Here is a 115,343-nt window from a genome sequence, read left to right on the forward strand (position 1 = left end):
CGATCAACGACGGTAACGGCCTGGCCAACTTCACCGGCAATCGCTACTACGCGTTCCCGATTCCGAAGAATGGCGTAGAAGTGATCTGGAACCACGTCACGCGTTATCACGGCGGCAATCTGCGCCGCACCATCACCCAGGCGACACCGCAGTCCAATGGCGACTTCACCGTGATCCGCTTCAAGGACGAGGTCGCCGTGCCGTCGTTGCTCGGTGATCTGAAACCGGGCAGCGACGATAACGTCCTCAACTACTTCAAGCAGGAAGTGACCGCCCCGGCGCGGCTGGCGGGCAACGTGTTGCTGGTTCACGAGACCCTCGACCAGGTCAAGGAGTCGCGCAAGGCCTGGATCTACAACGCAGGCCAACGCCGGGTACGGCGTGCGCCACAGGTCGCTTATGACGGCGTCGGCACCTCATCCGACGGCCTGCGCACCACCGACAACTTCGACATGTTTTCCGGCGCGCCGGATCGCTACGACTGGAAACTGATCGGCAAGAAGGAGATGTACATCCCCTACAACAGCTACAAGCTCGACTCGCCAGACCTCAAGTACACCGATGTGATCAAAGCCGGGCACATCAATCAGGACCTGACCCGCTATGAGTTGCACCGGGTCTGGGAAGTCGTCGCCACGGTCAAGCCAAGTGAGCGGCATGTGTACGCCAAACGCCACATGTACATCGACGAAGACAGCTGGCAAGTGGCGCTGGCCGACCACTACGACGGGCGTGGCCAGCTCTGGCGCGTCGCCGAAGGGCATGCCCAGTTCTACTACGATCACCAAGTGCCGGCCTACACCGTCGAAGCGCTGTATGACCTGATCGCCGGCCGCTATATCGCCCTGGGAATGAAGAACGAAGAGAAGCGCAGCTTCGAATTCAACATCGAAGCAAAAGCGGGGGACTACACGCCAGCAGCCTTGCGTAGCACAGGGGTTCGGTAGGTTTCCTACAGGCTCCTACACAAGAAGGTGACTTTGCGGTCACCTTTTTTATAGCGGTCGATCAGTGTGTTGAATACTTCTTCAACAAGCGTTCGGGAGGGGGCTAGGGTGGCGCCAGAATTATAAAAAAGGCGCACCACAATGACTGCAATGACGCACTGTCTGGACCACCCTGGCTTCCTGCCCCGACTGTCGTCCCATCATCTGTTCCGCGAGCGGCTGATTGACCCCATGCTGGTCTCGACCGCGCGGGTGAAGTTGCTTTGCGCACCGGCCGGTAGTGGCAAGAGCGCATTGCTCACCGAATGCCTGCTGCGGGCGCCGGAGCACGCTCGGGTCTGTTGGCTGCCGCTGGCGGGGGAGTCGCTGAGTGCAGCCGATTTTTTGTTGAGCCTGACGCAAGCGCTGGGTCTGCCCTCGACGGATGAACCCGGGCTGCTGGCACATCTGGCCCGATTACAGGCGCCGACCTGGCTGTTTATCGATGATTACTGCCGAGCACCCAATCCGGAACTCGACCGGATGCTCGATCGCCTGTTGGCCGTCGCCAGCCCGGCGCTGACCTGGTGGCTGAGTTCCCGTCGACGACCACCCTGCAACTGGCCACGGCTGCTGCTCGATGATGAGTTGTACGAGTGCGAAGGCCGGGCGCTGGCGTTTACCGAGGACGAGGTCGGGCAGTTGCTCGGTCATATCGAGCCGACCCTGGCGGCACAAACCGCCAAAAGGGTGGTTCAGCGCAGCGGTGGCTGGTGCGCTGGCGTGCGGATCGCATTGCTCAATGGTTGTCCGTGGTCGGGTGAGCAGGGGCGTTCGGCAACATTGCTCGATTATCTGCAACACGAGTTGTTCAACACCTTGCCGCCGGAGTTGGTTGAGGTCTGGCAGGTGTTGGTTCATCTGCCACGCTTCAACGCCAGCTTGTGCGAGCATCTTTTCGGTACGGGTGAGGGCGCGCAGTGGCTGCACGCGTTGCAGGAAATGGGTTGCTTCATTGAACCCTGGGAAGACTCCGTCGAGTGGTTGCGGATCTTCGAGCCACTGGCCCGGGAGATGCGTGAAGAGCCGACCCCGGCCGGGCGATCCTGGCATCGCCGCGCGTGCCAATGGTTCAGCGCCGAAGAAGACTGGCAGGGCGCCTTCGAGCAGGCTCTGTTGGCGCAGGAGTTCGAAGTTGCAGTCAGCCTGTTGCAGCATTTCAGTTTTGAGCATCTGTTCAAGCGTCAGAACGTCAGCTGGTTACTCAAGCTGCACGAGCAGCTGGGAGAACAGTTGACCCTGGGCACTCCGCAAAGAGTGGGGTTGATTACCGCAGCGTTGCTGTTTGCCGGGCGTTTCGAGCAGGCGGCTGCCTGCATTGGGCAGCTGTCGCGATTTGCCCCACAACCGACGGCATCCTTGCAACGGCAACTGCTGGCGCGTTGGCAGGCGCAACAGGGTTGGTTGTTGCATTTGCAGGGACGCCTGCCGGCGGCACGGGCGCATTTTATCGAGGCGCTGGACGATCTGGCGGCCGAGGCGTGGTCCGCGCGGTTGTTGTGTCTGTCCGGGTTGACCCAGCAAGCGCTACTCAACGCCGACCTCGATGCCGCCCAGTCCTTCAATCGTGACGCACTGTGCCTGGCGCGGGCACAAGGCTCGTTGTTGTTTGAAGGCTTGCTCGAACTCGATCATGCGCAGCTGCTGGAGCAGCGTGGTGCACCGCGGCGAGCAAGCCATTTGCTGGCCGACATCCATGAAATGCTCGGACGGCAGGCTGATCGACCGACGCCGCTGCTGGGACGAATCGCACTGCGGCGTGGGCGGTTGGCCTTGTGCCAGGGTCAGGATGAATTGGCCGGTGAATGTTTCCAGGCAGGTCTCGATGACTGCCTGCACAGTCAGGACAAGCACGTGTTGTACGGGTTTCTCGGGCAGGCGCAACTGGCGGCCAATCAACGCGACTACGCTCATGCGTTTGATCGTCTGCGCGAGGCCGAACGGTTGATGCAGCAACGGCAGATCCCCGATACGGTGTATCGCGGCGTGCTGCTGCAAATCAGCAGTCATTTCTGGCTGCAACAAGGGCGCCCGGAGTTGGCCCGGGAAGCGCTGACCCGGGTCTTGCGTCATTACCGTGGGGCCCACGCGCGCCAGGCACCGCCAGCCACTCTGCAGCTGATTGCGCGTATCGAATACCAGTTGGTGCTGGCCGAGACTCATTTGCAACTGGCGCAACGTCCATTGGATCGGCTCAAGGCGTTACTCGAGCACGCGCAACAACACGCCATGCAGGCGCTGGAAACGGAGTTGCAACTGGCGATCTGCGAAGTGGCGGACCTGACGGGCGAGCCGGACATGGCTCACTCGGCACTGGAGGCCGGTCTGGCGCTGGTGAAGCGTTGTCAGGGGCAACAGGCATTGCGTGATTTGAACTTACGCCAGCCGAATCTGATCTGTCGTTTACAAGGCGAGGAGACGGTGACCACGCTGGTCGTGGATGCCAGCCTGCTGAGTTGTCGGGAGCTGGAAGTGCTCGGCTTGATTGCCCAGGGTAATTCCAATCAGCAAATTGCCGAGCAGCTGTTCATTTCGTTGCATACGGTTAAAACCCATGCCCGGCGCATTCACAGCAAGTTGGGTGTGGAACGGCGTACACAAGCAGTTGCCATGGCGAAGAAGTTGGGGTTGATAATGCAGAGTTGGTAGTTGTTGGTTTTTCGTTTGGAAATGAATTAAAACATACTGTCGCGTGCATAAATAACTGTGTCGATTAGTATGCTCGTCGGCGCTGACAAATAAGCAATTAGTTGTATTGTCAGTATAATGGTCGACAGGTCGAGCAGGATGCTCGGCTATTTAACGTGACAGGAAGTCTGTATGAGTGAGAGTTTTTTTTCTAACAGTAAGATTGTGCTATTGAAGCGTATTCGTGCGGATTTCGCCGTCAAGGTGCTGTTGGCTGAACGCCTGGGGAAACTCGGGGTCAATCCGTTCAAGACCTATCTGAATACGCGGGTTGATATTGTTGGCACTGACGTCAGCGAGTCCAGGACGTTATTCGATGAGACGCTGGAGTGGGTTGAGAAAGAGACACTGCCTAATTATGTCCAGGCTATCAATGGAATCTTCAATCGGCGGTATTCTTTCGAACCGGAGCATAAGGTTGACGGGCTGGATCTGGTAGCGTTTGAAAAAATAGTAATTGATATCGTCCGTCGGTTGACCGATGCGCCCTCAATCAACCTTTCAAAGCGCTCGATCAAGGTTTCTGGTATCGAGCAGGTCCACACAGCGTTAAAGTATCAGATCCCGGAAATCAATATTGATAACGTGTACTTGACCAGTTTTGTGATGGAAGCGGACGGGCGAAAGATATTTCAGTCCCGAAGTCTGGCTGAAGATGTCTTTGCTTATTTTCAGCATAATGAAATTCCTTACTATTACGGCGAAGGACAGGGCGTTTATTCGATCGCCTACAGTTCCCGGGAATCTGATTTGCATCCGCAACTCACGATCAAGGATATTAGTGACCTGGTGATCGGAATTGCTCCGGATTTCCTGATCTGATACTCAGGGACTTTCGTAGCCCATTCAATTATGGAGTTTTAAGGCATGGAACAACTGACAAAGGAGCTGGTGCGGGCCAAGCTGCACGCAAGGCTCAGTGGTCGCGGTATTGATGTCGATAAGGTATATATAAATGCAGTTGCGTCGGCTGACGATTCGACGGTTATTTACTCTCAATCACTGGTCTCGGCATTTTTTCTCAAGTTGCAGGATGGTGAAGTTCCAAAATTCGCCAGTGAGAATTTGGGAGTCTTTTCCGAGCCGTACACGTTTGACCAGAAATATCGTTTCGATGGTGTGAAACTTGATGAGCTCAATGAAATGGGGGCAGCAATTGCCCGGGATTTACTGAGCTGATTGGTGGTTCTATCAAAGTAGTTGTGCCAACCCCTTGGTTGGCACAACTGCCGCAATCAGGTTGCGGGTACGGCGGGTTCAAAACCCATGCGCCAGCTGACCGAATGACTGGCGGATAACAGACGCTGCGCCGCCGGACCGTTTTCATCGGCATGGAACAACGATGTCGGCCCCACCACCGTCAGCACGGCAACCACTCTGCCCATCGCGTTGAACACCGGTGCCGACAAGGCATCCACCCCTGGCAGCAGCAAACCATGTACATGGTGCAAGCCGCGTGCGCGGATTTGTTCGCACTGGGCCGCATAGGCCTGATCGTCTGCCAGCGCGTGGGCTGTCTGGGACTGTAATTCCTGTACGCGCAGATCCTCGGTTTCGCGTTTCGGCAGGTAGGCGCCAAACACCAGTCCCGTCGAAGAACTGAGCAATGGCAACACCGAGCCCAGTTGTGTCACCACCGTCACCGCACGCACCGCCGGTTCGATATGCACCACGGTCGCGCCCTGATTGCCCCACACCGCCAGAAAACAGGTTTCATTCAAGTCATCGCGCAATTCGGCCAGAGGCAGGGCGGCGACTTTCAGCACGTCCATACTGTTGAGTGCCGCCAACCCTACGCGCAAGGCTTCGCGGCCCAGGCCGTAATGGTTGGTGGCGGTGTTCTGTTCGGCGAATCCGCTGGCGATCAAGGCCTGCAAATAGCGGTGAACCTTGCTCGCCGGCATCTGCACGTGTTCGGCCAGGCGCGACAGCGAAGTCGAAGGCGACAACTCGGCCAGAGCCTTGAGGATGTCGGTGCCAACCTCGGCCGAGCGGACTTTCTGTTTACCGTTGTTGTCGCTGGTTTTTTCCATGGTGGCTGGGCTCCCGGGACGAATGGGCGTCTTTATAGCTTGACGGTCAATACCAATCAAATTACGTTATGCGTAATCAGATTACGATAAAAACAACCCGGACGTGCCTCGACCTCTGCAATAGAGCGAGCGGCCACTGTCGACTCCCTGTTCAGGAGGCTCCATGAACCCCGATTCAACGACGCCAGCGCTGGCCTACCTGTCAGGCTTCGGCAACGAATTCAGCAGCGAAGCGTTGCCCGGCGCACTGCCCGTCGGCCAGAACTCCCCGCAAAAAGCCCCGTACGGCCTCTACACCGAACTGTTCTCCGGCACGGCATTCACCATGGCGCGCAGCGAGGCGCGGCGAACCTGGATGTACCGCATTCAGCCGTCGGCCAATCATCCGGCATTCGTCAAACTGGACCGGCAACTGGCCGGCGGCCCGCTGGGTGACGTGACCCCCAACCGCCTGCGCTGGAATCCGCTGGAAATTCCTGCCGAGCCGACCGATTTCATCGACGGTCTGGTGAGCATGGCCGCCAACTCGGGCGCAGAAAAACCGGCCGGGATCAGCATCTACAACTACCGCGCCAACCGTTCCATGGAGCGCGTGTTCTTCAATGCTGACGGCGAGATGTTGCTGGTGCCTGAACTGGGGCGCCTGCGCATTGCCAGCGAACTGGGCGTGCTTGAACTGGAGCCGCTGGAAATTGCCGTACTGCCTCGCGGCCTTAAATTCCGCATCGAACTGCTCGACCCGCAAGCCCGCGGTTATGTTGCCGAAAACCATGGTGCGCCGCTGCGTCTGCCGGACCTGGGGCCGATTGGCAGCAATGGCCTGGCCAATCCGCGGGACTTCTTGACCCCGGTGGCGGCCTACGAAAACCTGCAACAACCCACCACGCTGGTGCAGAAGTTCCTCGGCCAGTTGTGGGCCTGCGAGCTCAATCATTCGCCGCTCAACGTGGTTGCCTGGCACGGTAACAACGTGCCGTACAAATATGACCTGCGCCGTTTCAACACCATTGGCACCGTCAGTTTCGATCACCCCGATCCGTCGATCTTCACCGTGCTGACCTCGCCGACCAGCGTTCATGGCCTGGCCAACCTCGACTTCGTGATCTTTCCGCCGCGCTGGATGGTGGCCGAGAAAACCTTCCGTCCACCTTGGTTCCATCGCAACCTGATGAACGAATTCATGGGTTTGATCCAGGGCGAATACGACGCCAAGGCCGAAGGCTTTGTGCCCGGCGGTGCTTCGTTGCACAGCTGCATGAGCGCCCACGGTCCCGACGGAGAGACTTGCACCAAAGCGATCAACGCTGACCTCAAACCGGCGAAAATCGACAACACCATGGCGTTCATGTTCGAGACCAGCCAGGTGTTGCGCCCAAGCCGTTTCGCCCTCGATTGCCCGCAACTGCAAAACACTTACGACGCCTGCTGGGCTACGCTGCCCGCCACTTTCGACCCGACCCGGAGATAACCCATGACGCAGACTTCCATCACTCGCAGCTGGGTTGCTTCGGCCAACGGCCACGCGGATTTCCCCCTGCAAAACCTGCCACTGGGCGTGTTCAGCCTCAACGGCTCGGCACCGCGCAGTGGCGTGGCCATTGGCGAGCATATCTTTGATCTGCAAGCGGCCCTTGAGGCCGGATTGTTCGATGGCGCCGCGAAGGCTGCCGTCGAGGCCACCCGTGGCGGTCAGCTGAATGCGTTCTTCGAACTGGGCCGCGAGGCTCGCGTCGCGTTGCGCGAGCGTTTGCTGGAACTGTTCGCCGAGGGCAGCACCCTGCACGGCAAGATCGAAGCCCAGGGCGCAAAACTGCTGCCACTGGCGGCAGATTGCGAGATGCACCTGCCAGCGAAAATCAACGATTACACCGACTTCTACGTCGGCATCGAGCACGCGCAGAACGTTGGCAAGCTGTTCCGTCCCGACAACCCGTTGCTGCCGAACTACAAATACGTGCCAATCGGCTACCACGGTCGTGCGTCAACCATTCGCCCGTCCGGTACTGATGTACGCCGCCCGAAAGGCCAGACCTTGCCGGCCGGCCAAACCGAGCCGACCTTTGGCCCTTGCGCTCGCCTGGACTACGAACTGGAGCTGGGCATCTGGATCGGTCAGGGCAACGACATGGGCGACTCGATTGCCATTGGTGACGCCGCCGATCACATCGCCGGTTTCTGCCTGCTCAACGACTGGTCGGCACGGGACATCCAGGCCTGGGAGTACCAGCCGCTGGGGCCGTTCCTGTCGAAAAGCTTCATCACCAGCATCTCCCCGTGGGTGGTCACTGCCGAAGCGCTGGAGCCGTTCCGACGTGCCCAGCCAGCGCGTCCCCAAGGTGATCCGCAGCCGCTGCCGTACCTGCTCGACAAGCGCGACCAGGCCGGTGGTGCATTCGACATCGAACTGGAAGTGCTGCTGCTCACCGAGGCCATGCGCGAACAGAACCTGCCAGCCCACCGCCTGACCCTGAGCAACACCGGGCACATGTACTGGACCGTGGCGCAAATGGTCGCGCACCACAGTGTCAATGGTTGCCAATTGCAGGCCGGTGACTTGTTCGGCTCGGGCACGTTGTCGGGGCCGGAGAACGGTCAGTTCGGCAGCCTGCTGGAAATTACCGAGGGCGGTAAAAAGCCGATCGAACTGGCTTCGGGCGAGGTGCGTAAATTCCTTGAGGACGGTGACGAAATCATCCTTCGCGGCCGTTGCCGCCGCGACGGTTTCGCTTCCATCGGTTTCGGCGAATGCCGCGGCAAAGTGCTGCCGGCGCGCTAAGGAGCGGGGCATGGAACTCTATACCTACTACCGTTCGACGTCTTCGTACCGGGTGCGTATCGCGTTGGCGCTCAAGGGCCTGGATTATCAATCCTTGCCAGTCAACCTGATCGCACCGCAGGGCGGCGAGCATCGACAGCCGCCTTATCTGGGCATCAACCCGCAGGGCCGCGTGCCGGCCTTGCGCACCGATGAAGGCGAATTGCTGATCCAGTCTCCCGCGATCATCGAGTACCTGGAGGAACGTTATCCACAGGTGCCACTGCTGTCCGGGGACCTGGCTGCCCGCGCTCACGAGCGCGGCGTGGCGGCTGTGATTGGCTGCGATGTGCACCCGCTGCACAACGTCAGCGTGCTCAATCGGCTGCGCCAGTCGGGCCACGACGAACCGCAGGTGGTGGAGTGGATCGGTCACTGGATCGGCCAAGGGCTGGCCACGGTGGAGCAGTTGATCGGTGATGACGGTTACTGCTTCGGCCCAGAGCCTGGGCTGGCGGACGTCTACCTGATCCCGCAGCTGTACGCGGCCGAGCGTTTCAATGTTTCTCTTGAGGCTTATCCGCGAATCCGGCGAGTGGCGGCACTGGCGGCGATGCACCCGGCGTTCATCAAGGCGCATCCGGCGAATCAGCCAGACACGCCTTGAGGCCTCACACCGTCCCAATGTGGGAGCGAGCAGGCTCGCTCCCACAATGATTTTTGATCAGTGAACGATGGAATTGGGCGGCAAATGCCCCAGCCGTTCCGTCAGGCGAATCCGCTGGATCGGGTCGTCGCTGAGCAGCAGCGCATGCTCCAGGTCAAAACGCTCGGCGTTCGGGCAGTCCAGCCGTTGGTACAGGCTGGCCCGGGCCAGATAGTCGGCGGCAGTGGCATTGCCCAGTTCCAGGACGCGCTCGGCGTCGATCAGGGCATTGATGACATCGTCGTGGGACAGGTACAACTGGCGCAGGTTGCGCGACAGCCGTTGCAGCATCTGCAGCGGCTCGGCGGTTACCAGGTGCTCGGCGCTGAGCTTCATGTTCGGGCCAAACTGGCGGTGCAGCAGTTCCCGACAATCGTTCGGGTAAAGGCGACGGCCGCCGCAGGGGTCGAGCAAGTGATCGGCGCCCGGCACCCGCAGCAGGAAATGCCCGGGGAAGTTGACCCCGACCATGGGAATCTCCAGGCCCCTGGCCAATTCCAGCGCAATCAGCCCCAGCGTCAAGGGTTGCCCTCGTCGGCGCTCCAGAACCTTATCAAGCAGTGCCACTTGCGGGCGCAAGGGTGTGAAATCGTCCTGGGCATAGCCAAGGTCGTTCATGCGGCGCAGCAGCGGCTGGGCCAGTTCACTGACCGGCAGCATCGGCAAGCCGCCGCTGACCCGTTGTTGCAACACCTGGAAATCGGCCAACAGCGCTTGCGGCTCCACCTCGCTGTCGTGCTCGGCTGCAATCCACAGTGCCGCCTCGAACAGCGCGGGCGGTGAACGTTGCAGGCAGGCGAAGAACGATTGGCGCGGGGTCATCAAAATCTCCGGGCAATGCCTCGTTTTAGCCCCCTCTCCGGCATTCGTCCAGTGCCGCACAAGGGCGATCACAGGTTATTTCCGAAAGCCTGCATTGGGGCCGTTCTTATTCCGGTGCGCTTCTGCAATTTTTGGGCGCAAGCCTATACTGGCGACTACAAGAAGTGATTCGGGAGCCTTACGATGTTCGCTCTCATGCAAAGCACTCGCCTTGAATCGCTGCATCTGAGCGTTGACTCGGTCACCGGGTTGAAGGCGGTCATTGCCATTCATAACAGCCGGCTGGGGCCTGCCCTGGGTGGTTGTCGTTACCTTGCCTACCCCAATGACGAATCGGCGGTCGAGGATGCTGTGCGCCTTGCCCAAGGCATGAGCTACAAGGCAGCGCTGGCCGGCCTGGCCCAGGGCGGCGGCGTGGCGGTGATCGTGCGCCCGGCCCATGTGGAAAACCGTGCGGCGCTGTTCGAAGCCTTCGGACGCTGCATCGAACAGCTCGAAGGCCGTTACATCACTGCCATCGACAGTGGCACTTCAGTGGCGGACATGGATTGCATCGCCCAGCAGACCCAGCACGTCACGAGCACCACCTCGGCGGGTGACCCTGCGCCACACGCGGCGATGGGCGTGTTCACCGGCATCCGCAGCACTGCCATGGCGCGGCTGGGCAGCGATAACCTCGAAGGCCTGCGCGTGGCCATTCAGGGCCTGGGCAATGTCGGGTATGCATTGGCAGAACAGTTGCACGCTGCCGGTGCCGAACTGCTGGTCAGCGACATCGATCACGGCAAGGTGCAACTGGCCATGGAGCAACTGGGGGCGCACCCGATTGCCAATGAAGCGCTGCTCAGCACACCTTGCGATATCCTCGCGCCTTGCGGGCTTGGCGGTGTGCTCAACAGCCATACCGTCTCGCAATTGCGCTGCTCAGCGGTGGCCGGTTCAGCGAACAATCAGCTGACGCATCTGGATGTCGCCGACCAACTGGAACGCCGCGGTATCCTGTATGCGCCGGATTACGTGATCAACGCCGGTGGGCTGATTTACGTGTCGCTCAAGCACCGCGGCGAAGAGCTGTCGACCATCACCGCACACCTGTCGAAAATCAGCTCGCGCCTGACCGAAGTGTTCGCCCACGCCCAGGCGGAAAAACGCTCCCCCGCACGGGTGGCCGATGAGTTGGCAGAGAAAGTGTTGTACCGGTGAATCAGATGAGTTTTCCACAGGCATGAAAAAGGCCCTGGGTCATTCGACTCAGGGCCTGTTCAATTCGGGCTTTGCTTACTTGGCGGCTTTGGGGGCCTTGGCAGGCTTGGCCGGGGTGATCGGCTCCACGGCCTCAACGACCTCGACCGCTGCAACAGGTTGTGCGACTTCAACCGGTGCGCTGAGCAGTTCGGACAGGGCGTCCGGCTGGCTCTTGAACGCCTTGGCGAACACGTCGCGATTTTTCGCCATATAAATCCCGGCTTCTTCCACTTGCTGCTCGGTCAGGGACGGAACGGCTTTTTGCAACACTTCAGCCAGCAATTCGGCCAGTTCGAGCATTTTGTCATGACGGTCAGCTTCGGCTTTATCCATGAACAAGCGCTCCAGATCTCGGCTGCTGCGGTATACCACTTCGACGGCCATTCACCACCTCACATGCCTTCACATTGGTTGTCGATTTCGACTACTGTATCTATATACAGCGAAAGGATAAGCGAAACCCTGTCTTTTGGATAGTGGCTTTTCAATGTAGACCGGTTTCGGCATTTGTCAGGCGAGGCGCTGCACGGGTGCGACCAAACGCCACGGCGCGCGATCCGGAGCGGCTCGCCATCATGGGCTGGCCTTTTTTCTGCATGCAGAAAAACCGTCACGTCCAACCCGCATCATCCGGTCGAATCGACCTAAGGAAGCAGCATCGTGAAAATCAACTGGGCCGAAAAACTGCGGCAGAACGTGCATGAACTGGCCGAGTCCTTGGGCAATCTGTTCGTCGAAACCTTTCACTACCTGGCGTTGTTCGCCATTGGTGCGGTGACCGCGTGGGCGGCGGTGATGGAATTTCTCGGGATGATCGAAGAAGGGCACATCAAGATCGATGACATCTTGCTGCTGTTCATCTACCTGGAGCTGGGGGCGATGGTCGGGATTTATTTCAAGACCAACCACATGCCCGTGCGCTTCCTGATCTACGTGGCGATCACAGCGCTGACGCGGTTGCTGATTTCCAACGTTTCGCACCACAACCCGCCGGACCTGGGGATCATCTACCTGTGCGGCGGGATTCTGCTGTTGGCGTTTGCGATTCTGGTGGTGCGTTACGCTTCGTCGCAATTTCCTTCGGTGAAGATCGAGAACCCACACCGCAAGGCAGGTGCGGGCTCCAGTGAACATCCAGAAGTAGAAAAGGGCGAGCTTTAAAGCCCCATGGCGGGTCGGGGACGGCCATTGGCTGGTGGCGGCAGGCTGTGCGTGCCGCCATCGGTCATGGATTCGAGGATGGCCACGGCACTGTGGCCCTGTTCGATGGCAATGCCGAACTGAATGCTTTGCACCAGTCGTTTCAGGCGCTCGGGGTCATTGCGTTGTTCGGCGCTGATCATGCGTTTGGCCACCACGCGGCCACTGTTGGACAGGGTCAGCATGATGCTGCCGTCCAGACCCTGAATGCTCAGGTTGATCTGGTAATCCGCTGCAAAGGCATCGGTAATGAGCTGGAAAGGGTTGTCCATGATGCGTCACCGCCTGATTGAACGTGCAGTTGTTGACCGGCCGTGATCGGGTTGGTTCGCAATGCCTGACCACCGGCCATCTCGCCATCATTGTTCCAGCAGGGAAGTAGCAAGGCTCATGCCGGAAAAATCGTCGGACAAAAAATACGTTCTGTAGGAGCGAGCCTGCTCGCGATGGTCGTGAACGATAACGCGTCAAACCAGATGGTTCGCGGCGCCTGAGGTTTTTTCGCGAGCAAGCTCGCTCCTACAGGGGCCGCGTTTTCTGCACGTTTCAGGGCAATTAACCTCGACGTGCCTCCAAAGCGATCAGCATTCCACCCAGTTCACCGCCAGTCCGCCCCGTGATGTCTCTTTGTACTTGTCGTGCATGTCGGCGCCGGTGTCGCGCATGGTGCGGATCACCCGGTCCAGGGAAATGAAGTGTTTGCCGTCGCCGCGCAGGGCCATTTGCGTGGCGTTGATGGCTTTCACTGCGGCGATCGCGTTGCGCTCGATGCACGGCACTTGCACCAGTCCGCCGACCGGATCACAGGTGAGGCCGAGGTTGTGTTCCAGGCCGATTTCGGCGGCATTTTCCAGCTGCTCCGGGGTGGCGCCAAGCACCTCGGCCAGGCCTGCGGCGGCCATGGCGCAGGCGGAGCCGACTTCACCCTGACAACCGACTTCGGCCCCGGAGATCGAAGCGTTTTTCTTGCACAGGATGCCGACGGCAGCTGCGCCCAGGAAAAACGCGACCACGTCGTCGTCAGACGCATCGGCATTGAATTTCATGTAGTAGTGCAGCACCGCTGGAATGATCCCCGCCGCGCCGTTGGTCGGTGCCGTGACCATGCGCCCGCCAGCGGCGTTTTCTTCGTTCACGGCAAGGGCGTACAGGTTGACCCATTCCATTGCCGACAAGGTGGACGTAATGACATTCGGCTTGCCGATTTCCTGCAGGCTGCGATGCAGTTTCGCCGCTCGACGCGGCACATTCAGACCGCCGGGCAAGATGCCTTCGTGGCGCAAGCCCTGTTCGACGCATTCGCGCATCACCGACCAGGTATGCAACAGGCCCTGGCGAATGTCTGCGTCACTGCGCCAGGCCCGTTCGTTGGCCATCATCAGTTCGCTCACCCGCAGCCCGTGTTCGTTGCAGAGCTTGAGCAGTTCGGCGGCACTGGAGAAGTCGTAAGGCAGCACCACATCGCCGGCCGGTGCGACCCCGGATTCGGCTTCGGCCGCTTCGATGATGAAACCGCCGCCCACCGAGTAATAGGTCTGCTCGAACAGTTCGCCGGTTTCACCGAAGGCTGTCAGGGACATGGCGTTGGGGTGGTAGGGCAGGCTCTCATTTAGCAGCAGGAGATCGCGTTGCCAGTCGAAGGCAATTTCCGTTATGCCTGCCAGACACAGTTCGCCGGTTTCGCGCAGGGTGTGAATGCGGCTGTCGATGGTGGTTGGATCGATGCGGTCGGGCCATTCGCCCATCAGGCCCATGACGCAGGCGCGGTCCGTTGCGTGGCCGACGCCGGTCGCTGAAAGAGAGCCGTAGAGGCGAATTTCCACGCGTCGCACGTCAGCCAGAAAACCCTGATCGACCAGTGCTTGGGCAAAGGTTGCGGCAGCGCGCATCGGACCGACGGTATGGGAACTGGACGGGCCGATGCCGACTTTGAATAGATCGAAAACACTGATAGCCATGCTAAAGCCTGTACATGCAATGGAAGGGAAATCGCTGCCATTTCTGTAGGACAAGCGCAATTTGGGCGATACTGCCTGTCACGGTCCTGCGTGACCAACGAAAATTCCTAAGACATCCTTTAGCAGGACTAAACGATGAGCCGTCAATTACACGCCCAGACGTATGTCTGGCTGAACGTGTTTGCCTGTGCCGCGCGACACCTGTCGTTCACCCGATGCGCCGAAGAACTGCACATCACACCGGGGGCGGTCAGCCAGCAGATCCGCCAGCTGGAAGAACGCCTGGGCTTTCGCCTGTTTCACCGCCGCGCCCGCGGGGTGGAGCTGAGCGCAGAAGGCCAGCGCCTGGCCATTACCGTCAACGAGGCCTTTGGCAGCATCGACGCGGAATTGCGGCGACTGGATGCGGGCATGATCAGCGGGATTCTGCGAGTGCGTTCGATTCCGTCGTTCCTGAGCAAATGGCTGACGCCGCGCCTGCCGCGTTTGCAGCAGCGTTTTCCGGACATTCAGTTACGCCTGGTGGCCGAGGACAGCAGCGTGCCGTTGCATGAAGGTGACTTCGACCTGGCGATCGACCTGAACGACGGCAGTTATCCGGGCCTGTTATCCACAGCCTTGCTGGATGAACAGATTTTTCCGGTGTGCGCGCCGAGCCTGTTGCGTGGTCGTCCGCCGCTGCACGGTCCGGCAGACCTGATGCACTTTCCCTTGCTGCACGACATCACCGCCTGGCGCGGCAGCTATGAGTACGCGGAATGGGAGTTTTACCTCAATGCCATCGGCTTCGAGGGCGCGGATGTGCGACGTGGCCATACCTTCAATCGCAATCACTTGACCATCGAAGCGGCCATCGCCGGCATGGGCGTGGCGATTGCGCGTCGAACCTTGCTCAATGATGAGTTGGAGCGTGGGGCGTTGATCGTGCCGTTTGGCCTGGCGGTGCCCAATCACAAGCGCTACATGCTGCTTTACGCACCGGGGGCGTTGAGCCATCCGGGTGTGCGCGCGGTGCACGATTGGTTGGTGGAGGAGGCGGGTGCTTTTCGCAGCCTGCACCCGTTGGGGGAGCGGCAAATGTGAGCAATTATTACGTAAGAGCAGGGCGACCCAACTCCCGACCTTAACAGCGCTTTTACCGGTTGTCCGGCTTTTTTTACGATTGAAAATTTATCTTTTTTAGGGGGTTGAATTGTTCAGCGTACAGACCGATTGTGTAAGTAAGAGGTCACGGTGATGACGCCCAAGGGCTTAGCTGACCGGCCTCTCGCGAGCTAGCTGAAATAAGGGATGAACTATGCAAATCCAAGTCAATAGCGATAACCATATTCAAGGCAGTAAGCGACTGGAGGAGTGGGTACGTACGACCATTGAGAGCACGCTCGAACGCTACGAAGAGGACCTGACACGAGTCGAGGTTCACCTGCGGGACGAGAACGGCGACAAGCCGGGTCCCCACGATATGCGCTGCCAACTGGAGGCGCGGCCAAAAGGCCATCAACCGGTTTCCGTCACCCATAAAGCCTCCACCATGGAGCAGGCGATCGACGGAGCGGCCACCAAACTTGAACATGCGCTGGAGCATATGTTCGGCAAATTACGCGGCAAACGAGCCAATGTGGTGCCCATCGAGAGTGGCGCCCATGCCGACCAGCTGCTGGAAGAAGAGTTTCTTGAGAACGAACAGGCAGCGCTTAACGGCTGACACCTGATTCACTTTTTTACCTTCCCATGAAAACGGGCCTGCATTGCAGGCCCGTTTTGTTTTGGGTGGCTTTTGGATTCCATGGCGATTGGCATGCACTGTGGAGACAGCCGGGTTTGCGCCGCAACCAACCGGCGTAATAGAGAGGTTCACTCGCTCCCTTTGCGTATGAGAATATTTATCATTAATATTGCGTCCTTGCCGGCCCCCTGACGCTGTCGTGGCCTCATCCGGTTTCCAGGTCGAAACATGAACGCCAAACCCCGCACACTTCCCGTTTCCTACCGATTGGCGGTCGCGTCGCGGGTGCTCGCTGCCGTATTCGGCGGTTACCTAGTCGCGGCGCTGGCCAGTGTCAGCCTCAGCCTTTGGCTGCCTGTCGCTCGCGCCGAAGCGGTGGTGATCGGGATGATGACCTCGTTTCTGGTGTACTTGCTGGCCGTTATCTGGTGCTTTGCCTGTAGCAGTGCGTGGCGAGCCTGGTTCGGCGTGATGGTGCCGGGCTTGATGCTGGCAGCGGTGCTCGGGTTGGCGTACGGGGTGGGCCGTTCATGAAAGAGGGCTTCCGCCAGGCGATGGCCTGGTTGCATACCTGGGCCGGGCTGATGCTTGGCTGGCTGTTGTTCGCGATTTTCCTGACCGGCACGCTGGCCTATTTCAAAAGTGAAACCAGCCACTGGATGCAGCCGGAGATCCCGGTTCGTTCCGTGTCCGCCGAAACCAGTTTGACCGTGGCTCAACACTATCTTGAGCAACATGCCGCAGGCGCCTCACGTTGGTTGATCGAGTTGCCCAGCGCCCGGCGGCCGGGTTTATCAGTGCACTGGGAACCGGCAGCGGACAAGCCCGGCCAACACCGCGAACAATTGCTCGACCCGCTAACCGGCACCGAAGTGCACCCCCGCGAGACGATGGGCGGCGAGTTCTTCTATCGCTTCCACTTCGAGTTGCAAATGCCCTATCCGTGGGGGCGCTGGTTGGCGACTGTCGCTGCCATGTTGATGTTTGTGGCACTGATCAGCGGCATCATCACCCACAAGAAAATCTTCAAGGACTTCTTCACCTTCCGCCCGCGCAAGGGGCGGCGTTCCTGGCTCGACGGGCACTACGTGGTGGGCGTGCTGGTGTTGCCGTTTCACTTGATGATCACCTACAGCAGTCTGGTGATGTTCATGATGATGGTGATGCCGGCAGGGATTGAGGCCCGGTACAAGGGCGATGCCCAGACGTTTTATCGAGAGGCGATTCCCGAGTCCGAAGTCCCGTCAGCCGTCGGCGGTTCCGGTCTGTTGATGCCTTTGGCGCCGTTGCTGGAGCAGGCAAACCGACTTCGGCCAAGTGGCCGGATTGCCGAGGTGAGGGTGAACCACCCCGGCGACGCCAATGCTTCGGTGGTGATGCAGTTCGACGGGGCCGACCGTGTGGGCCACGATTTCGGCCGCACCGTGTCCTTCAATGGCGTAACGGGTAAGCAGCTGGAGGCGATGCCGGAGCGCTCGTTGCCTGTTGCAATCGCCGGCGGGTTCTTCGGTCTGCACATGGGCCATTTCGCCAGCCCGGTGTTGCGCTGGATGTACTTCATGTGTGGTCTGGCCGGTACGGCCATGATCGGTACCGGGCTGGTGATCTGGCTCGGCAAACGTCAACTCAAGCATGCCAAAAGCGCTGTGATGCCTTTCGAGCTAAGGCTGGTGGAGGTGCTGAACATCGCCAGCATGTCGGGGCTGATGCTCGCGGTGGCGGCGTTCTTCTGGGCCAATCGATTGTTGCCGGTGACCATGACCGGACGCTCGGATTGGGAGGTCAACGGCTTCTTCATCGTCTGGGGCTTGAGCCTGCTGCACGCCATGCTCCGCCGAGGCCGGGCGGCCTGGGTCGAGCAACTGGCGTTGGCGGCGTTGCTGTTTGGCGCAGTGCCGGTGTTGAACGCCCTGACGACACCGTATCACCTGGGTGTGTCGCTGGCGCAGGGCGATTGGGCCATGGCCGGGTTCGATCTGGCATGCCTGGTCAGCGGCCTGTTTTTCGCCTGGGCAGCCTGGAAAATACGCAGCTCGGAAATGGCTCAAGCCGTCGGCACAAAACGCCCGCGATCGATGGCGCTCGAACGGGAGGCGAACTGAATGTTGCTCGCCGCGTTGCTTTGTTATGCCGGTTTTGCCGCGCTGTGTTTATCGATGGACCGGCATCACGCCGAACTGCTGGGGCATAAACCGACACAGCGTCGGCGTCTGGGCCTGAAACTGCTTGGCTGGCTTTCGCTGAGTCTGTCGTTGTGGGCGGCAGTGGTGGCGGCAGGCTGGGGATTGGGCCTGGTTCAGTGGTTCGGCCTGTTGATGCTCAGTGCATTGTTGCTGGTTTTGCTGATTCCCTACCGTCCGCGTCTGGCCTTGTCTCTGGCCGGGCTGAGCCTGCTGGCCAGTCCGATTGCCGTGTTTGCGCAGTGTTGAATCGATGATCACTCTCCCCCCCGAGCCCCGCGATATCGAGGGTGATCAACAGCGCGGAGACCGTGCGCATTTTCTCCAGGTGTTTCTCTCCCAGCGTTCGCAAATGGAAGCGCTGGTGAGTCGGCGCGTCGGTTGCCGGGCGACGGCGGCCGACCTGGTACAGGATTTGTTCCTGCGTTTCTGGCGGCGGCCGCTGGTGCAAGTCGAGGAGCTCAGCACCTACCTGTTGCGCTGCGCTGGCAACATCGCCATCGACCACTTGCGCAGTGAAGGCACGCGGGTCCGGGCCAGCGAAGGCTTGATGGTGGAGCCACCGGACAGCCATGGCTGTGGACCGCAAGCGGCGCTGGAGGCGGGCAACGATTTGCGCCACGTCGAAGCCGCGTTGCGCGCCTTGCCGGAGCGCACGCGGCAGATCTTCTTGCTCAATCGCATTCACGGTCGCAAATACGCCGAGATCGCCAAGGCCATGGGCTTGTCCCAAAGTGCCGTGGAAAAACATATGATGCGCGCCCTCGAAGCCTGCAAGGCCAGCCTTCGGGAACCCGAATCGCGTACGCCAGGGAAAGCACCGTGAACCACTTCGAACGCGTCATTCCGACGCCCGCGCAGGAGCAGGCCGCGCTGGCCTGGCTCAGCCTGTTGCATGACCAACCCAGCAGCGCTGACCAGGCTACGTTCAGTCAATGGTTGCAAGCCGACCCCGCCCATGCCGAGGCGTATGCCCAGGTGCAGGTCTTGTGGGAGTTGAGCGAAGGGCCGGCGCGCACGCTCGCCAAGGAAGACGCTTTTGCCTTGCAGGGCTATCTCGACGCCATGGACAAGCCGCGGCGCAGCACGGTCGGGCGCTGGTCCGGTGTGCTGGCGATGGCCGCGTGCCTGCTGTTGATGGTCAGTCTCGGCACAGGTTGGCAGCCGATGCGCTGGATGGATGACCTGGGGGCGGATTACGTCTCGGCACCGGGGGAAATCCGCACCGTCACCCTGGCCGATCAGTCGCAGGTGACACTGGATGCCGACAGCGCCATCGCCGTGGATTTCAGTCGCGGTGAGCGGCATGTGCAACTGCGTCGCGGCGCCGGTTTTTTCAGCGTCACCCACACCGGCGAGCCATTTGTGGTGGACGCCGAGAAAGGGCAGGCGCGGGTTCTGGGTACGCAGTTCGAAGTCCGTTTGCAGCCTCACGGTGCACAGGTCACGGTGCTGTCGGGGCGGGTTGGCGTGACAGCGGACCAGAACGCCGATCAGCAAGTTCTCACCGCCGGCCAGCAAGTGGCCTACGGCGAAGGCTCGGCGCAAACACTCCACGCGGTGGACAGCGAAGCGCAGTTGGCATGGCGCGAGGGCTGGCTCAATTACTACAAGGCGACGTTGGCGGATGTGGTGCAGGATTTGGCGCGCTATTACCCCGGGCGGATCGTGATACTCAACGATGAATTGGCGACGCGTCGGGTCAGTGGCAGCTTTCCGAGCAGGAACCCGCAGGCGGTGTTGAGTTCGTTGCAGGGGGTGTTGGGGTTTGAGCAGCATCAGGTTTTGGGGCAGCTGATTATTTTGCGTTAAAGCAGCTGGCCTCTTCGCGAGCAAGCCCGCTCCCACAGGGACTTTCTGTGAATATGTAATTTGTGAACGACACGGACACTGTGGGAGCGAGCCTGCTCGCGAAGGGGCCAGTTCAAACACCACATCACCCTGAATAAAAATATTTTCAAATTTTTGCTGAGGTAAACCCGATTGCCATCCGTGTAGTGACTGAAACTGCGAGTCATTCGCATCCGTTGCGGTTCTACACAGGTCATGAGTCATGAAGTCCAGGGCAAAATCGGGGTCGGTCAAACAATGGTTGGGTGTGTCTGCGTTGAGCTTTTCGGCAATGGCGTTGTTGCCGCTGAGCGTGGCGCTGGCCGCAGAGGTGGGTAGTAGCCAGTCGCGTGGGCAATTCAATTTCGCGCTGGCCGCCAAGCCGCTGCCCCAGGCCCTGAGTGATTTCAGTCGAGTGACCGGCATCAGCGTGGTCTACACCGATGAAGCGCCGTATGGTCTCAATGCGCCGGCCATTAATGGCCAGATGAGCGCCGAACAGGCCCTGCAACGACTGCTCACTGGTTCGGGCTTGACGTTCCGTCGCACTGACGGCCACACCATTGCACTGGAACCACGGCCGACTGAAGGTGCGTTGAACCTGGGCGCAACCACCATCACCTCGTCGATGGATGACTCCATGAGCTACCAGCCGCCACCGACCTCTTCGGTGATGCGCTCCTCGGCCCCGATTCAGGAGATCCCGCAGACGATCAACGTCGTCCCGGCCCAGGTCATCCGCGACCAGGCGCCGCGCAATCTCGATGACGCCCTGGCCAATGTCAGCGGCATCACCCAGGCCAACACTTTGGGCAGCACCCAGGACTCGGTGATGGTCCGCGGCTTTGGCGATAACCGTAACGGCTCGATCATGCGCGACGGCATGCCGATCGTGCAGGGGCGTGGCCTCAACGCCAGTGTGGACCGGGTCGAAGTGCTCAAAGGGCCGGCCTCGTTGCTCTATGGCATTCAGGATCCGGGCGGCGTGGTCAACATGGTCAGCAAGAAGCCTGAGCTTGAGCAGTACAACGCACTGACCGCGCGCGGCTCGAGCTATGGCGACGGCAAGAACGGCAGCGGCGGCGGTCTCGACAGCACTGGTGCCCTCGGCGATTCCGGGTTGGCCTACCGCATGGTGCTGGACTACGAAGACGAAGATTACTGGCGCAACTTCGGTGTGCATCGCGAGAGCCTGATCGCGCCATCCCTGGCCTGGTACGGCGAAAACACCAGGCTGCTGTTCTCCTATGAACACCGCGAATTCCTCACACCCTTCGACCGCGGCACGCTGATTGATCCACGGACCAACCATCCGCTGGACATCTCGCGCAACGAGCGTCTCGACGAGCCGTTCAACAACATGGAAGGGCGCTCGGACCTCTATCACTTCGAGGCCGATCACGAACTCAACGACAACTGGAAAGCCCATTTCGGCTACAGCTGGAACCGCGAAACCTACGACGCCAGCCAGGTGCGCGTGACCGCCATCGACACCAAAAAGGGCACCCTGACCCGCAGCATGGACGGCACCCAGAATGCGATCAGCACCGATCGTTTCACCACCGCCAGCCTCGAAGGCAATGTGAATGTGCTCGGCATGCAGCACGACCTGCTGTTCGGCGTCGATGACGAATACCGCAAGATTTATCGCGAAGACCTGATCCGCCAGAAAAGCCTGACCACATTCAGTTACGTCAATCCGGTCTATGGTCGGGAAGTGGCGGGCACCACCGTCAGTGCGGCCGACAGCGCGCAGACCGATGAACTGCGCAGCGATTCGGTCTTCCTGCAGGATTCCATCCACCTCACTGATAAGTGGATTCTGGTGGCTGGCGCGCGTTTCCAGGCCTACGACCAGTACGCCGGCAAAAGCGTGCCATTCCACGCCAACACCGACAGCAACGGGCAGAAATGGGTGCCGCGCGCGGGCCTTGTGTACAAATACACCGATGCCTTGTCGTTCTACGGCAGCTACACCGAGTCGTTCAAACCCAACTCCACCATCGCGCCACTGAGCGGCAGCAGTACCGTGCTTGACGGCGGCATCGCGCCGGAAGAAGCCAAGTCCTGGGAGCTGGGGGCCAAGCTTGATCTGCCGGGCCGCGTCACCGGCAACATCGCGTTGTTCGACATCAAGAAACGCAATGTGCTGGTGGCCAACGCCGAAGGCCCGACCACGATTTACAGTGCCGCCGGTGAAGTGCGTTCCCGTGGCCTGGAAGTGGACCTGAGCGGTCAGCTCAGCGATCGCTGGAGCATGATCGGCAGCTACGCCTACACCGATGCCGAGGTCACCGAAGACCCGGTTTACCAAGGCAATCAACTGCAAAACGTGGCGAAGAACAGCGGCTCGTTGTCGGCCGTCTATGACTTCGGCAGCGTCATTGGCGGTGATCAGCTGCGGGTCGGCGCCGGGGCGCGTTATGTGGGCGAGCGCGCGGGCAACGCGGTGAACGATTTCGACCTGCCGAGCTACACCGTGGCCGATGCGTTCGCCACCTACGACACCAAAGTCGAAGGGCAGAAGGTTAAGTTTCAGCTCAACGTGAAGAACCTGTTCGACCGCACCTACTACACCTCGGCGGCGAGTCGGTTCTTTGTTTCGATGGGGGATTCGCGGCAGGTGACGTTGTCGAGCACTTTGGAGTTCTGACGACAGACCGCGTCATCGTTCTTCGCGAGCAGGCTCGCTCCCACAGGGGAATAAGGTGATCAAAAAACAGGTGAGCACCGCCAAACCTTGTGGGAGCGAGCCTGCTCGCGATGGCGCCCTGAAAGGCGCCGAAAATCCCGGATCTAGCGCAAAAACGCCTGCCGATACTCACCGGGCGTCCCGCCAAGTGTCTGGCGAAAGCGGTTGGTGAAATGGCTGGCACTTGAGAAGCCGCAAGCCAGTGCAATCTCCCCCAGTGGCTGCGAGGTCGTACGCAGCAACTCCCGCGCCCGGTCAAGGCGCCGCGCCAGCACGTACTGGTGGGGTGGCAAGCCGAAGCTTTCGCGGAACATCCGCGCGAAATGGTATTCCGACAACGCGCACAGCGCCGCCAATTGACCCAGGCTGATGGCCTCGTCCAGGTGGCTGTCGATGAACTCCGCCAGATGACGACGCTGATGCGCGGCCAACCCGCCTTTAAGGCGCAGGCCCTGACGCACATTCACTTGGCTGAGCAGGGCATGGCTGAGCAGTTCGTGAGCCAGGCTGCTGGTGAGCAGGCGCTCGCCCGGCTCGTCCCAGTTCAAGGTGATCAACTGCCGAAAGCGCAGCGCCTGCTGCGGATCATCAAGAAAGGTCTGCTCGCGCAGTTGCATTTCCCGTGGTTCGCGATCGAGCAGGGTGACGCAGCCGAGGGCAAATTGTTCGGGGCTGAAATACAGGTGTGCCAGGCGAATGTCGCCGTTGATCACCCAGCCTGACTGGTGATCGGCCGGGAGGATGCACAGTTTGTCCGGGCCACCCTTGTTGTCGGGCTGGTCGCGGCGAAAGGTGCCGGTGCCGCCGGCGATGTAACAGGACAACGTGTGGTGGCTGGGCGCTTCGTATTCCTGGGCGTCGTGGTGATTGCTCCACAGGGCTGCAGACAAGCCGTCACCGAGCTCGGCGCTGTGCTCGAGGCGAGCATTGGGCGAGCGGTTGAGGGCTTGAAAGACTTGTAGGGTATCCAGTGCCGCCATGATCGTTGCTCTCTAACACCTGCATCCAACGCCTGCATCCTACTCCGTAGACGCGTGCCTGCCAGCCTGCCGCCGGACAAAAGCGCAAGTTTATGCAAGTGAGCCAGGGCGTAGCGCCGGACACTGGGCTCCTATCGAGGAGCCTTAGTCATGAACCTTTCTTTGTACCTGCTGACCGTGCTGATCTGGGGTACCACCTGGATTGCCTTGAAATGGCAACTGGGCGTGGTGGCCATTCCCGTGTCGATCGTCTATCGCTTCGGCCTCGCCGCGCTGGTGCTGTTCGTGATCCTGCTGCTCAGCCGGCGCCTGCAAGTGATGAACCGTCGCGGGCACCTGATCTGCCTGGCTCAGGGGCTGTGCCTGTTCTGCGTCAACTTCATGTGCTTCCTCACCGCGAGCCAATGGATCCCCAGCGGTCTGGTGGCCGTGGTGTTTTCTACCGCCACCCTGTGGAATGCCCTCAATGCGCGAGTGTTTTTCGGTCAGAAAATCGCCCGCAACGTATTGATGGGCGGCGCGTTGGGCCTGCTTGGGCTGGGCCTGCTGTTCTGGCCGGAGCTGGCCCGGCATACCGCCAGCCCGGAAACCTTGCTCGGTCTCGGTCTGGCCCTGTGCGGTACCTTGTGTTTCTCGGCGGGCAACATGCTTTCGAGCCTGCAACAGAAGGTCGGTCTCAAGCCGCTGACCACCAATGCCTGGGGCATGGCTTACGGGGCGGCGATGCTCACGGTGTGGTGCCTGGTCAAAGGCATTCCCTTCGACATGGAAATGAGCGCGCGTTACATCGGGTCACTGTTGTACCTGGTGATTCCGGGATCGGTGATCGGTTTCACCGCTTACTTGACACTGGTCGGCCGCATGGGGCCTGAGCGGGCTGCGTACTGCACGGTGCTGTTCCCGGTGGTGGCGCTCAACGTGTCAGCGTTCGTCGAGGGCTATCAATGGACGGTGCCGGCACTGTTGGGGCTGGTATTGGTGATGTTGGGTAACGTACTGGTGTTTCGCAAACCGAAAATGCCGCAGGTGCTGGGCAACGGCAAGCTGGCCTGAGGCAGTGCTGAGTGACTCAGCGCTCGATTTTCATCGCGACGTATATCAATAGCGGAAAGATGAAATCAACGATGTGTCCAGCCCTGTCATTGTAGTTCCAGGTTTTCGACTCATCCATGTTGAACCATTCGGTACCGATTGTTTGAAAGCCGACGTAATAAAGAAAAATGGCAGTCAATAATCCGATTAGTGCAGGTTTTTTAGCTTCGTGAAATTGTTCGGGGCTGGAGTTGATGTTTTTGTAAAGGTAATAGGTTCCGAGTAGGCAGCATAGGGTGTAGATTACTTCAAGTGTAATGATCAGCCAGTAAATGCGGTGGTGAAGTATGGTGGAAGTAATAGCTCTGTGTCTGTATTTGTTCTGATCATTGGTGGTGTCCATGCTCAGGATGTGGCTAATGTATTGATAGTTTGTCGAGTAATCCATGAAGTTGTTATATAGCATTAGCAATCCAAAGAGACTAATAAACAACATTAGTATGACTTTGCTGAGTCGAATGACTTGACTTGTTGTGAATGGGTTCAAGTTGGTGATCTCCGTTGTTGATCCCGTAGTGCCAAGGTAAACAAGGAGAGTCTATCGCGTGGTTTTGTTGTTTGGCTGCTGACTGAGTTGCAGGGTGTGTATTCAGAAAGTTGTTTAATAAGGAAAGTGAGTTTTTTGTATTAAACAGGCAGGCGCTTGTTACACCTGCCTGTTTTGCGTTAACCCTTCCAGACTTGCGGGTTGACCAGGTCCTGCGGTCGCTCGCCCAACAGGGCGCTGCGCAAGTTGGCCAGGGCACGGTTGGCCATTGCATCGCGGGTTTCATGGGTGGCCGAGCCGATGTGCGGCAAGGTCACGGCGTTTTTCAGCTGGAACAGTGGTGACTCGGCCAGCGGTTCTTTTTCGTACACGTCCAGCCCGGCACCACGAATGCGATTGTTTTGCAGCGCTTCGATCAGCGCCGGCTCGTCCACCACCGGGCCACGGGAGATGTTCACCAGTATCGCGCCCGGCTTCATCAGCGCCAGCTCGCGATGGCTGATGAGGTGTTTGGTCTTCTCGCTGAGCGGTACCACCAGGCACACGAAATCAGCTTCGGCCAGCAATTGATCGAGGCTGCGGTACTGTGCGCCGAGTTCCTGTTCCAGCCCGGTCTTGCGGCTGTTGCCGCTGTAGATGACCGGCATGTTGAACCCCAGGCGACCGCGTCGGGCGATGGCCGCACCGATATTGCCCATGCCGACAATGCCCAACGTCTTGCCATGCACATCGCAACCGAACAGCTGCGCACCGACAGTGGCCTGCCATTGTCCGGCCTTGGTCCAGGCATCCAGTTCGGCGACGCGGCGCGCGCTGCTCATCAACAGGGCAAACGCCAGGTCGGCGGTGCTTTCGGTGAGCACATCCGGCGTGTTGGTCAGCATGATCCCGCGTTCGTTGAAGTAGGCCAGGTCATAGTTGTCGTAGCCCACCGAGACGCTGGACACCACTTCCAGGCTGGCGGCGCTCTCCAGCTGCGCACGACCGAGTTTGCGACCGACGCCGATCAGGCCGTGGGCGTGGGGCAGGGCTTCATTGAACTGGGCGTTGATGTCGCCGTTTTTCGGATTCGGCACGATGACATCGAAGTCTTGTTGCAGGCGTTCGACCATTTCCGGGGTGACGCGGCTGAATGCCAGGACAGTCTTTTTCATGGGAGGCGGGCTCGTCGGGCGGTGAAGAATGATGAGCACGCTAACATTCTTCGCGGGATTTGTGCGAGTCGCTCAGCGGTCGTTGCAAGCTTGCAGCTTGCAGGGCGTCATCCAGTTATACTGCGGCACTTCTTATACTGTGGCATGCGGCTCGCTCACCGGGCCCGACACTTCATGCACCACCCGGAGCTTTCATGACTTCCCCGAAACAACCGCCGGTCGCCGACGCCCTGAGCGACGCACAGGCAGAGCTGCCAGACAGCGTCGACTCCAGCGCCGACAGCGAAACCAAAGCCGAAATCCCGGCCTTCAAGTTCCCGTTCAAGCCGGGTGATCTGGCGGCCGCCAAGGGCTCCAACCAGCCGTGGTACAAGAACGGCGCCAAGAATGGCCACACCAAGACGCCGGGCATGGCGCCACCGGGGACTCGGCGGTCGATGGGTAAGCGCTAGGCCTTCAAGCTGCGGCGCTTGACCTGGCCTCATCGCGAGCAGGCTCGCTCCCACATCTGATCGCATTCTCATGAAAGAACGCATTCTCCTGTGGGAGCGAGCCTGCTCGCGAAGGGGCCGGAACAACCACCTCAAATCCCGGATCAAACCGCCCGCAACGAAATAAACGAGTAATTCGCCGGCGCATCCGCCGCCACTTGCGCACCGGCGGCCAGCATTTGCTCCGCAATATCATCCCCCGACACATGAAACCGCCATTCGCTGCCCCACTGCGGCAACGTTTGCCCGGCCAGGTCATCGATGATCGCGGCGAACTCCGTCATATCCGGAAGATAAGCGGTAAACCCGTCGCCCTTCAGGGCCGTCGTGCGAATCCCCAGCAACGCACAAACCGCGTCCTTCATCAGAATGTCATCACGATCCGCCTGACGGGAGCGCTGGATCAGTTCCGACAATTTCCGGTCGACCAACTCACCACCGACAATCAGATCCGGTCCTTTTTCCCACGACTCAGGCGGACATTCCTTCGCGGCAGTGTTCAGAGGTATGTGCGGATTGATTTCCATCGGATAGATACGGCACACCAACGGCCGGCGTTCGTAGATGCGGCAGCGGTTGTCTTCGTCAAGATTTCGGCAGGGGCCGACATTGTAGGCGGCGAAAGTGATGGCCACGTAAGCCTCCGATTCACCGCTGCGTACCGCCGCCGAACGGCGTTTGGCGTGTTCCCGTTGTTGCACCGGCAGACCCAGGCCATTACCCAGAAACGCTTCCACCAGCACGATCACCTGACCACCGTCGGCTGCCCACATCCGGGCTTCGCTCAGGGTCAGGGGCACATGGTGGTCATTGCAGCATTTGCCACAGCCTACACAGGAAAACGTTGTATTCATCGAGCGTTCGTTCGCATCACAGGGCATGACACGGCGACAGAATGCCGCCGCAAAAGCCGCTATCGAAGCAAATTATGCGCCACTCAGTTTGCCTTGCCGGCCGGGCGGATGGAGTCCCATTCGGTGACGTACGCAGTTTTACTCTTTTTGTTGTACAGGCACAGCTCGGTGCCTTGTGCGCCTTTCATGTGCTTTTTCGGGTACTGGCCCTGGAGCAGGAGCGCGGTGTAGCCGACACGGTCATCGAACTGCGTGGCGTTGCCCACCGGTTTGGCGTCCTTCAGGCCGCTGGCCTTGGTGCAGCTGGTGAGTACGGCTTTTTCGTAGGAGGCCCAGGCGTCGGGGCTTGAGGCGTGGGCCTGGGAGGTGAGGGCGGTGAGACAGAGCAAAATCAGGGGCGCAGCTTTCATGGTTCAGGCTTCCTTGGGCTGAGTGGCCAAGGCAGGAGTATGCCTGAAAGGTTGATGGAGACTTTGCTGGCCTCTTCGTCGGAACGCCGCCCGGAGCAAGCCCGCTCCCACATCGATCGAGTTTGAACACAAATTCTGTGCACGACACATAACCTGTGGGAGCGGGCTTGCTCGCGAAGGCGGTTCATCAGTCGGGAACCGGCTCCCGGCGGACCGCACGCATCCCGACGCTTTCATACAAGCGCCGCGCCCGAAGGTTGTCTTCACGTACCTTCAGGTCCACGAAACCTTCACGCCGCTGCTGGAACACCTTGAACGCCTGCAACAACAGCGCACGCCCCAATCCTCGGCCCTGAAACCGCGGATGTACCACCAGGTTCTTGATATAGGCACTGGTCCAGCACTGGCAAACGCCCACCACTTCTTCGGCATCCAGAGCAATGAAGCACAGGACCGGGTCATATTCCGGATCGGATTCGAACTGCCGTTGCCACATGTCCAGCGCGGCTACGCGACCGCCGCCTTCTATATAACCGAACTCCATCAACCGGTGCACGGCGGCGCCCAGTTCGGGGCGGTACTCGCTCAATTGCAGGCCGGCTGGCCAATCGGGAGGCGGCACGACGACAGAGAGGTCGCGCCGCATCAGCCAGCAGAATTCTTCGTTCAACACTCAATAACCCTGTTCGGCGACAGCCTTGGCCGCGGTGATCAGGCACTGGGTCAATTCCGGCGAAGAGAATTTGGTCAGCACCGCGTTCGCCCCCGCCAGTCGTGCTTTCTCGGCGTTCATCGCACTGTCCAGAGACGTGTGCAGCAGTACGTAAAGATGCGCGAAATCCGGGGTTTCCCGCAGGGTGCGGGTGAAGGCGTAGCCGTCCATCTCCGACATCTCGATGTCCGAGACGATCAGGTTGATCTGCTGCGCGGTGCCTTGCAGGTCCAGCAGGCAGTCGATGGCTTCCCTGGCGCTGCGGGCGGTATGGCATTGCAGGCCAAGGTTGCGCAGGGTGTGTACCGATTGCTGCAAGGCGACCTGGCTGTCATCGACCACCAGGATGCGCGCGTTGCCGAGCAGTTCGGCGTCTTCCATGCTCAGTTCGGTTGGCGCCATCTCGATTTGCGCCGGGGCGATGCCGTGGATGACTTTTTCGATGTCCAGCACTTGTACCAGGGTGCCCTCGACCGACGTCACGCCGGTGATGTAGGCGCGCAAACCACCGGAGCCGAAGGGCGGCGGACGGATGTCGGTGGTCAGGCAATGGACGATCTTGCTCACGGCCTGCACGTGCAGGCCCTGCTTGGAGCGGCTGACGTCGGTGACGATCAGGCAGCCGCCGTTGGGGTCTTCCAGCGGACGCTCGCCAATGGCACGGCTGAGGTCGATCACCGACAGCGAGGCGCCGCGCAGGGTGGCGATGCCTTTGACGTGGGGGTGCGACTCCGGCAGTTTGGTCAACGGCGGGCAGGGAATGATTTCACTGACCTTGAGCAGGTTGATCGCCATCAGCTTGCCGCTGCGCAAGGTAAACAGCAGAAGCGAAAGTGAGTCTGCGCGGGCTTTGGTGGAGGACATAGGAACCTTCTCTGGAAAAAGGTGACGGGCAATCCCGGGATCGCCAATGACTTCGATGCCGGGTTATCGACTTGTTTGGAGCAGGCTTTAACAATTGCGGTGAACAGTAAGACGCCATCGCGAGCAAGCTCGCTCCCACATTAGATCGTCGTCGTTCACACATCCTGTGGGAGCGAGCTTGCTCGCGATGGGGTCATCACTTCATGCCGAGCCTTTTAGCCATCCGCCCCAGATTCGCCCGATCCAGGCCTAGCTCACGGGCCGCGCTTGCCCAATTGTTGTTGTGCCGCTCCAGGCAGGCACCGATCAATTGACGCTGATAATGCTCGGTGGCCTCGCGCAAATCGCCGGTCAGCGCTTGCGTGATGGTGGCGACGGGTTGCTCGGCGGCGGCTTCAACGCTGGCATTGGGCAAGTCCAGGTCGGCAGCGCTCAAGCTGAGAATCTTCGGCCGCTCCTTGCAATTGCCCAGTGCTTTCAAGGCGCTGCGGCCGATCAAGTGTTCAAGCTCGCGCACGTTGCCGGGCCAGTCGTAGGCCAATAGCGCGGCTTGGGCGTCGCTGTTCAGGCGCAGGCTGTTGAGGCCCATGCGCGAGCGGTTCTGCTCCAGGAAGTAACCGCTGAGCAGCAGCACATCACGCCCGCGATCGCGCAGGGCCGGCACCAGCAGCGGATAAACGCTGAGGCGATGGTAGAAGTCGGCGCGGTAACGGCCGCTGCGCACTTCTTCGGCGAGGTCGCGGTTGGTCGCCGCGATCAGGCGCACGTCGACCTGATGCTCCTGGTCCGAGCCCAGGCGCTGCAGTTGACCGCTCTGCAGCACCCGCAGCAACTTGGCCTGCACGGTCAGCGACAACTCACCGACCTCATCGAGAAACAGCGTGCCGCCATTGGCCAGTTCGAACTTGCCGCGGCGGTCGTTCATGGCCCCGGTGAAGGCGCCGCGGACATGGCCGAACAACTCGCTTTCCACCAACGTGTCGGGCAACGCGGCGCAGTTGAGGCTGATGATCGGTTTGTCGGCGCGGGGTGAGGCGGCATGGATGGCCTGGGCCACCAACTCCTTGCCGACCCCGGTTTCTCCAGTGATCAACACGGTCAGGTCGCTGCCGCCCACCAGGCTGATTTCTTCGACCAGACGCTTGTGGGCCTTGCTCTGGCCAATCATCTCGCGATTCTGCTGGCCGCTGGCCTGGCGGTAGACCTCGGCGCGTTGATGTTCATCTTCGACCCGGTTGTTCAAACGCTCGATGCGTTCGGCGGCGTTGACCGTGGCGGCCGCGAGGCTGGCGAAGGCTTGCAGGGCATCCAGTTCGATCGGTTCGAAGCGCTCCGGGTCGAGAGCATCGAGGGTCAGCAGGCCCCATGGGCGCTCGTCGATGAACAATGGGCAACCCATGCAGTCGTGGACTTCCAGATGATCATCCAGGCCATCGACCAGGCCGTCATAGGGGTCGGGCAAGTCGCTGTCGGCAGCGAAGCGGGTCGGGCCGGGGCCGCTGAGCAGCGCTTCGAAACGCGGGTGCTCGCTGACCTTGAAACGCCGACCGAGGGTGTCGGTACTCAAGCCGTCGACGGCCAGCGGCACCAGCCATTCACCATCGAGGCGCAGCAGGGCGGCGGCGTCGCACGGGAGCAGGGCGCGCATGGCTTCCAGCAGGCGGCGATAACGCTCGCCCTCGGGCAGTTCGCGGGACAGGTCGGAGACCAGGGGTAGCAGGGCGGTGAGCAGGGATTTTGCAGTCATAGTGACTCCGTGTAGTCGGTATGACTATAATTCAGGCAGTGTCTAAATGACTATTATGTTTTTAACTTATTGATTTTTAACGATTAAATAGTTGGCATGGAAACTGATAAGCATAGGGTAATCCGTTAGCAACCCAAGAAGACCAGGAGTCACCTTATGCTGAGCGCTCAAGACCGTGCCATCGTCAAATCCACCGTGCCGCTGCTCGAAAGCGGTGGTGAGGCTTTGATTACGCACTTCTACCGCATGATGCTCTCCGAATACCCGGAAGTCCGCCCGCTGTTCAACCAGGCCCACCAGTCCAGCGGTGATCAGCCGCGTGCGTTGGCCAACGGCGTATTGATGTATGCGCGCCATATCGACCAGCTCGACCAGTTGGGTGACCTGGTGGCCAAAATCATCAACAAGCACGTGGCCCTGCAGATCCTGCCTGAGCACTACCCGATTGTCGGCAGCTGCCTGCTGCGGGCCATCGCCGAAGTGCTGGGTGAAGAGATCGCCACCCCGGAAGTGATCGCGGCCTGGGGCGCGGCCTACGGGCAACTGGCAGACATCCTGATCGGTGCCGAAGCCAGCATCTACGATCAGAAAGAACAGGCACCGGGCGGCTGGCGCGGGGCGCGGGAATTCATCGTGGTGGACAAGGTCGAGGAGAGCGCCGAGATCACCTCGTTCTACTTCGAACCCGCGGACAAAGGCCCGATCCTGGAGGCAGAGCCCGGCCAGTACATCGGCATGAAACTGATCCTCGACGGTGAAGAGATCCGTCGTAACTACTCGCTGTCGGCGCTGGCGAACAAAGGCCAGTACCGCATCAGCGTCAAGCGTGAAACCGGTGGCCGCGCTTCCAACTACCTGCATGACCAATTGCATGTCGGCGCCAGCATCCAGTTGTTCCCGCCATCGGGCGAGTTCATCCTGACCGCCAGCGACAAACCACTGGTGCTGATCAGTGGCGGCGTCGGCATTACCCCGACCCTGGCGATGCTCGAAGCGGCGCTGGAGACCCAGCGGCCGGTGCATTTCATCCACTGCGCGCGCAACGGTAGCGTCCATGCCTTCCGCGACTGGATCGACGGCCTGGCTGAGCGTCACCCGCAACTCAAGCGCTTTTATTGCTATTCCGAGGACGACGGCGTGAGCCCGGCGGCGCACAAGGTCGGTTTGTTGAGCCAGCAGCAGTTGCATGCATGGCTGCCGGAGCAGCGTGACCTGGATGTTTACTTCCTGGGGCCGAAAGGTTTCATGGCGTCCATCAAGCGCCACCTCAAGGCACTGGGTGTGCCGGAGAAGCAAAGCCGTTATGAGTTCTTCGGGCCGGCAGCGGCGCTGGAGTAAGGGGTTGCGGCGGCTCGGGAGACCGAGTCGCCTGCTTCGCGAGCAAGCCCGCTCCCACAATTTGATCTGCGTACGACGCGGACCAATGTGGGAGCGGGCTTGATCCGGGCGGCGCTCCGACGAATGCCACACCTCGGCCCTGAACTGAAAAAAGTCAGAAAGTTAATCCCTTCTTAACCGCCTTATCGTCTATTCCCCCCCGAATCCCCCTCACATGCTCCAGGCTCTCAAAGGTCCGGGCCAGCGTGTAGACTGGCGGGTAATCGATATTTTGAAGGGAAACGCGATGAGCGATGAATCCATGCGGTTGGGGCGTGAACGGCGCTACCTGGTGTTGTTGGGCATCATTTGCCTGGCGCTGATCGGCGGCGCGCTGTACATGCAAATTGTTCTGGGCGAGGCCCCTTGCCCGCTGTGCATCCTGCAACGTTACGCGTTGCTGCTGATCGCGATCTTCGCCTTCATCGGCGCGGCCATGCGCAGCCGTCGCAGCATCACGGTGTTTGAAGCCCTGGTGGTGATCTGTGCCGTGGCAGGTGCAGGCGTTGCCGGGCATCACGTCTATACGCAGTTCTATCCGGCGGTCAGCTGTGGCATCGATGTGCTGCAACCGATTGTCGATGACTTGCCGCTGGCGAAGATCTTCCCGCTGGGTTTCCAGGTCGACGGTTTCTGCTCCACGCCATACCCGCCGATCCTCGGCCTGTCACTGGCGCAGTGGGCGCTGGTCGCCTTCGTGCTGATCGTGGTGCTGGTGCCGCTGCTGACCTCGCGTAACCGCAAAGCGCTGCGCTGAGGTCATCTGCCGCCACGCATTGTCGGACAAAAAAGCCCCGGTCCTCGAAGAGAGGGCCGGGGCTTTTTTTGTCTTGCGCAGCGCATTTCAGAGGCCGGGTAAAAAGACCGTGACGGGCGGCAATCAAGGGTGCGACACATGTGCGACATGTTGTCACAGAGTCGGCGTCTCAGGGCGTTCGAGGAGGCCCGATTGGTACATGGAAACGTAACGAAATCGGGTTGTTTTGCAGGCTTGCGGTTTTTTCCATTACGGGCACGAACAGGCAGTTTTAACAGGCTCTGGCGAATGGCCGGAGCCCCCGTCATATCGGGCCTTGGGCAAGGTCAAGGGCACAGAGGAGGGACTCGATACTGTCTGAACCGTGGGTGGAAGACCTACTTATTTTGGTGTTTTTGTTGAGAATGAATTTCGATAAGATGCGCCACTTTTGCGAAAACGGGTAATGATTGTTGCCGGTTCGGATAAAAATTATTTCGGGATGAGACATGGTTTATAAAACGCTACATATCTACAATCGCCCGCACTGAATTCCCGGCACTGCTCAAATCTTAATCAGGGGTGAGCAGAAACAGGGTGTCGAGAGGTCTGGTGGCTTCATGCGATGCCCAGGTGTCGGAGCCTCCAACTACCCGCACCAAATGGAATTGGTCTGTAACAAGGCCTTTGACCACGTATTCGAATAAGAACTCACCGCAGGCCCGGGATTTGTCGTACAGCGTCTGACGCACGACGGGCATGCCCTTATTCAATCCAAGAAAAATGCCAACCCTTGGCAGGGTGAAGTGTTGGCGATCAAAACCCAACTGCATTGCGCAAGCTGCTTTAGAGGTCGTGAGATGAGTAAAAACAGGTACCCCAGACTACTAGGCTTATTGCCGCTGATCGGCACGTTGTTGCTGTCAGGCTGCAACATGACCTTGCTCAATCCCAAGGGCCAGGTTGGTCTGGACGAGCGAAACCTGATCATCACCGCAACGCTGCTGATGCTGTTGGTCGTGGTGCCGGTCATCATCATGACCTTCCTGTTCGCCTGGAAATACCGCGCGTCCAACACGAGCGCCACCTACACCCCGAAATGGAACCACTCCACCAAGATCGAGATCGCGGTGTGGGCTGTTCCAGTGCTGATCATCATTGCGCTGGGTTACGTCACCTACAAGTCGACCCACGCCCTTGACCCGTACAAGCCGCTGGAATCCGACGTCAAGCCTGTGACCATCGAAGTGGTCGCGCTGGACTGGAAGTGGCTGTTCATCTACCCGGAACAAGGCATCGCCACGGTCAACAAGATCGTGTTCCCGGCCCACACCCCGATCAACTTCAAGATCACTTCTGACGCCGTGATGAACTCGTTCTTCATCCCTGCGCTGGGCGGCCAGATCTACGCGATGGCGGGCATGCAGACCAAGCTGCACCTGATCGCCAACGAAAACGCTGAGATGGACGGTATTTCCGCCAACTACAGCGGCGCGGGTTTCACCGGTATGAAATTCAAGGCGATCGCCACTTCCCAGGAAGATTTCGACGCCTGGGTAAGCGAAGTCAAAAAGGCACCTAAACAGCTTGAACAAGCTGAATACGCAGCCCTTGCCAAGCAGAGCCAGAACAACCCAGTCGAGCTCTACTCCTCGGTGACGCCGAACCTGTTCCAGACCATCGTCGACAAGTACGAAGGCATGAAACCGGGTCCGAAAGTGAAGCACGAGAAAGAAGAGAAAGAAGTGGCCGCTACGCAAGGAATGGACATGAACGCGCATTCAGCTGCCGGGGCAGAGGAGTAAACGATGTTTGGTAAATTAAGTTGGGAAGCGGTCCCGTTCCACGAGCCGATCGTAATGGTGACCATCGCCATGATCGCGCTCGGCGGTCTGGCACTGTTCGCGGGTATCACTTACTTCAAGAAGTGGACCTACCTGTGGACCGAGTGGCTGACGTCGGTCGACCACAAGAAAATCGGCGTGATGTACATCATCGTCGCCATGGTCATGCTGCTGCGCGGCTTTGCCGACGCCATCATGATGCGTACCCAGCTGGCCATGGCCACCGAGGGTTCGCCTGGCTACCTGCCACCTGAACACTATGACCAGATCTTCACCGCCCACGGTGTGATCATGATCATCTTCATGGCGATGCCATTCTTCACCGGCCTGATGAACCTTGCAGTGCCGCTGCAGATCGGCGCGCGTGACGTTGCCTACCCGTTCCTGAACTCCCTGAGCTTCTGGCTGCTGGTTTCCGGCGTGGTGCTGATCAACCTGTCCCTGGGCGTCGGCGAATTCGCCAAGACCGGCTGGGTTGCCTATCCGCCGCTGTCGGGCCTGCAATACAGCCCTGGCGTGGGGATGGACTACTACATCTGGGCGCTACAGCTATCGGGTCTGGGGACAACGCTGACGGGGGTCAACTTCCTGGCCACCGTGCTGAAAATGCGTACCCCTGGCATGAAGCTGATGGACATGCCGATCTTCACCTGGACCTGCACCTGGGCCAACGTCCTGATCGTGGCTTCGTTCCCGATCCTGACCGCTACCCTGGCACTGCTGACGCTTGACCGTTACATGGATTTCCACATTTTCACCAATGAACTTGGTGGCAATCCGATGATGTACGTGAACCTGTTCTGGGCATGGGGTCACCCTGAGGTGTACATCCTGATCCTGCCAGCGTTCGGTATCTTCTCCGAAGTCATCTCGACCTTCACCGGCAAGAAACTGTTCGGCCACCACTCGATGGTCTACGCATCGGGCGCAATCTCGATCCTGGGCTTCATGGTTTGGCTGCACCACTTCTTCACCATGGGTTCGGGTGCCAGCGTCAACGCCTTCTTCGGTCTGGCGACGATGCTGATTTCCATCCCGACGGGTGTAAAGCTGTTCAACTGGCTGTTCACCATCTACCAGGGCCGTCTGCGTTTCACCAGCCAGGTGCTGTGGACCCTGGGCTTCATGGTGACCTTCGCCATTGGCGGCATGACCGGCGTACTGCTGGCCATCCCGGGTGCCGACTTCGTACTGCACAACAGCCTGTTCGTGATCGCGCACTTCCACAACGTGATCATCGGCGGTGCGGTATTCGGTTACATCGCCGGTTTCGCGTTCTACTTCCCTAAAGCGTTCGGCTTCAAGCTGCACGAAGGCTGGGGCAAGGCAGCGTTCTGGTTCTGGATCTCGGGCTTCTTCGTCGCATTCATGCCGCTCTACGCTCTGGGCTTCATGGGCATGACCCGTCGCCTGAACGCCACCACCAACCCTGAGTGGGTGCCGTACCTGTACGTCGCCATGTTCGGTGCGGTGATGATCGCCGTGGGTATCGCTTGCCAGCTGATCCAGCTGTACGTCAGCGTGCGTGACCGCAACAAGCCGGAAAACATGTGCGAACACGGCGACCCGTGGAATGCACACACCCTGGAATGGTCGACCTCGTCGCCACCTCCGTTCTACAACTTCGCCGTGCTGCCGAAAGCCGACTGCATCGACCCGTTCACCGAAGCCAAGGAAAACGGCACCGCGTACAAGGCTCCGGCCAAGTACCAGCCGATCCACATGCCTAACAACACCGCCACCGGTGTGGTCATGGGCGCGCTGTTGACCGTGTTCGGTTTCGCGATGATCTGGCACATCTGGTGGCTGGCAATCGCTAGCCTGGCCGGCACCGTGATCTACTTCGTGATCCACGCGGCCCGTGATGATCAAGGCTATATGGTGCCGGTCGACGTGATCGAGCGCATCGAAGCCGAGCAGCACAAGCGTCTGGTAGCGGCAGGGAAAGTCCCGGCCACCGCCACCCGTGTTGAAACCTCGTTGGAACAGGCTTAAACCATGTCGAATTTAGTGACCAATGCTGGACACGCCCATGGTGACCATGGGCACGATGACCACCACCACGACTCGGGCGAGATGACCGTATACGGTTTCTGGCTCTACCTGATGACCGACTGCATTCTGTTTGCGTCGATCTTCGCGGTGTACGCGGTACTGGTTAACAACGTAGCGGGTGGCCCGTCGGGCCACGACATCTTCGAACTGCCATACGTGCTGGGCGAAACCGCTCTGCTGTTGTTCAGTTCGATCACCTACGGCTTCGCCATGCTGGCGTTCTACCGGGGCAACAAGAAGCAGGTCCTGGGCTGGTTGGCCATGACCTTCCTGTTCGGCCTGGGCTTCATCGGCATGGAGATCAACGAGTTCCACATCTTGATCTCCGAAGGCTACGGCCCTAGCCGTTCCGGCTTCCTGTCCGGGTTCTTCACCCTGGTCGGTACCCACGGTCTGCACGTGACCAGCGGTCTGATCTGGATGGCGATCATGATGTATCAGGTCAACAAGCATGGCCTGACCTCGACCAACAAGACCCGTCTGAGCTGCCTGAGCCTGTTCTGGCACTTCCTGGACGTCGTCTGGATCTGCGTATTCACCGTTGTTTATCTGATGGGGACTATGTAAATGGCTAACCCAGCTCATTCCCACCATGGCCACGACGACGCCGGTCACGGCAGCTACAAGTCGTACGCCATCGGCTTCATCCTGTCGGTGATCCTGACCGTCATTCCATTCGGTCTGGTGATGTACCCGACGCTGCCGAAGTCGATCACCCTGTTGATCGTCCTGGCGTTCGCGATCGTCCAGGTGCTGGTGCACCTGGTGTACTTCCTGCACCTGGACCGTTCGGCCGCGCAGCGAAACAACGTGATTGCGTTTGTCTTCGCCGCGATCGTGATCGTCCTGCTGGTTGGCCTGTCGCTGTGGATCATGTTCAGCATCCACACGTTCATGATGGCGAAGTGAGGTAAGTCCGCATGTCCCTCAAGCACTTTATCCAAATCACCAAACCGGGGATCATTTTCGGTAACGTGCTTTCTGTGGCAGGCGGATTTTTCCTGGCCTCCAAAGGGCATGTCGATCTGGCCATCTTCCTGGCCGCCATGATCGGCACGTCCCTGGTGGTTGCCTCCGGTTGCGTGTTCAACAACTGCATCGACCGCGACATCGACATCAAGATGGAACGCACCAAGAACCGGGTACTGGTCCAGGGCCTGATCTCCCTGAAGCTGGCCCTGATCTATGCGACCGTCCTGGGTGTCGCCGGCGTTGCGCTGTTGTACAAGGTGGCCAACCCGTTGGCCGCCTTGTTCGCGGTGATCGGCTTCGTGATCTACGTCGGCTTCTACAGCCTGTACCTCAAGCGCAAGTCGGTTCACGGTACGCTGGTGGGCAGTCTGTCGGGCGCCATGCCGCCAGTGATCGGTTATGTCGCAGTCAGCAACACCTTCGACATGGCCGCACTGACCCTGCTGGTGATGTTCAGCCTGTGGCAGATGCCGCATTCCTACGCCATCGCGATCTTCCGCTTCAACGATTACCTGGCCGCATCGATTCCGGTGCTGCCAGTGAAGCGCGGCATCCAGGTGGCCAAGAAGCACATCCTGATCTACATCCTGGCCTTCCTCGTGGCGACCTTGATGCTGACCTTCAGCGGCTACGCCGGCATGAGCTACCTCGCCGTCGCCGCAGCCATGGGCATGTACTGGCTGTACATGGCCTGGACCGGCTACAAGGCAGTGGATGACACGGTCTGGGCACGCAAGCTGTTCGTGTTCTCGATCTTCACCATTACCGCGTTGAGCGTGATGATGTCCCTGGACTTCAAAGTGCCGACCGAGTTGCTGCTGACGTACGCGCCTTAAGCGTCGGATGCTGTAAAGAAAAGCCCCGCCCTTCGAGAGAAGGTGCGGGGTTTTTTTTGGTTCTTCACGGAATCCCGTAAATGCACTGGGTTGGGGCTGGTCACTTAAGAAAAAATAGAGATATTCTATGAATCTTAAGATTTTATTGGCCCGCTTAAGAAAAAACGCGCGGTCTGACCCAATATGAGGATTAGCGCGATGAACTCTGTCGGATACGCTTGCCTGCAGGACACGCTGGGCCTTTCAGCTTTTCCTCTGCGCCAACCTGCCAGGGTTCAGCCTGTTACACGGCTCGAACGAATTGGTGAGACATTAGCAGTCCCACCTGGGCTTGCCCCTGCTCCCGACGACTTGCTTGGTCATGTGCTTTTCGCGTTGAAGCATGAAGGTATCAACCTCACCATTCTGGCCCAGGCGTTACCTCATATTCCGGCACAAGTGCTTGAGGCCGAACTCCAAAAGGCTCCAAACGGAATCTACATCCGCAAGGCCTGTTTTCTTTACGAAGCATTCGCTGGTAAGGAGTTGACTCAATTTTCTCCAGTGAAAGGGGGCTTCATCCCCTTATTCGATCCAGAGCAGTACCTGACGATGACCGGGGAGCGCAATTCCCGCTGGCGCGTAGAGTTCAACGGTATTGGCACCTTAGCTTACTGCGCGACTGTCGAGCGGATACCTGAAGTCACTGCTCTGCTAGCGCACGATACCCTGGAGCGTGTGCAGCAATTCATCCAGAACCTGCCTTCAGGAATGATGGATCGGGCGATCAACTGGGCCTATTTGAACGAAACCCAAAACTCCTTCGCGATCGAGAAAGAGTCGCCGAGCGAAGATAAATCCCGACGTTTTATTCAACTGCTCAAGCAGGCACACGAGCGCATTCCATTGAGCGAGGACTATTTGGTAAGCCTGCAGAATGCGACAATTTCCAATCCATACGATATGGCTGCAGCGTTTCGTCATGAACAGAACCATCTGGCGAATGGTTTGCACGGTGCTGCAGGAGTTACTTATGTCCCTCCCGCACCAGACCTGTGTCGAGAGCTGATGGAGCAGCTCATGACCTTGGGAAATGAAGTGACAACGCATATCGACCCGCTGGTCGCTGCCGGGATAATTTCATTTGGATTCGTTTTTCTTCACCCGTTCATGGACGGGAATGGGCGTCTTTCCCGCTTCCTCATCCATCAAACACTTTGCCGTGCTGGTGCATTGAAAAATGGCTTGTTGCTCCCCGTGTCCGTGGCAATGAAGCGAGAGGAACGTCTGTATCTGGAAACCCTGCAGGCATTCTCCCGACCAGCGCGTGAGTTCTGGGACATCCGATGGATTGATCAAGGGAATCTGTCGTTTAACTTCACAGGACACCCGGCAATCTATCGCTTTTGGGATGCCACCCCAGGTGTGCAATTCACTCTGGAAATGGCCAAGCGAGCGCTTGAAGTCGAGTTGCGTGAAGAAACTATTTTTCTCGAAAATTACGACAAGATCGTCAAGGCAGTCGATGAGCGCTACGACGTCAGGGGCAGTGACTTGTCCAATCTGGTGATGATGTGCCTCGCCCAAAATGGCACTGTCTCGAAGCACCGTCGTAAGCAATTCAAGTATTCGGTTCAGGAGGAGGTGTTTGACTACATTGAGCAGGTCACACAAACCTTGCTTATGGCTCAGGAAGAGGAAAAGCAACGAGTCTAACCTGCTCGCAATGGTCGTGACGCGGACTAACAGATTCGATTTTCATTTGAGGATGCTCCGATTCCCAATGTGAGTTCCCCAGGAGTCGTGGCACCGCTGACAACGTTACATATGCTTCCAACCGAAAATTACAAAGCCGATGCTTAAGGAAAAATTGAGAAAATCTCAAAATATTAAGATTCTCTTGGCCTGCTGAAGAAAAAACGCACGGTTAGGGCGCAAGTGAGGATTAGCGATATGTGTATCAGTCTGATTCACCTATCTGAGAACTGAAAGCCCCGCATTCAAAAGAATCGCGGGGCTTTTTTTCATTCAGGCGCGGTTGTTACAGGGGGCATCGAGCACCTTCACCACGTCATCGATGATTGCCTTGCTCATGTCCTGCAAAAAATGTGAGGCCCAGGCGTGCCGGTCGGAGTCGCGAACCATAGTTGCGTCTGAGGCGAGCAGTTTTGCGAGGTGGAGCAGGTCGGAGGCGTGGTAGAGGGCTTCGATCACCGGGACACCGGCGTTGATGCGAAACAGCGGTTCGTTGACGTGGTAGGAGAACGGGGTGAGGCCGATGGTTTTGAGGTCTTGGGGATTGGTCATTGGGCTTCACCTCTTACTGGGCTGGAGGTGGAGGGGTATGACAGGTGTGGCAGACGGATCAATAGCGTTCATGAGTAAAACTCCCGTATAAAATTGAGAGCTACCACGTTCGTTCTCAGGCGAATGGGTGGCAGCTATGCGCGGGCTGAGAAACCGGAGATACAGGAATCCGGCAGACCCGAAGGTCTCCCACGCACAGCCGCCATTGCACGAGTGTGTAGACACAAAAAAGCGCCGGCAATCGTGATTGGTGGCGCTTGTGCGCCCGTATTTTACCCGGGTTCTCAGGCCCGGTCGCTGAATTGGCAGCGACCGGGCGAAGTTAGCCGGCAAGGATGAGGTCGGCAATCGTAGCGATCTGGTGGCCGGGGATCTCATTGGGCACCGCAACCCCTGTGGGAGCGGGCTTGCTCGCGAAGGCGGTGGGTCAGGCAACATTGATGCTGGATGTGACGGCCTCTTCGCGGGCAAGCCCGCTCCCACAGGATTGAGGGCAGTCAGTTATTTAAGTGGTTTATCAAGCAACCGGAAAAACCGCTCCCGCACCTGCAGGCTATCGCTGTGAGCCACATTGAATCGTAGGAACTGGCTGGCATCCGGCCCTTTGCTCAGCAAGGTGCCCGGTGCCAACACCATATTGTTCTCCAACCCCTGGCGAGCCAGGTTCTCGGCATGCAAGCCCTCCGGCAACCGTGCCCAGATAAACACGCCTTCGCCTGGCAATGACGACAAAGAACACCCAGCCAGCGCCAACCAACCGGCCACACGGCTATTGGATTCATACAACCGATCCACCGTGCGCCGCGCATGTTTGGCATAGCTACCGTCGCTGAGCATGGTGCAGGTAATCTGCTCCGCCAGTTCCGACGTCACCCCCCCGCAGGCCATTTTCAGGGCGACCATGCGTGCCGCCAGTTGCGGTGACAGTACGGTGTAGCTGACGCGGCTGTTGGCGGTCAGGGTCTTGGAGAAGCCCGACACATAACTCACGTTGTCCAGCCCGCTGGCCGCCAGGCGCGGGGTGCGGCGTTGCTGGATGTCGCAGTACAGATCGTCTTCGACGATGTGCAAGCCATGGCGGTGGCTCAGTTCCAGCAAGCGGTAGACCTGGGCCGGGGTGAACGAGTGGCCGGTGGGGTTATGCAGCGTGCTGTTGGTCATGTACAGCACGGGTTTGTGGGCGATCAGCAGTTGCTCGAAGGCGTCGAGGTCCATGCCGTCGCAATCCCGGGCGATGGTGATGACTTTGGCTCCATGCAGTGCCAGATTGGCGTGCATGTTGAAGTAGCAGGGGTCATCGAGCAGCACGGTGTCGCCGGGTTTGACCAGCAGGCGCATCAGCAGGTCGATGGCCTGCATGGTGTTGGCGGTGGTGATGATCTGGTCCACCGGCGCTTCGATGCCGAAGGTCGCCAGTTTCACCCGCAGGGCCTGGCGTAACGGCAGGTAACCGCCGGCCACGCCGTACTCGCCCATGCGCAACGACGTTGCACGCAAGGTGCTGCGCACGGCTTTCTGCAATTCTTCGGCGGGTAGCCACGAGGTCGGCAAAAAGCCGCAGCCGGGGCGCAGCGTGCCGTTGTCCAGCAGCAAGGCGCGACGAATCACACTGAGGGTGTCCTGGGGTTGCAGGTCCGGGCCGGTGCCACTTTTCAGCGCCGCTTCGGAGCGATGCACGTAATGCCCGGAGCCCTGGCGAGACACCACCAACCCCTTGGCCCGCATGCGGTCCAGGGCATCGACCACCGTGGACTTGCCCACGTTCATCAAGTCGGAGAGTTCGCGAATCGGCGGCAGCTTGGCGCCGTGGGGCAGGCCGCCGGTGCTGATGGCTTGCGTCAGCTGATCGACGATCTGCTGCACCAGCGGCACGCCGGGCTGGAATTCAATGGCGGCAATGACTGCACGTTGAACCTGCATTTTACTGGTCTCTCCGGCAGTAAAGTTCGTTGGATTCTATACGAACTTGCACTGATCAGGACAAGCCTCTCTCTCTACCATGCCCTTACAGACTTTTCTGAATGTCAGCCTTTGTCGGCGGGCATTCACCCGGTTCCTGAGGTGTTGCATGAGTGTCGAAACAACGGTCGCGGTGGCTAAACCGGTCATTAACCTGCGGTTATTCACGATCCGGATCATCACCGCCGTCTCGCTGTTCGCGGTGCTGGGCAAGGCCAACGTTTGGCTCGACACGGCCACCAACAGCATCCTGGCCCTTGGATATCGCGCCTTGTTGTTGCTGTTGCCCCTGACTTTACTGGTGCTTGGCCGCCGATCCCTGAGCGTCACGCTGCTGTGTGCCGGCCTTGGCCTGGTGCTGCTGGCGCTGACCAGTAATCAAGGCATGGTGATGTTTGCTGCCGCGCTGTTTGCCTACGGCATTGCCATTGCCGGTTACCTGATCAAGAGCGAAGCGGCCCAGACCAAGGAAGGCGCGGCCTACAACCGCGTGGCCATGAACATGGGCAGCCTGGTGGCCGGTTTGATCCTGCTGTCGCCTCTTCTCACGCCTACGATGTTTTTCCTCGGCGCGGCGGCGTTCGTGTTGCTGTGCCTGCCGATCGCCCTCGGCGCGACCTTCACCTCCGAACCGCTGGTAGCCCGCCCAGCCAGTCAGGCCGGCAGCAACTGGGGCAACAAACTGCCCTGGGTGATCGCCGGGATCATCATGGGCATCAAACTGTTCGGGGTGTTCTCGATCCTGCCACAGGCGATCCTGCTCAAGACCGGCGAGCTGCCGGCCTGGTACGGCCTGATGCTGATCCTCAACAGCGCCGTGGTGGTCTTCGCCCAGGTGCCGGTGATGAAGCTGATCGAGCGCACCGGGCGCTTCAAGGTCGTGGCGGTGATCGCGATCATCGTCGGCGGCTTTGTGGTGCTGTCTTCGCCTGCCGCGTTCCACGTCGAAACCCTCGCCGGGGCGCTGGTCTGGGTGGCGCTGCTGTCCATCGCCGAATGCGCCTTCAGCTACCTCGATTACTTCTCGGTCAAGCAGAACAACATGTTCGTCAAGGAAGTGTCCCTGGGGGTGGGGGCCGGTCTGACCGTGTTGATCATGCGGGTGGTACCGGCGCCGTACAACGCGCTGGTGCTGGCCGCCATCGGTGCCGCAGGGATCCTGGCCTGGTATTGGCTCAACCGTAAATCCAATGCGTCGTTGCATGACTGAGTCATCGCCGTTGCGGATTTCACCTTGCAGGTCGGGGGCATTATGAATACGACTTCATGCGTAGTAGTGGTCGGTTACAACGGTAATCGGGTGCACGACATCCAGAAACTGCGCGAGCTGTGCAAGTCGCTCTACAACGCCAGGCTCATCCTGCTGGTCGAGAAGATTCAGCCCGATGACGACCAGGTGGCCGATCACGTCTGCAGCACTTCACTGGCCGAAGACGATGTGGCGGCGTCCCTTGAACTGGTGGTGGGGTGCCTGAATGCCGACAGCTGGAAGCTGATCGGCGTACTGCCGTTCTCCGATCGCGGCGTGCTGCTCGGTGCGGCGCTGGCCAGTCATTTCGACCTGCCGGGCATTATCCCAGGCGAAGCGCGGGCGGGTCTGGACAAGCAGATCTTCCGCCAACTCGAAGCGGCGGCCAGCACCGCCCCCGAAGAATACCAGCCGGTGTTTTCCGCGCGGGTCGCAAGCCTGTCGGAACTGCGCCAGCGCGTCGTCGAACTGGGCGGAAAAGCCTTCATCAAGCCGGCCTGCGAAGGCGCGAGCCGGGGCTGTCGTGTCATCCATCACCCTTCGGAATGCGAGGATGCCTGGCTCGCCCTGAAGCCTTACCGCGAAGGCGGCATCGTTCTTGAAGAACTGGTGCAGGACGCCCGCGAATACAGTTGGGACTGCGTGGCCGGCAGCACCTGGGTGACTGAAAAAACCACCACCGAAGGCGCCTACCGCGCAGAGATCCAGCAAGTCGTGCCCGCACCGCTTACGGCTGAGGTACAGGCGCGTTTGATGGCAGCCGGTCGGCATATGGCGGGCCTGGTGTCCCGGGACAATGGGGCCTGGCACAACGAAGTGTTCCTGCGCAGCGACAACCTGACCTCGGCCGTGGAAACCAACATGCGCCCCGGCGGCATGCATATCTGGGACCTGGCCAAACGCGCCTTCGTCAATTTCGATCCGTGGGAACGCTGGGTGCGCTGGGCGGTGGAAGGCCAGACCGAACAGCACGAGCCAGTGGCCCGCGGCTACTGCGGCATTCGACTGCTGAAGGCGCCGGCCGGCGGCATCTTGCGCGCGATGCCTGACATCGAGGCCCTGGCCCGCGCCCTGCGTATCGACCTGGTGGAGGGCCAGTACGCCAAGCGTGTCGGTGACTCGGTCAGCGCGCAGATCAAGGACAACTTCTCATTCATCGGCCACATCGTGTTGTTCAACGAACACTACGGGCAACTGAGCAACGACCTGTTGCGTCTGGCCGAGGTGATTGAGTCACGCATTGAGGTGACTTGCCTGGCACCGGCCACCCGCGCCGTGTGCTGAGCCCGCAAGCACCCGTTTTTTGCATTACTGATTAAGAGGGTTCGATCAATGATCCAGCACATGACCTGCGATGAACGCTTCATCGCCCTGGCCAAAGAGTTTGGTTATGACATCTACGGCGAAAACACCGCAGGCGGGCATTACGCACCGCTGATCCGCCATCACGATGAGTTGTACATCAGCGGTCTGGTACCGCGCATGAACGGCAAGATCCATTACCCCGGCCGCGTCGGGCTGGACCTCAGCTTGGCCGATGCGCAAGCGGCCGCCAGCATCAGCGCGATGCGCGGGCTGGCGTTGATCGTCGATGCCATTGGTTCGCTGGACAAGATCAAGTCATTGATCCGGGTAACGGTCTATGTGAAGTCCACGGCGGATTTTGTCGATTTGAGCGAAGTGGCCAACGGCGCCTCGGATGTGTTCAGCCATGTGCTGGGCGATGCCGGTAAACATACCCGCACCACGGTGGGTGTTTATCAGTTACCCAAGAATGCCGCGATAGAAGTGGACATGATCGCCGCCTTGCGCCCCTCGGTTTTGTAAGTTCTTTCCCGACTTTACAGTGCTGAACCGTTAACTTAAGGTTTAGCACTAAAGTATGGGAAATAAAAAGAAAGGACGTGCGAATGGATAACTTTCAAGGTGCGTTTTTTTCATATAAGGACTTTCGTCAGAGCCTGCACCATCGAACGCCAAGTCCCAAGGTATGGAAAGGCACTGAACTGGCGAGTATGCGTCAGACCCTTGAAGCCAGCGACGTTGATATTGTCGCGTTGGCTCACGACAAGAGCATTGAAGGCTGTGAAGTGACGCCTGGCATGGCGATCGCCATGCAATGGCTGAACCCCGGTGTGACGCTCAATGGCCATGCCCATTCCTGGTGGCATCTGTTTGTCATCCAGTGCGGCAGCGGTGTGTTGACCCTCGGCGATGCCGACGGGGTCAACGTCAGCAATGGCGACGTGCTGCTGGTGCCGGCCTGGACCAAGCACGGCTTCGTCAACACCAGTAAACACGAGCCTTTGGCGATGCTGAACATGAGCAACATGCCGCAAATGGCACTGCTTTCGAACTTCGCCGACAGCCATGGCCTGATCACCACCCAGCCGTAATTTCCCAGCGCATAAACCCAGGGAGCCCACCTTCGTCGGCTCCCTTTTTTTGTTTTTCAGACCTGTCCCTGTATCGCCTTTTGCAGCGTTTTTGCCCGGATTTTGGCTGCGTGTCTGCCGGTGAAAAATAACTTTCTGTATCGATAGAAACGGACAAATTCTGTATCTATTCAGCCTTAATCCAACTAACTACGATCACTTCCAATGCACGTTGATCCCTGCAGTCAGTGAATGGAGTGTTCTATGGAAAACAGGAAGCTAAAACTGTATGTCGGCGCCGATCATGTCAGCGCTTTTGCGATGTCTGCTTTTGTGGCGCTCAAGGAGAAGCAACTTTCATTTGAACTTGTTACTGTTGATCTAAAGGCGCGCGAAAACTATCTGGCGAGTTATCGCGATCTTTCGCTGACTTGCAAAATTCCAACGTTAGTTCACGACGATTTTGCCTTGGCGGAATCATCGGCGATTGCCGAATACCTCGATGAACTCTCCCCGGGGCATAAAAAACTCTACCCGCAGGACCACCAGCAGCGCGCCCGTGCCCGTCAATTGCAGGCCTGGTTGCGCAGTGACTTGCTGGTGGTGCGCAAGGAGCGCCCGTTCGACCTGGTGTACTTCGGCAAGAAAAACACCGCGCTGTCCGACGAGGCACAAGCTGCCGTCGAGCGCCTGTTCTTCGTCGCCGGGCATTTGCTGGAAGAGGGCGCCGAGCATCTGTTCGGCGACTGGAGCATTGCCGACACCGACCTTGCAATCATGCTCAACCGACTGGTTGCCAACGGCGATCCGGTGCCGGCACGGCTCGCGGCGTATGTGCGCCGCCAGTGGGATCGCGACAGCGTCCGGGCGTGGATGGACATAGAGCGCAAAGCGCCGGCCATCGCGTAACAACACTCAGGGCAATCACCAGGAGCGCGGCCATGCAAGGACTGTCGGAGCACGAACGCTACAAACCCTATAACTCACGCACCATCCGCGACACACCGTACTGGCACAAACTGACGCCGGCGTTGCAGGAGGCCATGACCGTGGTGGCGCGGGTCATGCCGTTTCGCACCAACGAATATGTGCTGGGTACGCTGATCGACTGGAACAACATTCCGGACGATCCGGTTTTCCGCATGACTTTTCCCCACAAGGACATGTTGCTGGCGGAGGAATATGCCTCACTCAAACAACTGATCGAGCAGGATGACAGCGCGGCGATCAAGCGTCGGATCGAGGCGATCTGGCGACGCATGAACCCGCATCCGGCCGGACAGTTGACCCACAACGGAGTCACCCTCAACGGCAAGGTCCTGCCGGGCATCCAGCACAAGTACCGCGAGACCGTGCTGTTTTTCCCCGGTGCCGGTCAGACCTGCCACGCGTACTGCACCTTCTGTTTCCGCTGGGCGCAGTTCATCGGCGAGGAAGAACTCAAGTTCAATGCCCGCGAGTCCCAGGAGCTGGTCAGTTACCTGAGGGTGCACAGCGAAGTGACCGACGTGCTGATCACCGGCGGTGACCCGATGATCATGAACACCCGCTCCCTGGCCGGTTACATCGAGCCGCTGCTGGATTTGCCACACCTGAAGAACATCCGCATCGGCACCAAGTCCGTGGCGTACTGGCCGCAGCGTTTTGTCAGCGACAAGGATGCGCCTGAGCTGCTGGAGCTGTTCCAGCGCATCGTCGCGGCGGGGAAAAACCTGTCGATCATGGGCCACTACAACCACCCGGTGGAGATCCGCCAGGCCATCGCCCGCCAGGCCATCGAGCGCATTCGCTCGACGGGGGCGACGGTGCGCATGCAGGCGCCGCTGATCCGCCATATCAACGAAAACCCCGCCGATTGGGCCGCGCTGTGGACCGAAGGTGTGCGGCTCGGGGCGGTGCCTTATTACATGTTCGTCGAACGCGACACCGGCCCAAGCCATTACTTCGCGATGCCACTGGCTAGGGCCTTCGAGATCTTCCAGGAGGCGTACCGCACGGTGTCGGGACTGGCGCGCACGGTGCGCGGACCGTCCATGAGCACCTTCTACGGCAAGGTGTTGATCAACGGTATCGAGACCGTCGCCGGGGAAAAAGTCTTCGTCTTGCAGTTCCTCCAGGCACGCAATCCGCAATGGGTGTTGCGCACGTTCTATGCGCGCTTCGATCCACAAGTGACCTGGTTCGACGACTTGCAACCGGCCTTTGGCGAGCGTGCGTTTTTCTTTCAGACCGAGCTCACCGCTGTGCCGGAATTGATACCCGTGTTGCTGGAAACGGCGTAGGAAAAATCATGAACAATGGGGAGATATGGATATGAGCAGTATCCCGTTTGATCAGCGCGAAGGTGTTATCTGGCTCGACGGTGAGTTCGTCGAGTGGTCCCGGGCGCAGTTGCATGTGCTGACCCATGGCCTGCATTACGCGAGCACCGTGTATGAAGGCGAGCGGGTCTACAACGGCAGGATCTTCAAGCTGCGCGAACACAGCGAGCGCTTGTATCGCTCGGCGCAACTGATGGACTTTGCCATCCCCTTTGAGCTGGCTGAACTGGAGGCGGCCAGCCACGAACTGCTGCAACGCAACCAGGTCGTCGACGGTTATCTGCGCCCGGTGGCCTGGCGCGGCAGCGAGATGATTTCCACCTCGGCGCGTTTCAACCGTGTGCACGTGGCCATCGCGTGCTGGCAGTGGCCGAGCTATTTCGACCCGGCCGCGCGCATGGCTGGCATCCGCTTGAAAACCGCGACCTGGCGTCGCCCACCACCGAACAGCAGCCCGTTCGAAGCCAAGGCTTCCGGGCATTACCAGATCGCCACGCTGAGCAAGCACGATGCCGAGAACACGGGTTACCACGATGCGCTGATGCTCGACTGGCGCGGCCACGTGGCCGAAACCACCAGCGCCAATGTGTTCTTCGTCAAAGGCCGCACGCTGCAGACCCCGACAGCGGATTGCTTCCTCAACGGCATCACCCGCCAGACCGTGATCGAACTGGCCAAGGCGCTGGACTACCAGGTGGTCGAACGCACGATCTTGCCTACAGAGCTTGGCGACTTCGATGAGTGTTTTCTCACCGGCACCGCCGCCGAAATCACCCCGGTGCAGTGCATCGATGAGCAGCACTATCGACCGGGTGACGCCTGCCGCGACTTCATCGCCGCGTACACCTCAACCGTCAACGCCGGATAACCCGTCAGGAATCTCACCATGTCAGACCAAGGGATTGTTGCGTCTCAACCTTGCATTTCACTCGGCCATCGTCATGAGGAACTGTCGACGTTGGGCTGGACAGTGCTGACCCCCGACGAATTTGCCGATGATGTCGTAGGCACCTTGCGCGAATTCGGCCCGATCATTCCGCATTTCAACGGCCAGATGGCCTTTCCCATTACCCGCAAGCCGGGTTACGAAGACTTGCCGTATTCCCAGAGCATGAACGGCATCGGCCCGCACACTGAAGCGCCGGTGTATGGGCCGCCGCCACGCTACCTGGCGTTGCATTGCCATAAACAGGCCACGTGCGGTGGCGGGCACACCGGGTTGGTGGACGGTTACGAATTTCTCAAGTCCCTCGAACACAGCGAACCGCAACTGCGTGAGTGGCTGGATGACACGCCGGTAGAATTTGTCGCCACCGCCAAACCCGGCGAGCCGGGACAGCGGCGGGTCAAGGAGTACATCCTCACGCCTACGGAGGACGGGGATATTTTCCGCTTCAGCTACAACCAGTTTCACTACGGCGACGTGAACCCGTCCAAGGAGGCCCTGCAGCAATCGCTGGTCGCCAACAGCACCTCGCCGCTGGCCAGGTTTGCCGTGCTCGGCGAAGCGTACTTCGTCGAGCACAACATTCCGGTGCTGATTCCCGACGGATGCCTGCTGATTTGGGATAACTGGCGAATGATCCACGCCCGCAGTCGTTACACTGACCCGGCGCGCAACCTGACCCGCTATTGGCTGGCCTGATTTTTCCGGCGCCTTTCATTCTTTTGGCGTACCCCTCGGCGGGTACGCGTCTTACAGGTATCGCGTCATGCAGACAGCAATCGAGATCGCCCAGGTCGATCATCAACTGATCGTGCGGCTCAACCAGGCCTGGACCAAGCGCGCCACCGTGTGTTCTCCGGACAGGGCTCAGGTCAATGAAGAGTTCGACCCGGCGCGCCCGGATTACCCGGAGTGCATGGTGCCGTTCTTCCATCATCCGAAATTCCAGGCCTTGAGCGACGAACTCAAGAGCAGCGTGGTGACCTGGGGCTGGATCGGCTACAACCTGCGCACCGTCACCGCCGAGGAACATGTGGTCAATCCGGCGCTGAGCGTCATCGCCAATCAGTACCTGGGCAAGGATGACTGGCATTTTCGCGAGGCCATGCAACAAACCCTGATCGACGAGCACTACCACACGCTGATGCACCTGCGGGCCATCGAGCGGACCAAGCTGGATCGGGCGCTGGAACAGGATCTGGACTTGCCACCGTCCGTCACGTACCTGCGCCTGAAAGCCCAGCGTGAAGTACTGCCCGAGCAATGGCAGCGGGATCTGGCGGCGATCACCTTTGCGGTGGTGGCCGAGATCAGCGTCAACGCCTACCTGGACTTGCTGGCGGACGACCAGACCATCCAGCCACAGAACCGCAGGGTGGCCGAGCTGCACAACCGTGACGAGTACGCCCACAGCAAGGTGCTGGCCGAAGTGTCCAAGGTCATGTACGCGAACATGCAGCCCATCCAGCGGGAATTTTTCGCACGCAACCTGTCGGTGGCGCTGAGTGCTTTTATCGCTCAGGACTACTCGATGTGGGAGGCGATTCTGACGCAGCTCGGGGTCGAGGATGCGGCGCTGATCATTGCCGATACCCGCGAAAGCAACAAGAACGCGACCATCATGCGCGACTACAGTGGCCTGCATAAATTGGCCCATGACCTGGGTATCAGCGAGCAGATCGATTTTGACTTCCGTCCGACCCTCAAAACCACCGCAGCGGCCTGAATCCGGAGGTGTCCATGTCTGCTCCTGTGTACGAAGTGTTCGCTATTCGTGTCGGCGCAAACGCCCAGCGCACCGCCAGGGAGAACTTTCTCTACGACGCCTGCTGCGGTGATCCGAATGCGCCGATGCGGCTGGACTACTACTTCTGGGTCGTCCGCAACGAGCAGCAGGTGATCGTGGTCGACACCTGTTTCCAACCGGCCACGGCGGACCGGCGCAATCGCCAGATGTATCGCCTGCCGGAAGAATCCCTGCGACAACTGGACATCGATCCGGCGCAGGTAGAACACCTGATCCTTACCCATTTGCATTGGGATCATGCCGGCAACCTCGGGCTGTTCCCGAAAGCGACCGTGCATCTGCAGGAAGCGGAACTGCGTTTCTGCACCGGGCCGAAGATGACCCATCGCACGGTGAACAAAACCTACGAAGTCGAGGACGTGATGTCGGCGCTGCCGCCGCTGTTCGAAGGGCGGATGCGTTTGCACAACGGTGTTGTCGAGGTAGCTCCCGGCGTGACCTTGCACCCGGTAGGCGGACATACGCCGGGCAGCCAGGTGGTGCGGGTCAATACCGGGCGCGGCTGGATTGTGCTGGCCTCGGATGCCGCGCATTTGTGGGTCAACATTCGTCAGCGCAGTCCGTTCCCGATTCTCGATGACCTGGCGCAAACCCTCGAAGCCTTCACCGAGATCGACCGCCTGGCCGACAGCGAAGACCACGTCATCCCCGGCCACGACCCGCTGATCGCCGAGCGTTTCCCGCACTGGAATGACGACCCGCATATCATTTGCCTGCACCAGAATCCGCTCTGAAGACCACCTTTGACCCTGTGGGAGAGGGCTTGCTCGCGAAGGCGTCAGTACATTCAAAACTGATGTGCCTGACACACCGCTTTCGCGAGCAAGCCCGCTCCCACAGTTGATTGCTGTCGTTCACCGATTTTGTGTTCACCGAATATCCCCTGTGGGAGCGGGCTTGCCCGCGAAGGCGTCAGTACATTCAAAATTGATGTGTCTGACACAGCGCTTTCGCGAGCAAGCCCGCTCCCACAGTTGATTGCTGTCGTTCACCGATGTTGTGTTCACCGAAAATCCCCTGTGGGAGCGGGCTTGCCCGCGAAGGCGTCAGCACATTCAAAATTGATGTGCCTGACACACCGCTATCGCGAGCAGGCTCACTCCCACAGGATCGCGGTCAACCCTGATGTTGGAGCAAGCGGCCCAAGGTCAGCACGGCTTCATCAATCCGCGGCGAATACGGCGCGCCACAGCCAATGCGCACAAAGTGATCGAAGCGCCTGGCATTGGAAAAGATATCCCCAGGGGAAATCTGGATGCCGACCTTCAGCGCCTCGTGAAAAAACGCGATGGACGAATGCCGGCGAGGCAGTTCAACCCATAACAACGTGCCGCCCTGGGGATTGTTCACGCGGGTGCCGAGGGGGAAGTAGCGAGTAATCGCCTCGCTCATCTGTTGACGTTGCTGGGTCAGGGTTTTCCTCAACCGCCGCAGGTAACGCTCGTAGGACGGTGTACGCATGAATTCACTGGCCGCCAATTGCGATAACGCCTCGCACCCCCGCGACTGCGCATGCTTGAGCATCTCCACGCGGTCGTGCCATTTGCCGGCGCTGATCCAGCCCAGGCGCATGCCCGGTGCCAGGGTTTTGTTCAGCGAGGCGCAATAGATCACGTTGTCGGTGCTATCCCAATGTTTGAGCGTGGACAGCGGCTGCTCGCTGTCCACCAGGTCGCCGTAGGTGTCGTCCTCGATCAGCACGGTGTCGTGCTCGGCGCACAGTTTCACCAGCCGCGCCTTGTTGGCGTCGGGCATGATGCTGCCCAGCGGGTTTTGCAGGTTGGGAATGACGATCAGCGCCTTGACCCGTTCGGGGCCTTGCAGCAGCCGTTGCAGGGCCTGCAGATTGAGCCCGGTGTGGGCCGAGGCCGGGACTTCCAGCACGCGCAGGTTCAGGCTTTCGAGAATTTGCAGCAGACCGTAGAAGGTCGGCGACTCCACGGCCACGGTGTCGCCGGGGCGGGTGACTGCACGCAAGGCCAGGTTGATTGCTTCGGTGGCGCCGTTGGTGATCACGATCCGCTCGGGGGCCAGGTGGGTCTTGCTGGCCAGTGCCCGCCGGGCCAGGATGTTGCGCAATGCGCTGTTGCCGCAGGTCGAGCCCGCAGCGCCGAGCAGGCAGGCATCGTAGCGCAGCGCCTTGATCATGTGGTCTTGCAAGGTCTTGAGCGGATATAGCTCCGGCGCGCAGTAGGCGCTGGCGAAATTGACCTTGATCGTCGCGCGCTGGCTGGCCTTCAACACCGTTGAGACCTGTTCATGAATGCCGACATACGCGCGGGTATCCAGCGCTGGCGCCAGGGCAATCGGGGCGGACCTGGGCAGGGTGTCGGGCTGGCGAATGTAGTTGCCGGAGCGCGGCCGGGCCTCCAGCACACCGCAGTCTTCCAGTTCCCGGCACACCTGCACGGCGGTCGACAGGCTGACGGCGTGTTTCTCCATCATCAACCGGATCGAGGGCAGGCGTTCACCGGTTTTCAGGGTGCCGCTGCGGATAGCGTCCAGGTAGTGGTTGGCCAACTGGCGATACAAGGGGGGCGTGTTCATGATGACCTCGGCAGTTGCACCACTGAGGTCTGGGCTGGAAAGTGAGTTGACGCTCCCCGCAGGCGGACCCGTGGTGCTCATGGGTGAAGGGAAGTGGTGTTCTGCGTCGATACTGGAAGAGTAATCGCGGTTTTGCCCGAATCACGGGCAATAAAAAGCCCCGCACTGATGGCGGGGCTCTTGAGTGGGGCTGTGAAGTATCTGTGGCGAGGGAGCTTGCTCCCGCTTGAGTGCGGAGCACTCACAAAAATCAGCAAGTGTTGTCAGATTTTTGGGGCCGCTTCGCAGCCCAGCGCGAGCAAGCTCGCTCGCCACAGGCAGTCTTCTCACCACAGATCAGGGTGGGGCGCCTTACTGCGCAGCGATGCTGTACCCATCGAACGCGGTCTGCTGCTGCAGGGCGGTGATGATGTTCTTGCGGTTGACCGCTTGCTCGGCGCCGCTGTTGTCCAGGAACGTCTCGCTTTCCAGCTCTGCTTCCTCGCCTTCACCAACGAAGGTGAAACCGAGGAATTCCAAGGCTTCACGGTCGATGTTCAGGCGCGAGCGCGGAGTGCGCAGCGGCAAGGTGACGCTCATGCCGTCCCTGCTGATGGTGAACACTTCGACTTCTTTCTTGGCCTTGGCCGCTTTGCTCTTGCCGCCGCTCGGGTTGCTGATGGCCTGGTGGGTCTGGTTCAGCACCTTCAGGGCCAGGCCGTAGACGATTTCCTGGAACGCCGGGTCGTCCTTGAAGCTGGACAGGATGCGGCTGATCGGGAATTTGCTGCTCAGGTCTTCGAGGGCGGCGATGTCGGCGGCCTCGGCGTCCTTGAGTTGCTTGAGCTGGCCCATCAGTTCGTAGGCTTTGTCATCGTCGAAGCTGTCGTGAGCCTGACGGATCGCGGTGCGCAGCTCGCGGATCTGGTCGCTTTCGCGGGTGGACTGGAAAGCGTCCAGCACCATCTCGCTGATGGTCTTGGCCTGGGACACGTGTTGTGAAAGATTGATGGAGTTTTCGTATTCCGCTTTGGACGACAAGGTGACTACGGTTTCAGCGGTATTGGAATCGGACATTGAAATTTCACTACTTCTATAACTTGAATTGGGGCGAGAAAGCCCGGGGGCTTTTTCAGGTCGCCTAATCTATTGGACCGGGGCGGCGTTGTCACGGATCAACGGGCGGCTGGTCATTTTTTTGCTCCCCTGTAGGAGCGAGCCTGCTCGCGAAAGCAGTCGCCGTTTCCTCATCGATCGGCAACGAAAACCGGAACGTCGCCCCGCGCCCCGGCACATCGATCAACTGAATCTCGCGCCCGTGCAATTGCAGGATGCGATGCACGATCCGCAGCCCCAAACCGCCATCACGCCGTGCGCCGCCGATATTGAACGGGCGCAGGAACAACCCTTCGCGCAGTTCCGGGGCGATGCCGGGGCCGGTATCGCTGACCGTGACTTCGATGAATGAGCCTTGCGGGCGCAGACCCAGTTCGACCTCGCCACCGGCCGGGGTATGGCGCAGGGCGTTGTCGAACAGGTTGGTCAGCACCCGTTCGATCAACCCGAGGTCCGCGCAGGCCACCGAGGCGTTGGGCGCGAAGGTGGCCTTGAGTTCGACTTTGCGCGCTTCGGCAGTGAGTTCGAATTTCTGGAAGATGTCCTGGGCCAGGTCAGTCAGGGAAAAACGTTCCAGCACCGGCTGCACGAAGCCGTGTTCCAGCCGCACCAGTTCCAGCAGCGACTGCGCCAGACCGCCCACCTTGCGGCTCTGGTCCAGGGCGATGCCCAGATAACGACGGCGGTCGGCAGGGGACAGCGTGGCGTCCTTGAGCGACAGGGTTTCCAGATAGCCGTGCAACGAGGCCAGCGGCGTGCGCAAGTCGTGGGAGATATTCGCCACCAGTTCGCGGCGCTCCTGATCCTGGCGAGTCAACGAGCGCCATTGCTCGCCCAGGCGGGTCTGCATCTGTCGGAACGCCGCATCGAGCACGGCGATTTCATCGTGGCTGGCGGCTTTTTCCACTGCGACGGGCAGGGCCGGTGTGACCGGCACGCCATCGATGTCGAACTGGCTGACAGTTTCGGTCAAGCGGCGCAATGGCCGGGTAATCAGGGCAAACGCCGTCAGACCGGCAATCAGGCACAGCAGCGCCACCAGGCCGATGGACAGCAACGCAGTGTTGAGCGCCGCGCTGGTCGCACCGCGTTCGGCGAGGCGATCGTGATCCTCACCGAGCAACACCACGTAGAGATAACCGGCCGGCTTGCCGTCGACCTTCAGTGGCGCAGCGCTGAACACCTTGCGCGCATCGACGCTGCGCGGATCGTCGCCGAGAATCGGCAGGGCATCGCCCCGCAACAGGCGCTGGATCGGCGCCAGGTCTATCCGTTCGCGACGGATCCGGCCCTCGGGCGCGGCGCTGCCGACAATCTTGCCCTCGGTGTCCAACAGGTACACCTCGACGCTCGGGTTGACCTGCATCAGTTTGCTGAACAGGTCACGCACGGCATTGGGCATCAAGCCCTGGGTGTCCATCAGCACCGTGTCACTGGCGATGTGCTGCGCCAGGTCCCGGGACAACCCTTGCACCACTTCCTGCTCATGCATCTGGTTGGAGCGCACCTGCAACCACGCCGACGTGCCGCAGCACACCAGCAGCAGCACGGCGAACACCAGGGACAGGCGTTGCGTCAGGGTCAGCCTCATGGCTGCGGCTCCTCGCCTGTGGCGAATTTGTAGCCGCGGCCCCAGACCGTGAGGATGCGCACCGGTTGCGCCGGGTCGGCCTCGATCTTGGCGCGCAGGCGGTTGATGTGGGTGTTGACCGTGTGCTCGTAGCCTTCGTGGCTGTAGCCCCACACGGCATTGAGCAGGTCCATGCGCGAAAACACCTTGCCGGGCTGGCGGGCGAAGAAATACAGCAAGTCGAATTCCCGGGGCGTGAGGTCCAGGCGCCGTCCGTCGAGGGACACTTCGCGGGTGATCGGGTCGATGGCCAGGCCGTCGGTGAGCAGGCTGCCGGCGTCCATCTTCAGGTTGCGCGCCATGGCATCGACCCGGCGCAGCAGCGCCTTGACCCGTGCCACCAGCTCGAGCATGGAAAAGGGCTTGGCCAGATAGTCGTCGGCACCCAGCTCCAGGCCGAGAATCCGGTGCACTTCGCTGGAGCGCGCGCTGGTGATGATGATCGGCGTGTAGCGGGCCATGGCGCGGGCGCGGCGGCAGATTTCCAGGCCGTCGACACCGGGCAGCATCAGGTCGAGGACCAGTGCGTCCCAGTTGCCTTGCTGCAGCAGGCGCATGCCTTCATCGCCATCGGCGCTGTGCACCACCTCGAACTGCTCATCGCGAAGATGCAGGCAGATCAGGTCTGCGATGTGCATATCGTCCTCGACCACCAGGACGCGTTTGGTCTGTTCCATACAGCTCAATCCTTCAGTGCGATGCACGCATGATGCGCAATGCCCCTGTAGGAGCGAGCCTGCTCGCGATGGAGTGTCAGTCGACACCACTGTGTCTGAACCACCATCGCGAGCAGGCTCGCTCCTACAGTTCGGGCAGATGCATTGTGCGGGTTTTTCGGGGTCTGAGTTATCACGAATTGTTTAACTTCCCGTGAGGATTTGGCGATCACCCAAAGCCTAGGCTGTGTTCCATGAGACACCCCTGGATTTTTTGGAGACGAGCATGTTTTCACGACGGCAATTTCTTGCAGCGAGCGGTGGGCTGGGAGTGGCAGCCCTGGCAATCGGCCTGTTGCCGAAGTTTTCCACAGGCACTGCATTGATCAGCGAGGCCAGCGCGGCCGAGGCGTTCGAAGTGACCCACAGCGACAGCGAATGGCACGCCATCCTCAGCGATGAGCAGTACGACATCCTGCGCGAAGAAGGCACAGAGCGCGCCTACAGCAGCCCACTGAACAACGAGCACCGTGACGGCACCTTCGTCTGCGCCGGTTGCGAGTTGCCGCTGTTTTCCTCGGCGACCAAATTCGACAGCCGCACCGGTTGGCCGAGTTTCTGGGCACCGCTGGACAAGGCCGTGGCGACCCGCCAGGACCGTGCGTTCGGCATGGTCCGCGACGAGGTGCACTGCCGGCGCTGCGGCGGGCATCTGGGCCATGTCTTCGACGACGGCCCGAAACCCACCGGCCTGCGTTACTGCATGAACGGCCTGGCGATGAAATTCGTGCCCAAGACGGTGTGATTCCCTTCCACTCACTTTTTGCAGGTAATCGCCATGTGGCTGCTGGTCCTCGCTTATCTCGGTGGTGTGCTGACCATTGTCAGCCCGTGCATTCTGCCGGTGTTGCCGTTTGTCTTCGCCCGCACCGGGCAACCCTTCGTCAAAAGCGGGTTGCCGCTGCTGGTGGGCATGGCGCTGACCTTCGCGCTGGTTGCCACGTTGGCGGCGGTGGGCGGTGGCTGGGTGGTGCAACTCAACCAGTACGGGCGCTGGCTGGCGCTGGTGTTCGTGGCGTTGTTCGGTCTGACGTTGCTGCTGCCGCAATTGGCTGAACGCCTGACCCGGCCGTTGGTGGCGGCGGGCAGTCGTTTGTCGGAAGCGGCGGGCGCCGATGCGCGGCCACGTCCCGGTGCTTCGTTGCTGATCGGCGTGGCCACCGGCCTGCTGTGGGCGCCGTGTGCCGGGCCGATTCTCGGTCTGCTGCTGACCGGCGCGGCGCTGCAAGGCGCCAGCATTCAAACCACCTTTTTGTTGCTGGCGTATGCCGCCGGTGCCGCCACGTCCCTAGCGCTGGCCTTGTTGCTGGGCGGCAAAGTCTTCACCGCGATGAAGCGCTCGATTGGTGCGGGCGAATGGCTGCGTCGCGGCCTGGGCGCGGCGATGCTGGCCGGTGTGGCGGCGATTGCCCTGGGCCTGGACACGGGAGTTCTGGCGCGGCTCTCCACGGCGTCGACCGGTGGTATCGAGCAAGCGCTGGTGGAAAAACTGAGCGGTAAGTCGCCGCGCAACAGCGGCGCGATGGTGGCGCAAAACACGACCTCCGGGGGCGCGGCGCAAGTGGCCGATAAATCCCCAGGCACCTTGCCGGTCGAAGGCAACCTGCCGCCTCTGGATGGCGCGGTGCAATGGCTCAACTCGCCACCCCTCGATGCCCAGGCCTTGAAGGGCAAGGTCGTGCTGGTGGATTTCTGGACCTACTCCTGCATCAACTGCCTGCGTTCGCTGCCCTATGTGAAGGCCTGGGCCGAGAAATATCGCGATCAGGGCCTGGTGGTGATCGGTGTGCATGCGCCGGAGTTTGCCTTCGAGCGTGACGTCGGCAACGTCACCAAGGCCATGAAAGACCTGGGCATCACCTACCCGGTGGCCATCGACAACGAGTTCAAGATCTGGCGCGCCTTCAACAACGAGTATTGGCCGGCGCATTACTTTGCCGACGCACAAGGACGCATTCGTTATCACCACTTCGGCGAAGGCAAGTACGCCGAATCGGAGCGGGTCATCCAGCAATTGCTGCGCGAGGCGGGTGCGGCCAAGGTCGCCGACGGGCTGATCAGTGCCAAGGCCGACGGTGTGCAAATGGCCCCCGACAGCGATGCCGTGCAGTCGCCGGAAACCTATGTCGGCTACCAGCGTGCCGAGCATTTCGTACCGGAAACCGCGCTGGTGCCAGACAAGGTCGCGGCCTACAACCCGCCGGCACATCTAGCCCTCAACGACTGGAGCCTGGGAGGCCAGTGGCATGTCGGTCCGGAGCGGGCCACCGCCAGCGCACCGGCCAGCCGCATCGTCTATCGCTTCCACGCCCGTGATTTGCATTTGGTGCTCGGCCCTGGCGCCGATGGCAAACCGGTGCGCTTCAAGGTGCTGATCGACGGCAACGCGCCGGGCGATGACCACGGCATGGACGTGGCCCCCGATGGCAGCGGCACCGTGACCGACCAGCGCTTGTATCAATTGGTGCGGCAGAGCGGCGGCGTGACCGACCGGACTTTCAGTATCGAGTTTCTTGACCCGGGTGCGTCGGCTTACGCCTTCACCTTCGGCTGATAATTATCAACGCTTCAGGAGTTCACCCCATGAAAACACTCTTTACCTGGCGCCGTACCCTGCTGGGGCTGGCGGCTGCCGGCATCATCAGCCAATGCTCGGCCTTCTCCTTCGGTGGCGCCGAAGAGGGGGTAATCCTTCCACCGCCGGCCCTCGACGAAACCACCCAGGCCCGCAGCGAAACCGCCGTGTTCGCCGGTGGCTGCTTCTGGGGTGTGCAAGGGGTGTTCCAGCATGTCAAAGGCGTGAAGAACGCCGTCTCCGGCTACGCGGGCGGAGCGGCCAATACCGCACAATACGAGCGCGTCAGCAATGGCAATACCGGCCATGCGGAATCGGTCGAAGTGACCTTCGATCCCACTCAGGTCAGCTACGGCACCTTGCTGCAGATCTACTTTTCGGTGGCGCACAACCCGACCGAACTCAACCGTCAGGGACCGGATACCGGTACTCAATATCGCTCGGCGATCTTTACCAAAAGCACTGAGCAGCAGCGGGTCGCACAGGCCTACATCGCCCAGCTCGACGCCGCCCATGCCTTCGACAAGCCGATCGTGACCAAGCTGGAAACCTTCAACGGTTTCTACCCGGCGGAGGAGGAGCATCAGGACTTCCTGACCGAGCATCCGACCTATCCGTACATCGTGATCAACGATTTGCCGAAGGTCGCGCAGTTGAAGCAGCTGTACCCGAATCGTTATCAGGAACAGCCGGTGCTGGTGAAGTCGGGGATGTAAATTCATGGCCTATTCGGCCGATGGGTGCTTGCCCCACCTCTGTACGGCGAATTCGACGAAGCGCCGCAGTTTCGGCAAACGGTGGCGATCCTGGGCATAGACCAGGTGCATCGGCCGGCTGGGCGGACAGTAATCGGGCATCAGGGCCAACAGCTTTCCGTCCTTGAGATCCTGCTCGACCAGGGCGTCGGGCATCATCACGATGCCCATGCCGGTTCGCGCCGCTTGATGCAACCCCGCCGAACTGTTGATCAGCATCGGCCCGCCGACCCCGACGCTGACTTCGCCATCGGGACCGGCCAGGCGCCATTCCTTTTGCACCGATTGCCAGTCATCCCCGGCCGGATAGGCAAAGGACAGGCAGTCGTGGTGTCGCAGGTCTTCAGGTGTCTGTGGCGTGCCCCGGCGGGCGAGATATTCCGGCGAGGCGCACATGGTCAGGGTGTAGTCGATCAGCGGGCGGGCGATCAGGTTGGAGGGCTCCAGCGCGCCGAGGCGAAACGCTACATCGAGACCGTTTTCCAGCAGATCCGGGCGACGGTTGGTCAGTACCACGTCGAGTTTCACCCGCGGGTTTTGCCGGCTAAATTCACTCAATGCCGGCGCCAGGCGTTCGGTACCGAAGGTCAAGGGCGCGGTGATGCGCAAGATGCCGCTCGGTTCGTCCAACGCCTGCTCGGCCAAGCGCTCGGAGTCGGCCACCAACCCCAACACTTCCAGGCAGCGCTGGTAATACGCGGCGCCGAACTCGGTCAGCCGCTGGCGCCGCGTTGTGCGGTTGAGCAAGCGCACACCCAGCCGTTGCTCCAGGGCCTTGAGGTGGTTGCCGACCATGGTCGTGGACATTTCGCACTGCAAAGCGGCGGCGGTCATGCTGCCGGTCTCCACCACTTTCACGTAGACGGTCATTGCCTGGAACAGATCCATTATCAAGCTCTGCTTTTAAATGATTGAAGTTTTTCGGCGTTTATCCAGCTCGGGTGGCTAACCATACTGCAAAAACACCGACCCTTGCTGGAGCTTGATGTCATGACCGCCGCCTGCCTGATGAGCACTTACCAACCCTTGGCCTTGAGTTTCAATAAGGGCCTGGGTACTCGCCTGTGGGATCAGGCCGGTCGCGAATACCTGGACGCGGTCGCGGGTGTGGCGGTGACCAATGTCGGCCACTCCCACCCGAAAATCGTTGCCGCCATCGTTGAACAGGCCGGGTTGCTGCTGCACACCTCGAACCTCTACAGCATCGACTGGCAACAGCGGCTGGCGCAGAAACTGACGCGGCTGGCGGGCATGGACCGGGCGTTTTTCAACAACTCCGGGGCCGAAGCCAACGAAACCGCACTGAAAATCGCCCGGCTGCATGGCTGGCACAAGGGCATCGAGCAGCCGCTGGTGGTGGTCATGGAGAATGCGTTCCATGGCCGCACACTCGGCACCTTGTCGGCCAGCGACGGCCCGGCGGTACGCCTGGGTTTCAACAAGCTGCCGGGGGATTTCGTCAAAGTGCCGTTCGGCGATCTCGACGCGCTGGACAAGGTGCAACAGGCCTTTGGCTCGCGGATCGTGGCGATCCTGATGGAGCCGATCCAGGGCGAAAGCGGCGTGCAACTGGCGCCAGCGGGCTATCTCAAGGCTGTGCGCGAACTGTGCAACCGGCGCTCATGGCTGATGATGCTCGATGAAATCCAGACCGGCATCGGCCGCACCGGTCAGTGGTTCGCGTTCCAGCACGAAGGTATCGTCCCGGACGTCATGACCCTGGCCAAGGGCCTGGGCAACGGCGTGCCGATTGGCGCGTGCCTGGCCCGTGGCAAGGCGGCCGAGCTCTTCACGCCGGGCAGCCACGGCAGCACCTTTGGCGGTAATCCGTTGGCCTGTCGGGTTGGTTGCACCGTGCTGGAGATCGTTGAAGAACAAGGGCTGCTGGAAAACGCCCGGCTTCAGGGGGAGCGCCTGCTCGAAAGATTGCGCACAGAACTGGCGGGCAACCCGAACGTCTCGCAAATCCGCGGCCAGGGCCTGATGATCGGCATCGAACTCAAGCAACCGATCCGCGACCTGAGCCTGATCGCCGCCCGGGATCATGGCTTGCTGATCAACGTCACGCGGGGCAAAACCATTCGCCTGCTACCGCCGCTGACCATTGATGAGCGGGAGGTGGAGATGATTGTCAGAGGGGTGAGTGGCGTGGTGAAAGAGGCCTGAAATACGCTCCTTGGGTACCGCAATACCTGTGGGAGCGAGCTTGCTCGCGATGGCGATTACACAGTCAACATCTTCGTTGACAGACATTCCGCTATCGCGAGCAAGCTCGCTCCCACAGGTTTTGTGCCTTAACTGATGGGTATTGTTCCTACTTCTGAAGCGAAGTCGGTGATTTCTTTCCGATCCATCAGTTGAATCCTGGGACCGGTAAACCCTTCAAACAGTCGCTGATGCGCAGAAAAACCACTTGAGTCGTCACGGGTGCGATAGCTGCCCGCCCACTCAAGCAATGCCACCAGTCGTTCGTCATCCTTTGCTTCCCGCCGGCGAATGTTGGCGATGCAATCAACGTCATCAATACACAGCCAGATCAACGCTGTGGCGCGGTGGAGGATTTCGCTGACGATCCAGCCGTAAACCCCTTCGATCACCCAGCGCTCTTCACTTGCCACCCCGTGCGCCATACCCAGCGCTTCATTTCGGGGGCGGGGGATGCTGTGTTCGTCGGACAGCCAGTGAATCCGGTCGAGATCGGTCCAGGGCACACACAGTTGTTCGGCCAGCCGCTGCGCCAGCCAGCTCTTGCCGGAACCGGAATTACCAATGATCAGGGTTCGGGTGAGGTCCATGAGCGACTCCGATCAATTGTGGGAGCGAGCTTGCTCGCGATGACGGTGTGGCAGTCACCACTAAAGTGACTGACAGATTGCAATCGTCGGTACGCCGCCCGGAGCAAGCTCGCACACAGTTTTTTGTGATCACTCGCCGCTTTCGGGCGCCACCATCCGGGTCTTCGGCGAGCCATTGGAGTTGTGCTGAAAAATGTCCTGCGGCTGACCTTTTTCATTAAAGAACACCTGCCCGATCCCCGCCGAATTCCATAGCCGCTCACCGGCTTCGGCGTGTTCCGGCACGTGGGGCACGATGCGCATGCGCCGCCGTTTGGTCAGCCAGTTCAACGGTGAGCGTGGCGAGTACAGCCAGCGGTTGAGGCGGTCGAACCACTCGAGCAGGGTGGCGGGGAATTCATTCTTGATGCCGCTGCTGGTGATCTGCCAGATGCGCGGCCCGGCCTTGCGGTGGCGGATCAGCACTTCGTAGACGAAGGAATAGTGCACATCGCCCGACAGCACCACGTAGTTACCCGGCGTGCGCGAGTGCCGGAAAATATTCAGGATCACCTGCGCCGCACCGCGATGGGCCATCCAGTTTTCCGCGTCCACCAGCAGAGGAAAACCGCACCAGCTGAATACCCGCTGCACGGTTTCAATTAGCTTGACGCCGAAGATCGGCGCGGGCGAAACGATGATCGCACTCGGGTGGTCCAGCAGTTCCTGTTGCAGTTCGCTCAGGGCTTCCCAGTCGAGCAAACCGGAAGGCTGCTTGAGGTTCATTTCGCTGCGCCAGCGTCGGGTGCGGGTGTCGATCACCACCATGGCCGGGGTGGTCGGCAGCACGTAATGCCAGTGCTGAAACTTCAGCAGGTCATCGATCAAATCATCCTGAACGGTGCTGTCGAGGTGACTCTGGTGTGTGCTGTCGCTCAACGCGCCGGCCTTATCCAGCACAGCGGCGAAAGCATCCGGATTGTTGCCCCAGCCCTGGCACAACATATACGCCAGCAACGCGTTGCCGATGATGCGCCGGGAGAACGGATGGCCGTAGGCGGTTTCCTCCCATTGCGCGCTAAGGTTCCAGTCATCGGTGATGTCGTGGTCGTCGAAAATCATCAGCGTCGGCAGATGCGCCAGCGCCCGCGCGACGTTGCCAAGGCCTGCCTTGAAGGCATCGATGCGCGTCTGTTCAAGGGCATAGCGCTTGAGCCTTTCCGGCGTCAGTGTCGGTGCCTGGGGCGCGATCAGGGTCCAGGGCACTGGCGACCAGACCAACAAGTACATGGTCATGACTTCGGCGAAGGTCACCAGGTGATTGTCGGCACTGCTGCTGGTGAAAATCGGCTTGCGCGCGCCACCGAAAAATCGCTCGCGCAGGGTTTCATTGCTTTGCAGTGCCGGCAGCAGATCCGCGCGGTGGTAGTAACTGGCCGGATGCTCGTAGAGCCTGGCGCTGTCGCTGACCACCGCGCCTTCGAGGTGTTCCCCGAACAGGCCCAGGCGCTCGATCAAGGCGTGAATCGCCCGCAACATCGGCCCCGCGACATCGTCGGCGTAGACCTGATCGCCCGTCATCATCAGCAGTGCCGGGCGGTCCCTGGCGGCGTGTTCCTGCGCCAGCAACCGGTCGACGCACAGCAAGCCGTCTGTCGCCGGGTGATGAGGCTTGCGACAAGAGCCGTGCAGCAACTGGTCGACCCGTGCGCGCAGGACGAAGTTCGGGCAACGGGCGTCGCCATACAGCAGGTGCGGCGCCCAGTCAGCGATGCCTTGTTCTGTGCCATCGATCAGCAGGTCATAGTCGATCGATTCATCGCAGGGCAGGGCGCCATCGAGTTGCACATCGATCAAGTGCACAAAGGCATGAGCACCCACTGCAATCACCGTGCATTGCCCGGCATCGAGACGGATATCGCCGACGCCCTGCAAACGCAGGGTCAGTGTCAGCGCCCGGGAACCCACCAGCCACAGCACCAGCCGCGTGGGCTCCAGACGCCGCAACAGCGGGCCGGCCAGGACTGGCGGCAGGGCTTGGTGATCGTCGGGCAGTGGCAGCGTGTCGGACATCCGGGTTCAAGACTCTTGGGGCGTGGAAGCGGGCGATGATAGCGCAGGTGGCGGTGGGACCGGCTAGACGATCCCGTTTCTGCCTGTCACCAAATGAAAAGCCATTGTCGTCTGATGAGAAGCGTCCCGACAGGCCTCGTCCTACAGTCCAATCAGCGCAATTCAATGCAACACGCCCATATTGCAGATTGGAGAATAAGAAAAATGGCCAAAGCCGTACGCTTCTACGAAACCGGTGGTCCCGAAGTTCTACGTTATGAGGACGTCGAAGTCGGCGAACCCGGTCCGGGTCAGGTTCGCCTTCGTCATGTGGCGGTTGGCCTGAACTATGCCGACACCTATTTCCGTAACGGCACCTACCCGATTCCGATGCCCAACGGCATGGGCGTCGAGGCCTCTGGCGTAGTCCAGGCCGTTGGTGAAGGGGTCACCAACGTCGAGGTCGGTGATCGCGTCACCTACACCGGTTTCCTCAACACCCTCGGCGCCTACAGCACCGAGCGCCTGATCCCGGCCGCGCCGCTGATCAAGCTGCCGGAAACCATCAGCTTCGAGACCGCTGCTGCGATGACCATGCGCGGTTTGACGTCCTCGTACCTGATGCGCCGCATCTACGACTTCAAACCGGGCGACAGCATCCTGTTGCATGCCGCCGCTGGCGGTGTCGGGCTGATCGTTTCGCAGTGGGCCAAACTGCTGGGCCTGAACGTGATCGGCACGGTTTCGACCGAGCAAAAGGCGGAAATCGCCCGGGCTCACGGTTGCGACCATACAATCAATTACAGCCATGAAGATGTCGCCGCTCGCGTTCGCGAACTGACCGATGGCGTGGGCGTCAACGTGGTGTTCGACAGTGTTGGCAAAAACACCTTCGAAGGCTCCCTGAATTCGCTCAAACCCCGTGGCCTGATGGTCTGCGTGGGTACCGCATCCGGACCGATCCCGGCGTTCGATCCGGTGATGCTGGCGATGAAAGGTTCGCTGTACCTGACCCGTCCGGCCCTGGCCAACTACATCAGCGACCCTGCGGAAAAAGCCGCCCTGGCTGGCGAGTTGTTCGACCATGTCGGCAGCGGCCGGATCAAGATCGAGATCAACCAGCACTACGCCTTGCAGGATGCCGTGCAGGCCCATCGCGACCTTGAATCTCGCAAGACTACCGGTTCGTCGATTTTCGTCATTTAAGGAGCAGCCAGCCATGAAAGTCGAACAATTGACCTGCAGCATTGGCGCCGAACTGATCGGCGTCAACCTGGCCGACGCGGTGCATGACGACGGTCTGTTTGCCGAGATTCGTGCTCAGCTGCTCAAGCACCGCGTGGTGTTCCTGCGTGACCAGGACATCACCCGCGCCGAGCACGTGGCCTTCGCCCGACGCTTCGGCGAGCTGGAGGATCATCCGGTGGCCGGCAGTGATCCTGATCATCCCGGGTTGGTGCGGATCTACAAGAATCCGGACCAGCCGATGGACCGCTACGAAAACGCCTGGCACACCGACGCTACCTGGCGCGAAGCGCCGCCAATGGGCTGCGTGCTGCGTTGCGTGGAATGCCCGCCAGTGGGCGGCGACACCATGTGGACCAACATGGTCCAGGCCTATGCGAACTTGCCGGAAGACGTAAAGGTCAAGATTGCCGACCTGCGTGCCCGCCACAGCATCGAAGCGAGCTTCGGTGCCGCCATGCCGATTGAAAAACGCCTGGCGCTCAAGGCGATGTACCCGGACGCCGAACACCCGGTGGTGCGCACCCATCCGGAAACCGGCGAGAAGGTGCTGTTCGTCAACGCCTTCACCACCCATTTCAGCAACTACCACACCCCTGAGCGGGTGCGCTTCGGCCAGGACGCCAACCCCGGCGCCGGTGAGTTGCTGCGTTACCTGATCAGCCAGGCGTACATCCCTGAGTATCAGGTGCGCTGGCGCTGGAAGCCCAACAGCATCGCCATCTGGGACAACCGCAGTACCCAGCACTACGCCGTCATGGATTACCCGCCGTGCCATCGCAAGATGGAGCGTGCCGGGATTATCGGCGACAAGACGTTCTGATCGAACGTCACCTGCATCCGCACTCGCAGCATTCGCACTCGTAAACACGTCTGCCCGGCACGACCCCGGGTGGGCGGAACAATCATAAGAACTGGCATAAGAACTGGAGTAACCATGCAATTCTTCGACGATTCCCTGCACCCCGAAAACATGGAAAAGGTGGTCATCACCGTGGCCCCGTACGGCCCGGAATGGATGCCTGAAGACTTCCCGGAAGACATCCCGTTGACCATGGATGAGCAAGTCCAGAAAGCGGTCGAATGCTATGAAGCCGGCGCCACCGTGCTGCACCTGCATGTGCGCGAACTGGACGGCAAGGGCTCCAAGCGCCTGTCGAAATTCAACGAGCTGATCGCCGGTGTGCGTGAAGCCGTGCCAGACATGATCATCCAGGTCGGCGGCTCGATTTCCTTCGCCCCGGAAAGCGATGGCGAAGCGGCCAAGTGGCTGTCCGACGACACCCGCCACATGCTGGCCGAGCTGACGCCGAAACCGGATCAGGTCACGGTGGCGATCAACACCACCCAGATGAACATCATGGAGCTGCTGTATCCGGAATACCTGGAAGGCACCTCCCTGGCCAACCCGATGACCCAGGCTGCCTACAGCGAGATGACCGTACCGGCAGGCCCGGCCTGGGTTGCCGAGCACCTCAAGCGCCTGATGGACAACGGCATCCAGCCACACTTCCAGTTGACCGGCATGCACGCCATGGAAACCCTCGAGCGCCTGGTGCGTCGTGGCGTTTACAAAGGCCCGCTGAACCTGACCTGGATCGGCATCGGCGGCGGTTTCGATGGCCCGAACCCGTTCAACTTCTTCAACTTCATCCACCGCGCGCCGGACGGTTGCACCCTGACCTCCGAGTCGCTGCTGAAAAACGTCATGCCGTTCAACACCATGTCGATGGCCATGGGCATGCACCCGCGTGTGGGCAACGAAGACACTATCATTGACCACAAGGGCGATCGTTTCGGCTCGGTGGCACAGATCCAGCAAACCGTGCGCATCGCCCATGAACTGGGGCGTGAAATCGCCACCGGCAAAGAAGCCCGCGAGATTTACCGCATCGGCGTGCAGTACGAAACCATCGAGGAAACCCTGTTGGCCAACGGCATGGCCCCCAACCGCAAGGCTGGGCAGAAAGGTGTGCCGCAACGCGGCTGACCTGTAGTCGGGGACGAGAGGCCGTGACCTCTCGTCCACCGCACTGCAAACGCTTGATAACAACAATAAAACAAAGCTTTGAGGAGGCTGCATGGCCTTTCACCCAATCGCCGCCGACGATGACGACGCAGGTTGCGTCGGCGTTGCGCGCCAATATGCCTGGATCGTCTTTGCACTGACGTTCGGCCTGTTGATTTCCGATTACATGTCGCGTCAGGTACTGAACGCGGTATTCCCCCTGCTCAAGAGTGAGTGGGCGCTGAGCGACGGACAGCTGGGTCTGCTCAGTGGCATCGTTGCCCTGATGGTCGGCCTGCTGACGTTTCCCCTGTCGTTGCTGGCGGACCGTTTCGGCCGGGTCAAGAGCCTGGCGCTGATGGCTTTCTTGTGGAGCGTGGCGACCCTGGGTTGCGCGTTGGCTCAGGACTACCAGCAGATGTTCATTGCGCGATTCATGGTCGGCGTCGGCGAAGCCGCCTACGGCAGCGTGGGCATCGCCGTGGTGATTTCAGTGTTCCCCAAACACATGCGGGCTACCCTGGCCAGCGCCTTCATGGCTGGCGGGATGTTCGGTTCGGTGTTGGGCATGGCTTTGGGCGGTGCGATTGCCGCCAAGCTGGGCTGGCGCTGGTCGTTCGCCGGCATGTCGTTGTTTGGCCTGGTGCTGGCGATGCTTTATCCGCTCATCGTCAAGGAAGCGCGCATTGCGCCCAAGCGTGCAGCCCAGTTGGCGAACAAGGTGGCAGCGGTCAAGCGTCCGTTGTCTACGTTGTGGTCCAGCCGTTCGGTGGTGGCAACCTACATCGGCAGCGGCTTGCAGCTGTTCGTCGGCGGCACGGTGATAGTGTGGATACCGAGCTACCTCAATCGCTACTACGACATGCCAACGGGCAAGGCGGGCGGCTTGGCCGCGATCATCGTCCTGTGCAGCGGTGCCGGGATGATCCTGTGCGGCATGCTCAGCGATCGGCTGTGTCGCAACTCGCCGGAGCGCAAGGTCAGCCTGGCCATCGCTTTTTGCCTGGGCAGCTGCCTGTTGCTGTCGGCGGCGTTCGCGCTATCGGCGGGGCCTTTGCAGCTGGTGCTGATCTGCCTGGGCATGCTGATTGCCGCTGGCACCACCGGCCCCGCTGGCGCGATGGTTGCCAACCTGACCCATTACTCGGTCCATGGCACCGCCTTCGCCACGCTGACCCTGGCCAACAACATGCTGGGGCTGGCGCCCGGGCCGTTCATCACCGGCCGGGTGTCGGACCTCATCGGTCTGCATGCCGCGTTTCAACTGGTGCCACTGGTCAGCCTCGCGGCGGCGGCGGTGTTCTTTTATGCCAAGTGTCATTACCACAAAGATATTGCCCGCCTTCAGGGTCAGAGCGTGCCTGACCCTGTCAGTGAAGCCGGGATAGAGGTGAAGTTGTGAGTCGTCGTTTACGTATTGATGTGTTTTTCGATTTTATCTGCCCCTGGTGCCTGATCGGCAAACGCCAACTGGAGCATGCACAGGTGCAGTTTCGCAGTCGCCACCCGGATGTGCAGATCACCACGGCGTGGCATGGCGTGCAGCTGTTGCCTCAGATACCGGTAGAAGGTGAACCCTTCGCCGATTTCTACCGCAAGCGCCTGGGCAATGCCGACGCCGTGGCCATGCGCCAGGCCCAGGTCCAGCAGGCTGCTTCGGCAGTCGGGCTGGCCATCGACTTGACCCGCATCGCGACGATGCCCAACACCGCCGACGCCCATCGTTTGTTCGAGCGTGCCAGCGCACTGGGTAATGCCAGCCAGCGTGAAATGTTGCTCGAACGACTGTTCGCCGCTTATTTCCTGAGAAGCGAAAACCTCGGTTGCCGTGAGACCTTGCTTGCCATTGCCCGCTCCTGCGGCGTCGCCCCGGACGGGGTGCTCGATTGCCTGAAGGGTGATGCCACGCCGTTTGAAGGATCTCCCGGCGCGACCAGTGGCGTGCCGAGCTTCAAGTTCGACAACCGCATGACGGTGATCGGCGCCCAACCTGCCCAGGCGCTGCTCGCGGCCATGAACGAAGCCCTCAAGGAAAGTGAGCACGAGCGGCAGCCAGCATGACCCGGCGCATTCCCGTGCCAGCCGGCAAGCACCCGCAGGCCGGTGGCCGGGCGTTGTACGAGTTCGAAGACAAAAGCCTGGCGTTGTTCAACGTCGACGGGCAGCTGTTTGCCATCGACGACAGCTGCCCGCATCAGGGCGCCTCGTTGTGTGGCGGGCGTCTTGAGGGGCGGGTGATTCAATGCTGCGCCCATGGCCTGCGCTTCGATTTACGCAGCGGCTACATGCTCAATTCCACCCTGGTCAAAGTCACCAACTACCCGGTCGAGATCATCGACGGCCAGGCGTTTATCGTCATCGCATCCGAGGAGAACGCGCCATGAGCGCCATTGCTCTCACCCGTATCCACACTCGCACGCGCGAACTGGCGCCGGGGTTTATCGTCAGTCTGATTGTCGCGGCCGCCGCGTCGTTCTTGTCCGAGCACTACGGTGCGCCGGTCATGCTGTTTGCCTTGCTGCTGGGCATGGCCCTGAATTTTCTCGCCGATGACGGCCCCTGCAAGGCCGGTATCGAGTTCACCGCCCGCACCGTGCTGCGCATCGGCGTGGCGCTGCTGGGCATGCGCATCACCCTGGAACAAATGGCGGCGCTGGGCTGGAAGCCGATAGCGCTGGTGGTAATCCTGGTGGTAGTGACCATCAGCGTGTCTGTGATCGCCGCCAAGGCCCTGGGTTTCCAGCGCCTGTTCGGCATGCTCACCGGCGGCGCGACGGCCATCTGTGGCGCCTCGGCGGCCTTGGCATTGGCAGCGGCGCTGCCGAACCATCCGCAGAAAGAACGGGCGACACTGTTCACGGTCATTGGCGTGTCGGCGCTGTCGACGCTGGCGATGATCGTCTACCCGATGATCGCCAACTGGCTGGAGTTGTCGCCGCAGGTGGCGGGCGTGTTCCTCGGCGCCACGATCCACGACGTGGCCCAGGTGGTCGGCGCCGGCTACAGCATGTCGACCGAGACCGGCGACACGGCCACGGTGGTCAAGCTGATGCGCGTTGCCATGCTGCTGCCGGTGATCGTCACTGCGGCGATGATCACCCGCATGCAAGGCGCCGACCCGACCGGCAAGCGCCCGCCGCTGCTACCGTGGTTCGCCGTCGGCTTTCTGATTCTGGCCTGCATCAACAGCACCGGATGGATTGCGCCTGCGGTGCAAGGATCGGTCAACGAACTGTCGCGCTGGTGCCTGGTGATTTCCATCAGTGCCCTGGGCATGAAGACCCGGCTCAAGGAGCTGGCGGCGGTCGGGATCAAGCCGATTCTGCTGATGGTCGGGGAGACGGTGTTCCTGGTCGTGCTGGTGCTGTTGTTGCTGCGCTGGGGGCTCTAGGTATCAGACAGATCCTGTGGGAGCGAGCTTGCTCGCGATAGCGGTTTCACATTCAACACTCATGGCGGCTGACACACCGCCATCGCGAGCAAGCTCGCTCCCACAGGGATGGTGTTCCAACTTCGCGCATTCTGGGCATGAAGACCCGGCTCAAGGAGCTGGCGGCGGTCGGGATCAAGCCGATTCTGCTGATGGTCGGGGAGACGGTGTTCCTGGTCGTGCTGGTGCTGTTGTTGCTGCACTGGGGGCTCTGAACGCGTCACCACCCTTACGTTTTATGGCAGGGCTGCACGGCGTTGACTCCTCATGCCGTGGGGCTCCAGACCGGTGCTACAAGCACCGGTCTTTCGCGGCGACTGTACCAGCAGTCGCCGTTTTTTTATGGCGGTCAATCAAGGGTTTTTCCACCAACCTGTAATTTCTGACAGTAGACGCTAGCCGACAGCGAATGCTATCCAGAGCCTATGAACAATCCCGGTGTGCACCACGCAACGCCCACCCTCGCGGTCATGGATCCGCGAGGGCTCGCTGTGCGCGGCGTGGGCTACTGGCGTGCGCAGACTGGACAAGCGCCGCAGGCGCGGGTCACGCGGCAGGTGTTCGATGCGGCGGGGCGTGGGGTTGAGCAGTGGGATGCGCGGTTGCCGGTTTCGGCGTTGAGTCATGGGTTTAGCCTGACAGGGGCGGTGTTGGCGACGGACAGCGTCGATGCCGGTTGGCGTGTGTCGATGCACGGTCAAACCGGTGAAGCCCTGGTTCAGTGGGACAGTCGCGGCACGCGGCAGGACCATGAATACGACACGTCGCTACGCCCAACGTCGGTGATGGAACAGGCGCGGGGTGAGCCGGTGCGGGTGGTCGAGCGCTTCGAGTATGGCGGCGCCCATCTTGAAGTCGGCAATCAGTGTGGTCGGCTGATTCGCCACGACGACCTGGCCGGCACTCGGTATATGCCCGAGTACGATCTGCTGGGGCTGGCGCAGAGTGAAATCAGCCACTTTCTCACTGAGTTGGACACGCCCGACTGGCCGCTGGACAAGTCGGGACGTGATGCCTTGCTTGAGTCCGGAATTGGGCTGGAGAGTCGCTGGGCCTACAACCCCGCCGGGAATCTACTGAGCCTTACCGACGCCAACGGCCACCGTCGGCGCTTCAGCTACAGCGTGGCGGGACAGCTCAAGGACGGTTGGCTGCAACCGGCGAATAGCCCGGGACCCGGACAGTGCCAGGTGCACGACATCCGTTACAACCCGAGCGATCAGGTTGAGCGGGAAACGGCCGGCAATGGCGTAATCACCGAGGCCGAGTACGCGCCCAGCGATGGGCGTTTGCTGCGCTTGGCCGCCGGATTGCCCGGCGCGTCACCCTTGCAGGACCTGCGTTATGAAGTCGACGCGGTCGGCAACATCCTTGAGATCGACGACTGCGCGCTGCCTATCCGTTTCCATAAGAACCAACTGGTCGAGGCACGGCGCACCTTCACCTATGACAGCCTCAGCCAGTTGACCAGCGCCACCGGCTGGGAAGCCGAGCAAGCCGCCTCTTACCCGATGCCCCGTTACCGCACCTCGAACGACGCCAACGCCGTGGTGAACTACCGCGAAGACTACGCCTACGACCCGGCCGGCAACATGACCGAACTGCGACACCTCGGCGCGCAGCCATTCACCCGGCGCTGGGCCGTCGCCCCGAACAGCAATCGCAGCTTGCTTGAGGATGATCAGCCGCCGGATTTCGACAGCCGCTTCGACAGCAATGGCAACCTGTGCTTTCTGCAGCGTGGCCAGGAATTGTTTTGGGACCTGCGCAATCAACTCTCCAGCGTTTCACCCGTACAGCGTGAAAACGAAGCCGACGACACCGAACGCTACCTCTATGGTGGCGGAGGCAAACGCCTGCGCAAAGTCCGCACGGCCCTGACCGGTACTCATACCGTGACCGCCGAAGTGCGCTACCTGCCGGGACTGGAAATCCATCTGCGCAATGGCACCCCGTTGCACCAGGTACTCGACCTCGACGCCGGCCGCAATCGCGTGCAATGGCTGCTCGGACCCGGTGCCCCGGAATATGCGTTGCGTTACCACCTCACCGACCACCAAGGCTCTGGCACGCTGGAACTCGATGAACACGCCCAGATACAGAGCCGCGAAGTGTATTACCCGTTTGGCGGTACGGCGTGGGAAGATCACCGCGATCAGAGTGGCGCCTGGAAAACCCTTCGTTACTCGGGCAAAGAGCGCGATGCTACCGGGCTCTATTACTACGGTTATCGCTACTTTGCGCCGTGGCTGGGGCGGTGGATCAATCCCGACCCGGCGGGGGCGGTGGATGGGTTGAATCTGTATGGGTTTGTCGGGAATTCGCCGGCGGGCAGAGTGGACCGGGATGGACGGATGGGGAGTCCGGCGCAATTATTATTGTTTGATGAGGATTCCGAAGAGTCGGTGGAGCTGCCACCGGATATGTTAAACACCGCATTTACCACCACCCTGCCCTTGCTGGAAATCACCGACGATGACTTCATTACAGAGGGGTTGGAATGGAACCTGGATGAATATGTTGGAACACCTGACCCTCAAGCAGAGTTTAACTTCGACATTGCGGTAACCCGGGCTTTTGATTCCATTGCGGTTCAGCCTGCCAGTTCTCCTGTTGCCGGCCCTTCGTCGGTGGGTTTTCTTAGCAAACCAAATCGTCCTGCCTGTCCCACTTGTGGCAAAGTCTTTTCGAGTAAGGACTCCCTTACACGACATTTGAGAACTCATACCGGTGAGCGACCTTATGCCTGTACAGAATCGGGATGCAATGCAGCATATAGCGCGTCGGGAAACCTGGCTGAACATCGTCGAACACATACTGGTGAGCGGCCTTATGCCTGTACGGAACCGGGATGCAATGCAGCATTTCGCGCGTTGGGAGCCCTGGCTGTACATCGTCGAACACATACTGGTGAGCGGCCTTATGCCTGTACGGAACCGGGATGCAATGCAGCATTTCGCGCGTTGGGAGCCCTGGCGGTACATCGTCGAACACATACTGGTGAGCGGCCTTTTGCCTGTACAGAACCGGGATGCAATGCAGCATTTAGCGCGTCGGGAGCCCTGGCGGTACATCGTCGAACACATACTGGTGAGCGGCCTTATGCCTGTACGGAACCGGGATGCAATGCAGCATATAGCACGTCGGGAAACCTGGCTGAACATCGTCGAACACATACTGGTGAGCGGCCTTATGCCTGTACGGAACTAGGATGTAACGCAGCTTTTGCGCGACCGGCTAACCTGGCTCGGCATCGTCGAACGCATCGATAATCCGTTACGACCGTTGGTTCACTAGATGATTGATCCTCTATAATTTAGAGTCGCCATCAAACCAGTCGCGAAGCAGGAAATGTCGGCCTCTCGATGGTCGAGTCGAATCAAGACTCTTTTGGAACAGCCTGAGCCGCAGCATCTGCCTGCAGTTTTGTAGAGCCCTGCTTCTGCGCCCGCCACGTCGCAGGCGGCATCCCAAACTGGCTGATGAACCACCGCGTAAACGAACTCGCCATCGAGTAGCCAAGCATGTCGGCAATGCGGCTCAGCGGATAATTCGGATTATCCAGATAGCGCAGCACAAGGTCGCGACGCACATCATTGATCACGTCATTGAACGCACAGCCATCGTCCTTGAGGCGGCGTTGCAGGGTGCGTACGTTCATGCCCTGGCTCTGGGCCACCTGTTCGATAGTGGCACGCCCCATGGGCAGTAGCAGGTAGATGGCCTTGCGCACCTCGAACAGCATCGAGGCGCCTTCGTGGTTCTGCAGCGAATCGAGGTAGCTCTGGGCGTAGCGGGCCATGGCCGGGTCGGCGTTGGGGTTGGTCACGTCGAGGCTGACGTCAGGGCAGACGATGCCGTTGAATTCGCTGCCGAACTCCAGGTTGCAGCCGAACAGCCGGCGGTGCAGGTGCAGGTTGTCCGGTGGCTGGTGCATGAAGTTGACGCTGTAGGGGTGCCAGTGTGAGCCCAGCAAGGCCGAGCACAGCCGGAACATCACGCCGATGGCCAGCTCCGTGGCTTGGCGGCTGGGCATCGGCGATTCGGTGACCACCTCTTCGCGAATGATCACCATCTTGCCGGCCTCTTCAATGAAGATCGCCAGCGAATCATTCATCAGGTGCCGATAATCCACCACGACCTGCAAGGCATCGCGCAGGGTGCGCTGGTGGCTGAGCAGCAGGCTGACCACGCCGAAGTCCGAGAGCTGGCGCGACTCGGCCATGCTCAGGCCGAAGGTCTGGCAGCCGCTGGCGGTGGCCGAGTCTTCCAGCAAACGCACGGCGGCATCGATCTGGATACGGTGTTCAGGGGCTTGCAGTTGGGCCCTGCTCAGGCCGACAGCGGCCAGCACGTCGCGCGGGTTGAAACCCAGGTACTGGGTGACCTCCAGGTAGTTGGTCAAGACGGCGGCGCGAACAAGCTTGGTCATGCAAAGTCTTCCCTGGGCCGATGGCGGTTGGCGTGAGCGTGGCGACTATATCCAGCGTATCAACAGTTGAACAGTTGTCATGTCGTTGATGGATTTCATGCTGTCCGGTCACCGATCCTCTACGCTGCATGGAGCCATCAGCGCTCATCCGTTGATTACAGTGACCTTGCGCCAACCTGCGGGATTTTTCGACCGGCGGTCGCGCTGTCCTGGTGTCCTACAATTTGTCATCAAAAGAAAAGTGCCTGACGTCCAATGTAAAGCGCTTCGGGTGGGCGCTCTTTAATGTCGACCCTACAAAAAGCCTCTGGCGAAAACAGCCAGTCGAGTTATCGAGAAAGCGAAGGTGCTGACCGTGGACAAACTGCAAACTGCCGCCACCATTCTGATCGTTCCGGGTCTGCGCGAGCACGTGGCCGAACATTGGCAAACATTGCTTGCCGCCAGGCTGAGCAACGTGCGCAGTGTTGCGCCGCTGGAGACCGACAAGCTCGATTGCATGGCCCGTGTGCGGGCGATTCAACACGAACTCGAACAGATCGACGGCCCCGTGATTCTGGTGGCCCACAGCGCTGGCGTGCTGATGGTCGCGCACTGGGCGGCGCACTACAGCCGTCCGATCAAAGGCGCCTTGCTGGCCGCGCCACCGGACCTCGATGCGGTCTGGCCGTCAAACTATCCATCTTCCGAGACCCTGCGTAACCAGGGCTGGAATCCTCTGCCACAAGGCCCGCTGCCATTTCGCAGCATCGTGGCCGGCAGCACCAACGATCACTTGGCCAGTCTTCCAGCGGTCACCCGCATGGCAGAAGGCTGGGGCGCCGAATTGCTCAATCTGGGCGATGTCGGCCATCTCAATCCGGCCGCAGGATTTGGCCACTGGCAGCAAGCTGAAGCACTCATCCTGGAGCTGGATCGCTAGTACAAGGAGCTGGACTGGCAGTACGCCAACCGGCATTTGCCCTCATTCCTTAAACGCAAACCCGAAGAGGTTTGTGCGAGGGCGGCTGCGCTTAAAACAAATACAAAAAGGCGGAGACAACGCAATGCACAACAATAAGAGTCACGGCTTCACCGCGCCACGCTGCACCTTGCTGGCCTCAGCCATTCTTGCGGCAACCGTACCGGTGGCCCATGCGGCCGAGATCGAGACGGGGAATCCGGACTGGAACGTACGCGTGGATAACACCATCAAGTACAACTACGGCGTGCGCACCGAAAGCGCCGACAAGCGCATGTTGGCAACGCCGAACAACAACGACGGCGACTACAACTTCCGCAAGGCCGGTACCAACATCACCAACCGTATCGACCTGTTGACCGAAATGGACGTGGTCTACAAGAACGCCATGGGCTTTCGCGTCAGCGCCGCCAGCTGGTACGACAAGGCCTATGACAACACTGGCTCCAATTCCAACCCGTTCGTCAACGGCAACGATGCGCGTTCGGGCCTGATCGCCAACGACCCACGACTGGCAGGGGTCAACCGTGACAACGTCGGCAACGGCAGCCCGCACCTGAGCAACTATGCCCAGCGCTACTACAGCGGTCCTTCGGGCGAAATCCTCGATGCCTTCGTGTTCTACAGCACCGAAGTGGGCGAGGAGTCGATGTTCAGCGCCAAGGCCGGTCAGCACAACGTGTTCTGGGGCGAGACCATTCTCAACCCGGTGCACTCGGTCAGCTATGGCCAGTCCGGCCTCGACCTGGCCAAGCTTGCCGCGTCGCCGGGTACCGAAGCCAAGGAACTGTTCGTTCCGCGTAACCAGTTGTCGATGTCGTTCACCATCAATCCCGAGCTGACCGTGGGTGCCCAGTATTTCCTCAATTGGGATGCCGCGCGTCTGCCGGAAGCGGGCACCTACTACGGTGGTTCCGACCTGGTCGGCTTCGGCGCGCAATCGTTCCTGTTGGGCAACACCAACGGCGTGGTCCCGGGCAGCCCGCTGGGTTGTGGCCTGGCGCCGTGCAACGCCTTGACCAATGTGCGTCGTGGCAAGGACCTGACCCCGCATGACAGCGGCGACTGGGGCGTCATGGCCAAATGGTCGCCGGCCTGGCTCGATGGCACCCTCGGCGTTTACTACCGCGAAACCTCGGAAATCCTGCCGCAAGCCTTTCTGGACGCCCGGGGCATCAGCTCGGCCAACCCGAACGGCACCCGTCCGGCAGGGCAAGTGCCTGCGGTAATCAACACCCTCAATTCGCTGGACACCGCCACCTATCAACTGGCCTATGCCGACAACATCAAGATCCTTGGCTTGAGCCTGTCCAAGGACGTGGGTGGAATCAGCGTGGGTTCGGACCTGAACGTTCGTCACAACATGCCGCTGGCCAGTATCCCGGCGATCGTCAGTACCCGCAGCCCGCTGGGCCTGGGTCAAGGTCTTGGCCTGCTGCCAGCGCGTACGGACGCCACCGGTGTGGTCTATGACACCCCGAGCCGTGGCGACAGCATGAGCGCCACCGGTGACACCCTGCACTGGACGCTCAACGGTCTGATGACCCTGCCGAAAACGCCGGTGTTCGACCAGGCAACTGTGCTTGCCGAGCTGTACTACAGCAACCTGCTCAAGCTCGATAGCAAGAACGAAGCGCTCTACAAGGGCAAGGGCAGCTATCGCGGTATCGACGCGCCGACCCGTGACAACTGGGGTCTGGCAGTCAACTTCACACCGACCTGGTACCAGGTATTCCCGGGTGTCGATCTCAACGCGCCGATGTCGGTCAACGTCGGCCTCGACGGTGTGTCGCCGGTCTCCGGTGGCGGTGCCAAGGACACCGGTAACTATGCCGTTGGCTTGGGTGCCGTTGTGTACAACAAATACTTTGTCGACCTGAAGTACGTGGACTCTTTCGGCGAAACCGACAAGTGCAACAACAGTGGTGTGAGTACCGGCCCAACCGGCGGTGACGGCTCCACCCCGAACGCCTTCAGCGGCAACGAAAACTACGCCTGTTACGCCGGCGGCTACTCGTCCTTCTCCGGAGGTGGTGCCACGACTGAGGACCGTGGCGCCGTGTACCTGACGATGAAAACTACATTCTGATTCACCACTGATTTGCTCAATGCAAGCAGGAGAATAACAAGATGAAATTTGTAAAAACCGTGTTGGCCGCGTCCTTGGCCATGGTCTTCGCCGCTCAGGCACAGGCTGCTGTTTCAACTCAGGAAGCTGCCAAGCTCGGCACCAGCCTGACCCAGGTAGGGGCTGAAAAAGCCGGGAACGCAGATGGTTCCATTCCTGCCTACAACGGTGGCCTGACCACCGCACCGGCCAGCTTCAAAGCCGGCGACAGCATGCGCCCGGACCCGTTTGCCAGCGAAAAACCGCTGATGGTGATCGACGGCAAAAACGTCGATCAGTACAAGGGCCTGCTCACGGCGACCACGGTAGAACTGGCCAAGCGTTTCCCGACGTTCCGTGTCGACGTGTTCCCGACGCACCGCACTGTTTCGCTGCCCCAGGCGATTCTGGATAACGGCGTGAAGAACGCCAGCGGCGCCAAGTCCCTGGAAGGTGGCCTGGCCATCGACAACGTGCTGCCGGGCATTCCGTTCCCGATTCCGCAGTCGGGCAACGAAGCGATGTGGAACTTCCTGTTGCGCTACCAAGGCGTCAGCATCAGCTCCAAGTACGACTCCTGGAACGTCGACTCCGCCGGTGTGCCAAGCCTGGCAACCACCGGGCAAGCGAACATCTCCTACCCGATCTATGAAAACCTCTCGCAGCCGATCAGCAGCGCCGACGTGTACTACCAGATGAAGCTGGCGTACACCGGCCCTGCGCGCCGGGCCGGTGAGGCGATCATGCTCAAGGACGCCGCCAACCCGTTGCAGCAACCGCGTCGCGCGTGGCAGTACTTGCCGGGGCAGCGTCGAGTCAAGCTGGCACCGAGCCTGGCCTACGACACGCCTAACCCGGGTACCGCCGGTGCAGGCACCTACGATGACGTGTTCGTGTTCAACGGTGCGCTGGATCGCTACGACTGGAAGCTGGTGGGCAAGCAGGAAATGATCGTGCCGTACAACACCTACAAGCTGACCTACGTCCAGGATCCGAAGTCGCTGACCACTGCCAATCACCTGTCACCGGACTTCGTGCGTTGGGAAAAACACCGCGTCTGGGTCGTGGAAGGCAACCTCAAGGCCGGTGCTCGTCACATTTACCAGAAGCGCCGCTTCTACCTCGACGAAGACAGCTGGACCGCTTTGGCCTCGGATCAATATGACGCCCGTGGTCAGCTCTATCGCGGTTCCTTCGCCTTCCTGAGCCAGAGCTACGACAAGCAGGTTCCGGACTCCACGCCGTTCATGATCTACGACCTGGTCGGTGGTTCCTACAACATCAACGGTGTAGTCGGCCCTTACGGCGGCATCAAGTACATCGAGCCGCTCTCCAAGGCCCAGTGGTCTTCGGAATCCCTGGCCGGCGCCGGTATTCGCTAAGCCAACCGCAAAAACGCGCTCGCACGATCCACCGGCACTGTAGGAGCGAGCTCGCTCGCGATGGACTCAAGAACACCGCGGGGAACCAGACTCCCCGCGTCATCGTTAACGCCCATCGCGAGCAAGCTCGCTCCTACAAACGGCATGACCTGCACGGCGCGAGGTTTTACCGTCAGGCACACGGATGTGTGCCCCGACGCGGTTTTCCGAAGAGGACGCAGTATGTGTTCGTATAAAAATAATATGTTGCAGCTCGCGTTTGGCGTTGTGCTCGGCCTGTCGCAAGGCATCGCCCAGGCGGCCGATTACGTCGATGTGCTGGACCTGCCCGCCAGGGTCAGTGCCTTGGCCATCAACAGCCCGTTGTCCGGCATGACCCGCGCCGGTGGGCGGGTGATTACCGTCGGCCAGCGTGGCCATATTCTGTTTTCCGATGATTCGGGCAAGCATTGGCAACAGGCCGCCGTACCGGCCAGTGCCGACCTCACTGCGGTGAGTTTTCCGACCACCACCCAAGGCTGGGCGGTGGGTAATGACGGCGTAGTGCTGCACAGCAGCGACGCCGGCGCGACCTGGCACAAGCAGCTCGACGGTCGTCAGATCGGCGCCTTGCTGGTCAAGCATTACACGGCGCTGGCCAACGCCCAGCCGGGCAATGAGCAATGGCCGCTGCTGGTCGCCGAGGGCCAGAGGCTAGTCGAGCAGGGCGCCGACAAACCGTTGCTCGACGTCTGGTTCGCCAACGACAAGACCGGCTATGTGGTCGGCGTGTTCAACCTGATCCTGCGCACCGACGACGGTGGCCTGAGCTGGACGCCATTCCAGGACCGTACCGACAACCCCCAGGGTTTCCACCTCAACGCCATCGCCTCCACCGGCGACAGCGTGTACATCGCTGGCGAGCAAGGCCTGTTGCTCAAGTGGGACGACAGCGCCCAACGCTTCACTGGCGTGCCGACGCCTTATCAAGGCAGTTTCTTCGGCGTGCTCGGCAAGCCTGGCGAAGTGCTGATCTACGGTCTGCGCGGCAACGTGTTGCGCAGCACCGACGGCGGCCAGCGCTGGACTGCGCTGGACAGCGGCCTGCACGTCAGCATCACCGCGGGCCTGATCGATGCCCGTGGCAATTACCGCTTGTTCACCCAGGGCGGGCAGATGCTGGTCAGCCAGGGGACGGGCGCGCAGATGCATCTGGTGCGGCAACCGGCACCGACCCCGGTCGCCGGTGCCACCGAGTCCGCCGCTGGCGCGTTGGTGGTAGCGGGCAGCCGTGGCGCCCGGACGCTGTCCGCCGATCCAGCCCTCGAACCCTAAGAGCGAGAACCCAGACATGGGCAATATCAAACAAGACGCCATGCCGGTGATCCGCGAGCTGCGGGATTTCGACCAGCGCTCCGGCAACCTCCTCGAACGGCTGGTGTTCAACTACCGCCCGCTGTTCATGCTGCTGATGGCGCTCGCCACCGTGGTGCTGGGCTTCATGGCCGTGACTCGCCTGGAGTTGCGCCCCAGCTTCGAAAAAATGATTCCGCAGAGCCAGCCGTACATCCAGAACTTTCTGGAAAACCGCCACTCGCTGCGCGGTCTGGGCAACTCGGTGCGCGTGGTGGTCGAGAACACCGAGGGCGATATTTTCGATCCGCAATACCTCGACGTGCTCAAGCAGGTCAACGACCAGCTGTTCCTCACCGAAGGCGTCGACCGCGCGTGGATGAAGTCGCTGTGGAGCCCGGCGGTGCGCTGGACCGAAGTCACCGAGGACGGTTTCCAGGGTGGCCCGGTGATGCCCGACAGTTATCAGGGCTCGCCTTCCGACATTGAACAGTTGCGCCAGAACATCTCCCGCGCCGGTCTGGTGGGCAGCCTGGTGGCCAGCGACTTCAAGTCGACCATGCTGATCGTGCCGCTGATGGACAAAGCCGCCGCCGGTGGCCAGCGCATCAACTACCACGCGTTCTCGCAGATGCTCGAAGAGCAGTTGCGCGACAAGATCGAATACGCCGGCGACAGCGCGGCGCGTCAATCCGGGGCCGAAGGCACCGGCCATTACAAGGTGCGGGTGATCGGCTTCGCCAAGCTCATGGGCGACCTGATCGACGGCCTGATCCAGGTGATGATGTTCTTCGGCCTGGCCGTGGTCACGTCGCTGATCATCATCTACGCCTACACCCGTTGCGTGCGCAGCACCCTGCTGGTGGTCGGCTGCTCGCTGATCGCGGTGGTCTGGCAACTGGGCATCGTCGCCTGGCTCGGTTACGCCATCGATCCGTATTCGGTGCTGGTGCCGTTCCTGATCTTCGCCATCGGCGTGTCCCATGCCGCGCAGAAGATGAACGGCATCATGCAGGACATCGCCCGTGGCACCCATAAACTGATCGCTGCGCGCTACACCTTCCGCCGCCTGTTCATCGCCGGGGTTACCGCGTTATTGGCCGACGCCGTGGGCTTCGCCGTGCTGATGCTGATCGACATCCCGGTGATCCAGGACCTGGCGATCACCGCCAGCATTGGCGTCGCGGTACTGATCTTCACCTCGCTGCTGCTGATGCCGGTGGCGCTGTCCTATGTCGGTGTCGGCGCCAAGGCCGCCGAGCGTGCGCTGAACATCGACAACCGCGCCGAGAAGCACAAAGGCTTCGGCAAACTGTGGGATGCGCTCGATCGCTTCACCACCGCCAAGTGGGCCACCGGCGCGGTTCTGGTTGCGGTGTTGATGGGCATCGGCGGTTTCATGGTCAGCCTGAACCTGAAGATCGGCGACCTCGACAGCGGGGCGCCGGAGCTGCGCGCCGACTCGCGCTACAACCGCGACAACGCCTACATCACCCAGCATTACGCGCTGTCCAGCGACCTGTTCGCGGTGATGATCAAGACCGCGCCGGAAGGCTGCCTGAACTACAAGACCCTGGTCCTCGCCGACCGCCTGGCCTGGGAGCTGCAACAGTATCCGGGCGTGCAGGCGACCGCGTCCTTGGTCAACGCGGTACGCCAGATCACTGCCGGCACCTACGAAGGCAACCCCAAGCTCAACAGCATCCAGCGTAACCAGGACGTGCTCAACTACGCCGCCCAGCAAGCCTCGGTCAACTCCCCGGAGCTGTTCAACACCGACTGCTCGCTGATGCCGGTGATCACCTTCCTCAAGGATCACAAGGCCGAGACCCTGGATGCCGTGGTGGCGATTGCCGACCAGTTCGCCAAGGACAACAGCACCGCGGATCGCCAGTTCCTGCTCGCCGCCGGTACTGCCGGGATCGAGGCCGCGACCAACATCGTGGTGCGCGAAGCCAACCGCACCATGCTGCTGTACGTGTATGCGGCGGTGACGCTGTTCTGCCTGATCACCTTCCGCAGCTGGCGCGCCACGCTGGTGGCCCTGTTGCCGCTGGTGCTGACCTCGATCCTCTGCGAAGCCTTGATGGTGGCCATGGGCATCGGCGTGAAAGTCGCGACCCTGCCGGTGATCGCCCTCGGCGTGGGCATCGGCGTCGACTACGCCTTGTACCTGCTCAGCGTGCAGTTGCACTTCCAGCGCCAGGGCTTGCCGCTGTCCCAGGCCTACCGCAACGCCGTGTCCTTCACCGGCCGCGTGGTCGGGCTGGTGGGCATCACCCTCGCCGCCGGCGTGGTGTGCTGGGTCTGGTCGCCGATCAAGTTCCAGGCCGACATGGGCATCCTGCTGACCTTCATGTTCCTGTGGAACATGCTCGGCGCGCTGATCCTCATTCCGGCCCTGTCCTGGTTCCTGCTGCGCGAACGGGCCCCTCAGCCCGGTGCTGTCGCGGCCACCGAAACCACTGAATCCACTGAACGTCCTGGCATGCCGCATGCCGTGACCACTTCCGAGTAAGCCAAGATGTCTGATTACAAAGCTCCCCTGCGCGACATGCGCTTCGTCCTCAACGAGGTTTTCCAGGTGTCCCGGCTCTGGGCACAATTGCCCGGCCTGGCCGAGGTGATCGATGAAGAGACCGCCGCCGCCATCCTCGAAGAGGCCGGCAAGATCAGCGCCGAAGTGATCGCGCCACTGAACCGCGCCAGCGACGAACAGGGCTGCACCTGGCACGACGGCGCGGTCAGCGCCCCGGACGGTTTCGCCCAGGCCTATCAAGCCTTCGCCGAAGGCGGTTGGGTGGGTGTCGGCGGTGATCCGCAGTACGGCGGCATGGGCATGCCCAAGGCGATTTCGGCCCAGGTCGAAGAGATGGTCAACGCGGCCAGCCTGTCGTTCGGCCTGTACCCGATGCTGACCGCCGGCGCCTGCCTGTCGATCAAGGCCCACGCCAGCGAAGAACTGAAAGCCACCTATTTGCCGAACATGTACGCCGGCACCTGGACCGGTTCGATGTGCCTGACCGAAGCCCATTCCGGTACCGACCTGGGCCTGATCCGCACCAAGGCCGAACCCCAGGCTGACGGCAGCTACACCATCAGCGGCAGCAAGATTTTCATCACCGGTGGCGAGCACGACCTGACCGAAAACATCATCCATCTGGTGCTGGCGCGCCTGCCGGATGCACCGGCCGGGCCGAAAGGCATCTCGCTGTTCCTGGTGCCGAAAGTACTGGTCAACGCCGACGGTTCGCTGGGTGAAAACAACGCGCTGTCCTGCGGCTCCATCGAACACAAGATGGGCATCAAGGCCTCCGCCACCTGCGTGATGAACTTCGACGGCGCCACCGGCTGGATCGTCGACGCACCGAACAAAGGCCTGGCGGCCATGTTCACCATGATGAACTACGAACGTCTGGGCGTGGGCATCCAGGGCCTGGCGCAGGGCGAGCGTTCGTACCAGAACGCCGTCGCCTACGCCCGTGACCGTCTGCAAAGCCGCGCACCGACCGGCGCGCAGCACAAGGACAAGGCGGCCGACCCGATCATCGTCCACCCGGACGTGCGCCGCATGCTGTTGACCATGAAAGCCTTGAACGAAGGCGGCCGTGCGTTCTCCAGCTACGTGGCCCTGCAACTGGACATCGCCAAGTACAGCGACGACGCCCCGACACGCCAGCGCGCGCAGGACCTGGTGTCGCTGCTGACCCCGGTGGCCAAGGCCTTCCTCACCGACATGGGCCTGGAAACCACCCTCCACGGCCAGCAGGTCTTCGGCGGCCACGGCTACATCCGTGAGTGGGGCCAGGAGCAACTGGTGCGCGACGTGCGCATCACCCAGATCTACGAAGGCACCAACGGCATCCAGTCGCTGGACCTGGCCGGGCGCAAGATCGTCGGCAGCGGCGGGGCGCTCTACCGCTTGTTCGCCTCGGAAATCCGCAACTTCACCGCCACTGCCGGCGCGGACCTCGGCGAGTTCACCCAGCCGCTGAACGCCGCCGTCGACACCCTCGACGACCTGACCGCGTGGCTGCTCGACCGGGCCCAAAACAACCCGAACGAAATCGGCGCGGCCTCGGTCGAGTACCTGCACGTGTTCGGCTACACCGCGTACGCCTACATGTGGGCGCGCATGGCCAAGGCCGTGATGAGCGGCGATGCCGAGGACGCTTTCTACACCAGCAAACTGGCCACCGCGCGTTTCTACTTCGCCCGGTTGCTGCCGCGTATCCACTCGTTGAGCGCATCGGCCAAGGCCGGCAGCGACTGCCTCTACGAGCTGCAAGCCGATCAGTTCTGATCGAAAGGACAAGGAACCTTAATCATGATGGCGACAAAAATAATTCCACCCGCCGACGGCGCTTATGCCTATCCCTTGCTGATCAAGCAATTGCTGCTGTCCGGCGTGCGCTACGAGCCGGGCCGGGAAATCGTCTACGCCGACAAGCTGCGCTACAGCTACCAGACCCTCAACAAGCGTATTCGCCGCCTGGCCAATGCGCTGACGGCGGCGGGGGTCAAGGCCGGTGACACCGTGGCCCTGCTCGATTGGGACAGCCACCGCTACCTGGAATGCTTCTTCGCCGTGCCGATGATCGGCGCTGTGTTGCACACGGTGAACATTCGCCTGTCGCCGGAGCAGGTACTGTTCACCATGAACCACGCCGAGGATGACCTGGTGCTGGTGCATGATGATTTCCTGCCCTTGGTCGAGCAGATCCACGGTCGGCTGGAAACCGTAAAAGGCTACCTGCAGCTCACCGACGACGAGGCGACCACGACCTCGCTGCCAGTGCTGGGCGAATACGAGCACCTTCTGTCCCTGGCCCTGGACCAGTACGACTTCCCCGATTTCGACGAGAACTCGGTCGCCACGCTGTTCTACACCACCGGCACCACCGGCGACCCGAAAGGCGTGTACTTCAGCCACCGGCAACTGGTGCTGCACACCCTGAATGCCGTCGGCACCCTGGGCGCCTATCAGGGCCAGCCGCTGCTGCGTTCCGACGATGTGTACATGCCGATCACGCCGATGTTCCATGTGCATGCCTGGGGCGTGCCGTATGTCGCGACGCTGATGGGCATCAAGCAGGTCTACCCCGGCCGCTACGAACCCAACAGCCTGGTCAAGCTGTACCGTGAAGAGAAGGTGACCTTCTCCCACTGCGTGCCGACCATTTTGCAGATGATCCTCAACTGCGAAGAAGGCAAGGCGACCCGTTTCGACGGCTGGAAAATGCTCCTGGGCGGCAGCGCGCTGACCCTGGGCGTGGCCAGCGAAGCCAATGCCAAAGGCATGGTGGTGCACGCCGGCTACGGCATGTCCGAGACCTGTCCGTTGCTGTGCCTGACGTACCTGCGCGATGAAGACCTGCAACTGTCCGCCGAAGCGCAACTGCCGATCCGGATCAAGACCGGCACCCCGGTGCCGTTGGTTGATCTGAAGATCATCGATGCCGAGGGCAATGACGTGGCCCATGACGGCGAGTCCCTGGGCGAGATCGTGGTGCGCGCGCCGTGGCTGACCCAGGGCTATCTGAAAGCCCCGGACAAAGGCGCGGAGCTGTGGCACAACGGCTGGCTGCACACCGGCGACATGGCCTCGATCGACCCATTGGGCGGCGTAGAAATCAAGGATCGCATCAAGGACGTGATCAAGACCGGCGGCGAGTGGATCAGCTCCCTGGAACTGGAGAGCCTGATCAGCGAACACCCGGGCGTGATGTCTGTCGCCGTGGTGGGCATTGCTGACGAACAATGGGGTGAGCGGCCGATGGCCATGGTCGTGTGCGAACCGGGGCAATACCTCGACCGCAAGATTCTGGAGGTTCATTTGCAAGCCTTCGTTGACGGCGGGCGCATCAACAAATGGGCGATCCCCAAGCAGTTCAAGTTCGTGACCGAAATCCCCAAGACCAGCGTCGGCAAGATCAACAAGAAGCTGATTCGGGAAACTGAAGCGAACTGAGGGGTAAACCTGCCACCGTCCCCGATGGTCGCAACTTAATTGTAGGAGCGAGCCTGCTCGCGATGGACTTGAGGGCGCCGCGTTTAACCAGTAAACACGCGTAATCGTTTACGACCATCGCGAGCAAGCTCGCTCCTACAGAAAATCACCGGTGCCAGGCGGTTTTTGGATAGTTTGCGGGGCGTCATCTTTGTCATAGTCCTCGCCAAAGATAACGCCCCGTTGGTCGCAGTATTCAACGCTTGTGCCAAGCTGAACGGGGTATTGAACCGCCGTGCATCCAACTGCCGGCCAGTCAAACCCCAGGAAGCCCACGACATGAACCTCGCCCGTGCATCAAACGTCCGCAAAGAGTTCTACAAAGCCGTCTGGTTCTATTTCAAAGTGGTGTGGCCGATCTTCTCGGTACTGCTGTTAGTGATTGTTGCGATTGGCCTCATCATCGCCCAACTGGAAGGATGGAGTCCTGATGACGGTGTCTACTTCGCCTTCGTGACGGGGCTGACCATCGGCTACGGAGAACTAGTGCCCAAGCTGGGTGTCTCGCGAGTGCTGGCGATCCTGCTGGGTTTCAACGGCGTGCTGATGACCGCGACATTCGCGGCGATCAGCGTCCGGGCGATTGAAGTGACCGTGTCGGCGGCGAGGAAGGGGGAGGAATAACACTGTAGGAGCGAGCTTGCTCGCGATGGCGTCAGCTCAGTCAGCTTGATGTTGAATGTGCCGGCCCCATCGCGGGCAAGCCCGCTCCCACAGGTTTATGCGTCGATTACAACACTCGTATACGACACGAACCCTGTGGGAGCGAGCTTGCTCGCGATGGCGGTGTATCAGCCAGCAAAAATGCTGAATGTTAAGCCCTCATCGCGAGCTCGCTCCCACAGTTTTTTGCAGCCAGCAGGCTAAGCCTCCCACCCCGCCCCGGTCACCGCCGCCTGCACCAGCGGGTGCAAGTCCGCCCCCTGATGCTCCGTCTGCCAGGCCAACAACTCCTTGCGCATACTCGGCGCCCAGTACATCTGCATATGATTACGCACGCTGAGCACCGCCTGTTGCTGGTCCGGCTGGCTGGCGAAGTACTGGGCGATCTGGTTGGCCATCTTGATCAGGTTGTCCGTACTCATTTACGCACCTCGGCTTTCTCGGTGTGCCGACGTTCCTTCAGCAGGCGATGTTGTTCATCACTGAATTCCTGAAAGCGCTTCTGCCACTCCGAAGGGTGATAAACGCGGCTGACCTCCACGGCGGTGACCTTGTACTCTGGACAGTTGGTGGCCCAGTCGGAGTTGTCGGTGGTGATCACGTTGGCGCCTGATTCCGGGAAGTGGAAGGTGGTGTACACCACGCCGGGTGCGACCCGTTCGGTGATCCGCGCACGCAGCACGGTCTGGCCGGCGCGGCTGCCGATGCCGACCCAGTCACCCTCGTTGATGCCACGGCTCTCGGCGTCGGTCGGGTGGATTTCCAGGCGGTCTTCGTCATGCCAGGCGACGTTTTCGGTACGCCGGGTCTGGGCGCCGACGTTGTACTGGCTGAGGATGCGCCCGGTGGTCAGCAGCAGCGGATAACGACTGTTGACCTTTTCCTCGGTGGGCACGTAGCCGGTGAGCATGAAGCGCCCCTTGCCGCGCACAAACTCTTCGATGTGCATGGTCGGCGTGCCGTCCGGTGCCTCGGCGTTGCACGGCCATTGCAGGCTGCCGTGGCGGTCCAGTTCGGCGTAGCTGACGTTGGTGAAGGTCGGCGTCAGGCTGGCGATTTCATCCATGATTTGCGATGGATGTTGGTAATTCATCGGGTAACCGAGGGCATTGGCCAGGGCCACGGTGCCTTCCCAATCGGCCTTGCCACCCAGTGGGTCCATGACCTTGCGTACCCGGGAGATGCGTCGCTCGGCGTTGGTGAAGGTGCCGTCTTTTTCCAGGAACGAGCAGCCCGGCAGGAACACGTGGGCGAACTTCGCGGTTTCGTTGAGGAAAATATCCTGCACCACCACGCACTCCATGGCCGACAAAGCGGCGGTGACGTGCTGGGTATTCGGATCGCTCTGGGCGATGTCTTCGCCCTGGCAATACAGGCCCTTGAAACTGCCGGCCAGGGCCGACTCGAACATGTTGGGGATGCGCAGGCCCGGGTCGGGTTGCAGGGTGACGTTCCAGGCCTGTTCGAACTGCGCTCGTACCACCTCGTTGGAGATGTGCCGGTAGCCAGGCAACTCGTGGGGGAAAGAGCCCATGTCGCAGGAGCCCTGAACGTTGTTCTGCCCACGCAGCGGGTTCACGCCCACGCCTTCGCGGCCGATGTTGCCGGTGGCCATGGCCAGGTTGGCGATGCCCATCACCGAAGTACTGCCCTGACTGTGTTCGGTGACGCCCAGGCCGTAGTAGATCGCCGCATTGCCACCGGTGGCGTACAAACGCGCCGCAGCACGGATGTCGGCAGCGGGTACACCGCAGACAGGGCCAAGGGCTTCCGGCGAGTTTTCCGCACGGCTGACGAACTCACTCCAGATCGCGAAATCGCTACCCTCGCAACGGGCGTCGATAAAGGCCTGGTTGAGCAGTCCTTCAGTGACAATCACATGAGCCAGCGCATTGAGCATGGCGACGTTGGTGCCGGGGCGCAGGGCCAGGTGATACTCGGCGCGGGCATGCACCGTATCCACCAGATCGATGCGCCGTGGATCGATGACGATCAGCCGCGCGCCTTCACGCAGGCGGCGTTTGAGCTGGGAGGCGAACACCGGGTGGGCGTCGCTGGGGTTGGCGCCCATCACCAGGATCACGTCGGCCTGCATCACCGAGTCGAAACTCTGGGTGCCGGCGGACTCGCCAAGCGTTTGCTTCAAGCCATAGCCGGTCGGCGAGTGGCAGACCCGCGCACAGGTGTCGACGTTGTTGTTGCCGAAGGCGGCGCGCACCAGTTTTTGCACCAGATAGGTTTCTTCGTTGGTGCAGCGGCTGGAGGTGATGCCACCGATGGAATCTCGGCCATATTTTTGCTGCAGCCGACGGAATTCGCTGGCGGCGTAAGTCACCGCTTCATCCCAGCTGACTTCCTGCCAAGGGTCGCTGATGTTTTTGCGGATCATCGGTTTGGTGATGCGGTCCGGGTGGGTGGCGTAGCCCCAGGCGAAGCGCCCCTTGACGCAGGAGTGGCCGTGGTTGGCCTGGCCGTTCTTGTCCGGAACCATGCGCACCAGTTGGTCGCCTTTCATCTCGGCACGGAACGAGCAGCCCACGCCGCAATAGGCGCAAGTGGTGATCACGCTGCGTTCGGGCTGGCCCAGTTCGACCACGCTTTTTTCCATCAGCGTCGCGGTGGGGCAGGCTTGCACACAGGCGCCGCAGGACACGCATTCCGAGTCGAGGAAGTTCTCGCCACCGGCGGCGGCCACGCGGGATTCAAAACCGCGCCCGGTAATGGTCAGGGCAAAGGTGCCCTGGGTTTCTTCACAGGCACGCACGCAGCGGTTGCAGACGATGCACTTGCTCGGGTCGTAGTCGAAGTAGGGGTTGGAGGTGTCTTTCACGTCCTCCAGATGGTTCTCGCCTTCATAGCCATAACGCACTTCCCGCAGGCCAACCTGGCCGGCGACGGTTTGCAGCTCGCAGTTGCCGTTGGCCGAGCAGGTCAGGCAGTCCAGCGGGTGATCGGAAATGTACAGCTCCATGACGTTGCGGCGCAGGGTCGCGAGCTTGGGCGTCTGGGTGTGCACGCTCATGCCTTCGCTGACCGGCGTGGTGCAGGACGCCGGATAACCGCGCATGCCATCGATCTCCACCAGGCACATGCGGCAGGAGCCGAAGGCTTCCAGGCTGTCGGTGGCACAGAGTTTGGGAATGGTGGTGCCCAGCAACGCAGCGGCGCGCATCACCGAGGTGCCTTCGGGCACGCTGATGCTGCGGCCGTCGATGTTCAGGGTGACTTGCACCTGGCTGTCGCGAGCCGGCGTACCCAGGTCGATATCGGTTTTCGGGTCGAAGAGAGTGATCATTGTTCGGCCTCCGAGGCTTGCAGACCGAAGTCAGCGGGGAAGTGCTTGAGGGCGCTGGCCACGGGATAAGACGTCATGCCGCCCAACGCGCACAGCGAACCGTATTGCAGGGTGTCGCACAGGTCCTTGAGGATGATCACCTGCTCATCACGACCGCTCTGGTCGGGCGCGGCCAGCAGGCGGTCGATCACCTCGACGCCACGGGTCGAACCGATACGGCAAGGCGTGCATTTGCCACAGGATTCCTCGGCGCAGAACTGCATGGCGAAGCGCGCCATGCGGGCCATGTCCAGGGTGTCGTCAGCCACCACCACACCACCGTGACCGAGCATCGCACCGATGGCCATAAAGGCTTCGTAATCCAGCGGCGTGTCGAATTGCGAGGGCGGCACCCAGGCGCCGAGCGGGCCGCCCACCTGCGCAGCCTTCAGCGGCCGGCCACTGGCGGTACCGCCGCCGTAGTCTTCCACCAGTTCCCGCAGGGTCAGGCCAAAGGCCCGTTCCACCAGACCGCCGCGACGAATATTGCCCGCCAACTGGAAGGGCATGGTGCCCAGGGAACGACCCATGCCGTAATCGCGATAGAACTGCGCGCCCTTGGCCAGAATCAGCGGCACCGAGGCCAACGTCAGCACGTTGTGCACCAGCGTCGGCAAGCCGAACAACCCCTGCAACGCCGGAATCGGCGGCTTGGCGCGAACGATCCCGCGCTTGCCTTCGAGGGAGTCCAGCAGCGCGGTTTCTTCACCGCAGATATAAGCCCCGGCCCCGACGCGCACTTCCATATCAAAGGCCAGTCCGCTGCCGCCGACATCGGCGCCCAGGTAACCGGCATCTCGGGCGATGTTCAACGCTGCACGCAGCGTGGCCACGGCATCCGGATATTCCGAGCGGACATAGATGTAGCCGAAGGTGGCGCCGACGGTAATGCCAGCAATGGTCATGCCTTCGATCAGCAGGAAAGGGTCGCCTTCCATCAACATGCGGTCGGCAAAAGTGCCGGAGTCGCCTTCGTCGGCGTTGCACACGATGTACTTCTGCGCAGCCTGAGTGCCGCGGACCGTGCGCCACTTGATCCCGGCCGGGAAAGCCGCGCCGCCACGGCCACGCAGGCCTGAATCGAACACCGCCGTCGCGGTCTGCTCACCGCCAATGGCGATGGCCTGGGTCAAACCCTCGAAACCACCATGTGCCCGATAGTCGTCTAGCGACAGCGGCCGGGTAATGCCGGCACGGGCAAACAGCAGGCGTTGTTGAGTCTTCAGATAAGGCAATTCCTCCACCAGGCCCAAGGCCAGTGGATGAGCGGACGGCTCGCCTTGCAGCGCATCAAGCACCGACGGAACATCCGCAGCAGTTAGCGGCCCAAAGCCGATCCGACCTTGCGGGCTGTCCACTTCCAGCAGCGGTTCCAGCCAATACAGGCCACGGGAACTGGTGCGCTGCAACTCCAGCGGCAGATTGCGTTCCTGAGCCAGCGTGATCAAGGCCACCGCCACCTCATCGGCACCCACGGCACGGGCAAGGGAATCACAAGGCAGATAAAGAGTCGGCATCACGCGTCCTCCCGGCAAGCGTCAAGCAACGCATCCAGCCGCTCGGCACTGAGCCGCGCATGCACCCGGCCATCCAGCTCCAGAGCGGGCGAACAGGCGCAGGCACCCAGGCAATACACCGGGCGCAAACTGATGCTGCCATCGGCGCTGCTGCCGTGATCGTCCAGTTGCAGACGCTCGCGCAACTGCGCGGCAAGCTGCTCGGCGCCACGGCTCTGGCACGACTCGGCCCGGCACAGCCGCAAGATATGCCGCGCGGGCGGCGCGGTACGGAAGTCATGGTAAAAACTGATCACCCCACGAACCTCGGCCTGGCTCAGGTTGAGGGCATGGGCAATCTCGGGGACGGCGACATCGGGGATGTAACCGATGCGCTCCTGAATATCATGAAGAATGGGCAACAGCGCACCCGGGGTGCCCTTATGGCGCTCCAGCAGACTGTTGACCACAGGCAGGTGCAACAACTCATCAGGCATTCAGCAATCCTCACGGTCACGGACAAACCAGAAGGTCGTCGGTTGTCCGAAAGTGTCGGCTGCGGCATTCACACCACGTCACGGTATCGTGGCATCTACAGACCGTCGGCCAGGGCACCCTGAATGGGCATCTTGTTGTGCCCGGCACGGTCTTCGCCGCACCTCTACTGGGCATAAAGGGCAGCTTGCCACGCGGCCATTGATCGACCTGCACCAAAGCGACGTGCTCGGTTCTGCCTACGACTATCCACTAAGTCTAGATGAGCGCCGCAAGGGGCGTTCACACACCGGCCTAATGCCCGGAGGGCTTGTCGATGACTGATGTATAGCAAGCATTACAGGGCAGAAGAAGCATCAGAACCGTGGGCAATTCTACGGAGCAGATGCGTTGACGTATCCCCTGTGGGAGCGAGCCTGCTCGCGAATGCGCCAGCCCAGACACCATCAATGCTGAATCAGTTACCTGGCGATACCTGCTCAGTTGAATAGTTGGCTATAAACCGTGGGACGACTCACCGGCGCCACCTGGTTGAACGCACTATTCTTATGTTTTTTATGGAAGTCAGAGGCGGAATGGAACGCCCATCACAGACCCGACGATAGCTATTGAATATGAGCGGAGCAATGATCATGGAATACGACGAAAAACTCATTGAAGACGCCGTGCTTGCCCTGTTGGCAACCTTCAGTTCCGACAGCGGCAACGCCTGGAAAGGGTTCGACTTCGAGGTCATGAGCCGATTGCATGAACATGGTTTCATCAGTGATCCGGTGAACAGGAACAAATCAATTTGGTTAACGGAGGAAGGGTTAGAGCGCGGTCGGCGGATAGCCGACCAGTTGTTCGGTGTGAAAACTCAAGGCGAACTTGAGTCCAACTCTGATACCTGACTTCAGACTGCGGTCACGATGGTTGGATTGATCTCGAAAATAAATCCATAAACTACTCGGTCCCCATTTTTTGCATGCTAGCAGTGGCGCCAGAATCTAAACCCCTGTAGGAGCGAGCCTGCTCGCGAAAGCGCCAGCCCAGCCAGCATCAATACTTAGGTGTACCGAAATCGCAAACCACTCACCCACTCAGGCCAAACAATGCCCGTCAGCCCACCGCAATCCCTGTAGGAGCGAGCCTGCTCGCGATAGCGCCAGCCCAGCCACCATCAATGCTGAAGATGCACCGCAATCACAACCGAGTCACCGAGTCGGGCCAAATAATGCCTGTCAGCTCACCGCAATCCCTGTGGGAGCGAGCTTGCTCGCGATAGCGCCAGCCCAGCCAACATCAATGCTGAATCAACTACTACCATCACAAGCCATCTACACCCCACAGGCCTCAACCACTAACCTTCAGCCTTTGCCCCCGCCCGCATAGAAGTCGATGCACAAGCCCGATCCCGAGTAAGCACCTTCACCGCATCATCCACCAACGCCTTACTCATCGAAGTCAAATAATGCGCAGCCCAAGCATGACGGTCAGTGTCTCTGGCATAAGCAGCGTCTTCAGTGAGCGTCTTGGCCAGGAACAGAAAATCGGAAGCCATGGACAACGCATCACCAAGAGGAACCCCGCGAGTGACGTGAAACAGCGCTTGATCCGCACAGTAGATGGCGGGTGTCAGGCCAATGGTTTTGAGCTCAGATTGTTCAGTCATTGGCCACCTCCGAGGATGGAGAGGCAATGGGGGAAGGCGTTACGCGCTTGTGAACTGCGTAGAGGGAAAAGCCAAATTTCAAACGGATTGATACTGCGCATTATCCAACTCCTTGATATGAGGAGCTGCCACGTTCGTTACCACACGAATGGGTGACAGCTGTGCGCAGGGTGGTAAACCGGGAATCAAGGAAACCGGCACGCCCGAGGGCGTCCCACGCACAGCCGCCATAACTCACGCCGCAGACATAAAAAAAGCGCCTGATGACGTGATTGGGGCGCTGTTGCGCCTTGAATAACTCGGGTTACCACACCCGGTCGCTGAATTGGCAGCGACGGTTGGAAGGGTATCGTGCAGTTCCTTCTCCTGCAACCTCCGGAGGCCTCGATCCCAAACCACCCGCGACGAAAGATGTGTTCTGTCCTCGATTTGTTCGTTACGCGTGTGGCGGCCGGTTGAATCCACAGCCAATAGCAGTCATTCAGATGCGTTTACGAAATTAATGGCGATTCAATTTATTTACTTACACCGATTGTCATGCTTCGTAGATTTGGCTCATGATGCCATTTAGATATCAAGCGGATATCACTTCAGGGAATGATTAAAATGAGACTCCATAGATTAGAAATAGCTGGTTTCAAGCGCATCCATTCCGCTACTGTTGAATTTGGCGAAGCGACGTTCTTAATTGGGGCGAACAATGCGGGGAAGAGTTCTGTATTGCAGGCGGTGGAATGGCTGCTTTCGGCTAAAACGGTAATGGACCCATCTTTCTACTGCTCAGAAGCTGATCCTGAAACAGGCGAAAATAAGATTTCTTGTAAGACCATCACATTGGAAGCTGAGTTTCGTGATGTGCCTGACCAGTCCTCCGATTGGAGAGGGTTCAAAGGAAGAGTCTTTAACTATGATCCAGGTGAATCAGGCGAAACAGGAAAGAGTATCTTTTACCGAAAAACTTACACCCTTGGGGAAAGTGTAATTACCGAACTAAAATCTTTTGCTCGTACTCTCAATCCTGATTTTGCAGCAATAATTAAGCCATTGGACCTGTTAGAGCGAGGCGTTGACGAAGGTGTTGTTCAAGAGTTATTCAAAGATGTGGATAAAAAAATTAGCGCTGCCGATCGTACTAAGTTGGAGTTAATTGACGAGATTTGGGGTATTTCAGAGGATGAGGTTTGGGACAAAAATCCTGGCGGAATTAGCGGGGTAGTATTATCAAAATTACCTAACTTTTTGCTTATACCTGCCGAATCGTCAGCTCATGAGTTCGACAAAGCTGGTGTTCTACATAAAACTCTTAATGAGCTCTTCAAGGATGTTAGAGAAACCTCCGAACACTTCAAAACCGCTCAACATAGTCTAAATCTCCTAGCAAAAGAGCTAGATCCTTCCGACGCGGCCTCGGAGTTCGGAAAAATGATGCTAGAGCTGAATAAAGTTCTGAGCGGAGTATTTCCAGAGTCCAGAATTTTTGCTTCTGCAGATCTTTCCGGACCGGAGTCTCTGAATCCGGTCTTCGCAATTGAGATGTCGAGTAACATCCGCACTAGCATCGCTAACCAAGGAACTGGAATGGTGCGGGCTGCAGTATTTGGGCTTCTGCGGTTCCGCCAACAATGGCTCAAAAAAAGGGGAGGTAATGATGATCGTGGACTAATAATAGGCTTTGAAGAGCCCGAAATATTTCTTCATCCAAGCGCAGCGAACCAAATGCGTGATTTGATTTACGAGCTTTCTGGCGGCACGTCTCAAATAGTAGCTACCACCCACTCACCGTACTTAATCGATTTGGCTAGAAAACCTAGACAGGTTTTAAATCGGTTCCATTATGAACAAGGCCACTCCACAATATATGCCTTCTCCGTTTCTGAGAAGTTTCGAGAGCTTCAGGAAAACGATAAAGATCAAGTAAAGATGCTAATCAAGCTTGATGATCACGTATCACGAATATTTTTTACTCGCAAGGTTATTGTAGTAGAAGGCGATACTGAAGAAGTTCTAATAAAGGAAGCGATCCGTCGAATGACTCCGGAGCTTCGAGCTAAAGTGTTGTCCGGAAGCGAAATAGTTAAGGCCAGAGGCAAGGCTGCAATCATAGGGCTGGTTAAATACCTTAATGCGTTAAATGTTAATTTTTTTGTAATTCATGATAGAGATCAAGGCACCGCTGGCGCCGAAATATTCAACCAGCCAATAGCCGATGCTGTTGGAGATAACGAGAAAGTTATTATGCTTCATGAGTGCGTAGAAGACTTAATGGGCTATCCCGCCCCTAACTCAGAAAAGCCGTTCAAAGCATATAAGGAAACTTTAAGCTGGAACGAAAGCTGGGAGGGTGTTCCGCAAGCGTTGAGAGATGTAATGGCGAAAGCGTTTAGTCCTTTTATATAGTTATATTTATTCGGCATTCATTCGATAAATAAAACTAAATCTCACCGTAAACTATGTTATGGGGAACGCCGGATCTCTTGCGCAGGCGCTTCAGCACCATCACACCGAGGCTGCTCGGGTCCGACTCCGGCGCTGGCTCAGCTTGCCCAAGTGGTGCTCGGCGTGCTGATTGGCGCCGTCCTGGCTCGCGCGCACAGCCAGCAGCGGGCTAAAAGGGGACAGATTTATTTTCCGGCTAAGAGAAATAAATCTGTCCCCTTTCTTCCATAACCAAATCATCCCGCAAAATCGGACTTTGGCCTTCCGACTCATGAGCCAATTTGAGGGGGAAGTGGGCAACAGTTTCAAGCTGTACTTCCATTTAGTGGATAGGAAGCAGATTTATTATCCGTGGTCCAATTTTTTGTCATTTTTTCACTTGTTTACATTCATTTAACGGGAATCAATTTGTCCCAGTTTTCACACATTCATACGATTGACATTAAAGGGTTTCCGTTGGGAATTTACTTTGTCCGATATCTAAGTAAGAGTATTGTTTACACCTCGGCGGGGGGGGCGAACTGAGGTGCTAGCCTGAACTGGGCCTCTATTTGGAATGGGTAGCCGATAAGCTCGAAGCACGCTATCGACCAATAAAGGACCGTATCAAGCGGTTAGGAATAAGTGCGATGTATTTAACTCAACGACCTCATGGAGGCAATTGCATCCCTAACCTCAGTCCAGAAAGTATTTCTGTCAAATGGTACCCTTTCATATGGATATCGAACTTCTGCATCTGTTCCCAGCACAAGAGGCGCGTTGCCACTCATTTCACTTAACGCAACCAGGGTCACCGCCTTTTCGTCTAGTTCGACCAAACTTTGATGGAATACACCCTGTTCTACGCGGTATTGCCCTCCTGAACCGTGAACTCTATTCACAGATTCTGATAGAGCCAAGGTTGCCCCAGTTTTCACGATCTCAGAGCCGCCATCAAAGTAGTTTACCTTGTAGGCTGAATGTTCACTTCCATCCACAGTACGATACTGAATATCCCTAACGTTACCTGCCAGCACCAAACTGGACAAAGCATAAGAGTGTGTATGTATTGGCCAGTTTGGGTTTTTTGTTCTACGATTCCCACTCGGCCAATAGTGAACTCGAATATCATATTCGCCTTTTTTGGACGAAATAAGGCACGAAACAAAACCGAGTGGATGCCAAAGCGGAGTGCTACTTTGTGATAATTGATAAATGTTATCTTCAAGAAAGCTTAAGTGCTCGACGGCATTAATTTTCATAAGGGTTCTTCGATTTAATGCAGGCAGATAGGATGTTTTCCGAACCTAGGCGGCGACATAGATCGGACAGCTCAGCATTGTTCATCACGGAAATGACGTCGATTTCTTGGATCTCGCCAATCTGAATGTTTTTGCGCATCCCTGTTAGATCGACTTTTCGAGACTGATCTTTAGCCGTTCTCATTTGGAGTTCGAAATGCTCATAGGTAAAATGTTTTTTTGAGATTTTTAGAGCCGGGCTTCTCCGATCCTCAACAGTTAAAATCATCGCTTCATCATTTGAATCAATACGGATAGGGTCAAATGATTTGCTTAGATAAACCTCAATAGCCATATTTTTTTTAGTGGCGTACCATGAGGCGATAATTATTGTAACTGCCACTTCAGTCGCCACAAGATCAGCTGTGTATCTCGTACCCTTATCTATGGCGTTTATTCCGGCTCTGTATTCAGCGTGCAACTCGCAAAGATCGTTGTCATCTGGATCGATAAGACAGGCGATTACATGGATGTTCTGCTTTGCCGATAATGTGGGCAATACTTTTCCTCGCAGGTACCTTCCAAAATTGCCTTTGTATCGCCAACGGTTAGCGGACTCAAGTAATAGATCAAATTCTTTAGTTATTTTTCCGGGAGGGATTTCAATGCTTTCACCCTTTTCCGGCGTAGGCATGAATGGCACGATGATGATAAACCCGAATAGGGCGGTTATTAGGGCTGAAGAAATTGATTTGGCCTGATCTTTTAGTATGGCTGTTACGGTAGTCTCACCCATAAGATAAGTGACAAATAAAGAAATTAAAAACAAAGCAATAAGTAGGGCAACAAAAGTCCTTTTGTGATGTTTCGGTAGGCTTATTATTTTTTCAGCATCCATTGCAATCTCCACAAGCTAATATTTAGTTTAACTATATCACTACTTTCTGACAAAAAAGACGGGAAAGGTACTGGGAAAGCGGACAGATTTATTATTGGAATAGGCGGGCTTCCGACGTCGGTCCGGCTATCGGGCGTTCCTGCTTTGTAGGTCGCCCGCCTTCATTCATTGAATGTCTTTCAGATAATCCTTGAGCGCAGTGAGCGGGACATCAAGCTGCTCCATAGTCTGAATCCCAGCAAATTCACCCGCCAACCTCCGCAACTCCCGCCCCAGCGGCTTATCAACACCACCAATAGCCTCCAACGCCAACCCCACACACTCATCCACCTTCAACTGAATCGCCTCAACATCCCCCCGCCGCACCAGCAACTCAAACACATCCCGCTGGTAGTCACCCATCACCAGATCGTCACGCAAAATCGGGCTTGAATCTTCCGATTCATAAGCCAGCTTGAGGGAGAAGAGGGCGACGGTTTCCAGGTGCAATTCCATGGGGGGAATCCTTGTGAAATGTTCCGCGCGTGTCGGGTGCGTGGAAGAAAAGCGAGATCAAAAGATCGCAGCCTTCGGCAGCTCCTACAGGTCGGCGCGTTGTCGGTGGGGGGGTGTCAGGTACTTTTTTGCAGACGAAAAAAAAGGCCTTGCAAAGCAAGACCTTTCTTAATTTTGGTGCCCCGAGGGAGACTCGAACTCCCACTCCTTTCGAAAACGGATTTTGAATCCGCCGCGTCTACCAATTCCGCCATCAGGGCTCAATGGCGGCGAAGTATAGAGATGAGATAACCGCTGGTCAATCAGGTACATGGAGAATTTTTGATATTTCCGCTAGACTTCCCGGCCCTGCTAGACGACACCCCATCATGCGCGTTGCTGACTTTACCTTCGAGCTCCCTGATTCGCTGATCGCCCGCCACCCTTTGGCCGAGCGTCGCAATAGTCGCCTGTTGACCCTGGATGGGGTCAGCGGCGCCCTGGCACACCGTCAATTCACTGATTTGCTGGAGCATTTGCGCCCCGGCGATTTGATGGTGTTCAACAATACCCGGGTGATTCCGGCGCGGCTGTTTGGCCAGAAGGCTTCCGGCGGCAAGCTGGAAATCCTGGTGGAGCGGGTGCTCGACAGTCATCGCGTGCTGGCCCATGTGCGTTCCAGCAAGTCGCCCAAGCCTGGGTCGAAGATCTTGATCGACGGTGGTGGCGAGGCCGAGATGCTGGCGCGGCACGATGCGTTGTTCGAACTGGGGTTCGCCGAGGAGGTGTTGCCGCTGCTCGACCGCGTCGGGCACATGCCGTTGCCTCCTTATATAGACCGCCCCGATGAAGGCGCCGACCGTGAGCGTTACCAGACCGTCTACGCCGAGCGTTTGGGCGCGGTGGCGGCGCCGACGGCGGGGCTGCATTTCGATCAGGTGCTGATGGAGGCGATTGCCACCAAGGGCGTCGAGACCGCGTTCGTGACCCTGCACGTCGGCGCCGGTACGTTCCAGCCGGTGCGCGTCGAGAAGCTCGAAGACCACCACATGCACAGCGAATGGCTGGAAGTCGGCCAGGACGTGGTCGATGCCGTTGCCGCCTGCCGCGCTCGCGGTGGTCGTGTGGTGGCGGTGGGGACTACCAGTGTGCGTTCCCTGGAAAGCGCCGCCCGCGATGGCGTGCTCAAGCCGTTCAGCGGCGATACAGACATTTTCATCTACCCTGGCCGGCCGTTTCATGTGGTCGATGCCCTGGTCACCAACTTCCATTTGCCCGAATCCACGCTGTTGATGCTGGTTTCGGCGTTCGCCGGTTATCCCGAAACCATGGCCGCCTACAAGGCTGCCGTGGACAACGGTTACCGCTTTTTCAGCTACGGTGATGCGATGTTCATCACGCGTAATCCTGCGCCGACTGCCCCTAAAGAATCGGGCCCAGAGGAAACAGTATGAGTCGCACCTGTCGTATGTCTTTCGAGCTGCTGGCCACTGATGGCAAGGCTCGCCGCGGTCGTTTGACCTTCCCGCGCGGTACCGTCGAGACCCCGGCCTTCATGCCGGTGGGCACCTACGGCACGGTCAAGGGCATGCTGCCACGGGATATCGAGGCGACTGGCGCTGAAATCATTCTGGGCAACACCTTCCACCTGTGGCTGCGCCCGGGCACGGAAGTGATCAAGAAGCACGGCGACCTGCACGATTTCATGCAGTGGAAAGGCCCGATCCTGACCGACTCCGGCGGTTTCCAGGTGTTCAGCCTGGGCGCCATGCGCAAGATCAAGGAGGAGGGCGTGACCTTCGCTTCCCCGGTTGACGGCGCCAAGGTGTTCATGGGCCCGGAAGAGTCGATGCAGGTCCAGCGTGACCTGGGCTCCGACATCGTGATGATTTTCGACGAATGCACGCCATACCCGGCCGACGAAGACGTCGCCCGTATTTCCATGGAGTTGTCCCTGCGTTGGGCCAAGCGTTCGAAAGAAGCCCATGGCGAGAATACGGCGGCGCTGTTCGGCATCGTGCAGGGCGGTATGCACCAGGACCTGCGCATGCGCTCCCTGGAAGGCCTCGACAAGATCGGCTTCGACGGCCTGGCCATCGGCGGCCTGTCGGTGGGCGAGCCCAAGCACGAAATGATCAAGGTGCTGGATTACCTGCCGGGCATGATGCCGGCTGACAAACCTCGTTACCTTATGGGCGTTGGCAAACCGGAAGATCTGGTTGAGGGTGTGCGCCGCGGTGTGGACATGTTCGATTGCGTGATGCCAACCCGTAATGCCCGCAACGGGCATCTGTTCATTGATACCGGCGTGCTGAAGATCCGTAACGCGTTCCATCGCCATGATGATTCGCCGCTCGATCCGACCTGCGATTGCTATACCTGCCAGAACTTCTCCCGCGCTTATCTGCATCACCTGGACAAATGCGGCGAAATGCTGGGAAGCATGCTCAATACCATCCATAACTTGCGCCATTATCAAGTGCTTATGGCTGGTTTGCGCGAGGCTATTCAACAGGGTACATTGGCCGCCTTTGTCGATGCCTTCTACGCCAAACGCGGGCTTCCCGTGCCGCCTTTGGACTGAGTTTACTGACCCCAAGATTCAACATTTGCAACTGGAGTGCTAAATGAGCTTTTTTATCTCTAATGCCATGGCTGACGCCGCTGCACCTGCTGCCGGCCCAATGGGCGGCGGTTTCGAGTGGATTTTCCTGGTCGGTTTCCTGGTCATCTTCTACCTGATGATCTGGCGTCCACAGGCCAAGCGCGCCAAAGAGCAGAAAAACCTGCTGAGCAGCCTGCAGAAAGGCGACGAAGTTGTGACCACCGGCGGTATTGCCGGCAAGATCACTAAAGTGGCCGACGATTTCGTCGTTCTGGAAGTTTCCGACACCGTCGAAATGAAGTTCCAGAAAGGCGCCATCGCCGCCACGCTGCCAAAAGGCACGCTCAAAGCGATCTAAGTTTCAACTTCATTTTCAATCGACGGGGCGCGCAAGGCGCCCCGCGTCATAAACGGGCGGCGTGATGCTGAACAAATATCCTCTGTGGAAATACATTCTGATCCTGGCGGTGCTAGCGATCGGTCTGATTTATTCCGCTCCCAATCTTTATCCTGATGACCCGGCCATTCAGGTCAGCGGTGCAAGCACTGCGCTGCAGGTCAATCAGGCTGATCTGGATCGTGTGAGCGCTGCGCTCAAGGAATCCGGGATCAACGTCAAGGCTGCCACGCTGGCAGAGGGCGGCAAGGGTGGGCTGATTCGCCTGACCAAGGCTGAAGACCAGCTGCCGGCCAAAGACGTCGTGCGCAAGGCATTGGGTGATGACTACGTCGTTGCACTGAACCTGGCACAAACCACCCCGCAATGGCTGCGCAACCTCGCTGCGCACCCGATGAAGCTGGGTCTGGACTTGTCCGGTGGTGTGCACTTCCTGCTGGAAGTGGACATGGACAAAGCCCTCGACGCGCGCCTGAAAGTCTACGAAGGCGACGTCAAGAGTCTGTTGCGTAAAGAGAAACTGCGCTATCGCAGCCTGCCGCAACTCGATGGCGCCATTCAGCTGGGCTTCTCTGATGAAGCGACCCGCGAACAGGCCCGTTCGATCATTCGCAAGAACTTCAACGATTTCGACATTGTTCCGGCCGACCTCAATGGTCAACCGGTGCTGCGTCTGGCGATGACCCCGGCCAAGCTGGCGGAAATCCGCGAATACTCCATCAAGCAGAACTTGACCACGGTACGTAACCGCGTCAACGAGCTGGGTGTTGCCGAACCGATCGTCCAGCGTCAGGGCGCCAACCGTATCGTGGTTGAGCTGCCGGGCGTGCAGGACACCGCCGAAGCCAAGCGTATCCTCGGCAAGACGGCCAACCTCGAGTTCCGTCTGGCCGCTGAGCCTGGTGCTTCGAAAGCCACTTCCGAATCCTTCGAGTTCCGTGAGGGCAACCGTCCTCCTGCGCTCATCGAGCGTGGCCTGATCATCACCGGTGACCAGGTGACTGACGCCAAGGCCGGTTTCGGTGAGCAGGGCACTCCGGAAGTGAACATTCGTCTGGACGGCCACGGCGGCGAGCTGATGAACCGTGCGACCCGTTCGAACGTCGGTCGCAGCATGGCGGTGATCTTCATCGAGCAGCGTCCGGTTACCACTTACGTCAAGCAAGTGGTCAACGGCGTCGAGAAAGACGTGCCGGTGCAGACGTTCAAGGAAGAGAAGAAGATCATCAGCCTGGCGACCATTCAGTCGCCGCTGGGCGCGCAGTTCCGCATCACCGGCCTGAACGGCCAGGGCGAATCGTCCGAACTGGCGCTGCTGCTGCGTGCCGGTGGTCTGGCGGCGCCGATGTACTTCGCTGAAGAACGCACCATTGGCCCGAGCCTGGGTGCCGACAACATCACCAAGGGTATCGATGCATCGCTGTGGGGCATGCTGTTCGTCTCGCTGTTCATCATGGCCATCTACCGCTTCTTCGGCCTCATCGCCACCGTCGCGCTGACGGTGAACATGGTGATGCTGCTGGCCTTGATGTCGCTGCTGGGTGCAACGCTGACCCTGCCGGGTATCGCCGGTATCGTGTTGACCATGGGCATGGCGGTCGACGCCAACGTGCTGATCTTCTCGCGGATCCGTGAAGAGATCGCCGCCGGCATGACCGTGCAGCGTGCAATCAACGAAGGCTTCGGCCGGGCATTCACCGCGATTCTCGACGCCAACCTGACCACTTTGCTGGTCGGCGGCATCCTCTTTGCCATGGGCACAGGTCCGGTCAAGGGCTTCGCAGTGACCATGTCCCTCGGGATCTTTACCTCGATGTTCACGGCCATCATGGTGACCCGCGCGATGGTCAACCTGATCTTCGGCGGTCGTGACTTCAAGAAGTTGTGGATTTAAGGGGCTGCCATGTTACGTACAATCAACTTCATGGGCGTTCGCAACTTCGCGTTCGGCGTCACATTGTTCCTTACCGCACTGGCAATATTCAGTGTCTTCCATAAGGGCATGAACTGGGGCCTGGACTTCACCGGCGGTACGCTCATCGAGCTGACCTACGAGCGTCCGGCTGACGTCTCCAAGGTGCGTGAGCAGCTGGTGAGCGCCGGTTATAACGATGCGGTCGTGCAGAACTTCGGTGCAACCACCGACCTGCTGGTGCGCATGCCTGGCGAAGACCCACAACTGGGTCACCAGGTAGCCGAAGCCTTGCAGAAGGTCGGCGGCGATAACCCGGCGACGGTCAAGCGTGTCGAGTTCGTCGGCCCGCAGGTGGGTGAAGAGCTGCGCGACCAGGGCGGCCTCGGCATGCTGATGGCGCTGGGCGGGATCCTGATCTACCTGGCTTTTCGCTTTCAGTGGAAGTTTGCGGTCGGTGCGATCGTTTCCCTGATCCACGACGTGATCGTGACCATCGGTATCCTGTCGTTCTTCCAGATCACCTTCGACCTGACGGTGCTGGCGGCGGTACTGGCGATCATCGGTTACTCGCTCAACGACACCATCGTGGTATTCGACCGGGTTCGTGAGAACTTCCGTGTACTGCGCAAGGCCAGCCTGATCGAGAACATCAACATCTCGACCACGCAAACCCTGCTGCGGACCATGGCGACTTCGATCTCCACCTTGCTGGCGATCGCGGCCCTGCTGTTCTTCGGTGGCGACAACCTGTTCGGCTTCTCCATCGCCCTGTTCATCGGTGTTCTGGCGGGTACTTACTCGTCGATCTACATCGCGAACGTGGTGCTGATCTGGCTGAACCTGAGCACGGAAGACCTGATTCCTCCGGCCAATACCGAGAAGGAAGTCGACGACCGTCCTTGAAGGAAAAGTCTTTAAGCGATGTAGTCCGAAAAAGGCGCGAGTTGAACTCGCGCCTTTTTTTGTGCTCCAAGGCAGGGAGAAGCGCGGACACGTTCCGCATGTGATGGTCCAGGAGGTTCATGTGAACAAGTCGATGCTGGTTGGTGCTGTACTGGGTGCTGTCGGTGTAACTGCCGGGGGTGCTGTGGCCACCTACAGCCTGGTTAAAAGCGGCCCGGAGTACGCGCAAGTACTCGCCGTTGAGCCGGTCAAGACACAAATCAAGACTCCACGTGAAGTATGCAAGGATGTAGCGGTCACCCGGCAGGCGCCGGTGAAAGATCAACATCAGATCGCCGGTACGGTGGTCGGTGCATTGGCAGGTGGTTTGCTGGGTAACCAGATCGGTGGCGGCACCGGTAAGAAGATCGCCACGGTCGCAGGTGCTGTCGGTGGTGGTTACGCCGGCAACAAGGTGCAGGAAGGCATGCAAGAGCGTGACACCTACACCACCACCCAGACCCGCTGTAACACGGTCAACGACATCAGTGACAAGGTTGTAGGTTACGACGTGCGGTATTCGCTGGACGGCAAGGAAGGCAAAGTGCGCATGGATCGTGATCCAGGCAACCAGATTCCGGTGGATAAGGAAGGCAAGTTGATTTTGTCGGAGAATCAGGCGGCTCAGTGATCTGCTGACTCTGGATGAAAAAGATGCACCCTGCGGGGTAATGCCAGTCAGTTAAGCTGACTGGCATTTTTGTTTTTAATCGGATACTTCGGGGATTTGAGCCTGATTGCCCGGGGATAAATGCGCTCTTCCCGGCGATGGCTGTACAGGTCGACGATTTCATCGGATGGGAAACATGGGAGCGGGCTTGCTCGCGAAGAGGGAGTGTCAGCCAGCATTTTTGTTGAATGACACACCGCTTTCGCGAGCAAGCTCGCTCCCACATTGATTCGAGAGTGCACTCAGTCGTTGAAGTCTTCCCAGCCACCCATCTGTTTCCAGCGATTGACGATGCCGCAGAACAGCTCGGCCGTCTTCTCGGTGTCATAGCGAGCCGAGTGAGCCTCACGACCGTCGAAGTCGATGTCTGCTGCCTGGCACGCCTTGGCCAGCACGGTCTGGCCGTAAGCGAGGCCGGCGAGCGTTGCGGTATCGAAACTGGAGAACGGGTGGAACGGATTGCGCTTCATGTCCAGCCGCGCAACCGCAGCATTGAGGAAGCCCAGGTCGAAGCTGCTGTTATGCCCGACCAGGATCGCCCGTTTGCAACCATTGGCCTTGAGGGCCTTGCGCACGCCGCGGAAGATATCGTTCAGGGCCGACTCTTCACTCACTGCCATGCGCAGCGGGTGATCGAGTTTGATCCCGGTGAATTCCAGGGCAGCGGCTTCGATGTTCGCGCCTTCAAACGGCTCGACACGGAAGAAGTAGGTGTGATCCGGGTAAACAAAACCCTTTTCATCCATGGCGATGGTGGTCGCGGCGATCTCCAGAAGGGCGTCGGTGGCCGAATTGAAGCCACCGGTTTCTACGTCGACGACAACCGGCAGGTAACCACGGAACCTTGCCGCCATTGGATGACGAGGGCCGCCTCCGCCGCCATTGCCTTCCAGTTCGTCGTCGAAATGGTTTTCACTCACGCGTGTTCCTCCAGCAGGCGCCAGCGCAGTTTTTCACCGGCGCGCAGCGGGATAACGGTCAGCTCGCCAAATGGCAGGCTGGTCGGGGCGGTCCACTCTTCGCGGACCAGGGTGATGCTATCGGTGTTCGCCGGCAGACCATAGAACCTGGGGCCGTTGAGGCTGGCGAAGGCTTCGAGTTTGTCCAGCGCGTTGCGCTGTTCGAAGGCTTCGGCATACATCTCGATGGCCGCATAGGCGGTGTAGCAACCGGCGCAACCGCAGGCCGCTTCCTTGGCGTGCTGGGCGTGGGGCGCCGAGTCGGTGCCGAGGAAGAACTTATCGCTGCCGCTGGTGGCGGCGTCGAGCAGGGCTTCCTGGTGGGTATTGCGCTTGAGGATCGGCAGGCAATAGAAGTGCGGCCGAATCCCGCCCACCAGCATGTGGTTGCGGTTGTACAGCAGGTGGTGCGCGGTGATGGTCGCGCCGACGTTGGCCGAAGCCGAGTTGACGAACTGCACGGCGTCCGTGGTGGTGATGTGTTCGAAGACCACTTTGAGGGTCGGGAAACGTTCGACCACACGACGCATGTGCTCGTCGATGAAGATTTTTTCGCGATCGAACACATCGACATCGCCCCGGGTGACTTCACCGTGGACCAACAAGGGCATCCCGACTTCGGCCATGGCCTCGAGTGCAGGGAAGATCTTGTCGATGCTGGTGACGCCAGAGTCCGAGTTGGTAGTCGCGCCGGCCGGGTACAGCTTGGCGGCGTGAATGAATCCGCTGGCCTTGGCCTCGCGAATTTCTTCGGGCTGGGTGCGGTCGGTCAGGTACAGGACCATCAGTGGCTCGAACAGGCTGCCGGCCGGGCGGGCAGCGAGAATCCGCTGGCGATAGCCGTCGGCTTCGGCCGCGTTGCGCACCGGTGGAACCAGGTTGGGCATGATGATGGCGCGGCCAAAGGTGCGCGCGACATCCGCGACGGTATTGGTCAACACGGCACCATCGCGAAGATGAATATGCCAGTCGTCGGGACGCAGCAGGGTCAGGCGGTCGGACATGAGGGGATTCCAGGCGGGTCAAACTCAAGGGAATGCTACCGGAAAAGACTCTTGCAGGCACTCGCTATCAAGTTTTGCAGGAAGCTTCCGATATCCAACAGGTATGCCGTAAACATGTGTGTGTCGGTCTTTTTGTTGTAGAAGCCAGTGGAGCCTCCCGTGCGCCAGCGTTTTTTAGCCTTGCTCAGTGTGTTTGCCAGCCTTCCCGCGATGGCGCTCACTTTCCAGACCCGTCTGGAGAGCATTGAGTGGACGGTCGAGGGTGACAAGTTCGAATGCCGCCTGACTCAGCCGATTACTGACTTCGGTTCGGGCGAGTTCGTGCGCCGTGCCGGCGAGCAGGCGACGTTTCGTCTGAAAACCTACAGCCCGATGATTGGCGGTGGCTCGGCGACGCTGCTGGCCGCTGCCGCGCCGTGGCAACCGGGGCGTGACGATATCAACCTGGGCACAGTGAGAATCGGCAGCGGCAACGTATTGTTCAACAGTTCACAGGTTCAGGCCGGACGCCTGATCAGCGGACTGATGGACGGTCGCAGTCCGGTGGTTCGACATTCCTCGGGGGATGGGCGGGTGTCGGAAGTACGCTTGTTGCCGGTCAGGTTCACCAAGGCGTTTGCCGACTACCAGGGTTGTGTGGCGAAACTGTTGCCACAGAATTTCGAACAGGTGAAGCAATCCGAAATCGGCTTCCCCGGCGGCGGAATCGAACTCGACAGCGCCGCAAAAACCAAACTGCAGGTGATGCTGGAGTACATGAAGGCCGATCCGACGGTCAATCACATCGAACTCGACGGTCACTCCGACAACAGCGGCAACCGTCTGACCAACCGCGACCTGTCGCGGCGCCGAGCCCTGGCAGTGCTGGAGTTCTTCAAGGCCAACGGCATCCAGGAGTCGCAAATCACCGTGCGTTTCCATGGCGAGCGTTATCCGTTGGCGCCTAACACCAACAACGCCAACCGCGCGAAGAACCGTCGAGTTGCGGTGCGCCTGGAGCGCGGAGCCCCAGCGGAACAAGTCGCCCCGCAAGTGACGAAAGCGGCCACTTCGGCCACTTCCTGACTCGGCTGTAATCGTCGCGCCCTCGACAGAATCTGTCGCTTCGTCGTCATAAGCTGTCGCGCCTCTGTAAATTATCCTGCATGAGCGGTAGACTTGACGGCTTTCCGTAGAACCCCGTGGAGTGATGGCATGGCGGACGTAAACAAGGTCGTTCTGGCGTATTCCGGCGGCCTGGACACTTCGGTGATCCTCAAGTGGCTGCAGGATACTTATAACTGTGAAGTCGTGACCTTCACCGCTGACCTGGGTCAGGGCGAAGAGGTCGAACCTGCACGCGCCAAGGCACAGGCCATGGGCGTGAAAGAGATCTACATCGACGACTTGCGCGAAGAATTCGTGCGCGATTTCGTTTTCCCGATGTTCCGCGCCAACACCGTTTACGAAGGCGAGTACCTGCTGGGTACTTCCATCGCTCGTCCGTTGATCGCCAAGCGCTTGATCGAAATCGCCAACGAAACCGGCGCTGACGCCATTTCCCACGGTGCCACCGGCAAGGGCAACGACCAGGTTCGTTTCGAACTGGGCGCCTACGCGTTGAAGCCAGGTGTGAAAGTGATTGCTCCGTGGCGCGAATGGGACCTGCTCTCCCGTGAAAAGCTGATGGATTATGCTGAAAAGCACAACATCCCGATCGAGCGTCACGGCAAGAAAAAATCCCCGTACTCGATGGATGCCAACCTGCTGCACATCTCCTATGAAGGCGGCGTGCTGGAAGACACCTGGACCGAGCACGAAGAAGACATGTGGAAATGGACCGTCTCCCCGGAGAAGGCTCCAGATAAAGCGCAATACCTGGAACTGACCTACCGCAACGGCGATATCGTCGCACTGGACGGCGTCGAAATGACCCCGGCTACCGTGCTGGCGACCCTGAACCGTATCGGTGGCGAACACGGTATCGGCCGTCTCGACATCGTCGAGAACCGTTACGTGGGCATGAAGTCCCGTGGCTGCTACGAAACCCCTGGCGGCACCATCATGCTGCGTGCCCACCGTGCGATCGAGTCGATCACCCTGGACCGCGAAGTGGCTCACCTCAAGGACGAGCTGATGCCCAAGTACGCCAGCCTGATCTACACCGGCTACTGGTGGAGCCCTGAGCGTCTGATGCTGCAACAGATGATCGATGCGTCCCAGGTCAACGTGAACGGCGTTGTGCGCCTGAAACTGTACAAGGGCAATGTGATCGTCACTGGGCGCAAGTCCGACGACTCGCTGTTCGACGCCAACATCGCTACCTTCGAAGAAGATGGCGGCGCGTACAACCAGGCGGATGCAGCGGGCTTCATCAAGCTCAACGCCCTGCGCATGCGCATTGCGGCGAACAAAGGCCGGAAGCTGTTCTGAGACCTTTGAAATCGTGATGGATACCTGACCTCGTCCTCGACGAGGTCAGGTACCTGAAAACGGGGTGTGACGCCAGTTACTACGTTGTCGGGTGTTTTCGTTTGCGCTGATGATTTCCTGATTTTCTCCTTCTCGATGGTCTGACCTGTACTACACGTTGTTGTTCGCCGGTTGCCCGGCCTGATCAATGACCGACAACCTGTGCGAGTCCAGATTGTAGGCAACATGAAAGGCGGCACTGCGCTTGCTGGCCTGCTTTGAATGTTTAAGCGCACTGGCCTTCAGTAAAGTCTCCGAAACGGCACAAGTGACAAACAGAATCACGTACGCCGTCTTTTCCCGTGGCCTCTGGAGGTTTTCCAGCAGCGCTCCAAACTCGACCTCCTTGCTCATCCAGCGTGCATCAACGATGTACAGGTCTTTTATAAGTTCCGGTAACCGAAGCTGATGTTGAACAGAGACAGTGGTTTGCAGACCAATCTCGGTTGGCGGGTCCTGTGCGCCGCAGGGCGTTCGAGCTGACTGCCGGTCATTCGTTGACGTTTCCAGAGCGGGATTCTCAGACGACTTCCCGGACGCTTTTTTTTCCGGCCGCCCGGCATCATCCATGACCTTCATGAAGTGCTTTCCCTTTTCAAAGTCGGAGGGCGCATAAAGGGATTTGTAGTTGAAGTTGAGTGTCGCGAAAAAAAGTAAAAGTAAATAAAACGGAAAGCTGATCAGAAACCACACATAGAGTTCTCTTTCCTCTTGGTCGAGGAAGGGTAGAGAAACGGCTGCCGAAGTTTCAGAGAGTGCTGCGAATATCGCGATAATTGTCATTGGGTTGGTGATTCGTTTTTTTATCATGTTCTGTACTCATGCTGGATTGTCTTTTCTCGAATGGTTTATGAGGTTGGTGGGTGTGGTAATTATTGTAGTGAGTTTTATTGCGTGCTGGTTTTGATAAGCGTTTTTATTTGTTTGTTGTGCTGCTCTTCGATTTTTGCAGCGTTGGTGGTGTTTTAATGATTGCTCAAAAAATATTATTTGCTGTAAGAGTAATTGGATGCTTGGTGTGTGATATTTCTGGTGTGAATGTTTAGTGCGTAAATATCAGTTACGTTTTAGCGGAGGGGTAGAGGTTTATGTTTGTCAGGGCGCGACCGTTCAGGCTGGCTCTCGGATAATTTTGGTCGTAAACGATTGAGGTGACGGCTGGAAAGTGCGACACACTGACGCTGATACAGTTTTCAATTCATTCCGTTCGAGGGATTTTTGTAGGAGGAATCCGTGTTGTTTGTAGGGGATGTCTCTTGGTGTGGGTGGCTGGGAGGGGCGACATGCCATGGGTGAAACGACTAGGCTATTGTGCGGGCTCTAAAAATTCGAACAGCGAAAATTGGACTTGCCCATGAATAAAGTGCTGATCGTGGATGATCACCCCGTCATTCGTCTTGCGGTACGTATGCTAATGGAACGTCATGGCTACGAAGTTATTGCAGAAACCGATAATGGTGTGGACGCACTGCAACTAGCCCGTGAACTTATGCCGGATATTGTCATTCTGGATATCGGGATTCCGAAGCTGGACGGGTTGGAAGTCATCGCGCGTTTGTCTTCAACCTCAATGCCTATGAAAGTGCTGATTTTGACTTCCCAGGCGCCGGGGCATTTTTCGATGCGTTGCATGCAATCCGGTGCAGCTGGTTATGTCTGCAAACAACAAGACCTGACGGAGTTGCTCAGTGCAATAAAGGCGGTGTTGTCAGGCTACAGTTACTTTCCTAACCAAGCCTTGCATACCGTGCGTTGCAGTTTGGGCAATGCCAGTGAGGCCGATATGGTTGATCGCTTGTCGGGACGGGAAATGATGGTTCTGCAACAGTTGGCCCGAGGAAAGACCAATAAAGAGATTGCCGATGGAATGTTTCTCAGCAATAAAACAGTCAGTACTTACAAGACCCGCCTGTTGCTCAAGCTAAATGCGCGGTCTCTGGTCGATCTGATCGAGCTGGCACAACGCAATGGTCTGGTGTGATGACGTAACTGCGCGACAAGGGGCGTCTTCCAGAGTATGGCACTTAGAAAAAAGCCTCCGTTTCGGGAGGCTTTCAGGTGTCATAAGTCAAAATCGTAATCGGCCAATTGCTTTTGCAGTCGGCGCTCCTCCAGCAGGTTATCGATGGTGCGGCGTTTGCTCAGATTGGTTTTCGCTACTTCAACCACCGGCTCAGCGTCATCGGTTTCGGCGGTGGTGAAGTCGTCTTCTACGTCCAGTTGCTCTTTGCCAGTACTCATTTAGTTGCTCCAGGCTAAGAAGGCCTTTGGCGCTCCTTATATCGACAATCTCCCGGCGGGTAA

General features: G+C 59.5%; 103 protein-coding genes, 1 tRNA gene and 2 pseudogenes (1 of these 106 only partly in view). 69 read left to right on the forward strand and 37 right to left on the reverse strand.

Annotated features, from left to right (window positions below; all coding sequences use genetic code 11):
• The 4 genes from AC3IT9_RS04445 to AC3IT9_RS04460 form a co-directional block, all read left to right on the forward strand.
• Positions 1–947, forward strand: partial view of a DUF1329 domain-containing protein gene (locus AC3IT9_RS04445; protein ID WP_489272166.1) — the 3' portion only. It extends 424 nt beyond the left edge of the window; only the last 947 of its 1,371 coding nucleotides appear in the window; its start codon lies off the left edge, out of view; the stop codon is at positions 945–947.
• 141 nt (positions 948–1,088) lie between these two features.
• Complete coding sequence (locus tag AC3IT9_RS04450; RefSeq protein WP_489272167.1) at positions 1,089–3,635, forward strand: LuxR C-terminal-related transcriptional regulator; 2,547 nt, start codon at positions 1,089–1,091, stop codon at positions 3,633–3,635.
• A 171-nt stretch (positions 3,636–3,806) separates the two neighbouring features.
• Entirely contained in the window at positions 3,807–4,496 is a 690-nt protein-coding gene (locus AC3IT9_RS04455) for a hypothetical protein (protein ID WP_489272169.1), read from the forward strand.
• Between the two features lie 45 nt (positions 4,497–4,541).
• Positions 4,542–4,853, forward strand: coding sequence for a hypothetical protein (locus AC3IT9_RS04460; RefSeq protein ID WP_489272171.1), 312 nt, complete (start codon positions 4,542–4,544; stop codon positions 4,851–4,853).
• Between the two features lie 56 nt (positions 4,854–4,909).
• Here AC3IT9_RS04460 and AC3IT9_RS04465 read toward each other — a convergent pair whose 3' ends face one another.
• Positions 4,910–5,707, reverse strand: coding sequence for an IclR family transcriptional regulator (locus tag AC3IT9_RS04465; protein WP_489272172.1), 798 nt, complete (start codon positions 5,705–5,707; stop codon positions 4,910–4,912).
• Positions 5,708–5,870: 163 nt separating this feature from the next.
• Here AC3IT9_RS04465 and hmgA point away from each other — a divergent pair, with 163 nt between their 5' ends.
• Genes hmgA through maiA form a run of 3 tightly spaced genes read left to right on the forward strand, consistent with a single transcriptional unit; the run spans position 5,871 to position 9,129 of the window.
• A complete protein-coding gene (gene hmgA / locus AC3IT9_RS04470; protein ID WP_150727391.1) occupies positions 5,871–7,175 on the forward strand; it encodes a homogentisate 1,2-dioxygenase in 1,305 nt (434 codons plus the stop codon).
• Positions 7,176–7,178: 3 nt separating this feature from the next.
• A complete protein-coding gene (gene fahA / locus AC3IT9_RS04475) occupies positions 7,179–8,483 on the forward strand; it encodes a fumarylacetoacetase (protein ID WP_150758004.1) in 1,305 nt (434 codons plus the stop codon).
• A gap of 10 nt (positions 8,484–8,493) precedes the next feature.
• Entirely contained in the window at positions 8,494–9,129 is a 636-nt protein-coding gene (gene maiA, locus AC3IT9_RS04480; protein ID WP_150727389.1) for a maleylacetoacetate isomerase, read from the forward strand.
• 57 nt (positions 9,130–9,186) lie between these two features.
• On the opposite strand, the gene AC3IT9_RS04485 is transcribed toward maiA, so the two are convergent.
• Positions 9,187–9,990: a SirB1 family protein gene (locus tag AC3IT9_RS04485; protein WP_150727388.1), complete on the reverse strand. Its 804-nt coding sequence runs from the start codon at positions 9,988–9,990 to the stop codon at positions 9,187–9,189.
• 183 nt (positions 9,991–10,173) lie between these two features.
• Between AC3IT9_RS04485 and AC3IT9_RS04490 the strand changes: the two genes are divergently transcribed.
• The gene (locus AC3IT9_RS04490; RefSeq protein ID WP_150727387.1) at positions 10,174–11,193 is read left to right on the forward strand and encodes a Glu/Leu/Phe/Val dehydrogenase family protein; all 1,020 of its coding nucleotides are present in this window, start codon (positions 10,174–10,176) and stop codon (positions 11,191–11,193) included.
• Positions 11,194–11,379: 186 nt separating this feature from the next.
• Here AC3IT9_RS04490 and AC3IT9_RS04495 read toward each other — a convergent pair.
• Positions 11,380–11,619: pseudogene (locus AC3IT9_RS04495) on the reverse strand (YebG family protein); the annotation flags it as partial.
• 276 nt (positions 11,620–11,895) lie between these two features.
• Here AC3IT9_RS04495 and AC3IT9_RS04500 point away from each other — a divergent pair.
• The gene (locus AC3IT9_RS04500) at positions 11,896–12,396 is read left to right on the forward strand and encodes a phosphate-starvation-inducible protein PsiE (protein WP_423502703.1); all 501 of its coding nucleotides are present in this window, start codon (positions 11,896–11,898) and stop codon (positions 12,394–12,396) included.
• Here the strand turns inward: AC3IT9_RS04500 and AC3IT9_RS04505 are convergent.
• Entirely contained in the window at positions 12,393–12,707 is a 315-nt protein-coding gene (locus AC3IT9_RS04505) for a DUF3509 domain-containing protein (RefSeq protein WP_150754415.1), read from the reverse strand. The two genes, AC3IT9_RS04500 and AC3IT9_RS04505, sit on opposite strands and share 4 nt — an antisense overlap.
• Before the next feature lie 309 nt (positions 12,708–13,016).
• Positions 13,017–14,393 (reverse strand): L-serine ammonia-lyase, encoded by a 1,377-nt coding sequence (locus AC3IT9_RS04510; RefSeq protein WP_489272173.1) that lies wholly within the window; start codon positions 14,391–14,393, stop codon positions 13,017–13,019.
• A 135-nt stretch (positions 14,394–14,528) separates the two neighbouring features.
• Here AC3IT9_RS04510 and AC3IT9_RS04515 point away from each other — a divergent pair, with 135 nt between their 5' ends.
• The 8 genes from AC3IT9_RS04515 (at position 14,529) to AC3IT9_RS04550 (ending at position 22,782) form a co-directional block, all read left to right on the forward strand.
• Complete coding sequence (locus AC3IT9_RS04515; RefSeq protein WP_008046773.1) at positions 14,529–15,476, forward strand: LysR substrate-binding domain-containing protein; 948 nt, start codon at positions 14,529–14,531, stop codon at positions 15,474–15,476.
• Between the two features lie 214 nt (positions 15,477–15,690).
• Positions 15,691–16,098, forward strand: coding sequence for an HPF/RaiA family ribosome-associated protein (locus AC3IT9_RS04520; protein ID WP_007970346.1), 408 nt, complete (start codon positions 15,691–15,693; stop codon positions 16,096–16,098).
• Between the two features lie 249 nt (positions 16,099–16,347).
• Positions 16,348–16,653, forward strand: coding sequence for a DUF3649 domain-containing protein (locus AC3IT9_RS04525; protein ID WP_489272174.1), 306 nt, complete (start codon positions 16,348–16,350; stop codon positions 16,651–16,653).
• On the forward strand, positions 16,650–18,221 hold the full coding sequence (locus AC3IT9_RS04530) for a PepSY-associated TM helix domain-containing protein (RefSeq protein WP_489272175.1): 1,572 nt from the start codon (positions 16,650–16,652) through the stop codon (positions 18,219–18,221). Before AC3IT9_RS04525 ends, AC3IT9_RS04530 begins: the two co-directional genes overlap by 4 nt.
• Positions 18,222–18,548, forward strand: coding sequence for a DUF3325 domain-containing protein (locus tag AC3IT9_RS04535; protein WP_150727381.1), 327 nt, complete (start codon positions 18,222–18,224; stop codon positions 18,546–18,548). It begins immediately after the preceding gene.
• Between the two features lie 4 nt (positions 18,549–18,552).
• A complete protein-coding gene (locus tag AC3IT9_RS04540) occupies positions 18,553–19,125 on the forward strand; it encodes an RNA polymerase sigma factor (protein ID WP_150727380.1) in 573 nt (190 codons plus the stop codon).
• The gene (locus tag AC3IT9_RS04545; protein WP_489272176.1) at positions 19,122–20,111 is read left to right on the forward strand and encodes a FecR family protein; all 990 of its coding nucleotides are present in this window, start codon (positions 19,122–19,124) and stop codon (positions 20,109–20,111) included. The genes AC3IT9_RS04540 and AC3IT9_RS04545 overlap by 4 nt, the downstream gene beginning before the upstream one ends.
• Positions 20,112–20,352: 241 nt before the next feature.
• Positions 20,353–22,782 carry a TonB-dependent siderophore receptor gene (locus AC3IT9_RS04550; protein ID WP_489272177.1) on the forward strand — a complete coding sequence of 810 codons (2,430 nt, stop codon included), beginning with the start codon at positions 20,353–20,355 and terminating at the stop codon, positions 22,780–22,782.
• Positions 22,783–22,925: 143 nt separating this feature from the next.
• Here AC3IT9_RS04550 and AC3IT9_RS04555 read toward each other — a convergent pair whose 3' ends face one another.
• Positions 22,926–23,801: a helix-turn-helix domain-containing protein gene (locus AC3IT9_RS04555; RefSeq protein ID WP_150754422.1), complete on the reverse strand. Its 876-nt coding sequence runs from the start codon at positions 23,799–23,801 to the stop codon at positions 22,926–22,928.
• Positions 23,802–23,951: 150 nt separating this feature from the next.
• On the opposite strand from AC3IT9_RS04555, the gene AC3IT9_RS04560 reads away from it, so the two are divergent.
• Complete coding sequence (locus AC3IT9_RS04560) at positions 23,952–24,854, forward strand: DMT family transporter (RefSeq protein ID WP_489272178.1); 903 nt, start codon at positions 23,952–23,954, stop codon at positions 24,852–24,854.
• A 16-nt stretch (positions 24,855–24,870) separates the two neighbouring features.
• Here AC3IT9_RS04560 and AC3IT9_RS04565 read toward each other — a convergent pair whose 3' ends face one another.
• Together AC3IT9_RS04565 and AC3IT9_RS04570 are read right to left on the reverse strand one after the other, a co-directional pair.
• The gene (locus tag AC3IT9_RS04565) at positions 24,871–25,380 is read right to left on the reverse strand and encodes a DUF2165 family protein (RefSeq protein ID WP_150754424.1); all 510 of its coding nucleotides are present in this window, start codon (positions 25,378–25,380) and stop codon (positions 24,871–24,873) included.
• Between the two features lie 179 nt (positions 25,381–25,559).
• Positions 25,560–26,534 carry a 2-hydroxyacid dehydrogenase gene (locus AC3IT9_RS04570; RefSeq protein WP_489272180.1) on the reverse strand — a complete coding sequence of 325 codons (975 nt, stop codon included), beginning with the start codon at positions 26,532–26,534 and terminating at the stop codon, positions 25,560–25,562.
• Between the two features lie 194 nt (positions 26,535–26,728).
• Here AC3IT9_RS04570 and AC3IT9_RS04575 point away from each other — a divergent pair, with 194 nt between their 5' ends.
• On the forward strand, positions 26,729–26,986 hold the full coding sequence (locus AC3IT9_RS04575; RefSeq protein ID WP_150727373.1) for a hypothetical protein: 258 nt from the start codon (positions 26,729–26,731) through the stop codon (positions 26,984–26,986).
• A 143-nt stretch (positions 26,987–27,129) separates the two neighbouring features.
• Here the strand turns inward: AC3IT9_RS04575 and AC3IT9_RS04580 are convergent, their stop codons facing one another.
• The 5 genes from AC3IT9_RS04580 to norR form a co-directional block, all read right to left on the reverse strand.
• Complete coding sequence (locus AC3IT9_RS04580) at positions 27,130–27,879, reverse strand: YkgJ family cysteine cluster protein (RefSeq protein ID WP_489272181.1); 750 nt, start codon at positions 27,877–27,879, stop codon at positions 27,130–27,132.
• An 83-nt stretch (positions 27,880–27,962) separates the two neighbouring features.
• Positions 27,963–28,289, reverse strand: coding sequence for a hypothetical protein (locus tag AC3IT9_RS04585; protein ID WP_489272182.1), 327 nt, complete (start codon positions 28,287–28,289; stop codon positions 27,963–27,965).
• 187 nt (positions 28,290–28,476) lie between these two features.
• A complete protein-coding gene (locus tag AC3IT9_RS04590) occupies positions 28,477–28,935 on the reverse strand; it encodes a GNAT family N-acetyltransferase (RefSeq protein ID WP_489273480.1) in 459 nt (152 codons plus the stop codon).
• 27 nt (positions 28,936–28,962) lie between these two features.
• On the reverse strand, positions 28,963–29,865 hold the full coding sequence (locus tag AC3IT9_RS04595; protein WP_489272183.1) for a chemotaxis protein CheV: 903 nt from the start codon (positions 29,863–29,865) through the stop codon (positions 28,963–28,965).
• A gap of 196 nt (positions 29,866–30,061) precedes the next feature.
• Entirely contained in the window at positions 30,062–31,612 is a 1,551-nt protein-coding gene (gene norR, locus AC3IT9_RS04600) for a nitric oxide reductase transcriptional regulator NorR (protein WP_423502709.1), read from the reverse strand.
• Positions 31,613–31,768: 156 nt separating this feature from the next.
• Between norR and hmpA the strand changes: the two genes are divergently transcribed.
• Positions 31,769–32,950 carry an NO-inducible flavohemoprotein gene (gene hmpA / locus AC3IT9_RS04605; protein ID WP_150727368.1) on the forward strand — a complete coding sequence of 394 codons (1,182 nt, stop codon included), beginning with the start codon at positions 31,769–31,771 and terminating at the stop codon, positions 32,948–32,950.
• A gap of 286 nt (positions 32,951–33,236) precedes the next feature.
• Entirely contained in the window at positions 33,237–33,746 is a 510-nt protein-coding gene (locus AC3IT9_RS04610; protein ID WP_150727367.1) for a disulfide bond formation protein B, read from the forward strand.
• A 551-nt stretch (positions 33,747–34,297) separates the two neighbouring features.
• On the opposite strand, the gene AC3IT9_RS04615 is transcribed toward AC3IT9_RS04610, so the two are convergent.
• Positions 34,298–34,558, reverse strand: coding sequence for a hypothetical protein (locus AC3IT9_RS04615; RefSeq protein ID WP_150754932.1), 261 nt, complete (start codon positions 34,556–34,558; stop codon positions 34,298–34,300).
• Between the two features lie 27 nt (positions 34,559–34,585).
• Between AC3IT9_RS04615 and cyoA the strand changes: the two genes are divergently transcribed.
• From cyoA to AC3IT9_RS04645, 6 genes are all read left to right on the forward strand, one after another.
• The gene (gene cyoA, locus AC3IT9_RS04620) at positions 34,586–35,530 is read left to right on the forward strand and encodes a ubiquinol oxidase subunit II (RefSeq protein ID WP_489272184.1); all 945 of its coding nucleotides are present in this window, start codon (positions 34,586–34,588) and stop codon (positions 35,528–35,530) included.
• Between the two features lie 3 nt (positions 35,531–35,533).
• Positions 35,534–37,564, forward strand: coding sequence for a cytochrome o ubiquinol oxidase subunit I (gene cyoB, locus AC3IT9_RS04625; protein WP_150727364.1), 2,031 nt, complete (start codon positions 35,534–35,536; stop codon positions 37,562–37,564).
• Positions 37,565–37,567: 3 nt separating this feature from the next.
• Complete coding sequence (locus AC3IT9_RS04630) at positions 37,568–38,191, forward strand: cytochrome o ubiquinol oxidase subunit III (protein WP_150727363.1); 624 nt, start codon at positions 37,568–37,570, stop codon at positions 38,189–38,191.
• Positions 38,192–38,533, forward strand: coding sequence for a cytochrome o ubiquinol oxidase subunit IV (gene cyoD, locus AC3IT9_RS04635; protein ID WP_030128696.1), 342 nt, complete (start codon positions 38,192–38,194; stop codon positions 38,531–38,533).
• An 11-nt stretch (positions 38,534–38,544) separates the two neighbouring features.
• A complete protein-coding gene (gene cyoE, locus AC3IT9_RS04640; protein ID WP_008046745.1) occupies positions 38,545–39,432 on the forward strand; it encodes a heme o synthase in 888 nt (295 codons plus the stop codon).
• Between the two features lie 198 nt (positions 39,433–39,630).
• Positions 39,631–41,127 carry a Fic family protein gene (locus tag AC3IT9_RS04645; RefSeq protein ID WP_489272187.1) on the forward strand — a complete coding sequence of 499 codons (1,497 nt, stop codon included), beginning with the start codon at positions 39,631–39,633 and terminating at the stop codon, positions 41,125–41,127.
• 312 nt (positions 41,128–41,439) lie between these two features.
• Here the strand turns inward: AC3IT9_RS04645 and AC3IT9_RS04650 are convergent, their stop codons facing one another.
• Positions 41,440–41,718, reverse strand: coding sequence for a DUF3077 domain-containing protein (locus AC3IT9_RS04650; protein WP_489272189.1), 279 nt, complete (start codon positions 41,716–41,718; stop codon positions 41,440–41,442).
• A 501-nt stretch (positions 41,719–42,219) separates the two neighbouring features.
• The gene (locus AC3IT9_RS04655; protein ID WP_489272190.1) at positions 42,220–43,638 is read right to left on the reverse strand and encodes an aminotransferase-like domain-containing protein; all 1,419 of its coding nucleotides are present in this window, start codon (positions 43,636–43,638) and stop codon (positions 42,220–42,222) included.
• A 148-nt stretch (positions 43,639–43,786) separates the two neighbouring features.
• Here AC3IT9_RS04655 and AC3IT9_RS04660 point away from each other — a divergent pair, with 148 nt between their 5' ends.
• The 10 genes from AC3IT9_RS04660 (at position 43,787) to AC3IT9_RS04705 (ending at position 53,109) form a co-directional block, all read left to right on the forward strand.
• Entirely contained in the window at positions 43,787–44,887 is a 1,101-nt protein-coding gene (locus tag AC3IT9_RS04660; protein WP_489272191.1) for a hypothetical protein, read from the forward strand.
• A 42-nt stretch (positions 44,888–44,929) separates the two neighbouring features.
• Positions 44,930–46,210, forward strand: coding sequence for an ATP-grasp domain-containing protein (locus AC3IT9_RS04665; RefSeq protein WP_489272193.1), 1,281 nt, complete (start codon positions 44,930–44,932; stop codon positions 46,208–46,210).
• A 48-nt stretch (positions 46,211–46,258) separates the two neighbouring features.
• Positions 46,259–46,753, forward strand: a complete 495-nt coding sequence (locus AC3IT9_RS04670; RefSeq protein WP_150727357.1) for a RidA family protein — start codon at positions 46,259–46,261, stop codon at positions 46,751–46,753.
• An 83-nt stretch (positions 46,754–46,836) separates the two neighbouring features.
• Entirely contained in the window at positions 46,837–47,322 is a 486-nt protein-coding gene (locus AC3IT9_RS04675) for a cupin domain-containing protein (protein ID WP_150757984.1), read from the forward strand.
• Positions 47,323–47,565: 243 nt separating this feature from the next.
• On the forward strand, positions 47,566–48,210 hold the full coding sequence (yfcF, locus tag AC3IT9_RS04680; RefSeq protein WP_150727355.1) for a glutathione transferase: 645 nt from the start codon (positions 47,566–47,568) through the stop codon (positions 48,208–48,210).
• Positions 48,211–48,242: 32 nt separating this feature from the next.
• Entirely contained in the window at positions 48,243–49,583 is a 1,341-nt protein-coding gene (locus tag AC3IT9_RS04685) for a KamA family radical SAM protein (protein WP_489272194.1), read from the forward strand.
• Between the two features lie 31 nt (positions 49,584–49,614).
• Positions 49,615–50,490, forward strand: a complete 876-nt coding sequence (locus AC3IT9_RS04690) for a branched-chain amino acid aminotransferase (RefSeq protein ID WP_489272196.1) — start codon at positions 49,615–49,617, stop codon at positions 50,488–50,490.
• Positions 50,491–50,508: 18 nt separating this feature from the next.
• Complete coding sequence (locus tag AC3IT9_RS04695) at positions 50,509–51,267, forward strand: TauD/TfdA family dioxygenase (RefSeq protein WP_489272197.1); 759 nt, start codon at positions 50,509–50,511, stop codon at positions 51,265–51,267.
• Between the two features lie 67 nt (positions 51,268–51,334).
• The gene (locus tag AC3IT9_RS04700; protein WP_489272198.1) at positions 51,335–52,294 is read left to right on the forward strand and encodes a diiron oxygenase; all 960 of its coding nucleotides are present in this window, start codon (positions 51,335–51,337) and stop codon (positions 52,292–52,294) included.
• 14 nt (positions 52,295–52,308) lie between these two features.
• Positions 52,309–53,109, forward strand: coding sequence for an N-acyl homoserine lactonase family protein (locus AC3IT9_RS04705; RefSeq protein ID WP_489272199.1), 801 nt, complete (start codon positions 52,309–52,311; stop codon positions 53,107–53,109).
• A 382-nt stretch (positions 53,110–53,491) separates the two neighbouring features.
• Here AC3IT9_RS04705 and AC3IT9_RS04710 read toward each other — a convergent pair whose 3' ends face one another.
• The 4 genes from AC3IT9_RS04710 to AC3IT9_RS04725 all read right to left on the reverse strand — a co-directional run bounded on the left by AC3IT9_RS04710 (position 53,492) and on the right by AC3IT9_RS04725 (position 58,324).
• Positions 53,492–54,922, reverse strand: a complete 1,431-nt coding sequence (locus tag AC3IT9_RS04710; RefSeq protein WP_489272201.1) for an aminotransferase-like domain-containing protein — start codon at positions 54,920–54,922, stop codon at positions 53,492–53,494.
• Between the two features lie 351 nt (positions 54,923–55,273).
• Positions 55,274–55,978: a hypothetical protein gene (locus AC3IT9_RS04715; protein ID WP_489272203.1), complete on the reverse strand. Its 705-nt coding sequence runs from the start codon at positions 55,976–55,978 to the stop codon at positions 55,274–55,276.
• Positions 55,979–56,069: 91 nt separating this feature from the next.
• Entirely contained in the window at positions 56,070–57,608 is a 1,539-nt protein-coding gene (locus AC3IT9_RS04720) for a sensor histidine kinase (protein ID WP_489272204.1), read from the reverse strand.
• Positions 57,605–58,324 (reverse strand): response regulator transcription factor, encoded by a 720-nt coding sequence (locus AC3IT9_RS04725; protein WP_008000098.1) that lies wholly within the window; start codon positions 58,322–58,324, stop codon positions 57,605–57,607. The genes AC3IT9_RS04720 and AC3IT9_RS04725 overlap by 4 nt, the downstream gene beginning before the upstream one ends.
• A gap of 265 nt (positions 58,325–58,589) precedes the next feature.
• Between AC3IT9_RS04725 and msrB the strand changes: the two genes are divergently transcribed.
• The 3 genes from msrB to msrA are packed head-to-tail and all read left to right on the forward strand — an operon-like array spanning position 58,590 to position 61,654.
• Positions 58,590–59,108 carry a peptide-methionine (R)-S-oxide reductase MsrB gene (gene msrB / locus AC3IT9_RS04730; RefSeq protein WP_489272205.1) on the forward strand — a complete coding sequence of 173 codons (519 nt, stop codon included), beginning with the start codon at positions 58,590–58,592 and terminating at the stop codon, positions 59,106–59,108.
• A 33-nt stretch (positions 59,109–59,141) separates the two neighbouring features.
• Entirely contained in the window at positions 59,142–60,917 is a 1,776-nt protein-coding gene (locus tag AC3IT9_RS04735; protein WP_489272207.1) for a cytochrome c biogenesis protein DipZ, read from the forward strand.
• Between the two features lie 29 nt (positions 60,918–60,946).
• On the forward strand, positions 60,947–61,654 hold the full coding sequence (msrA, locus tag AC3IT9_RS04740) for a peptide-methionine (S)-S-oxide reductase MsrA (RefSeq protein ID WP_489272208.1): 708 nt from the start codon (positions 60,947–60,949) through the stop codon (positions 61,652–61,654).
• Positions 61,655–61,663: 9 nt separating this feature from the next.
• Here msrA and AC3IT9_RS04745 read toward each other — a convergent pair whose 3' ends face one another.
• On the reverse strand, positions 61,664–62,581 hold the full coding sequence (locus AC3IT9_RS04745) for a LysR family transcriptional regulator (protein ID WP_489272209.1): 918 nt from the start codon (positions 62,579–62,581) through the stop codon (positions 61,664–61,666).
• Positions 62,582–62,683: 102 nt separating this feature from the next.
• On the opposite strand from AC3IT9_RS04745, the gene AC3IT9_RS04750 reads away from it, so the two are divergent.
• Positions 62,684–63,859: an aspartate aminotransferase family protein gene (locus AC3IT9_RS04750; protein ID WP_489272210.1), complete on the forward strand. Its 1,176-nt coding sequence runs from the start codon at positions 62,684–62,686 to the stop codon at positions 63,857–63,859.
• Between the two features lie 128 nt (positions 63,860–63,987).
• Here AC3IT9_RS04750 and AC3IT9_RS04755 read toward each other — a convergent pair whose 3' ends face one another.
• Positions 63,988–64,488, reverse strand: coding sequence for a P-loop NTPase family protein (locus AC3IT9_RS04755; protein ID WP_489272212.1), 501 nt, complete (start codon positions 64,486–64,488; stop codon positions 63,988–63,990).
• A 129-nt stretch (positions 64,489–64,617) separates the two neighbouring features.
• A complete protein-coding gene (locus AC3IT9_RS04760; protein ID WP_489272213.1) occupies positions 64,618–66,540 on the reverse strand; it encodes an alkaline phosphatase D family protein in 1,923 nt (640 codons plus the stop codon).
• A gap of 204 nt (positions 66,541–66,744) precedes the next feature.
• Between AC3IT9_RS04760 and AC3IT9_RS04765 the strand changes: the two genes are divergently transcribed.
• The 9 genes and pseudogenes from AC3IT9_RS04765 (at position 66,745) to AC3IT9_RS04805 (ending at position 76,474) form a co-directional block, all read left to right on the forward strand.
• Positions 66,745–67,725, forward strand: coding sequence for a quinone oxidoreductase family protein (locus AC3IT9_RS04765; protein ID WP_150754905.1), 981 nt, complete (start codon positions 66,745–66,747; stop codon positions 67,723–67,725).
• 13 nt (positions 67,726–67,738) lie between these two features.
• On the forward strand, positions 67,739–68,587 hold the full coding sequence (locus tag AC3IT9_RS04770; protein WP_007979208.1) for a TauD/TfdA dioxygenase family protein: 849 nt from the start codon (positions 67,739–67,741) through the stop codon (positions 68,585–68,587).
• 114 nt (positions 68,588–68,701) lie between these two features.
• Positions 68,702–69,754, forward strand: coding sequence for a beta-keto acid cleavage family enzyme (locus AC3IT9_RS04775; RefSeq protein ID WP_150754904.1), 1,053 nt, complete (start codon positions 68,702–68,704; stop codon positions 69,752–69,754).
• 91 nt (positions 69,755–69,845) lie between these two features.
• Complete coding sequence (locus AC3IT9_RS04780; protein ID WP_150727335.1) at positions 69,846–71,174, forward strand: MFS transporter; 1,329 nt, start codon at positions 69,846–69,848, stop codon at positions 71,172–71,174.
• Entirely contained in the window at positions 71,171–71,833 is a 663-nt protein-coding gene (locus AC3IT9_RS04785) for a DsbA family protein (RefSeq protein WP_489272214.1), read from the forward strand. The genes AC3IT9_RS04780 and AC3IT9_RS04785 overlap by 4 nt, the downstream gene beginning before the upstream one ends.
• Entirely contained in the window at positions 71,830–72,156 is a 327-nt protein-coding gene (locus AC3IT9_RS04790; RefSeq protein ID WP_150727333.1) for a Rieske (2Fe-2S) protein, read from the forward strand. Before AC3IT9_RS04785 ends, AC3IT9_RS04790 begins: the two co-directional genes overlap by 4 nt.
• Positions 72,153–73,163 (forward strand): YeiH family protein, encoded by a 1,011-nt coding sequence (locus AC3IT9_RS04795; RefSeq protein WP_150754901.1) that lies wholly within the window; start codon positions 72,153–72,155, stop codon positions 73,161–73,163. The genes AC3IT9_RS04790 and AC3IT9_RS04795 overlap by 4 nt, the downstream gene beginning before the upstream one ends.
• 131 nt (positions 73,164–73,294) lie before the next feature.
• A pseudogene (locus tag AC3IT9_RS04800) lies at positions 73,295–73,417 on the forward strand (putative sulfate exporter family transporter); the annotation flags it as partial.
• A 210-nt stretch (positions 73,418–73,627) separates the two neighbouring features.
• On the forward strand, positions 73,628–76,474 hold the full coding sequence (locus AC3IT9_RS04805; protein ID WP_489272215.1) for a C2H2-type zinc finger protein: 2,847 nt from the start codon (positions 73,628–73,630) through the stop codon (positions 76,472–76,474).
• 107 nt (positions 76,475–76,581) lie between these two features.
• On the opposite strand, the gene AC3IT9_RS04810 is transcribed toward AC3IT9_RS04805, so the two are convergent.
• Entirely contained in the window at positions 76,582–77,634 is a 1,053-nt protein-coding gene (locus AC3IT9_RS04810; protein WP_150727330.1) for an AraC family transcriptional regulator, read from the reverse strand.
• 355 nt (positions 77,635–77,989) lie between these two features.
• Between AC3IT9_RS04810 and AC3IT9_RS04815 the strand changes: the two genes are divergently transcribed.
• From AC3IT9_RS04815 to AC3IT9_RS04850, 8 genes are all read left to right on the forward strand, one after another.
• Complete coding sequence (locus AC3IT9_RS04815) at positions 77,990–78,556, forward strand: RBBP9/YdeN family alpha/beta hydrolase (RefSeq protein ID WP_150757966.1); 567 nt, start codon at positions 77,990–77,992, stop codon at positions 78,554–78,556.
• 124 nt (positions 78,557–78,680) lie between these two features.
• Positions 78,681–80,684 (forward strand): DUF1302 domain-containing protein, encoded by a 2,004-nt coding sequence (locus AC3IT9_RS04820; RefSeq protein ID WP_489272216.1) that lies wholly within the window; start codon positions 78,681–78,683, stop codon positions 80,682–80,684.
• 41 nt (positions 80,685–80,725) lie between these two features.
• Entirely contained in the window at positions 80,726–82,084 is a 1,359-nt protein-coding gene (locus AC3IT9_RS04825; RefSeq protein WP_489272217.1) for a DUF1329 domain-containing protein, read from the forward strand.
• A 222-nt stretch (positions 82,085–82,306) separates the two neighbouring features.
• The gene (locus tag AC3IT9_RS04830; RefSeq protein ID WP_489272218.1) at positions 82,307–83,398 is read left to right on the forward strand and encodes a WD40/YVTN/BNR-like repeat-containing protein; all 1,092 of its coding nucleotides are present in this window, start codon (positions 82,307–82,309) and stop codon (positions 83,396–83,398) included.
• 16 nt (positions 83,399–83,414) lie between these two features.
• Entirely contained in the window at positions 83,415–85,934 is a 2,520-nt protein-coding gene (locus AC3IT9_RS04835; RefSeq protein WP_489272220.1) for an efflux RND transporter permease subunit, read from the forward strand.
• 6 nt (positions 85,935–85,940) lie between these two features.
• A complete protein-coding gene (locus tag AC3IT9_RS04840; RefSeq protein ID WP_489272222.1) occupies positions 85,941–87,719 on the forward strand; it encodes an acyl-CoA dehydrogenase C-terminal domain-containing protein in 1,779 nt (592 codons plus the stop codon).
• Positions 87,720–87,743: 24 nt separating this feature from the next.
• Positions 87,744–89,387 (forward strand): fatty acid--CoA ligase, encoded by a 1,644-nt coding sequence (locus tag AC3IT9_RS04845; RefSeq protein ID WP_489272224.1) that lies wholly within the window; start codon positions 87,744–87,746, stop codon positions 89,385–89,387.
• A 318-nt stretch (positions 89,388–89,705) separates the two neighbouring features.
• Positions 89,706–90,050 (forward strand): potassium channel family protein, encoded by a 345-nt coding sequence (locus tag AC3IT9_RS04850; protein WP_353742140.1) that lies wholly within the window; start codon positions 89,706–89,708, stop codon positions 90,048–90,050.
• Between the two features lie 239 nt (positions 90,051–90,289).
• Here AC3IT9_RS04850 and AC3IT9_RS04855 read toward each other — a convergent pair whose 3' ends face one another.
• From AC3IT9_RS04855 to AC3IT9_RS04870, 4 genes are read right to left on the reverse strand one after another with little or no spacing between them, the layout of a single operon-like run.
• Positions 90,290–90,511 (reverse strand): formate dehydrogenase subunit delta, encoded by a 222-nt coding sequence (locus tag AC3IT9_RS04855; protein ID WP_046040259.1) that lies wholly within the window; start codon positions 90,509–90,511, stop codon positions 90,290–90,292.
• Positions 90,508–93,384, reverse strand: a complete 2,877-nt coding sequence (gene fdhF, locus AC3IT9_RS04860) for a formate dehydrogenase subunit alpha (RefSeq protein ID WP_489272225.1) — start codon at positions 93,382–93,384, stop codon at positions 90,508–90,510. The genes AC3IT9_RS04855 and fdhF overlap by 4 nt, the downstream gene beginning before the upstream one ends.
• The gene (locus tag AC3IT9_RS04865; protein WP_489272226.1) at positions 93,381–94,940 is read right to left on the reverse strand and encodes a formate dehydrogenase beta subunit; all 1,560 of its coding nucleotides are present in this window, start codon (positions 94,938–94,940) and stop codon (positions 93,381–93,383) included. The genes fdhF and AC3IT9_RS04865 overlap by 4 nt, the downstream gene beginning before the upstream one ends.
• Positions 94,940–95,416, reverse strand: coding sequence for a formate dehydrogenase subunit gamma (locus AC3IT9_RS04870; protein WP_223448676.1), 477 nt, complete (start codon positions 95,414–95,416; stop codon positions 94,940–94,942). Before AC3IT9_RS04870 ends, AC3IT9_RS04865 begins: the two co-directional genes overlap by 1 nt.
• 630 nt (positions 95,417–96,046) lie before the next feature.
• On the opposite strand from AC3IT9_RS04870, the gene AC3IT9_RS04875 reads away from it, so the two are divergent.
• On the forward strand, positions 96,047–96,307 hold the full coding sequence (locus tag AC3IT9_RS04875; protein WP_423502741.1) for a DUF6429 family protein: 261 nt from the start codon (positions 96,047–96,049) through the stop codon (positions 96,305–96,307).
• Between the two features lie 449 nt (positions 96,308–96,756).
• On the opposite strand, the gene AC3IT9_RS04880 is transcribed toward AC3IT9_RS04875, so the two are convergent.
• Positions 96,757–97,068, reverse strand: a complete 312-nt coding sequence (locus tag AC3IT9_RS04880; protein WP_489272227.1) for a DUF3077 domain-containing protein — start codon at positions 97,066–97,068, stop codon at positions 96,757–96,759.
• A 606-nt stretch (positions 97,069–97,674) separates the two neighbouring features.
• Between AC3IT9_RS04880 and AC3IT9_RS04885 the strand changes: the two genes are divergently transcribed.
• Positions 97,675–99,465 carry an ATP-dependent nuclease gene (locus AC3IT9_RS04885; protein WP_489272228.1) on the forward strand — a complete coding sequence of 597 codons (1,791 nt, stop codon included), beginning with the start codon at positions 97,675–97,677 and terminating at the stop codon, positions 99,463–99,465.
• 674 nt (positions 99,466–100,139) lie between these two features.
• Here AC3IT9_RS04885 and AC3IT9_RS04890 read toward each other — a convergent pair.
• The 4 genes from AC3IT9_RS04890 to AC3IT9_RS04905 form a co-directional block, all read right to left on the reverse strand.
• Entirely contained in the window at positions 100,140–100,745 is a 606-nt protein-coding gene (locus AC3IT9_RS04890; protein WP_489272230.1) for a hypothetical protein, read from the reverse strand.
• Positions 100,735–101,622 carry a hypothetical protein gene (locus AC3IT9_RS04895; RefSeq protein WP_489272231.1) on the reverse strand — a complete coding sequence of 296 codons (888 nt, stop codon included), beginning with the start codon at positions 101,620–101,622 and terminating at the stop codon, positions 100,735–100,737. The genes AC3IT9_RS04890 and AC3IT9_RS04895 overlap by 11 nt, the downstream gene beginning before the upstream one ends.
• Before the next feature lie 165 nt (positions 101,623–101,787).
• Positions 101,788–102,117 (reverse strand): hypothetical protein, encoded by a 330-nt coding sequence (locus tag AC3IT9_RS04900; protein WP_489272233.1) that lies wholly within the window; start codon positions 102,115–102,117, stop codon positions 101,788–101,790.
• Positions 102,118–102,292: 175 nt separating this feature from the next.
• Positions 102,293–102,377: transfer RNA gene (locus AC3IT9_RS04905), tRNA-Leu, on the reverse strand.
• A 108-nt stretch (positions 102,378–102,485) separates the two neighbouring features.
• On the opposite strand from AC3IT9_RS04905, the gene queA reads away from it, so the two are divergent.
• The 6 genes from queA (at position 102,486) to AC3IT9_RS04935 (ending at position 108,586) form a co-directional block, all read left to right on the forward strand.
• Entirely contained in the window at positions 102,486–103,550 is a 1,065-nt protein-coding gene (queA, locus tag AC3IT9_RS04910; RefSeq protein WP_489272234.1) for a tRNA preQ1(34) S-adenosylmethionine ribosyltransferase-isomerase QueA, read from the forward strand.
• Between the two features lie 14 nt (positions 103,551–103,564).
• The gene (tgt, locus tag AC3IT9_RS04915) at positions 103,565–104,680 is read left to right on the forward strand and encodes a tRNA guanosine(34) transglycosylase Tgt (RefSeq protein ID WP_162488928.1); all 1,116 of its coding nucleotides are present in this window, start codon (positions 103,565–103,567) and stop codon (positions 104,678–104,680) included.
• 43 nt (positions 104,681–104,723) lie between these two features.
• Complete coding sequence (yajC, locus tag AC3IT9_RS04920) at positions 104,724–105,059, forward strand: preprotein translocase subunit YajC (RefSeq protein ID WP_007982729.1); 336 nt, start codon at positions 104,724–104,726, stop codon at positions 105,057–105,059.
• Positions 105,060–105,123: 64 nt separating this feature from the next.
• Positions 105,124–106,992, forward strand: a complete 1,869-nt coding sequence (gene secD / locus AC3IT9_RS04925; RefSeq protein ID WP_150728287.1) for a protein translocase subunit SecD — start codon at positions 105,124–105,126, stop codon at positions 106,990–106,992.
• A gap of 9 nt (positions 106,993–107,001) precedes the next feature.
• Complete coding sequence (gene secF, locus AC3IT9_RS04930; RefSeq protein WP_150728288.1) at positions 107,002–107,916, forward strand: protein translocase subunit SecF; 915 nt, start codon at positions 107,002–107,004, stop codon at positions 107,914–107,916.
• Between the two features lie 121 nt (positions 107,917–108,037).
• Positions 108,038–108,586, forward strand: coding sequence for a glycine zipper 2TM domain-containing protein (locus AC3IT9_RS04935; RefSeq protein ID WP_150728289.1), 549 nt, complete (start codon positions 108,038–108,040; stop codon positions 108,584–108,586).
• Between the two features lie 281 nt (positions 108,587–108,867).
• On the opposite strand, the gene rnt is transcribed toward AC3IT9_RS04935, so the two are convergent.
• Positions 108,868–109,545 carry a ribonuclease T gene (gene rnt / locus AC3IT9_RS04940; protein WP_150728290.1) on the reverse strand — a complete coding sequence of 226 codons (678 nt, stop codon included), beginning with the start codon at positions 109,543–109,545 and terminating at the stop codon, positions 108,868–108,870.
• Complete coding sequence (gene pyrC / locus AC3IT9_RS04945; protein WP_489272236.1) at positions 109,542–110,588, reverse strand: dihydroorotase; 1,047 nt, start codon at positions 110,586–110,588, stop codon at positions 109,542–109,544. The genes rnt and pyrC overlap by 4 nt, the downstream gene beginning before the upstream one ends.
• A 159-nt stretch (positions 110,589–110,747) precedes the next feature.
• Between pyrC and AC3IT9_RS04950 the strand changes: the two genes are divergently transcribed.
• Positions 110,748–111,653 (forward strand): flagellar protein MotY, encoded by a 906-nt coding sequence (locus tag AC3IT9_RS04950; RefSeq protein ID WP_150754855.1) that lies wholly within the window; start codon positions 110,748–110,750, stop codon positions 111,651–111,653.
• 129 nt (positions 111,654–111,782) lie between these two features.
• Entirely contained in the window at positions 111,783–113,000 is a 1,218-nt protein-coding gene (locus AC3IT9_RS04955) for an argininosuccinate synthase (protein WP_150728293.1), read from the forward strand.
• Between the two features lie 150 nt (positions 113,001–113,150).
• Here AC3IT9_RS04955 and AC3IT9_RS04960 read toward each other — a convergent pair whose 3' ends face one another.
• Entirely contained in the window at positions 113,151–113,849 is a 699-nt protein-coding gene (locus tag AC3IT9_RS04960) for a hypothetical protein (RefSeq protein ID WP_489272238.1), read from the reverse strand.
• 544 nt (positions 113,850–114,393) lie between these two features.
• Between AC3IT9_RS04960 and AC3IT9_RS04965 the strand changes: the two genes are divergently transcribed.
• Positions 114,394–115,020: a response regulator transcription factor gene (locus AC3IT9_RS04965; protein ID WP_008053528.1), complete on the forward strand. Its 627-nt coding sequence runs from the start codon at positions 114,394–114,396 to the stop codon at positions 115,018–115,020.
• Positions 115,021–115,100: 80 nt separating this feature from the next.
• Here AC3IT9_RS04965 and AC3IT9_RS04970 read toward each other — a convergent pair whose 3' ends face one another.
• Positions 115,101–115,280 (reverse strand): PA3496 family putative envelope integrity protein, encoded by a 180-nt coding sequence (locus AC3IT9_RS04970; RefSeq protein ID WP_007972325.1) that lies wholly within the window; start codon positions 115,278–115,280, stop codon positions 115,101–115,103.
• Between the last annotated feature and the right edge of the window lie 63 nt (positions 115,281–115,343).

It is taken from the genome of Pseudomonas sp. KH_046_1 (assembly GCF_057839025.1).

Coding starts and splice junctions, on each gene's coding strand:
- secD (WP_150728287.1), top strand. CDS start 105,124: ATGCTGAACAAATATCCTCTGTGGAAATACATTCTGATCCTGGCGGTG.
- AC3IT9_RS04755 (WP_489272212.1), bottom strand. CDS start 64,488: ATGGACCTCACCCGAACCCTGATCATTGGTAATTCCGGTTCCGGCAAG.
- AC3IT9_RS04890 (WP_489272230.1), bottom strand. CDS start 100,745: ATGAAAATTAATGCCGTCGAGCACTTAAGCTTTCTTGAAGATAACATT.
- AC3IT9_RS04840 (WP_489272222.1), top strand. CDS start 85,941: ATGTCTGATTACAAAGCTCCCCTGCGCGACATGCGCTTCGTCCTCAAC.
- tgt (WP_162488928.1), top strand. CDS start 103,565: ATGTCTTTCGAGCTGCTGGCCACTGATGGCAAGGCTCGCCGCGGTCGT.
- AC3IT9_RS04660 (WP_489272191.1), top strand. CDS start 43,787: ATGAGTGTCGAAACAACGGTCGCGGTGGCTAAACCGGTCATTAACCTG.
- AC3IT9_RS04880 (WP_489272227.1), bottom strand. CDS start 97,068: ATGACTGAACAATCTGAGCTCAAAACCATTGGCCTGACACCCGCCATC.
- AC3IT9_RS04610 (WP_150727367.1), top strand. CDS start 33,237: ATGAGCGATGAATCCATGCGGTTGGGGCGTGAACGGCGCTACCTGGTG.
- AC3IT9_RS04465 (WP_489272172.1), bottom strand. CDS start 5,707: ATGGAAAAAACCAGCGACAACAACGGTAAACAGAAAGTCCGCTCGGCC.
- norR (WP_423502709.1), bottom strand. CDS start 31,612: ATGACTGCAAAATCCCTGCTCACCGCCCTGCTACCCCTGGTCTCCGAC.
- cyoD (WP_030128696.1), top strand. CDS start 38,192: ATGGCTAACCCAGCTCATTCCCACCATGGCCACGACGACGCCGGTCAC.
- AC3IT9_RS04830 (WP_489272218.1), top strand. CDS start 82,307: ATGTGTTCGTATAAAAATAATATGTTGCAGCTCGCGTTTGGCGTTGTG.
- AC3IT9_RS04520 (WP_007970346.1), top strand. CDS start 15,691: ATGCAAATCCAAGTCAATAGCGATAACCATATTCAAGGCAGTAAGCGA.
- pyrC (WP_489272236.1), bottom strand. CDS start 110,588: ATGTCCGACCGCCTGACCCTGCTGCGTCCCGACGACTGGCATATTCAT.
- AC3IT9_RS04490 (WP_150727387.1), top strand. CDS start 10,174: ATGTTCGCTCTCATGCAAAGCACTCGCCTTGAATCGCTGCATCTGAGC.
- cyoE (WP_008046745.1), top strand. CDS start 38,545: ATGTCCCTCAAGCACTTTATCCAAATCACCAAACCGGGGATCATTTTC.
- AC3IT9_RS04485 (WP_150727388.1), bottom strand. CDS start 9,990: ATGACCCCGCGCCAATCGTTCTTCGCCTGCCTGCAACGTTCACCGCCC.
- AC3IT9_RS04650 (WP_489272189.1), bottom strand. CDS start 41,718: ATGACCAATCCCCAAGACCTCAAAACCATCGGCCTCACCCCGTTCTCC.
- cyoA (WP_489272184.1), top strand. CDS start 34,586: ATGAGTAAAAACAGGTACCCCAGACTACTAGGCTTATTGCCGCTGATC.
- AC3IT9_RS04645 (WP_489272187.1), top strand. CDS start 39,631: ATGAACTCTGTCGGATACGCTTGCCTGCAGGACACGCTGGGCCTTTCA.
- AC3IT9_RS04455 (WP_489272169.1), top strand. CDS start 3,807: ATGAGTGAGAGTTTTTTTTCTAACAGTAAGATTGTGCTATTGAAGCGT.
- AC3IT9_RS04845 (WP_489272224.1), top strand. CDS start 87,744: ATGATGGCGACAAAAATAATTCCACCCGCCGACGGCGCTTATGCCTAT.
- AC3IT9_RS04515 (WP_008046773.1), top strand. CDS start 14,529: ATGAGCCGTCAATTACACGCCCAGACGTATGTCTGGCTGAACGTGTTT.
- AC3IT9_RS04540 (WP_150727380.1), top strand. CDS start 18,553: ATGATCACTCTCCCCCCCGAGCCCCGCGATATCGAGGGTGATCAACAG.
- AC3IT9_RS04575 (WP_150727373.1), top strand. CDS start 26,729: ATGACTTCCCCGAAACAACCGCCGGTCGCCGACGCCCTGAGCGACGCA.
- AC3IT9_RS04850 (WP_353742140.1), top strand. CDS start 89,706: ATGAACCTCGCCCGTGCATCAAACGTCCGCAAAGAGTTCTACAAAGCC.
- cyoB (WP_150727364.1), top strand. CDS start 35,534: ATGTTTGGTAAATTAAGTTGGGAAGCGGTCCCGTTCCACGAGCCGATC.
- msrA (WP_489272208.1), top strand. CDS start 60,947: ATGAAAACACTCTTTACCTGGCGCCGTACCCTGCTGGGGCTGGCGGCT.
- AC3IT9_RS04700 (WP_489272198.1), top strand. CDS start 51,335: ATGCAGACAGCAATCGAGATCGCCCAGGTCGATCATCAACTGATCGTG.
- AC3IT9_RS04735 (WP_489272207.1), top strand. CDS start 59,142: ATGTGGCTGCTGGTCCTCGCTTATCTCGGTGGTGTGCTGACCATTGTC.
- AC3IT9_RS04505 (WP_150754415.1), bottom strand. CDS start 12,707: ATGGACAACCCTTTCCAGCTCATTACCGATGCCTTTGCAGCGGATTAC.
- AC3IT9_RS04460 (WP_489272171.1), top strand. CDS start 4,542: ATGGAACAACTGACAAAGGAGCTGGTGCGGGCCAAGCTGCACGCAAGG.
- AC3IT9_RS04690 (WP_489272196.1), top strand. CDS start 49,615: ATGAGCAGTATCCCGTTTGATCAGCGCGAAGGTGTTATCTGGCTCGAC.
- AC3IT9_RS04530 (WP_489272175.1), top strand. CDS start 16,650: ATGAAAGAGGGCTTCCGCCAGGCGATGGCCTGGTTGCATACCTGGGCC.
- AC3IT9_RS04875 (WP_423502741.1), top strand. CDS start 96,047: ATGGAATACGACGAAAAACTCATTGAAGACGCCGTGCTTGCCCTGTTG.
- secF (WP_150728288.1), top strand. CDS start 107,002: ATGTTACGTACAATCAACTTCATGGGCGTTCGCAACTTCGCGTTCGGC.
- AC3IT9_RS04965 (WP_008053528.1), top strand. CDS start 114,394: ATGAATAAAGTGCTGATCGTGGATGATCACCCCGTCATTCGTCTTGCG.
- AC3IT9_RS04790 (WP_150727333.1), top strand. CDS start 71,830: ATGACCCGGCGCATTCCCGTGCCAGCCGGCAAGCACCCGCAGGCCGGT.
- AC3IT9_RS04760 (WP_489272213.1), bottom strand. CDS start 66,540: ATGTCCGACACGCTGCCACTGCCCGACGATCACCAAGCCCTGCCGCCA.
- AC3IT9_RS04795 (WP_150754901.1), top strand. CDS start 72,153: ATGAGCGCCATTGCTCTCACCCGTATCCACACTCGCACGCGCGAACTG.
- yajC (WP_007982729.1), top strand. CDS start 104,724: ATGAGCTTTTTTATCTCTAATGCCATGGCTGACGCCGCTGCACCTGCT.
- AC3IT9_RS04780 (WP_150727335.1), top strand. CDS start 69,846: ATGGCCTTTCACCCAATCGCCGCCGACGATGACGACGCAGGTTGCGTC.
- AC3IT9_RS04885 (WP_489272228.1), top strand. CDS start 97,675: ATGAGACTCCATAGATTAGAAATAGCTGGTTTCAAGCGCATCCATTCC.
- AC3IT9_RS04550 (WP_489272177.1), top strand. CDS start 20,353: ATGAAGTCCAGGGCAAAATCGGGGTCGGTCAAACAATGGTTGGGTGTG.
- AC3IT9_RS04590 (WP_489273480.1), bottom strand. CDS start 28,935: ATGCGGCGCGACCTCTCTGTCGTCGTGCCGCCTCCCGATTGGCCAGCC.
- fdhF (WP_489272225.1), bottom strand. CDS start 93,384: ATGATCACTCTCTTCGACCCGAAAACCGATATCGACCTGGGTACGCCG.
- maiA (WP_150727389.1), top strand. CDS start 8,494: ATGGAACTCTATACCTACTACCGTTCGACGTCTTCGTACCGGGTGCGT.
- AC3IT9_RS04685 (WP_489272194.1), top strand. CDS start 48,243: ATGCAAGGACTGTCGGAGCACGAACGCTACAAACCCTATAACTCACGC.
- msrB (WP_489272205.1), top strand. CDS start 58,590: ATGTTTTCACGACGGCAATTTCTTGCAGCGAGCGGTGGGCTGGGAGTG.
- AC3IT9_RS04810 (WP_150727330.1), bottom strand. CDS start 77,634: ATGACCAAGCTTGTTCGCGCCGCCGTCTTGACCAACTACCTGGAGGTC.
- AC3IT9_RS04960 (WP_489272238.1), bottom strand. CDS start 113,849: ATGATAAAAAAACGAATCACCAACCCAATGACAATTATCGCGATATTC.
- AC3IT9_RS04895 (WP_489272231.1), bottom strand. CDS start 101,622: ATGGATGCTGAAAAAATAATAAGCCTACCGAAACATCACAAAAGGACT.
- AC3IT9_RS04715 (WP_489272203.1), bottom strand. CDS start 55,978: ATGTCCGATTCCAATACCGCTGAAACCGTAGTCACCTTGTCGTCCAAA.
- AC3IT9_RS04820 (WP_489272216.1), top strand. CDS start 78,681: ATGCACAACAATAAGAGTCACGGCTTCACCGCGCCACGCTGCACCTTG.
- AC3IT9_RS04835 (WP_489272220.1), top strand. CDS start 83,415: ATGGGCAATATCAAACAAGACGCCATGCCGGTGATCCGCGAGCTGCGG.
- AC3IT9_RS04535 (WP_150727381.1), top strand. CDS start 18,222: ATGTTGCTCGCCGCGTTGCTTTGTTATGCCGGTTTTGCCGCGCTGTGT.
- AC3IT9_RS04775 (WP_150754904.1), top strand. CDS start 68,702: ATGCAATTCTTCGACGATTCCCTGCACCCCGAAAACATGGAAAAGGTG.
- AC3IT9_RS04695 (WP_489272197.1), top strand. CDS start 50,509: ATGTCAGACCAAGGGATTGTTGCGTCTCAACCTTGCATTTCACTCGGC.
- AC3IT9_RS04865 (WP_489272226.1), bottom strand. CDS start 94,940: ATGCCGACTCTTTATCTGCCTTGTGATTCCCTTGCCCGTGCCGTGGGT.
- AC3IT9_RS04765 (WP_150754905.1), top strand. CDS start 66,745: ATGGCCAAAGCCGTACGCTTCTACGAAACCGGTGGTCCCGAAGTTCTA.
- hmpA (WP_150727368.1), top strand. CDS start 31,769: ATGCTGAGCGCTCAAGACCGTGCCATCGTCAAATCCACCGTGCCGCTG.
- AC3IT9_RS04825 (WP_489272217.1), top strand. CDS start 80,726: ATGAAATTTGTAAAAACCGTGTTGGCCGCGTCCTTGGCCATGGTCTTC.
- AC3IT9_RS04675 (WP_150757984.1), top strand. CDS start 46,837: ATGGATAACTTTCAAGGTGCGTTTTTTTCATATAAGGACTTTCGTCAG.
- AC3IT9_RS04570 (WP_489272180.1), bottom strand. CDS start 26,534: ATGAAAAAGACTGTCCTGGCATTCAGCCGCGTCACCCCGGAAATGGTC.
- AC3IT9_RS04720 (WP_489272204.1), bottom strand. CDS start 57,608: ATGAGGCTGACCCTGACGCAACGCCTGTCCCTGGTGTTCGCCGTGCTG.
- AC3IT9_RS04855 (WP_046040259.1), bottom strand. CDS start 90,511: ATGAGTACGGACAACCTGATCAAGATGGCCAACCAGATCGCCCAGTAC.
- AC3IT9_RS04805 (WP_489272215.1), top strand. CDS start 73,628: ATGAACAATCCCGGTGTGCACCACGCAACGCCCACCCTCGCGGTCATG.
- AC3IT9_RS04710 (WP_489272201.1), bottom strand. CDS start 54,922: ATGAACACGCCCCCCTTGTATCGCCAGTTGGCCAACCACTACCTGGAC.
- fahA (WP_150758004.1), top strand. CDS start 7,179: ATGACGCAGACTTCCATCACTCGCAGCTGGGTTGCTTCGGCCAACGGC.
- yfcF (WP_150727355.1), top strand. CDS start 47,566: ATGGAAAACAGGAAGCTAAAACTGTATGTCGGCGCCGATCATGTCAGC.
- AC3IT9_RS04745 (WP_489272209.1), bottom strand. CDS start 62,581: ATGGATCTGTTCCAGGCAATGACCGTCTACGTGAAAGTGGTGGAGACC.
- AC3IT9_RS04560 (WP_489272178.1), top strand. CDS start 23,952: ATGAACCTTTCTTTGTACCTGCTGACCGTGCTGATCTGGGGTACCACC.
- AC3IT9_RS04725 (WP_008000098.1), bottom strand. CDS start 58,324: ATGGAACAGACCAAACGCGTCCTGGTGGTCGAGGACGATATGCACATC.
- AC3IT9_RS04900 (WP_489272233.1), bottom strand. CDS start 102,117: ATGGAATTGCACCTGGAAACCGTCGCCCTCTTCTCCCTCAAGCTGGCT.
- AC3IT9_RS04595 (WP_489272183.1), bottom strand. CDS start 29,865: ATGTCCTCCACCAAAGCCCGCGCAGACTCACTTTCGCTTCTGCTGTTT.
- AC3IT9_RS04585 (WP_489272182.1), bottom strand. CDS start 28,289: ATGAAAGCTGCGCCCCTGATTTTGCTCTGTCTCACCGCCCTCACCTCC.
- AC3IT9_RS04555 (WP_150754422.1), bottom strand. CDS start 23,801: ATGGCGGCACTGGATACCCTACAAGTCTTTCAAGCCCTCAACCGCTCG.
- queA (WP_489272234.1), top strand. CDS start 102,486: ATGCGCGTTGCTGACTTTACCTTCGAGCTCCCTGATTCGCTGATCGCC.
- AC3IT9_RS04870 (WP_223448676.1), bottom strand. CDS start 95,416: ATGCCTGATGAGTTGTTGCACCTGCCTGTGGTCAACAGTCTGCTGGAG.
- AC3IT9_RS04955 (WP_150728293.1), top strand. CDS start 111,783: ATGGCGGACGTAAACAAGGTCGTTCTGGCGTATTCCGGCGGCCTGGAC.
- AC3IT9_RS04525 (WP_489272174.1), top strand. CDS start 16,348: ATGAACGCCAAACCCCGCACACTTCCCGTTTCCTACCGATTGGCGGTC.
- hmgA (WP_150727391.1), top strand. CDS start 5,871: ATGAACCCCGATTCAACGACGCCAGCGCTGGCCTACCTGTCAGGCTTC.
- AC3IT9_RS04770 (WP_007979208.1), top strand. CDS start 67,739: ATGAAAGTCGAACAATTGACCTGCAGCATTGGCGCCGAACTGATCGGC.
- AC3IT9_RS04665 (WP_489272193.1), top strand. CDS start 44,930: ATGAATACGACTTCATGCGTAGTAGTGGTCGGTTACAACGGTAATCGG.
- AC3IT9_RS04970 (WP_007972325.1), bottom strand. CDS start 115,280: ATGAGTACTGGCAAAGAGCAACTGGACGTAGAAGACGACTTCACCACC.
- AC3IT9_RS04450 (WP_489272167.1), top strand. CDS start 1,089: ATGACTGCAATGACGCACTGTCTGGACCACCCTGGCTTCCTGCCCCGA.
- AC3IT9_RS04750 (WP_489272210.1), top strand. CDS start 62,684: ATGACCGCCGCCTGCCTGATGAGCACTTACCAACCCTTGGCCTTGAGT.
- AC3IT9_RS04615 (WP_150754932.1), bottom strand. CDS start 34,558: ATGCAGTTGGGTTTTGATCGCCAACACTTCACCCTGCCAAGGGTTGGC.
- AC3IT9_RS04510 (WP_489272173.1), bottom strand. CDS start 14,393: ATGGCTATCAGTGTTTTCGATCTATTCAAAGTCGGCATCGGCCCGTCC.
- AC3IT9_RS04630 (WP_150727363.1), top strand. CDS start 37,568: ATGTCGAATTTAGTGACCAATGCTGGACACGCCCATGGTGACCATGGG.
- AC3IT9_RS04580 (WP_489272181.1), bottom strand. CDS start 27,879: ATGAATACAACGTTTTCCTGTGTAGGCTGTGGCAAATGCTGCAATGAC.
- AC3IT9_RS04670 (WP_150727357.1), top strand. CDS start 46,259: ATGATCCAGCACATGACCTGCGATGAACGCTTCATCGCCCTGGCCAAA.
- AC3IT9_RS04705 (WP_489272199.1), top strand. CDS start 52,309: ATGTCTGCTCCTGTGTACGAAGTGTTCGCTATTCGTGTCGGCGCAAAC.
- AC3IT9_RS04655 (WP_489272190.1), bottom strand. CDS start 43,638: ATGCAGGTTCAACGTGCAGTCATTGCCGCCATTGAATTCCAGCCCGGC.